Origin of the sequence: Nonomuraea roseola (assembly GCF_039535395.1) — a bacterium.
GTDB classification, from domain to species: domain Bacteria; phylum Actinomycetota; class Actinomycetes; order Streptosporangiales; family Streptosporangiaceae; genus Nonomuraea; species Nonomuraea roseola.
Window position 1 is genome coordinate 1 of record NZ_BAAAXC010000004.1, and the last position, 115,343, is coordinate 115,343.

At 71.2% G+C, this 115,343-nt stretch carries 83 protein-coding genes and 1 pseudogene (1 of these 84 running past the window's edge); 51 read left to right on the top strand and 33 right to left on the bottom strand.

Features of this window, described 5'->3' with window-relative positions; genetic code table 11:
* Positions 1–199: 199 nt before the first annotated feature.
* The 5 genes from nrdR (at position 200) to ABFX55_RS00885 (ending at position 6,788) form a co-directional block, all read left to right on the top strand.
* Positions 200–655, top strand: coding sequence for a transcriptional regulator NrdR (nrdR, locus tag ABFX55_RS00865; RefSeq protein ID WP_183647109.1), 456 nt, complete (start codon positions 200–202; stop codon positions 653–655).
* A complete protein-coding gene (locus tag ABFX55_RS00870; protein ID WP_346116633.1) occupies positions 652–3,459 on the top strand; it encodes a vitamin B12-dependent ribonucleotide reductase in 2,808 nt (935 codons plus the stop codon). Before nrdR ends, ABFX55_RS00870 begins: the two co-directional genes overlap by 4 nt.
* 309 nt (positions 3,460–3,768) lie before the next feature.
* Complete coding sequence (locus ABFX55_RS00875; protein ID WP_346116635.1) at positions 3,769–4,725, top strand: ABC transporter ATP-binding protein; 957 nt, start codon at positions 3,769–3,771, stop codon at positions 4,723–4,725.
* Entirely contained in the window at positions 4,722–5,570 is an 849-nt protein-coding gene (locus ABFX55_RS00880) for an ABC transporter permease (RefSeq protein WP_346116637.1), read from the top strand. The genes ABFX55_RS00875 and ABFX55_RS00880 overlap by 4 nt, the downstream gene beginning before the upstream one ends.
* 27 nt (positions 5,571–5,597) lie before the next feature.
* Entirely contained in the window at positions 5,598–6,788 is a 1,191-nt protein-coding gene (locus ABFX55_RS00885; protein ID WP_346116639.1) for a DUF418 domain-containing protein, read from the top strand.
* A gap of 368 nt (positions 6,789–7,156) precedes the next feature.
* Here the strand turns inward: ABFX55_RS00885 and ABFX55_RS00890 are convergent, their stop codons facing one another.
* Positions 7,157–7,603, bottom strand: coding sequence for a hypothetical protein (locus tag ABFX55_RS00890; protein ID WP_346116641.1), 447 nt, complete (start codon positions 7,601–7,603; stop codon positions 7,157–7,159).
* 106 nt (positions 7,604–7,709) lie between these two features.
* On the opposite strand from ABFX55_RS00890, the gene ABFX55_RS00895 reads away from it, so the two are divergent.
* Positions 7,710–8,918 (top strand): amidohydrolase, encoded by a 1,209-nt coding sequence (locus ABFX55_RS00895; RefSeq protein ID WP_346116643.1) that lies wholly within the window; start codon positions 7,710–7,712, stop codon positions 8,916–8,918.
* 58 nt (positions 8,919–8,976) lie between these two features.
* Here ABFX55_RS00895 and ABFX55_RS00900 read toward each other — a convergent pair whose 3' ends face one another.
* Positions 8,977–9,495: a winged helix-turn-helix transcriptional regulator gene (locus tag ABFX55_RS00900; protein WP_346116645.1), complete on the bottom strand. Its 519-nt coding sequence runs from the start codon at positions 9,493–9,495 to the stop codon at positions 8,977–8,979.
* Between the two features lie 44 nt (positions 9,496–9,539).
* Here ABFX55_RS00900 and ABFX55_RS00905 point away from each other — a divergent pair, with 44 nt between their 5' ends.
* Positions 9,540–10,889, top strand: a complete 1,350-nt coding sequence (locus ABFX55_RS00905; protein ID WP_346116646.1) for an MFS transporter — start codon at positions 9,540–9,542, stop codon at positions 10,887–10,889.
* On the opposite strand, the gene ABFX55_RS00910 is transcribed toward ABFX55_RS00905, so the two are convergent.
* Positions 10,797–11,501 carry a CGNR zinc finger domain-containing protein gene (locus ABFX55_RS00910; protein WP_346116648.1) on the bottom strand — a complete coding sequence of 235 codons (705 nt, stop codon included), beginning with the start codon at positions 11,499–11,501 and terminating at the stop codon, positions 10,797–10,799. The genes ABFX55_RS00905 and ABFX55_RS00910 overlap by 93 nt on opposite strands.
* Before the next feature lie 53 nt (positions 11,502–11,554).
* Between ABFX55_RS00910 and ABFX55_RS00915 the strand changes: the two genes are divergently transcribed.
* On the top strand, positions 11,555–12,406 hold the full coding sequence (locus ABFX55_RS00915; protein WP_346116650.1) for an alpha/beta fold hydrolase: 852 nt from the start codon (positions 11,555–11,557) through the stop codon (positions 12,404–12,406).
* A 67-nt stretch (positions 12,407–12,473) separates the two neighbouring features.
* Here ABFX55_RS00915 and ABFX55_RS00920 read toward each other — a convergent pair whose 3' ends face one another.
* Positions 12,474–13,562 carry a PrsW family intramembrane metalloprotease gene (locus ABFX55_RS00920; protein ID WP_346116652.1) on the bottom strand — a complete coding sequence of 363 codons (1,089 nt, stop codon included), beginning with the start codon at positions 13,560–13,562 and terminating at the stop codon, positions 12,474–12,476.
* A gap of 148 nt (positions 13,563–13,710) precedes the next feature.
* Here ABFX55_RS00920 and ABFX55_RS00925 point away from each other — a divergent pair, with 148 nt between their 5' ends.
* Together ABFX55_RS00925 and ABFX55_RS00930 are read left to right on the top strand one after the other, a co-directional pair.
* Positions 13,711–14,331 carry a TetR family transcriptional regulator gene (locus ABFX55_RS00925; protein ID WP_346116654.1) on the top strand — a complete coding sequence of 207 codons (621 nt, stop codon included), beginning with the start codon at positions 13,711–13,713 and terminating at the stop codon, positions 14,329–14,331.
* Positions 14,332–14,408: 77 nt separating this feature from the next.
* Positions 14,409–15,032 carry a pyridoxamine 5'-phosphate oxidase family protein gene (locus ABFX55_RS00930; protein ID WP_346116656.1) on the top strand — a complete coding sequence of 208 codons (624 nt, stop codon included), beginning with the start codon at positions 14,409–14,411 and terminating at the stop codon, positions 15,030–15,032.
* On the opposite strand, the gene ABFX55_RS00935 is transcribed toward ABFX55_RS00930, so the two are convergent.
* On the bottom strand, positions 15,029–15,196 hold the full coding sequence (locus ABFX55_RS00935) for a hypothetical protein (RefSeq protein ID WP_346116658.1): 168 nt from the start codon (positions 15,194–15,196) through the stop codon (positions 15,029–15,031). The two genes, ABFX55_RS00930 and ABFX55_RS00935, sit on opposite strands and share 4 nt — an antisense overlap.
* Before the next feature lie 315 nt (positions 15,197–15,511).
* Here ABFX55_RS00935 and ABFX55_RS00940 point away from each other — a divergent pair, with 315 nt between their 5' ends.
* The 3 genes from ABFX55_RS00940 to ABFX55_RS00950 all read left to right on the top strand — a co-directional run bounded on the left by ABFX55_RS00940 (position 15,512) and on the right by ABFX55_RS00950 (position 20,394).
* Entirely contained in the window at positions 15,512–16,234 is a 723-nt protein-coding gene (locus ABFX55_RS00940; protein WP_346116660.1) for an MFS transporter, read from the top strand.
* Between the two features lie 81 nt (positions 16,235–16,315).
* Complete coding sequence (locus tag ABFX55_RS00945) at positions 16,316–16,918, top strand: MFS transporter (RefSeq protein ID WP_346116662.1); 603 nt, start codon at positions 16,316–16,318, stop codon at positions 16,916–16,918.
* Between the two features lie 17 nt (positions 16,919–16,935).
* The gene (locus ABFX55_RS00950; RefSeq protein WP_346116664.1) at positions 16,936–20,394 is read left to right on the top strand and encodes a protein kinase domain-containing protein; all 3,459 of its coding nucleotides are present in this window, start codon (positions 16,936–16,938) and stop codon (positions 20,392–20,394) included.
* Here ABFX55_RS00950 and ABFX55_RS00955 read toward each other — a convergent pair.
* Positions 20,370–22,235, bottom strand: a complete 1,866-nt coding sequence (locus tag ABFX55_RS00955) for a beta-galactosidase (RefSeq protein WP_346116666.1) — start codon at positions 22,233–22,235, stop codon at positions 20,370–20,372. The two genes, ABFX55_RS00950 and ABFX55_RS00955, sit on opposite strands and share 25 nt — an antisense overlap.
* 86 nt (positions 22,236–22,321) lie before the next feature.
* Between ABFX55_RS00955 and ABFX55_RS00960 the strand changes: the two genes are divergently transcribed.
* The 5 genes from ABFX55_RS00960 to ABFX55_RS00980 are packed head-to-tail and all read left to right on the top strand — an operon-like array spanning position 22,322 to position 30,359.
* A complete protein-coding gene (locus tag ABFX55_RS00960; RefSeq protein ID WP_346116668.1) occupies positions 22,322–24,547 on the top strand; it encodes a TIM-barrel domain-containing protein in 2,226 nt (741 codons plus the stop codon).
* A gap of 2 nt (positions 24,548–24,549) precedes the next feature.
* A complete protein-coding gene (locus ABFX55_RS00965) occupies positions 24,550–25,836 on the top strand; it encodes an ABC transporter substrate-binding protein (RefSeq protein ID WP_346116670.1) in 1,287 nt (428 codons plus the stop codon).
* A complete protein-coding gene (locus ABFX55_RS00970; RefSeq protein ID WP_346116672.1) occupies positions 25,823–26,686 on the top strand; it encodes a carbohydrate ABC transporter permease in 864 nt (287 codons plus the stop codon). The genes ABFX55_RS00965 and ABFX55_RS00970 overlap by 14 nt, the downstream gene beginning before the upstream one ends.
* On the top strand, positions 26,683–27,495 hold the full coding sequence (locus ABFX55_RS00975; RefSeq protein ID WP_346116674.1) for a carbohydrate ABC transporter permease: 813 nt from the start codon (positions 26,683–26,685) through the stop codon (positions 27,493–27,495). The genes ABFX55_RS00970 and ABFX55_RS00975 overlap by 4 nt, the downstream gene beginning before the upstream one ends.
* Complete coding sequence (locus tag ABFX55_RS00980; RefSeq protein ID WP_346116676.1) at positions 27,492–30,359, top strand: glycoside hydrolase family 3 protein; 2,868 nt, start codon at positions 27,492–27,494, stop codon at positions 30,357–30,359. The genes ABFX55_RS00975 and ABFX55_RS00980 overlap by 4 nt, the downstream gene beginning before the upstream one ends.
* On the opposite strand, the gene ABFX55_RS00985 is transcribed toward ABFX55_RS00980, so the two are convergent.
* Positions 30,346–30,783, bottom strand: coding sequence for a hypothetical protein (locus tag ABFX55_RS00985; RefSeq protein WP_346116678.1), 438 nt, complete (start codon positions 30,781–30,783; stop codon positions 30,346–30,348). The two genes, ABFX55_RS00980 and ABFX55_RS00985, sit on opposite strands and share 14 nt — an antisense overlap.
* Before the next feature lie 38 nt (positions 30,784–30,821).
* Here ABFX55_RS00985 and ABFX55_RS00990 point away from each other — a divergent pair, with 38 nt between their 5' ends.
* From ABFX55_RS00990 to ABFX55_RS01010, 5 genes are all read left to right on the top strand, one after another.
* Positions 30,822–31,460 carry an MFS transporter gene (locus ABFX55_RS00990; RefSeq protein WP_346116680.1) on the top strand — a complete coding sequence of 213 codons (639 nt, stop codon included), beginning with the start codon at positions 30,822–30,824 and terminating at the stop codon, positions 31,458–31,460.
* Positions 31,461–31,498: 38 nt separating this feature from the next.
* Positions 31,499–32,251: an SDR family NAD(P)-dependent oxidoreductase gene (locus tag ABFX55_RS00995; protein ID WP_346116682.1), complete on the top strand. Its 753-nt coding sequence runs from the start codon at positions 31,499–31,501 to the stop codon at positions 32,249–32,251.
* Between the two features lie 98 nt (positions 32,252–32,349).
* Positions 32,350–32,601, top strand: coding sequence for a hypothetical protein (locus tag ABFX55_RS01000; RefSeq protein WP_183647041.1), 252 nt, complete (start codon positions 32,350–32,352; stop codon positions 32,599–32,601).
* Positions 32,602–32,700: 99 nt separating this feature from the next.
* The gene (sthA, locus tag ABFX55_RS01005) at positions 32,701–34,104 is read left to right on the top strand and encodes a Si-specific NAD(P)(+) transhydrogenase (RefSeq protein ID WP_346116684.1); all 1,404 of its coding nucleotides are present in this window, start codon (positions 32,701–32,703) and stop codon (positions 34,102–34,104) included.
* Between the two features lie 191 nt (positions 34,105–34,295).
* Entirely contained in the window at positions 34,296–34,676 is a 381-nt protein-coding gene (locus ABFX55_RS01010; protein WP_346116686.1) for a DnaJ family domain-containing protein, read from the top strand.
* Here ABFX55_RS01010 and ABFX55_RS01015 read toward each other — a convergent pair.
* The 3 genes from ABFX55_RS01015 to ABFX55_RS01025 are packed head-to-tail and all read right to left on the bottom strand — an operon-like array spanning position 34,666 to position 38,184.
* A complete protein-coding gene (locus tag ABFX55_RS01015) occupies positions 34,666–35,556 on the bottom strand; it encodes a carbohydrate ABC transporter permease (protein ID WP_346116688.1) in 891 nt (296 codons plus the stop codon). The genes ABFX55_RS01010 and ABFX55_RS01015 overlap by 11 nt on opposite strands.
* Positions 35,553–36,500, bottom strand: coding sequence for an ABC transporter permease (locus tag ABFX55_RS01020; RefSeq protein WP_346117008.1), 948 nt, complete (start codon positions 36,498–36,500; stop codon positions 35,553–35,555). The genes ABFX55_RS01015 and ABFX55_RS01020 overlap by 4 nt, the downstream gene beginning before the upstream one ends.
* A gap of 31 nt (positions 36,501–36,531) precedes the next feature.
* Complete coding sequence (locus tag ABFX55_RS01025; protein ID WP_346116690.1) at positions 36,532–38,184, bottom strand: extracellular solute-binding protein; 1,653 nt, start codon at positions 38,182–38,184, stop codon at positions 36,532–36,534.
* A gap of 156 nt (positions 38,185–38,340) precedes the next feature.
* Here ABFX55_RS01025 and ABFX55_RS01030 point away from each other — a divergent pair, with 156 nt between their 5' ends.
* The 3 genes from ABFX55_RS01030 to ABFX55_RS01040 all read left to right on the top strand — a co-directional run bounded on the left by ABFX55_RS01030 (position 38,341) and on the right by ABFX55_RS01040 (position 43,104).
* Positions 38,341–39,537: an ROK family protein gene (locus ABFX55_RS01030; protein WP_346116692.1), complete on the top strand. Its 1,197-nt coding sequence runs from the start codon at positions 38,341–38,343 to the stop codon at positions 39,535–39,537.
* Positions 39,538–39,600: 63 nt separating this feature from the next.
* Complete coding sequence (locus ABFX55_RS01035; RefSeq protein WP_346116694.1) at positions 39,601–41,349, top strand: ABC transporter ATP-binding protein; 1,749 nt, start codon at positions 39,601–39,603, stop codon at positions 41,347–41,349.
* A gap of 135 nt (positions 41,350–41,484) precedes the next feature.
* Entirely contained in the window at positions 41,485–43,104 is a 1,620-nt protein-coding gene (locus ABFX55_RS01040) for an ABC transporter ATP-binding protein (protein WP_346116696.1), read from the top strand.
* Here the strand turns inward: ABFX55_RS01040 and ABFX55_RS01045 are convergent, their stop codons facing one another.
* The 3 genes from ABFX55_RS01045 to ABFX55_RS01055 are packed head-to-tail and all read right to left on the bottom strand — an operon-like array spanning position 43,105 to position 59,442.
* Positions 43,105–43,332: an MbtH family protein gene (locus tag ABFX55_RS01045; RefSeq protein ID WP_346116698.1), complete on the bottom strand. Its 228-nt coding sequence runs from the start codon at positions 43,330–43,332 to the stop codon at positions 43,105–43,107.
* Positions 43,329–58,412, bottom strand: coding sequence for an amino acid adenylation domain-containing protein (locus tag ABFX55_RS01050; RefSeq protein ID WP_346116699.1), 15,084 nt, complete (start codon positions 58,410–58,412; stop codon positions 43,329–43,331). Before ABFX55_RS01050 ends, ABFX55_RS01045 begins: the two co-directional genes overlap by 4 nt.
* Positions 58,413–58,431: 19 nt before the next feature.
* Positions 58,432–59,442, bottom strand: a complete 1,011-nt coding sequence (locus ABFX55_RS01055) for an iron-siderophore ABC transporter substrate-binding protein (protein ID WP_346116701.1) — start codon at positions 59,440–59,442, stop codon at positions 58,432–58,434.
* Positions 59,443–59,542: 100 nt separating this feature from the next.
* On the opposite strand from ABFX55_RS01055, the gene ABFX55_RS01060 reads away from it, so the two are divergent.
* From ABFX55_RS01060 to ABFX55_RS01070, 3 genes are read left to right on the top strand one after another with little or no spacing between them, the layout of a single operon-like run.
* Positions 59,543–60,532, top strand: coding sequence for a FecCD family ABC transporter permease (locus ABFX55_RS01060; protein WP_346116703.1), 990 nt, complete (start codon positions 59,543–59,545; stop codon positions 60,530–60,532).
* A gap of 3 nt (positions 60,533–60,535) precedes the next feature.
* Positions 60,536–61,597, top strand: coding sequence for a FecCD family ABC transporter permease (locus ABFX55_RS01065; RefSeq protein ID WP_346116705.1), 1,062 nt, complete (start codon positions 60,536–60,538; stop codon positions 61,595–61,597).
* Between the two features lie 5 nt (positions 61,598–61,602).
* A complete protein-coding gene (locus ABFX55_RS01070; protein ID WP_346116707.1) occupies positions 61,603–62,436 on the top strand; it encodes an ABC transporter ATP-binding protein in 834 nt (277 codons plus the stop codon).
* On the opposite strand, the pseudogene ABFX55_RS01075 reads toward ABFX55_RS01070, so the two are convergent.
* Positions 62,402–63,662, bottom strand: a pseudogene (locus tag ABFX55_RS01075) (lysine N(6)-hydroxylase/L-ornithine N(5)-oxygenase family protein). The gene ABFX55_RS01070 and the pseudogene ABFX55_RS01075 sit on opposite strands and share 35 nt — an antisense overlap.
* Positions 63,663–63,743: 81 nt before the next feature.
* Here ABFX55_RS01075 and ABFX55_RS01080 point away from each other — a divergent pair.
* The 3 genes from ABFX55_RS01080 (at position 63,744) to ABFX55_RS01090 (ending at position 68,505) form a co-directional block, all read left to right on the top strand.
* The gene (locus ABFX55_RS01080; RefSeq protein WP_346116709.1) at positions 63,744–64,691 is read left to right on the top strand and encodes a methionyl-tRNA formyltransferase; all 948 of its coding nucleotides are present in this window, start codon (positions 63,744–63,746) and stop codon (positions 64,689–64,691) included.
* Between the two features lie 185 nt (positions 64,692–64,876).
* Positions 64,877–67,510 (top strand): glycoside hydrolase family 3 C-terminal domain-containing protein, encoded by a 2,634-nt coding sequence (locus ABFX55_RS01085; RefSeq protein WP_346116711.1) that lies wholly within the window; start codon positions 64,877–64,879, stop codon positions 67,508–67,510.
* Positions 67,507–68,505 carry a LacI family DNA-binding transcriptional regulator gene (locus tag ABFX55_RS01090; RefSeq protein ID WP_346116713.1) on the top strand — a complete coding sequence of 333 codons (999 nt, stop codon included), beginning with the start codon at positions 67,507–67,509 and terminating at the stop codon, positions 68,503–68,505. The genes ABFX55_RS01085 and ABFX55_RS01090 overlap by 4 nt, the downstream gene beginning before the upstream one ends.
* On the opposite strand, the gene ABFX55_RS01095 is transcribed toward ABFX55_RS01090, so the two are convergent.
* The gene (locus ABFX55_RS01095) at positions 68,502–69,143 is read right to left on the bottom strand and encodes an FMN-dependent NADH-azoreductase (protein ID WP_346116715.1); all 642 of its coding nucleotides are present in this window, start codon (positions 69,141–69,143) and stop codon (positions 68,502–68,504) included. The genes ABFX55_RS01090 and ABFX55_RS01095 overlap by 4 nt on opposite strands.
* Before the next feature lie 88 nt (positions 69,144–69,231).
* Here ABFX55_RS01095 and ABFX55_RS01100 point away from each other — a divergent pair, with 88 nt between their 5' ends.
* The gene (locus tag ABFX55_RS01100; RefSeq protein WP_346116717.1) at positions 69,232–69,732 is read left to right on the top strand and encodes a MarR family winged helix-turn-helix transcriptional regulator; all 501 of its coding nucleotides are present in this window, start codon (positions 69,232–69,234) and stop codon (positions 69,730–69,732) included.
* 50 nt (positions 69,733–69,782) lie between these two features.
* A complete protein-coding gene (locus ABFX55_RS01105) occupies positions 69,783–70,730 on the top strand; it encodes a DMT family transporter (protein WP_346116719.1) in 948 nt (315 codons plus the stop codon).
* A gap of 32 nt (positions 70,731–70,762) precedes the next feature.
* Here the strand turns inward: ABFX55_RS01105 and ABFX55_RS01110 are convergent, their stop codons facing one another.
* Positions 70,763–71,488: a DoxX family protein gene (locus ABFX55_RS01110; RefSeq protein WP_346116721.1), complete on the bottom strand. Its 726-nt coding sequence runs from the start codon at positions 71,486–71,488 to the stop codon at positions 70,763–70,765.
* 35 nt (positions 71,489–71,523) lie between these two features.
* On the bottom strand, positions 71,524–73,044 hold the full coding sequence (locus tag ABFX55_RS01115) for an MFS transporter (RefSeq protein ID WP_346116722.1): 1,521 nt from the start codon (positions 73,042–73,044) through the stop codon (positions 71,524–71,526).
* Positions 73,045–73,211: 167 nt separating this feature from the next.
* Between ABFX55_RS01115 and ABFX55_RS01120 the strand changes: the two genes are divergently transcribed.
* The 7 genes from ABFX55_RS01120 to ABFX55_RS01150 all read left to right on the top strand — a co-directional run bounded on the left by ABFX55_RS01120 (position 73,212) and on the right by ABFX55_RS01150 (position 84,379).
* Entirely contained in the window at positions 73,212–75,029 is a 1,818-nt protein-coding gene (locus ABFX55_RS01120; protein ID WP_379479146.1) for a hypothetical protein, read from the top strand.
* A gap of 87 nt (positions 75,030–75,116) precedes the next feature.
* On the top strand, positions 75,117–77,426 hold the full coding sequence (locus tag ABFX55_RS01125) for an AAA family ATPase (RefSeq protein WP_346116725.1): 2,310 nt from the start codon (positions 75,117–75,119) through the stop codon (positions 77,424–77,426).
* A gap of 88 nt (positions 77,427–77,514) precedes the next feature.
* A complete protein-coding gene (locus ABFX55_RS01130) occupies positions 77,515–78,498 on the top strand; it encodes an ABC transporter permease (RefSeq protein WP_346116727.1) in 984 nt (327 codons plus the stop codon).
* 3 nt (positions 78,499–78,501) lie between these two features.
* Complete coding sequence (locus ABFX55_RS01135) at positions 78,502–79,401, top strand: ABC transporter permease (RefSeq protein WP_346116728.1); 900 nt, start codon at positions 78,502–78,504, stop codon at positions 79,399–79,401.
* Positions 79,398–81,485 (top strand): dipeptide ABC transporter ATP-binding protein, encoded by a 2,088-nt coding sequence (locus ABFX55_RS01140; protein ID WP_346116730.1) that lies wholly within the window; start codon positions 79,398–79,400, stop codon positions 81,483–81,485. Before ABFX55_RS01135 ends, ABFX55_RS01140 begins: the two co-directional genes overlap by 4 nt.
* 14 nt (positions 81,486–81,499) lie before the next feature.
* Entirely contained in the window at positions 81,500–83,218 is a 1,719-nt protein-coding gene (locus ABFX55_RS01145; protein ID WP_346116732.1) for an ABC transporter family substrate-binding protein, read from the top strand.
* Between the two features lie 69 nt (positions 83,219–83,287).
* Positions 83,288–84,379: a winged helix DNA-binding domain-containing protein gene (locus ABFX55_RS01150; protein WP_346116733.1), complete on the top strand. Its 1,092-nt coding sequence runs from the start codon at positions 83,288–83,290 to the stop codon at positions 84,377–84,379.
* 32 nt (positions 84,380–84,411) lie between these two features.
* On the opposite strand, the gene ABFX55_RS01155 is transcribed toward ABFX55_RS01150, so the two are convergent.
* The 5 genes from ABFX55_RS01155 to ABFX55_RS01175 form a co-directional block, all read right to left on the bottom strand.
* Entirely contained in the window at positions 84,412–85,284 is an 873-nt protein-coding gene (locus tag ABFX55_RS01155; protein ID WP_346116735.1) for a 5-oxoprolinase subunit C family protein, read from the bottom strand.
* On the bottom strand, positions 85,281–85,901 hold the full coding sequence (locus tag ABFX55_RS01160) for a 5-oxoprolinase subunit B family protein (RefSeq protein ID WP_346116737.1): 621 nt from the start codon (positions 85,899–85,901) through the stop codon (positions 85,281–85,283). The genes ABFX55_RS01155 and ABFX55_RS01160 overlap by 4 nt, the downstream gene beginning before the upstream one ends.
* Positions 85,898–86,653 carry a LamB/YcsF family protein gene (locus ABFX55_RS01165; protein WP_346116739.1) on the bottom strand — a complete coding sequence of 252 codons (756 nt, stop codon included), beginning with the start codon at positions 86,651–86,653 and terminating at the stop codon, positions 85,898–85,900. The genes ABFX55_RS01160 and ABFX55_RS01165 overlap by 4 nt, the downstream gene beginning before the upstream one ends.
* Before the next feature lie 11 nt (positions 86,654–86,664).
* On the bottom strand, positions 86,665–88,158 hold the full coding sequence (locus ABFX55_RS01170; protein WP_183660072.1) for a hypothetical protein: 1,494 nt from the start codon (positions 88,156–88,158) through the stop codon (positions 86,665–86,667).
* Between the two features lie 150 nt (positions 88,159–88,308).
* Positions 88,309–88,497, bottom strand: coding sequence for a hypothetical protein (locus ABFX55_RS01175; RefSeq protein WP_376773144.1), 189 nt, complete (start codon positions 88,495–88,497; stop codon positions 88,309–88,311).
* Between the two features lie 189 nt (positions 88,498–88,686).
* On the opposite strand from ABFX55_RS01175, the gene ABFX55_RS01180 reads away from it, so the two are divergent.
* From ABFX55_RS01180 to ABFX55_RS01190, 3 genes are all read left to right on the top strand, one after another.
* Entirely contained in the window at positions 88,687–89,256 is a 570-nt protein-coding gene (locus ABFX55_RS01180; RefSeq protein ID WP_346116741.1) for an HhH-GPD-type base excision DNA repair protein, read from the top strand.
* A 194-nt stretch (positions 89,257–89,450) separates the two neighbouring features.
* Complete coding sequence (locus ABFX55_RS01185; RefSeq protein WP_346116742.1) at positions 89,451–91,541, top strand: SpoIIE family protein phosphatase; 2,091 nt, start codon at positions 89,451–89,453, stop codon at positions 91,539–91,541.
* 241 nt (positions 91,542–91,782) lie between these two features.
* Positions 91,783–93,417, top strand: a complete 1,635-nt coding sequence (locus ABFX55_RS01190; RefSeq protein WP_183646961.1) for an RNA polymerase sigma factor — start codon at positions 91,783–91,785, stop codon at positions 93,415–93,417.
* A 154-nt stretch (positions 93,418–93,571) separates the two neighbouring features.
* Here ABFX55_RS01190 and ABFX55_RS01195 read toward each other — a convergent pair whose 3' ends face one another.
* Positions 93,572–94,288, bottom strand: coding sequence for a YaaA family protein (locus tag ABFX55_RS01195; RefSeq protein ID WP_346116744.1), 717 nt, complete (start codon positions 94,286–94,288; stop codon positions 93,572–93,574).
* A gap of 84 nt (positions 94,289–94,372) precedes the next feature.
* On the opposite strand from ABFX55_RS01195, the gene ABFX55_RS01200 reads away from it, so the two are divergent.
* Positions 94,373–95,065: a GNAT family N-acetyltransferase gene (locus tag ABFX55_RS01200; protein ID WP_346116746.1), complete on the top strand. Its 693-nt coding sequence runs from the start codon at positions 94,373–94,375 to the stop codon at positions 95,063–95,065.
* A 213-nt stretch (positions 95,066–95,278) separates the two neighbouring features.
* Here the strand turns inward: ABFX55_RS01200 and ABFX55_RS01205 are convergent, their stop codons facing one another.
* Positions 95,279–95,509: a DUF7455 domain-containing protein gene (locus ABFX55_RS01205; RefSeq protein WP_312895525.1), complete on the bottom strand. Its 231-nt coding sequence runs from the start codon at positions 95,507–95,509 to the stop codon at positions 95,279–95,281.
* Between the two features lie 247 nt (positions 95,510–95,756).
* Between ABFX55_RS01205 and ABFX55_RS01210 the strand changes: the two genes are divergently transcribed.
* The gene (locus tag ABFX55_RS01210) at positions 95,757–97,811 is read left to right on the top strand and encodes a DNA gyrase/topoisomerase IV subunit B (protein ID WP_346116748.1); all 2,055 of its coding nucleotides are present in this window, start codon (positions 95,757–95,759) and stop codon (positions 97,809–97,811) included.
* A gap of 845 nt (positions 97,812–98,656) precedes the next feature.
* Here the strand turns inward: ABFX55_RS01210 and ABFX55_RS01215 are convergent.
* Positions 98,657–99,154: a hypothetical protein gene (locus ABFX55_RS01215; protein WP_346116750.1), complete on the bottom strand. Its 498-nt coding sequence runs from the start codon at positions 99,152–99,154 to the stop codon at positions 98,657–98,659.
* Between the two features lie 662 nt (positions 99,155–99,816).
* Between ABFX55_RS01215 and ABFX55_RS01220 the strand changes: the two genes are divergently transcribed.
* Both ABFX55_RS01220 and ABFX55_RS01225 read left to right on the top strand, forming a co-directional pair.
* Positions 99,817–100,890 carry a class I SAM-dependent methyltransferase gene (locus ABFX55_RS01220; protein WP_346116752.1) on the top strand — a complete coding sequence of 358 codons (1,074 nt, stop codon included), beginning with the start codon at positions 99,817–99,819 and terminating at the stop codon, positions 100,888–100,890.
* Positions 100,891–101,275: 385 nt separating this feature from the next.
* Complete coding sequence (locus tag ABFX55_RS01225; RefSeq protein WP_346116754.1) at positions 101,276–102,706, top strand: amino acid permease; 1,431 nt, start codon at positions 101,276–101,278, stop codon at positions 102,704–102,706.
* Here the strand turns inward: ABFX55_RS01225 and ABFX55_RS01230 are convergent.
* Complete coding sequence (locus ABFX55_RS01230; RefSeq protein WP_346116756.1) at positions 102,703–103,200, bottom strand: beta-class carbonic anhydrase; 498 nt, start codon at positions 103,198–103,200, stop codon at positions 102,703–102,705. The two genes, ABFX55_RS01225 and ABFX55_RS01230, sit on opposite strands and share 4 nt — an antisense overlap.
* 137 nt (positions 103,201–103,337) lie before the next feature.
* Here ABFX55_RS01230 and ABFX55_RS01235 point away from each other — a divergent pair, with 137 nt between their 5' ends.
* Together ABFX55_RS01235 and ABFX55_RS01240 are read left to right on the top strand one after the other, a co-directional pair.
* Positions 103,338–103,649, top strand: coding sequence for a hypothetical protein (locus tag ABFX55_RS01235; protein ID WP_183646932.1), 312 nt, complete (start codon positions 103,338–103,340; stop codon positions 103,647–103,649).
* Positions 103,650–103,883: 234 nt separating this feature from the next.
* Entirely contained in the window at positions 103,884–104,264 is a 381-nt protein-coding gene (locus tag ABFX55_RS01240; protein WP_346116758.1) for a VOC family protein, read from the top strand.
* Positions 104,265–104,466: 202 nt separating this feature from the next.
* Here ABFX55_RS01240 and ABFX55_RS01245 read toward each other — a convergent pair whose 3' ends face one another.
* The 6 genes from ABFX55_RS01245 to ABFX55_RS01270 all read right to left on the bottom strand — a co-directional run bounded on the left by ABFX55_RS01245 (position 104,467) and on the right by ABFX55_RS01270 (position 112,877).
* Positions 104,467–105,156: a helix-turn-helix domain-containing protein gene (locus ABFX55_RS01245; protein ID WP_346116759.1), complete on the bottom strand. Its 690-nt coding sequence runs from the start codon at positions 105,154–105,156 to the stop codon at positions 104,467–104,469.
* 70 nt (positions 105,157–105,226) lie between these two features.
* Positions 105,227–108,229: a glycoside hydrolase family 3 N-terminal domain-containing protein gene (locus ABFX55_RS01250; protein WP_346116761.1), complete on the bottom strand. Its 3,003-nt coding sequence runs from the start codon at positions 108,227–108,229 to the stop codon at positions 105,227–105,229.
* 211 nt (positions 108,230–108,440) lie between these two features.
* Positions 108,441–109,301, bottom strand: a complete 861-nt coding sequence (locus ABFX55_RS01255) for a carbohydrate ABC transporter permease (RefSeq protein ID WP_346116763.1) — start codon at positions 109,299–109,301, stop codon at positions 108,441–108,443.
* Positions 109,301–110,200: a carbohydrate ABC transporter permease gene (locus ABFX55_RS01260; protein WP_346116764.1), complete on the bottom strand. Its 900-nt coding sequence runs from the start codon at positions 110,198–110,200 to the stop codon at positions 109,301–109,303. Before ABFX55_RS01260 ends, ABFX55_RS01255 begins: the two co-directional genes overlap by 1 nt.
* 113 nt (positions 110,201–110,313) lie before the next feature.
* A complete protein-coding gene (locus tag ABFX55_RS01265) occupies positions 110,314–111,585 on the bottom strand; it encodes an ABC transporter substrate-binding protein (RefSeq protein WP_346116766.1) in 1,272 nt (423 codons plus the stop codon).
* A gap of 113 nt (positions 111,586–111,698) precedes the next feature.
* On the bottom strand, positions 111,699–112,877 hold the full coding sequence (locus ABFX55_RS01270) for an ROK family protein (protein WP_346116768.1): 1,179 nt from the start codon (positions 112,875–112,877) through the stop codon (positions 111,699–111,701).
* 103 nt (positions 112,878–112,980) lie between these two features.
* Here ABFX55_RS01270 and ABFX55_RS01275 point away from each other — a divergent pair, with 103 nt between their 5' ends.
* Positions 112,981–114,798 carry a beta-galactosidase gene (locus tag ABFX55_RS01275; protein WP_346116769.1) on the top strand — a complete coding sequence of 606 codons (1,818 nt, stop codon included), beginning with the start codon at positions 112,981–112,983 and terminating at the stop codon, positions 114,796–114,798.
* 40 nt (positions 114,799–114,838) lie between these two features.
* On the opposite strand, the gene ABFX55_RS01280 is transcribed toward ABFX55_RS01275, so the two are convergent.
* Positions 114,839–115,343, bottom strand: the 3' end of a protein-coding gene (locus tag ABFX55_RS01280) for a DNA gyrase/topoisomerase IV subunit A (RefSeq protein WP_379479147.1). It continues 2,027 nt past the right edge of the window; 505 of the gene's 2,532 nt are visible here — the last part of the coding sequence; its start codon lies off the right edge, out of view — the gene reads right to left on this strand; it ends in the stop codon at positions 114,839–114,841.

The window sequence follows — 115,343 nt, forward strand, 5'->3', positions numbered from 1 at the left end:
TTGGATGGGCCGGGCCAACTTGCGTTCATGGTCGCGCGCTTCTACGGTTGGACCACAACATCTAGTAGTTACACCGATGTAGTTCACCACAACTTGTGTTTCCGTGACCGCTCCATGGCACCCCGTGGCGCGGGCGCGAGCGTCTGCCGACGAGCATTTTACGAGTGGTGAGCCCATGTCGCGGCCGAGGAGGCGAAGGGTGCACTGTCCGTTCTGTCGTCACCCGGACACCAGGGTCATCGACAGCCGCTCCACGGACGACGGAGGCGCCATCAGGCGTCGCCGTACCTGCCCTGAATGCGGGCGCAGGTTCACCACGCAGGAGACGGTCCTGCTGATGGTGAGCAAGCGCAGCGGAGTGACCGAGCCGTTCTCGAGGGACAAGGTGGTCGCCGGCGTCCGCAGGGCGTGCCAGGGCAGGCCCGTCACCGAGGACTCGCTCGCGCAACTCGGGCAGCGCGTGGAAGAGGCCATCAGGGCCAGAGGAGCGGCCGAGATCCCCTCCAACGAGGTCGGTCTGGCGATCCTCGGGCCGCTGCGGGACCTGGACGAGGTGGCGTACCTGCGGTTCGCATCGGTATATCGCGGTTTCGAGAGCCTGGCGGACTTCGAAGCCGAGATCAAGCAACTGAAAGCCGAGAAGGGGGAGTCATGACGGAGACGGTCAGCGGTTCAGTGACGCGTGGGGGCAAGCGCAAGGGGTTGAAGATGAAGCGGATCTTCACCAAGCCCGGAGTGCATCCCTATGACGAGATCACGTGGGAGCGCCGTGACGTCGTCATGACCAACTGGCGGGACGGCTCGATCAACTTCGAGCAGCGTGGTGTGGAGTTCCCCGAGTTCTGGTCGGTCAACGCGGCCAACATCGTGACGACGAAGTACTTCCGTGGCGCCGTGGGCACGCCGCAGCGCGAGTGGAGCCTGAAGCAGCTGGTCGACCGCGTGGTCGGGATGTACACCAGGACCGCGGTGGAGAACGGCTACTTCGCCTCCGACGAGGACGTGGAGATCTTCGACCACGAGCTGAAGCACGCGCTGGTCCACCAGATCTTCGCGTTCAACTCGCCGGTGTGGTTCAACGTGGGCACGCAGAGCCCGCAGCAGGTCAGCGCCTGTTTCATCTTGGCCGTCGACGACACCATGGAGTCGATCCTCGACTGGTACAAGGAAGAGGGCGTGATCTTCAAGGGTGGTTCGGGCTCGGGGGTGAACCTCTCTCGCATCCGCTCCTCCAAGGAGCTCCTGTCCAGCGGCGGTACGGCCAGCGGCCCTGTCAGCTTCATGCGCGGCGCCGACGCCTCCGCGGGCACGATCAAGTCGGGCGGCGCGACCCGCAGGGCCGCCAAGATGGTCGTCCTCGACGTCGACCACCCCGACATCGAGGAGTTCATCGAGACGAAGGCTCGCGAGGAGGACAAGGTCCGCGCGCTGCGCGACGCCGGGTTCGACATGGACCTCGGCGGCAAGGACATCGTCAGCGTCCAGTACCAGAACGCCAACAACTCGGTGCGCGTCTCCGACGAGTTCATGCGCGCGGTGGACAAGGGCGAGCAGTTCGGCCTGCGCGCCCGCCTGACTGGTGAGGTCATCGAGCAGGTCGACGCCAAGGACCTCTTCCGCAAGATGGCCAAGGCCGCGTGGGAGTGCGCCGACCCCGGCGTGCAGTACGACGACACGATCAACGACTGGCACACCAGCCCGGAGACCGGCCGCATCACCGCGTCCAACCCGTGCTCGGAGTACCTGCACCTGGACAACTCCTCGTGCAACCTGGCCAGCATCAACCTGCTGAAGTTCCTGAGGGACGACAACAGCTTCGACGTGGCGAGCTTCGTCAAGCTCACCGAGCTGATCATCACGGCGATGGACGTGTCGATCACCTTCGCCGACTTCCCGACCGAGAAGATCGGCGAGACCACCCGCGCCTACCGTCAGCTGGGCATCGGCTACGCCAACCTGGGCGCGCTGCTCATGGCTACCGGCCACGCCTACGACTCCGACGGCGGTCGCGCGGTCGCGGGGGCGATCACCTCGCTGATGACGGGCGTGTCCTACCGGCGCAGCGCCGAGCTGGCCGCGGTCGTCGGGCCGTACGAGGGTTATGCCAGGAACGCCGACGCCCACAAGCGCGTCATGCGCAAGCACGCGGGCGCCAACGACGGCCTGCGCACCCTCGGCACGATGGACGGCAAGATCCACGCCGAGGCGTCCAAGCAGTGGTCGGAGTGCCTCAAGCTGGGCGAGAAGAACGGCTACCGCAATGCCCAGGCGTCGCTGCTCGCGCCGACCGGCACCATCGGCCTGATGATGGACTGCGACACCACGGGCATCGAGCCCGACCTGGCGCTGGTGAAGTTCAAGAAGCTCGTCGGCGGCGGCTCGATGCAGATCGTCAACCAGACGATCCCGAGGGCGCTCAAGCAGCTGGGCTACCAGCAGGAGTCGATCGAGGCCATCGTCGAGTACATCGGCGAGCACGGCCACGTCGTTGACGCCCCCGGCCTCAAGCGTGAGCACTACGAGGTCTTCGACTGCGCGATGGGCGAGCGGGCGATCGCGCCCATGGGCCACGTGCGCATGATGGCCGCCGCGCAGCCGTTCCTGTCCGGTGCGATCTCCAAGACCGTCAACCTGCCCGAGTCGGCGACGATCGAGGACATCGAGCAGGTCTACATGGAGGGCTGGCGTCTCGGCCTCAAGGCCCTGGCCGTCTACCGCGACAACTGCAAGGTCGGCCAGCCGCTGTCGGCGGGCAACGGCGCCAAGAAGGACGAGACCAAGGCCGCGGCCGAGCCCGAGGTCAAGGTCATCGAGGTCAACCGCCCGACCCGGCGCAGGATGCCGAACTCCAGGCCGAGCGTCACCACCCGCTTCACCGTGGGCGGCGCCAAGGGTTACATGACCGCTTCGTCCTACCCCGACGACGGGCTCGGCGAGGTCTTCCTCAAGATGTCCAAGCAGGGTTCGACGCTGGCGGGCGTCATGGACGCCTTCTCCGTGGCGATGTCCATAGGCCTGCAGTACGGCGTGCCGCTGGAGACCTACGTCAGCAAGTTCGTCAACATGCGCTTCGAGCCCGCCGGGATGACCGACGACCCGGACGTGCGGATGGCGACCTCGGTGATGGACTACATCTTCCGCCGCCTGGCGCTCGACCACCTGCCCTACGACGAGCGGGCCGCGCTCGGCATCTTCTCCGCCGCCGAGCGCACCGCGCAGCAGCGCGGCGAGGACCCCGCGGTCGACAAGGAGGCGCTGGCGCAGTCGGCTCCGATCGAGGCCAAGGCGGTGCAGCCGGCCGCTCCCGAGCCGGTGCGCGAGGTGAAGGAGCTGACGCTGGAGAGCCACCAGCGCTTCACCGCGGACGCTCCGCTGTGCATGACGTGCGGCACCAAGATGCGTCCGGCCGGCAGCTGCTACGTCTGCGAGGGCTGCGGCTCCACCAGCGGCTGCAGCTGAGGTCGCTGACAGGTAGATAGCAGGTCCGAAAGGGGAGCCGACCATGGGTCGGCTCCCCTTTCGGCGTCATCACCGCTGCTTCCGACAAGGGGGAGCCGGGCAGCTGCCCGGCTCCCCCTTCGTTTAAGCAACCTGTGTTGCTAAGGGAGAATTAGTCAACTAAGGTTGCTTGCATGGCCGCTGCCGGCGTCGACCCGGCCGGCCTGATGGTGCGCACCCTGCCGGGCCCTTTCGCGCGAGGACCGACGGCGAACAGAGGCGGCTGAAGCCGTCCCCCTTGTTCCAGACTCTCTGTCGAGACGAGGCACGATGAATAACCCTCTATCCAGACCGTTAATACCGACGACCGACACGGTCGTGCTCGACGTGGACGGCCTGCGCATGCGTTACGGCTCTACCGACGTCCTGCACGACGTGACCTTCCAGGCACGTCAGGGAGAGGTGCTGACCCTGCTCGGCCCGAACGGCGCGGGCAAGACCACCACGATCGAGATCATGGAAGGGTTCCGGATGCGATCGGCGGGACGCGTCCAGGTGCTCGGCACGGATCCCGCGCGCGGAGACGAGCAGTGGCGGGCCAGGCTGGGCGTCGTCCTGCAGTCGTGGCGCGACCACGGCAAATGGCGGATCGGCGAACTCCTCACGCATCTCGGCGCCTACTACGCCTGCTACTCCACCCCTCGCATCCGCAGGCCGTGGGACACCGACGAACTCATCCAGGCGGTCGGCCTGACCGCGCACGCCGACAAGAAGATCAGGATGCTGTCCGGCGGGCAGCGGCGCAGGCTCGACGTGGCGATCGGCATCGTCGGTCGTCCCGAACTGCTCTTCCTGGATGAGCCCACCGCAGGGCTCGACCCGCAGGCGCGCAGGGAGTTCCACGACCTCGTGCACCGCCTGGCCGGCGAGCAGCAGACCACGATCCTGCTCACCACCCATGATCTCGACGAGGCTGAGCAACTGGCCGACCGCATCGTCATCCTCTCCGGAGGGCGCATCATCGCCGACGGCTCGGCGGAGGAGCTGGCGCGGCAGATCGCGGGCCAGGACCAGGTGCGCTGGACCCTTGACGGGCAGCACAGGACGCACTCCACCACCGACTCGACCCGGTTCGTTCACGAGCTCTTCAAGCAGTACGGCGACGCCGTCGGCGAACTCGAAGTTCGCAGGGCATCGCTGGAGGAGACCTACCTGACCCTGGTCAGCCAGGCCGAATCCGGCCGTGGCGGAGCGGCGCCGCGCGCGTCGAAGGAGGCGGCACGATGAACCCGACCACCGCGGCGGTTCGGGCAGGCTGGGCCAGAGGGTTGATCGAACTACGGCAGTCTTTCACCAACGGACACGATCTGTTCAGCCACCTGTTCTGGCCCACGCTGATGCTGGTCGTCATGTACTTCATGCGGGACGTGACGCTCGGGCCCGGCGGGCTCGTGCTCGGGACCCTCCTGCTGCCGAGCGTCCTGGGGATGAACGCGGCGATGGGCATGGTGACCATGAGCCAGCTGCTCACCGCCGAACGCGAGGACGGAACACTCCTGCGCGCCAAGGCGACGCCGAACGGCATGCTGGGCTACCTCGTCGGCAAGGTCGTCACAGTCTCCGGCGGCCTGCTCGCCGACCTGACGATCCTGCTGGTTCCAGGGCTGATCATCATCGACGGCCTGGCCATCGGCAGCCCCGGTTCGTGGCTGACCCTGGCAGGGGTGCTCGTGCTGGGTATGGTGGCGACCCTGCCCATCGGCGCTGTCCTGGGCTCGGTGTTCACCAGCGCCCGCGGTCAGGGCCTGATCCAGCTCCCGATCCTGGGCCTGATCGCGATCTCCGGCATCTTCTACCCGATCACGGCGCTGCCCGAGTGGCTGCAGTGGATCGCCCAGGCGTTCCCGATCTACTGGCTCGGCCTGGGCATGCGTTCGGCCCTGCTGCCGGACGGCGCGGTCAGCGTCGAGATCGGCCAATCGTGGCGGCACGTGGAGACCGTCGGAGTGCTGGGCGCCTGGGCCGTGCTCGGCCTGGTCCTGGCGCCGATCGTGCTGCGCAGGATGGCGCGCAGGGAGTCGGGATCGAGCGTGGCCGAGCGCCGCGAGCAAGCCCTGCAGCGCGTCGGATAACCGCCGCAGCCCCCGGAAGGATTCACCATGCCCACCGCTCTCTCCGCTGCGGCGCCCACCAGCGTGAGCGCCCGGTCCCTGGCGCCGGACCTGGCTCGCGGCTTCATGCTGCTGGCCATCGCCCTGGCGCACGCGCCCGTGTTCGTCAGCGACCCCGCTCACGGGCCGGCCGCGCTCAACACGGCCGCGCAGTTCGTCAAATCCCTCTTCACCGACAACCAGGCGCGCGCCATGTTCGTGTTCCTGTTCGGCTACGGGCTCGGGCAGCTGGCCCAGCGTCAGCACGCCAGGGGCAGTGACTGGATCTCCCTGAGAAAGCTGCTGCGACGCAGGAGTCTCTGGCTGACCGTCATCGGCTTCGCGCACGCCGCGTTCATGCCGATGGACATCATCGGCGTCTACGGGCTGACGCTGCTCGCGCTCACCCCGCTCGTGCGAGCCAGGGACTCCACGCTGTGGTGGACGAGCGCGCTGACGCTCCTGCCCGCGACCCTCCTGATCTCCTGGCAGGGCATGGTGGCGCGGGAGGCCGCCGCCGCCGGCACGCCGTTCATGCTGGCCGACACCATGGCGGACACGTTCGGCGCGCACCTGGTCGCCGGCGTCGGCTCGTGGCCGATCGAGACGCCGATCGCCACCGTCGTCGTGGTGCCCGGCATGCTGCTGGGCATCTGGGCAGCCAGACGCCGGATCCTCGACGAGCCCGAGCGGCACCTGCCGTTGCTGCGCCGGGTCACCGTGATCTTCCTCGGAGTGTCCGTCCTCGGCCGGCTGCCCGCCGCCCTGCTGGCGACCGGCGCGTGGACGACCACCTCCCACCCCCTCGCCTGGACGGTCACCACCGCGCACACCCTCACCGGATACGCGGGCGGCATCGGCATGGCAGCCGCCGTCGGCCTGGTCGCGGCCAGGATCGGACGCGACCACGGACGGCTCACCGTCGCCCTCGTGGCGCTGGGACAGCGGTCGATGACCTTCTACCTGTTCCAGTCGGTGGTGTGGGTGGCGCTGTTCTACCCCTTCACCCTGGGGCTGAGCGACGACATGGGCTCCGCCGCCACGTTCGCCATCGCCGTCGGCGTCTGGATCGTCTCGATCCTGCTGGCCGAGTGGATGCGTCGCGCGGGCCACCGCGGCCCCGCCGAGGTGCTGCTACGCAGGCTGTCCTACCGCGAAGGCCGCTCGAACTCCAGGAACCGGGCGGGAGTGACGTCGTGAGAATGGACGATCACGTCGAACCACGCGGCGGGCGAGCCGTCCGACAGCCGGTGGTCGGCGTCGCTCTCGGCGGTGTACCCGGGGCCGACCACGCGTGGCGGACGGCGCGCCGAGCCAGGCCCTGACCGGTTCAGGGGCGTCGCTCCGCAGGTCGAGGAGGTGGGTCTGCGGCATGGCGGCGCTCAGGGCGGACTCGGCATAGTGGGCGGGAGGGAAGGGGACGGAGTCTCTGGCGGAGTACGTCCGCACCGGCAGGGGCGAGCCCCGGGCGTTGCTGGCCGACGCGCGCTCCGCGCCGTCTCATCGAGCCGTGATCCGCGCGCCCTGTCCATCCGGCACGCCGTCGGGCCGGGTGGACGAGGGTACGGTCAGCCGCAGTTGGCGAAGCCGCGGGGAGCGCTGCGCTCGAACCGCGCCTTGGTCGGGCGGTTGGCGATGGCGCCGGAGAACCGCACGCACATGCCCTTGCCCTGGAGCTTCACCGGGCCGGCGTAGAACTTGTAGCGGTCGGAGTCCTCAGCCTTCTCGGTGTACGGCGGGGTGTTGTTGGCGAAGGGGCGCGCCACCTCGAGCAGCACCGAGGTGCGGGTGCTGACGCCCGTGTACTTCGACTTGATGGTGACCGCGCAGTTGAGCCCGTTCTTGCGGTTGTACAGGAGGTAGACCGTGCCCCACGAGCCGACGGGCGCCCTGTTGACGACGGCGAAGCCGTTGCCGCAGATGCCCTCGGGGGTGTAGCCCGCGGCGTTCGCGGCCGCGGGGGCCACCAGGATGCCGCCGAGGGCCAGCGTCGCTGCCAGAACCGACTTGATCACGCTCAGCTTCCTTTCGTCAGATCAAAGGGATCATCATGCCGGACATCTCCTGACAGTGGGGGCGATACGCGGAAAAAGGGGTGGTCAATTCCGCTAGGTTTTCTCCATGAACATCGCGATTACCAGCGGATATGTCGTGCCGGTCGACGGCGATCCCATTGACGGCGGCACTGTGCTCATCCAGGACGGCAAGATCGTGGCCGTCGGGCGGGACGTCGAGATCCCCGACGGCGTCCAGGTCGTCGACGTGGAGGGCGGCTGGGTGCTGCCGGGCTTCGTCGAGGCCCACGGGCACCTGGGCGTCCACGAGGAGGCCGACGGCTGGGCCGGCCAGGACACCAACGAGATGACCGACCCCAACGGCGCCAGGCTGCGCGCCCTGGACGCGATCAACCCGGGCGACCTCGGCTTCGCCGACGCGCTGTCGGGCGGTGTCACGACGGCGGTCATCAAGCCTGGCTCGGGTAACCCGATCGGCGGCCAGACGGTGGCGGTGAAGTGCTGGGGCAGGACCGTCGAGGAGATGCTGGTCCGCGAGCCCGTCAGCGTGAAGAGCGCGCTGGGGGAGAACCCCAAGCGTGTGTACGGTGACCAGAAGAAGCTGCCGTCCACCAGGCAGGGTGTGGCCGCGGTGATCCGTGACGCCTTCCGCAAGGCCCAGGACTACCAGGCCAGGCGCGACCACGCCGCCGCCGAGGGCAAGCCGTTCGACCGTGACGGCACGCTGGAGGTCCTCGGCAAGGTCCTGGACGGCGAGCTGCCCTGGTGCCAGCACACGCACAGGGCCGACGACATCGTCACGGCGCTGCGCCTGGCCGACGAGTTCGGCTACCGGTTGATCATCAACCACGGCACCGAGGGGCATCTGATCGCCGACGTGCTGGCCGAGCGGCGGATCCCCGTGATCATCGGCCCGCTGTTCACCAGCAGGTCGAAGGTGGAGCTGCGCAACCGCTCGCTGCGCAATCCCGGCATCCTGGCCAGGGCGGGCGTGGAGCTGGCGATCACCACCGACCATCCCGTGGTGCCGATCCACTTCCTGGTGTACCAGGCGACGCTGGCGGTGAAGGAGGGGCTCGACCGCGACACCGCGCTGCGCTCGATCACCGTCAACCCCGCGAGGATCATGGGCCTGGACGACAGGGTCGGCTCACTCAGGCCCGGTCTGGACGGCGACGTCGTGATCTGGTCCGGTGACCCGCTGGACATCATGAGCAGGGCGCTGCGCGTGTTCGTCGACGGGCGCGAGGTCTACGTTTACTCCGACGAACGCGGCGAGGGCGTCGTCGCCGACCCGTACTACCGCGAGTCCTGACCCCACCTCCAGGCCGGAGGGCCCCCACCCCTCCGGCACCCCGGCCTCTCGCCGGAGGTCAGGGGAGGGGGGTGAGCATGCGGTGCGGCTCGCGCAGGGCCACGCTCACCGCGTCGTCCCTCGAGATCTCCAGCCCCGGGCCAGGCCGTACCTCGAGGTCCTCCAACGGAGGCCGCATCGCGCACGCCGGGCAGTGCGCCGTGGGGTCGAGCCTGGTCCCGCACGTCAGGTGGAAGAACAGCCGCCGCGGCCCCGTGCTGCTGAGATGGCGCTCACCCCAGTGGGCCAGCGCCTGCACCGGCGGCCACAGCTCCCTGCCCACCTCGGTCAGCACGTACTCCTCCCTGGGCGGATGGTCCTGATAACGCTGCTTGTCGAGGATGCCCGCCTCCACCAGCGCGCCCAGCCGCTGTGACAGCACCGCGCGCGGGATGTCCAGGTGCGCGAGGAAGTCGCCGTAGCGCCGCACGCCGTACATCGCGTCTCTGATCACCAGCAGGGTCCAGCGCTCCCCGATCAGTTCCAGGGCCTTGGCCAGCGAGCAGTCCTGCCCCTCGTAGTTCTTTCCCAGCGCCATGCCCCCACTTTAGTTCATTGATTGAACCGTGTTAGGTTCATTCAATGAACCAACTGAACGCGGTGCCCTTCCTCGTGCTCGCCACCTACACGCTGCCGATGGTCACGCTGGCCGACACCGCGCGCGACCTCGGCGCGGGGCCCACGGGCCCGGTGTGGATCCTGAGCTCGATCGCGCTCGGACTGTCGGCGTTGCTGCTGGTCGCGGGCGGGCTGGCCGACGACTACGGGCGCAAGAGGACGCTCGTCATCGGGACCTGCGTGCTCGCAGGGGCAGGCGTGGTGGCGGCGCTGGCGACCAGCGTGCCGGTGTTCGCAGGCGCGCGCCTGGTGCAGGGCGGGGCCGGCGCGGCGATGCTGGCCGCCAGCCTCGGCATCGTGGGCCACACCCACCCCGCGGGCAGGCCGCGCCTCAGGGCCACCGCCGCCTACGGCGCGATGATGGGCCTGGGCACCGCGGTAGGGCCGCTGCTGTCGGGGATGCTGGCGCTGGCATGGAGCTGGCGGACGGTCTACTGGCTGACAGCCGCGCTGGCACTGGTGCTGGCGATCGTTTCGGCCCTGACGCTGAAGGAATCGCGATCCGCCGAGCCGCGCAGGCTCGACCTGCCCGGCGTGGTCCTGCTGACCCTGGGCGTGGCGGCGCTGGTCACGGGCGTGACCGAGGGGCGTCAGGGCTGGACGCGTCCGGTCGTGGCCGTCGCCTTCGTCGCCGCCGCGCTGCTGCTGGTCGCCTTCACGGTGGCCGAACGCCGCCGCCGCGAGCCGCTGCTCGACCTGGACCTGTTCAGGCGCCCCCCGTTCCTGGTCTCCACGGGCGGCGCGATGATCGTCGGCGCGACCGTGGTCGGCGTGCTCGGCTTCCTGCCGAGCGTGCTGCAGTCGGCGCACGGCATGACCCCGATGGGCAGCGCCTTGCTGCTCGCGATCTGGTCCTGCATGTCGTTCCTGACCCCTCTGCTGGCAGGCAGGGTACGGCTCGGCGCAGGCTCGCGCCTCTCCCTCGGCCTGCTGCTGAGCGCCGCCGGATACGCGGGACTGCTCGGCGTGGCGGGCGATCTCTCGCTCCCGTTGACCGTCGCGGGCCTGCTCGTCAGCGGCGTGGGCAGCGGACTGATCAACTCCTCGCTGGCGCACCTCGCCATCGAGAGCGTGCCGCAGCATCGCGTCAGCATGGGGTCGGGCGCGAGCAACACCGCCCGCTACGTCGGCTCCTCCCTCGGCGCGGCGGCCATGGCCACCCTCGTCGGCACGCTGGGGCTGCAGACGGGCGTGCTCGTGACGCTGATCGCGTCCATCGTGCTAAAGCTCGCCGCGGCGGGCGCGGTGCAGGCGCACCTTCTCGCGGTTCCCGCACCGCTTCATCGAGCACCACTGCCTGGACCCCGCGTTTGACCGGTCGGCGAAGCGCAGCCCGCACGTGGGGGAGGCGCACACCCGCACCTGTCGCAGGTCAGGGCCGCCGATCAGCTCGATCGCGTCGCAGGCGATCTCGGCCAGGGCCGCGACGACAGGATCGCGCGGCGGGAGCCGTACGACCAAGAGGTCGGACGAGAGCCGCACCAGGGACGGCTGCCGCCGGGCGGCCCACCGGTTGATCGGCTCGGGGAAGCCGTGCTCGCCCGCCATCGCCGCGTCGAGACAGCGGCAGATGGCCTCCCGCAACTCCCTGGCCTCCACCAGCACCGCACCGGCGCTGCCTTCGCCCGCGCCGCCGGCTCTACCTGCGACGGAGTCATCCCGGCCGTCCCCGTGTGCCTCGCTCGTCCCCGTGGAGGGCTCGGTCGCGGCGGGTCCCTCCCCGCTGGATGAGGGCAAGGCGCTTTCCTGTGGGGTGGGGGCGGGCACGCCGGTGTCCAAGGGGAGGTCCTCGGGTAGGCCGAGCCAGGCCAGCAGATCTGCGGGTTCGCGCAGCAGCTCCCAGCCTTCGCCCTTGCGGTTTCGGTAGGTGTTGACGAAATCAAGCGAAGGTCGCCCGCCATCCCAGACCCAGTCTCGCGCTCGCATGCCCCTAACCCTATGATGAGGTTAACCATGTAACCATACGATGGAGTTACATCATGGCGGAATCAAGGATGGCCGACGTCGGCGGCCTGCGCATGCACTACCTGATCGAGGGCGAAGGACCGCTGGTGATGCTGGTGCACGGCTGGCCGCAGACCAGTCATTGCTGGAGGCACCTCATCGGCCCGCTCGCCGAGCACTTCACGGTGGTGGCGCCCGACCTCAGGGGCTACGGCCGCACCGACAAACCGCTCACCGGTTTCGACAAGCGCACCATGGCCTCCGACGTACGGGAACTGGCCAGGCAACTCGGCCACGAGCGCCTCACGCTGGTCGGCCACGACAGGGGAGCGCGCGTCGCCCACCGCTACGCCCTCGACCACCCTGACGAGGTCGAGCGGCTGGTCGTCATGGACATCATCCCCACCAGGGAGATGTGGCGCCGCTTCGACATGGACTCAGGCATCGCGCTCGGCACCTGGCACTGGACCTTCCACCTGCAGCCCGACCTGCCCGAACGGCTGGCGGGCGCGGACGTGCGCGGCTACCTCGGCTACTTCTTCGAGAAGTGGACCGTGCAGAGGGCCGCGCTCGACGCCGAGGAGTACTACCGCGCCTTCTCCCAGCCCGGCGCGCTGAGGGCGGGCTTCGACGACTACCGCGCGTCCTTCCCTGACGACGCGGCGCACGACGACGACGCCGACTACGACGCGGGCAGGCGACTGGAGATGCCGGTGCTCGCGCTGTGGGGCGAGGCGGGGCTTCCCGCGAGGGTAGGGGTGGAGGAGGTGTGGCGCGACTACGCCCATGACGTGCGGGGTGCGGAGATCCCCGACTGCGGCCACTTCCTGGCCGAGGAGCGCCCCGACCTCGTGCTCGATCACCTGCGCGACTTCTTCAAGCTCTAGCCGGGGCCGATCCGGCTGCACACGCGGTCGGTGCGGGGAGGCGCCGGAGGCCCGCTGACGAGCGCTGCTACCAGCGTCTGGAGGCGCCCATCACGTGGAGGAGCGCCTCCCTCTGCGCCGTGAACTCCTCGGCGGGCATGGTCTCCCGCTCCGCCCGCAGGTGCAGCATGGCCAGTTCGGTGGCCGCCTGCTGGTAGTCGGCCATCGGCTTCGCGAGCCCGTTCCCCTTCGCCCACCGGCGGGCGTGCCTCCGGGCCCCGAGCGAGCTGAGCATGCCGACATCCTGAGGAGAGAGCACCCCCGTGGGCAGGTACGCGGGCAGGATGCCGCCGATCTTGGCGAGCACCGCCTTGCGCTCCCGTACGGTCACCACGACCAGCGCGATGATCACGCACAGGTCGAGCAGGTAGACCACGCCCAGCGCGGGGAGCGAGCCCAGCGTCGCCGCGCCGTTCCACAGCCCGTGCAGCACCACCGCGCCCAGATAGCCGAGCGGGATGGCGAGGAACCTGACCGGGGTGCGGCGGGTGGCGGCGTAGGCCACGCCGATGCCGATCATCGAGGTGTAGACAGGGTGGCCGAGCGGGGCGATCAGGCCGCGGAAGACGAACAGCCCCACCGCGCCGTCGGTCCCGTTCTCGGCGTAGGCGCTGAGGTAGTAGCCGACGTTCTCCACGGCGGCGAAGCCCAGCCCCGCCATGGCGGCGTAGATGATGCCGTCGGTCAGCCCGTCGATCTCCCTGCGCCTGCGCAGGAGCAGCAGCAGGGCCGCGCCCTTCAGGCCCTCCTCGATCACCGGCGCGAGGATGACGGTGCCGAAGTCGTTGGCCACCGTCTCGCCGTACCCCGCGCTCAGGACCAGCGCCTCACCTGCCAGGCTGAGGGCGATGGCCACCACCACGGCCACGCCCGCGCCCCACGCGAAGGCGAACGACAGGTGGAGCCTGGGCTCGGGTTCCAGCCTGTCGAGCGCCAGCACCGCGGCCAGCAGCACAGGAAGCGGCGCCACGGCCATCACCGCCGACAGGCCGAAGCCCTTGGGGTCGCTGGAGACCAGCATGAGGGCCAGCATGAGCAGGGCGCAGGCGCTCGAGATCACCAGGCCGATGATGAGCGCCTTGCTCGGCCGTGGCGAGAGCACTGGGGGGCGGGTCACTGCAGTCACACTGCCACACTGCGCCCCCGCGATAGAAAGACGGTTGACAGCTGGTTGCCGCCCCGAGTCCGTGCTTGTATTGCCACCCAGCAAAAGCGCCACTTGGTGGCGTTAGCTGTCAAACGGCATTTGCGGATAGAGTGGGCCCATGGATCTGCGCGAACTGCCTCTCAGGGAGCGAAAGAAGGCCCGCACCAGGCAGGCTCTGACGGAGACGGCGTTGCGGCTGTTCACCGAGAAGGGGTTCGACCAGACCACACTCGACGAGCTCGTCGACGCGGTGGAGGTGTCCAAGCGCACCTTCTTCCGCAACTTCCCCTCCAAGGAGGACGTCGCGCTCGCCGCCGACACCGAGCTGTGGTCGACCTTCCTGTCCGAGGTCGACACGATGCAGGTGCGGGGCCTGGTGCTCGACGCCTTCCTGGCGGCGCTGCGGGCGAGCCTGGATCGGATGGACGACGGGTGGGACGCCCGTTTTCTCGCGACCAGGGCGCTGTGCGGGGTCACCCCCGCGGTGGAGGCGCACGGCCTGCGCTACTGCAATGTGACCACGCAGGCCGCCTTCGACAGGATGGGCGCCAGGCTCGGCCTCGACCCGGGCGACGTGCGGCTGAAGCTGGTCATCGAGGTCGCCGTGGCGGCCTGGCGGCACGCCGCCCTGAGCTGGGCGGCCGCGGGAGGACCGGAAGGGCGGGCAGGGCTGCGCAGGCGGCTCGACGAGGCCTTCGCCGCCGTCCCCGAGAGCATCGCCCTCACCGCGGGCGGCTGAGCGCGACCCCCGGTGCCGGTGACGATCGTCCGATGGTCAAAAATGGGCAAGGTCGGACGAACTGCAGAGGGGATCGCATGGACTGGGCGGAGATCAAGTCCGAGGAAGAGCTGCGCGAGCTGCTCGGCGAGGTGATGCCGCGCGCCGTCACGAAGGAGCGGGCGGTCCTGCACGAGCGCGACAGGGAATGGCTGGCCAACTCGCCGTTCTGTCTCATCGCCACCGCCGACGCGAGCGGCGCGTGCGACGTCTCTCCCAAGGGCGACCCCGCGGGCTTCACCCATGTCATCGACGACACCACGATCGCCATCCCCGACAGACCGGGTAACCGCAGGGCCGACGGCTTCCACAACATCCTGCAGAACCCGTACGTCGGCCTGCTCTACCTCGTCCCCGGCAGGGGTGAGACGCTGCGGATCAACGGCAGGGCCAGGCTGGTCAGGGAGGCACCGTTCTTCGACGAGCTGATCGTGAAGGGCAACCGCCCCAAGCTCGCGATCGTCGTGGAGATCGAGCAGATCTTCTTCCACTGCGCCAAGGCTTTCCTGCGCTCGAACCTCTGGAAGCCCGAGACCTGGAACCCCGACGCGCTGCCTTCGCACGCCGCCATCGTCAAGAGCGTGCAGAAGACGGAGGAGTCCCTCGAGGAGCTCGAGCGCTACTACGGGGACTCCTACGCCGACAAGCTCTACAAGGTCTAGGCGGCGGGGGTCGGGCCTGAAGGCAGGCGGATGACGTTCCGGCCGCTGTAGGCGACCAGGTCGACCACCTTCGGATCGGCCTTGCCGTTCTCGCGGCGGGCCGATCCGATGTCGCGCACCTTGTGCCGCGCCACATGCGGCGGCACCACCACCAGCCTCGTCATCAAAGCGCCCCCCAGCGTGATGTTTTCGTGACATCACATTACATATCGGGCACTCCGTAAAACCCTCGTAAAGTTCACATCAGTAGGGAAGTTGCCGCCCCGACGGGGACCGCAGGTCAAGGTCCGGTGTCTGTGTCAGCCGCCGTCTGGCCGCCGCCCTGGCTCTCCTGATGCGTCGCATGGTCTGCCCCCTTCCGCGTGCTCCCACTCTCTGCCCCGCCGCTTGACAGGAGCTTGGCGAATGGTTGCGAACCGCCATGCGCGCCAACCTACGGGGCCGCTCGCCCCCGTTCAATGCATTTTGACCGCTCAGCCATGCCCGGACGCAGGAGCCGAGTGGCCGATGTGATAGCAAAGGCGCATATGTCAGCGAGGTTGGCCGTCCTGCTGGCGGCCTGGTTCATGGCGCAGTTCGACTTCTTCGTCGTGAACGTCGCCGCCCCGGCCTTCGAGAGGGAGCTGCACGCCGACGCCGCCGCCCTCGAGCTCATCGTGGGCGGCTACGCCTTCGCCTACGCGGGCGGCATGATCACCGGCGGCCGGCTCGGCGACCAGTACGGTCACCGCAGGCTCTTCGTCGTCGGGGTGCTGGCCTTCACCGCTGCCTCCCTGCTGTGCGGGCTGGCCGCCACCCCGCTCCAGCTGATCGTCGCCCGCCTCCTGCAGGGCCTCGCGGGCGCCGTCATGGTGCCCCAGGTGCTGGCCGTCATCACCGCCACCTTCCCCGCCGGCGCCAGGGCCAGGGCGCTGGCCTGGTACGGCGCGGCAGGCGGCCTCGGCTCCCTCGCGGGACAGGTGCTCGGCGGCCTGCTCCTGCACGCCGACGTGCTCGGACTGGGCTGGCGGGTCATCTTCCTCGTCAACCTCCCCGTGGGCCTCGTCACCGCGCTGCTGGCCTGGCGGCTGCTGCCCGGGCACGAGTCGCGCGCCGCCGTCAGGCTCGACCCGCTCGGCGCGCTCGGCATCGCCTTCACGCTGGGGCTGGTCCTGGTGCCGCTGGCGCTGGGCCGTACCGAGGGGTGGCCGTTGTGGACCTGACTGTCCATCGCCGCCGCGGCGCCCGCGGGCGCGCTGACCCTGTGGTGGCAGCGCGCGCTGGCCGCGCGCGGCGGCCGTCCCGTGCTGGACCTCGGCCTGTTCACCGTGCGTTCGTTCGTGGCGGGCTCGGCCGCCGTCGCCGCGTTCACCGGCTACTTCGCCGGGTTCATGTTCACGCTGACGCTCCTGCTGCAGGGCGGGCGCGGCCTGAACGCCTTCGAGGCGGGCCTCGCCTTCGCGCCTCTGGGGGTCGCCTTCTCCACGACCGCGCTGCTCAGCTCCCGCCTGGTCAGGAGGTACGGCCTGCGCGTCCCCCTCGTCGGCGGCGCGGTGACGGCCACCGGCCTGCTGTTCCTGGCCCTCACCGCGGGGGAGAGCCTGCCGTGGATCGTCGCCGCGATCACCGTGGTGGGCCTCGGCAACGGGCTCACCCTGCCGCTGCTCGTCGGCGCGGCGCTGGTCGAGGTGGCTCCCTACCAGGCGGGCATCGGCTCGGCGATCACCACGACCACCCAGCAGTTCGCGGGCTCGGCGGGCGTGGCGGCCATCGGCTCGGTCTACTTCGCGATCGAGGCGGCGGCGGGGCCCGTCGCGGCGACGAGGTGGACGGCGCTCATCGACGTGGCGCTGATTCTCCTCGTGATCTGCCTCGTCGCCTTCATCAGGGCAACTTCACATCGGTGAGCGGCATCTAACCCCTCGTGGGGGATCCTGAGCGCATCGGTGACTACTGGCTGGCCGGACGACTGGGCGAGGGCGGCCAGGGGGTCGTCTACGAGGCCTACGACGGCGAGGGCCGCAGGGTCGCGGTGAAGGTGCTGCACGCCGCGGGGGCGGGACGGCTGGCCAAGGAGGCGAGCGCGGCCGAGCGGGTCGCCCCCTTCTGCACCGCCCGCGTCCTGCACGTCGAGACCGAGGGGCCGAGGCCGCACATCGTCTCCGAGTACGTGGAGGGCTCCAGCCTGCGCGCCGCGGGGCGCATCTTCTCGGGCGACGACCTGCACCGCCTGGCGACCGCCGTGGCCACCGCGCTGACCGCCATCCACGAGGCCGGGGTGATCCACCGCGACCTCAAGCCCGACAACGTGCTGCTAGGCCCCGACGGACCCAGGGTGATCGACTTCGGCATCGCCAGGACCACGGACATGTCGCTGACCAGGAGCGGCGAGGTCGCGGGCACGCCCAGCTACATGGCGCCAGAGATCCTCACGGGTGCGCGCGCCACTCCCGCGGTGGACGTGTTCGCCTGGGGCGCCGTCGTGCTCTTCGCCGCGACCGGCCGCGACCCCTTCCACGCCGACCACCTGGGCGGCGTCATGCACAGGGTGCTGTCGGCTCCTGCCGACCTGAGCCCGCTGCCTCCCGAGCTGCGCGCGCTGGTGGGCGCGGCCATGGACAAGGAGCCCGCCGCCAGGCCGACCGCGCGCGAGCTGCTGCTCGCCCTGGTCAGCGGCGGCGCCCGCGACACACCCGGCCTGCTGGCGGCAGGAAGCCGGACGGCCAGGGGCGTGCACGTCCACGACACGGACGATCCCTCGCTCGGCACCATCGCCGAGGACGCCTACTCGGGGCTCGGTCCGCGCGAGCGCGAGCTGGCCGCCGAGGTCTTCCTGCGCCTGGTCGCCGTCGGCGACGACGGGCAGGAGACCGGCAGGTGGGCGCCCAGGGCCGAGCTCGTGGACGGCAGGCCGCAGGAGGCGGTCGAGCACATCCTGCGCGCCTTCTCCTACGTCGTCACCGAGAGGGACGGCCTGGTCTCACTCTCCCGCCCGGCGCTGCTGCGCGCCTGGCCGAGGCTGCGCAGGTGGGTCGAGGCCGACCGAGAGGGCCTCGCCGTCCTCAACGGGCTCAGCGCCGCCGCCAGGCAGTGGGCCGAGCACGGGCGCCGCGACGGCGACCTGTTGCAGGGCAGCCGCCTGGAGAACGTGCTGAACTGGGCGGCCACCGGCCGCAAGCACGTCACCCTCACCCCCACCGAACGCGACTACCTGCGCGCGGGCACCGAGCTGACCAGGAGGCGGACCCGCCGCCGCAGGCTGACCACGCTCGCGCTCGCAGGGTCGCTGGCCGTGGCGCTGGTCGCGGGCGGCCTCGCGGTCTGGCAGGGCAGGAGGGCCGATGCCCAGCGCGACACGGCCACGGCCAGGAACGTCGCGCTGGAGACGGCCGCGCTGCGGGCGGGAGACCCTGTCAAGGCGATGCTGCTGGCCGTCGCGGCCTGGCGGATCTCGCCGGGCCCCGACACCCGCTCGGCGCTGATGTCGGCCTTCCAGCAGAGCGAGCGGGCGGTCTTCCGCGATCCGCCGGTCAACGGGGTGGCGCGGCGGGTGCTCAGCCACGACGGGCGCTCGCTGGTCAGCGTCAGCGAGAGCGGCGTGGCCGTCCACGACGTGCGGACCGGCGGGAGGACGGCCGGCTGGGCCGTACCCGGCCTGGAGAGTGAGCACCTGTCGGGCGTGTCGGTCAACGGCAGCGGACGCAGGGTCGCCGTGACGACCGACAAGTGGATCACCGTATGGGACGTCGCGACGGGCGGGCTCGTGGCGCGCAAGGCGATGCCCGAGGGCTCGGGCGGACGCGCGGCGGAGTACGGCGACAGCGAGTCCACGCTGGCGGTCAGCCTCACCGACGAGGTGATCCACCTGTGGGACCACGAAGCGGACCGCACGTTCGGCACGCTCCTCGACGAGGGGTACGTCGGGCGGCAGCACCCACTCGTCGACAGGACGGGACGGCTGCTCGTCGTGCCGGGCGATCCGCGCTTCTACGTGCGCCGCCTGCCCTCCTGGACCACCGACGACCGGCTGAGCGCCGCGTGCGAGGACCAGCCGTACGCGGCGGCCTTCAGCCCCGACGGCACGACCCTGGCCTGCGCGGGCAGGGAGATCAAGCTCGTCGACCCCGCGACGGGACGGCAGCGCCCGCTTCCCGGAGGCGAGCACGAGTACTGGCCGGCCGCGCCGTCGTGCGAGCTGTGCGGGGCGACGGCCAGGGGACTGCGCTTCAGCCCGGACGGCCGCCACCTGGCCGCCTTCGCCGACCGCTCCCTGCGCGTCTGGCAGGTCGCCGACCAGCGGGAGATCCTCGCCTACCGGGCGGAGGGGGAGGTGAGCGACGTCCGCTTCGACGGGCAGGACCTGCGCTACCTGCTCGACGACACGGTCGTCACCCTCGACCTGACCCCGCGCGTCACCGACTTCCGCCTGGACCGCGCGCCGTACGGCACCCGGCTCAGCCCCGACGGCCGGTGGGCGGTCACCATGCCGGACGACCACACCACGGTGCTGTGGGACGTGGCCCGCCGCCGGAAGGTCTGGATCTTCCCCGCCACCGGGCAGGCGACCTTCGCGCACTCGGGCGAGCGGCTGCTCACCGTCGCCGACGACGGACCGATGACGCTGTGGGACCTGAGCACCCGCCGGCGGCTCTGGACGGCGCCCCAGCCGTACGGCATGCCGCCGTCCGGGACGCAGTTCACCCGCGACGGCGGCACGCTCGTCGTCACCACCGCGCTCACGCAGGCGCCCGTCGACTTCAGGCTGACCAGGATCGACGCCAGGACAGGTCGCCGGCTGGCCACCCTCAGGACCCGCAGTCCCGGGGGCGTGCTGACGCCCGACGGCCGGCGCGAGGCCTCCTTCGACGGCCGCTTCTACGACATGGCCACCGGCAGGCCCCTCGGCGACGGGTTCGGCGAGGGTGTCCTGGCCATCAGCGGCAAGGGCGTCATGGCCGTCAGCGGCGACAGCATGGGCAGGATCGCGCTGCGCGCGATCGAAGGAGGCGGCAAGCCGTCGCCGCTGCTCAGAGGCGTGGCCGAACGGGTCGCGCACCTGGCCTTCTCGCCTGGAGGCGACCTGCTGGCCAGCGTGGGCGAGGACCCCGGCACCCTGCAGGTGTGGGACGTGGGGGCGCGCAGGCGGCTCGGCGGCGCGATGAGCGCCTACTTCGCGGGCGTGCCGGGCGGCGGCGGGGTGGCCTTCAGCCCCGACGGCGACCTGCTCTACGTCGCCGAGGACGACGGCCTGGTCCACGAGTTCGTGGTGGACCCCGGCAGGATGGCGCGGCTGGTCTGCGGGCGCGCGGGCAGGGAGCTCACCGGGGCCGAGTGGCGTGAGCACTTCGACGAGGTGCCCTACCGCGAGGTCTGCGCAGGATAGACGCGCACCTGTCCTGCCTCCAGGCGGAGCGGCCTTCCGCCAGGGCCCGCGACGGTGTGCGGCAGGTCCGTGTGGTTGATCGCGAACACGGTGTCGCCGCGCCTGACCAGCTCGACGGGCGAGTCCGGCATCGCCAGCCCCGCCTGCCGCAGCACCCAGGCGTATCCGGCGTCGTCGAGGCGGGTGGACAGGTAGAACGCGCCCTGCCTGCGGGTGATCGCGGGCGCCCCGTCGGGGTAGGCGGCCACGGCCGTCGCGCCCTCCAGGTGGACGACCTCGCTCCACAGCGTGCCGGTCAGGCCGTGCGTCAGCGGCACCGGCCCGTCGAGGGGGCGCAGCTCCTCCACCCTGACACCCAGCACGTCACGCAGCGCTCCGGGGTAGCCGCCCAGCCGTACCCTGGCGTGCTCGTCGGCCACGCCGCTGAAGAAGGAGACGACCAGGGTCCCGCCCGCCTCGACGTAGCGGGCCAGGTTGGCGGCGTCGGCGTCGGAGACCAGGTAGAGGCTGGGCACCAGGACCGCGCGGTAGCGCGACAGGTCGGCCGAGGGCGCGGCGAAGTCGGCGGTGTGCCCGTGGTGGTAGAGCACGCGGTGGGCCTGCCGCAGCGCGTCGAGGTAGTCGAGCTCGCGGGAGGGCAGGCCGGGCGAGCCCAGCGCCCACCACGCCTCCGCGTCCCAGAGCAGCGCGACCTCGGCGGCGACCTCGCCGTCGGCCTCGGCGTCCGAGAGCAGCGCGCCGAGCTCGCAGATCTCGCCGAACAGGCGGGAGGAGGGGCCCGCGTGCGGCACCATCCCCGCGTGCCACTGCTCGGCGCCGCCCCTCGAGGCGCGCCACTGGAAGAACAGCACGCCGTCCGCGCCTCTCGCCACGTGCTGCATGCTGTGCCTGATCGTCTCGCCCTCGCGCTTGGCCGCCATCCGGGCGCCGGTGTACACCACCCCCGCCGCCTGCTCCATCAGCATCCATGGCCGCCCTCCCGCCCACGAGCGCGCCAGGTCGGCGGCGAACGCGCCCTCCTCCACGGCCGTCGTGCCGGGTCCCGACGGGTAGTGGTCGATCGCGACCATGTCCACCTCCCTCGCCCACCTGTGGTGGTCCACCGGCACCCAGTCGCCGAAGACGAAGTTCGTGGTCACCGGCAGGTGGGGGGTGAAGGACTTCAGCAGGTCCCGCTGCGCGGTGAAGTGGCCGAGCAGCTCGTCGGACAGGAAGCGCCTGAAGTCGAGGGCCTGCGAGGGGTTGGGCAGGTACTGGGTGGCGCGCGGCGGCGTCACCTGCTCCCACGCCGAGTAGCCCTGGCTCCAGAACGCGGTGGTCCAGGCCTCGTTCAGCGCCTCCAGCGTGCCGTACCTGGCCTCCAGCCATTCCCTGAACGCGGCGGCCACGTGGTCGCAGTGGCACCACGTCCCGTACTCGTTGTGCACGTGCCACATCGCCAGCGCCGGATGCGCGTGGTACCGCTCGGCCAGCGCCCTCGCGATGGACATCGAGGCCTGCCTGTACGGCGGCGCGCTGACGCAGTAGGTGTCCCTGCTGCCGTGCGTCAGACGGGTCCCCTCCGCCGTGACCGGCAGCGCGTCCGGGTGCAGGAGCGAGAACCACGGAGGGGGAGAGGCGGTCGGCGTGGCCAGGTCCACCTGGACGCCGCCTTCGTGCAGCAGGTCCATGACGGTGTCGAGCCAGGTGAAGTCGTACACGCCCGGCGAGGGTTCGAGCTTGGCCCACGAGAAGACGCCCACGGTCACCAGGTTCACCCCGGCGCGCCGCATCAGCGCGACGTCCTCCTTCCAGACCTCCTCCGGCCACTGCTCCGGGTTGTAGTCGCCGCCGTAGAACATCGCGCTCCCTGGGGTTTCCGTTGACGTTTGTTGGTATAGCAAGCAAACTAATTAAAGCTCAACGCAGCCCCTCGAAGGAGTGCCCCATGCCGTACCGGCCCCCGCTGGTCCCCCACGAGTACTTCGTCGCCGACCCGCCCGAGTTGCCGGTCCGCGCGCGCGGCGAGGAGGGGCTGTCCGCGGTGACGCGCGCCGAGGTCGTCGCCGCCGACGGGGCGGGCGTCACGCTCAAGGCGTTCACCGGCGCGGAGGAGACGCTGGTGGTGCAGGTGGGAGCGGCGGGCGAGGGCGTGATCAGGGTGCGGCTCGCCCAGGACGCCGACGCCCGGACCCGCTCCTCCCGCGCCATCGCCCTGGTGAATCCCGGCGCCCACCCCGCCACACTGGAGGGGCTCGACGACGGCTCGGGCCGGCTGGTCGTGGACGCGGGAGCCGTCCGCGCCGAGATCACGCTGGCCCCCTTCCACCTGCGCTTCACCGACGCGGCCGGCGGGCTGCTGACCGAGCAGGACCCTGGCCACACCGACATCAGCGGCAGGCTCAGGACCCTGCCCTTCGGCCGCTCCCTGGCCACGGGCCCCGTCGCCTATCACGAGAGCCTGGTGGCGGCGCCCGACGAGGCGTTCGCGGGCTTCGGTGAGTCCTTCACCCCGCTGGACAAGCGTGGCCAGCGCCCCCTGATGTGGAACTTCGACGCCTTCGGCGCCGAGTCGCAGCGCGCCTACAAGAACGTGCCGTTCTACCTGTCGAGCAGGGGCTACGGACTGCTGGTCGACAGCGGGCTGCCGACGGAGTTCGACGTCTGCCAGTCCACGCACAGCACGGTCCAGATCATCGTCCCCGACGACCTCATCGACTACTACGTCATCGCGGGGCCCACCCCCTCGGAGGTGCTCGACCGGTTCGACCTGCTGACCTGCCGTCCGGCGCTGCCCCCGAAGTGGGCGTTCGGCACCTGGATCTCCTCGGGCTTCTTCGTCGACACCCAGGAACGCGTGCTGGACAGGGCGAAGAAGATCCGCGAGCGCGGCATCCCCTGCGACGTGCTCCACCTCGACACCTACTGGCAGACCGAGGGCCACTGGTCCGACCTGCGCTGGGACCCCGAGCGCTTCCCCGACCCCGACGCCATGCTGGCCGAACTGGACGGCATGGGCTTCAAGGTCTGCCTCTGGATGAACCCCTACGTCTCCCACCTCAGCCCGCTCTTCGCCGAGGCCACCGACTACTTCCTGAAGAACCAGGAAGGAGAGGTGTACGTCGCGGACTGCTGGCACGGCTCCTACCCCGCCTGCGCCTTCGTCGACCTCACCAACCCGGAGGCGGTCGCCTGGTTCCAGGGACTGCTCAGGCCGCTGCTCCAGCAGGGCGTGCAGGTCTTCAAGACCGACTTCGCCGAGGGCGTGCCGCACGACGCGCGGGCGCACAACGGCATGAGCGGCCTCGAACTGCACAACGTCTACTCGCTGCTGTTCAACGACGCCGTGGCGGAGGTCACGAGGGAGGTGCACGGCCACACCCTGGTCTGGGCCCGCTCCTCCTTCCTCGGCGGCCAGCGGCACAGCGCGCAGTGGAGCGGCGACATCGCCACCAGTTACGCCGCCATGGGCTCGACCATCCGCGGCGGCCTGTCGCACGGCCTGTCGGGCATCCCGTTCTGGAGCCACGACGCGGGAGGCTTCACCGGCACCCCCTCCGACGACCTCTACGTGCGCTGGGCGCAGTTCGGCGCGCTGTCGCCGCTGGTCCGCTTCCACGGCACGACCAGCCGCGAGCCGTGGGAGTTCCCCGCCGTCGAGGAGGAGGTCAGGGCGGCGATCAGGCTCAGGTACTCGCTGATGCCGTACCTCTACTCCGCGGCCGTGGAGTCGGCGCGCACCGGGGCGCCCATGATGCGCGCGCTGTGCGTCGACCATCCGGACGACCCCGTCGCCTGGCGCGCCGACCTGGAGTACCTGCTGGGCCGTGACCTGCTCGTGGCGCCCATGACCTCGCCCACCGGCGAGCGCCAGGTCTACCTGCCGCAGGGCGACTGGGTGGACTACTGGAGCGGCGAGACGCTGACCGGCGGGCGCTACGTGACCGTGGTCAAGCCGCTCGACCAGATCCCGCTGTTCGTCCGGCACGGCGCCCTGATCCCGACCACCGAGCCCGGCGACACCGTGGGCGACCACCCCGAGATCACCGTCGTCTCCTTCGGGGACGGCGACGGCCGTACCACCATCCACGACACCGACGGGGAGACCACGGTCACCCGCACCGGCGGTGTCCTGACGAGCACGGGGCCCAAGCGGGTCTCGTTCAGGAGATGACGATGCGCAGACTAGCGCTGGCCGTCGCGGCCGCCCTGGTGCTGACCGCCTGCGGCGCCACGGCCGAAGCCCCCTCACCGCAGGAGGCCAGGACCCTCACGTTGTGGCACTACGAGGGCCCCGACAGCGCCATGGCCAAGGCGTGGGCCGAGGCGATCAGGAAGTTCGAGGCCACGCACCCCGGCGTGAAGGTGAAGTTCGAGGAGAAGGGGTTCGAGGCGATGCAGAAGACCGCCTCGCAGGTGCTCAACTCCGACGCCGCCCCCGACCTGACCGAGTACAACAAGGGCAACGCCACGGCGGGCGCGCTGGCCAAGGCCGGACTGCTCACCGACCTCAGCGCCGAGGCGGCCGAGCGGGGCTGGGACAAGCTGCTGACCGGCAGCCTGCAGACCACCGCCAGGTACGACGAGCGCGGCATCATGGGGTCGGGCAACTGGTACGGCGTGCCCAACTACGGCGAGTTCGTCATGGTCTACTACAACAAGCAGCTCTTCGAGAAGGCCGGGCTCGAGGTGCCCACGACCTTCGAGGAGTTCACGAAGGCGATGGACGCCTTCGTCGCCAAGGATCAGACACCGCTGGCCATGGCCGGCGCCGAGTACCCCGCCCAGCAGGTCTTCTACCAGCTGGCGCTCAGCAAGGCGCAGCGCCCGTGGGTCAACGCCTACCAGCTCTACCAGGGCAGGACCGACTTCAAGGGCCCCGAGCTCACCTACGCCGCCCAGACCATGGCCGACTGGGTCAAGAAGGGCTACATCAGCAAGGACGCCGCCGGGCTCAAGGCCCAGGACATGGGTGACGCGTTCATGGCGGGAAAGTTCCCGATGATGGTGTCGGGCAGCTGGTGGTACGGCACCGTGCAGTCCACGGTGAAGGACTTCGAGTGGGGCACCTTCCTGTGGCCGGGCAGCCGCATGGCGCCCGGCTCCAGCGGCAACCTGTGGGTCGTGCCCGAGCGCGCGAAGAACAAGGAGCTCGCCTACGACTTCATCGACATCACGATGAGCAAGGAGATCCAGAACCTCCTCGGCAACTCGGGTGGCATCCCCGTGGCCGCCGACACCTCGGCCATCACCGACCCCAAGAGCAAGGAGCTGATCGAGAACTTCGGCAGGCTCGCGGGTCAGGACGGCCTCGCCTTCTACCCCGACTGGCCCGCCCCCGGCTACTACGACGTGCTCGTCGCGGGCGTGCAGGAGCTCATCAACGCCACCAAGACGCCCCAGCAGGTGCTCGACGAGCTGGCGGGGCCGTACAACGACAATCTCGCCGATGTCGGCGACTAGGGCGGGCAGGGGCTACTGGCTCTACCTGGCGCCCAGCGCGGTGCTGGTCCTCGCCGTCATCGTCGTGCCGTTCGGCATGAACGTGGCGGCGAGCTTCACCCGCTGGTCGGGGGTGGGGGCGCCGCGCTGGATCGGCCTGGACAACTACGCGCGGCTGCTGAGGGACGAGCGGTTCTGGCAGTCCTTCCAGCACAACGTGGCGCTGATCGTCGCCATGGCGGTCGTGCCGACGCTGCTCGGCCTGGTGCTGGCGGCCGCGCTGTTCACCCTGCGCGGCAGGCGCCTGCCCAGCGTGCTGCGCGCCGCCTACTACCTGCCCCAGGTGCTGCCGGTGGCGGTCGCGGGCGTGGTCTGGGGCTGGCTGCTCAACCCGTCGTACGGCGCGCTCAACGAGCTGCTCGGCCCTGTCGGCCTGGACCGCAACTGGCTCGGCGACCCCGGCTACGCCCTGCCCACCGTCATGGCCGTCATGGTGTGGTTCCAGCTCGGCTACCCCGTCGTGATCTTCATGGCCGGGCTCCAGCGCGTCGACCCCGCCCTCTACGAGGCCGCACAGCTCGACGGGGCCTCGTGGTGGCGCAGGTTCTGGCACGTCACGATCCCGCAGATCAGGCCAGAGATCTTCGTCGTGCTGCTGACCTGCACGATCGCCGCGCTGAAGGTCTTCGGCCCGATCTACGTGCTGACCAGGGGAGGGCCGGGCAACGCCACGATGGTGCCCTCCTACTTCTCCTATCTCAACTTCTTCGAGCGGCTCAACGTCGGCTACGGCTCGGCGATCGCCACCGTGCTCGCGCTGGTCATCCTGCTGGTGACCGTCGCCTTCCTACGCCTGCAGGAGCGCGAATGAGAAGGGGCGCCCTGACGGCCTCGCTCGCCGTGCTCGCGCTGGCCATGGTCGCGCCGTTCGTGATCGTCGCGCTGAACGCCGTCAAGTCCAAGCGCGACTACACCGCCAACGGCCCCTTCTCCCTGCCCGAGGGGCTCTCCCTCGAGGCGGTCGCCGACTTCTGGATCAGGGTCGACTTCGGGGAGAAGCTGTTCAACAGCGCGCTCATCAGCGGCAGCGTCGCCGTGCTCGCGGTGCTGCTGTCGGTGCTGAACGCCTACGCCATCGGCATCGGCAGGGTGCGCGGCAGGATGTGGGTGCTCGTGGTCTTCCTCGCGGCCAACACCCTGCCGCAGGAGGCGCTGGTCTACCCGCTCTACTACCTGGCCAAGGCGACGGGCCTCTACGACACCAGGCTGGCCGTGATCATCATCTTCACGGTGATCCAGTCGGCCTTCGGCACCTACCTGCTCAGCGCCGTCCTCGGCCAGTTCCCCAGGGAGATCCTCGACGCGGCCCACATCGACGGCGCGGGTCGTTTCAGGGCGCTGTGGTCGGTGGTGGTCCCGATCAGCCGCCCGACGCTGAGCGTCCTGATGATCTTCTTCTTCATCTGGACGTGGAACGAGTTCTTCCTGCCTTTGATCTTCCTGGTCTCCAACGACAACCAGACCGTGCCCGTCGTCCTCGGCCTGCTCCAGGGCGAGAAGATGATGGACGCCACGATGTCCAGCGCCGCCGCGCTGCTCGGGATCGTCCCCGCGGTCGCCTTCTTCCTCATCTTCCAGCGCACACTCACCCGCGGCGTCACCGTAGGAGCGATCAAGTGAAGCGAGCTCTCTTAGCCCTTGCCCTCGTCGTGTCGATATCGGCCTTCACGACCGACGCGCCCGTCTACCAGGATCCGTCCAGGCCGCTGGCCGAGCGGGTCGAGGACCTGCTCGGCAGGCTCACCCCCGACGAGAAGATCTCGCTGCTGCACCAGTCGCAGGAGGCGATACCGCGCCTCGGCCTGCCGTACCACAAGAACGGCACCGAGGCCCTGCACGGTGTGGGCTGGTCGAACGACCACGGCGACGGGTGGAAGCAGAAGTTCGCCAGCGGCACGATCTTCCCGCAGGCCGTGGGCCTGGCCTCCACCTGGAACCCCGAGCTGATCAAGCGGGTCGGCGCGGCCACCGGCGACGAGGTGCGCGGCTACGCGGCCGAGAATCCCGAGCTGTGGGGCACGCAGGTGTGGGCGCCGGTGGTCAACCTGCTGCGCGACCCGCGCTGGGGGCGCAACGAGGAGGGCTACTCCGAGGACCCGCTGCTGACCGGCGCCATCTCCACCGCCTACGGCAAGGGGCTGTCGGGCGACGACCCCGTGTACCTGAAGACGGCCCCCGTGCTGAAGCACTACCTGGCCAACAACAACGAGTACCAGCGCTCCCTGACCTCCTCCAACCTGCCGCCCAGGGTCAAGCACGAGTACGACGAGGCCGCCTTCAAGCCGGCGATCAGCGCGGACGCCGCCACGGGGGTGATGGGCTCCTACAACCTCGTCAACGGCCGCCCGAACACCGTCAACCCCGACCAGGACGAGGTCGTGCGCACCTGGACCGACAAGGTCCTCTACAACGTCAGCGACGCGTGGGCGCCCCAGGCCCTCTACCAGGTCGAGAACTACCACCCCGACGAGCCGACCTCCTACGCCGCCACGCTCAAGGCCGGCCAGGACAGCTTCACCGTCGACGGCATGGACACCGCCCCGATGACGGCCTCCGTCAAGGCGGCGCTGGAGCGCGGCCTGATCACGCAGGCCGACATCGACACCGCCGTACGGCACGTCCTGTCGATCAGGATCAGGCTCGGCCACGCCGACCCCGGTGGCGGCCCCTACGCGAAGATCACCAAAGAGGTCGTGGACTCGCCCGCGCACAGGGCGCTCAACAGGCGCACCGCCGCCGAGGCCATGGTGCTGCTGCGCAACGACGGCAGGCTGCCGCTCGACCAGAACAGGACCAGATCCGTGGCGGTCGTCGGACCGCTGCAGGACAAGCTCCACCGCGACTGGTACGGCGGCGCGCTGCCGTACCAGGTGACCCCGAAGCGGGCTCTGGCCGAGCGCGCGCAGGTGACGGGCCTCGACGCGCTCGACAGGGTCGCGCTCAGGCACACCGCCACGGGCAGGTACGTCACCGCCTCGGCCGACCTCACGCAGGCCGTCACGGTCGGGGCCGACAGGACGGCCGCCGCCCAGTGGGACCTCACCGACTGGACGGGCGGCGTCTCCACGCTGCGCAACGCCGCCAGCGGCAAGCTGCTGACCGGCAACTGGGGCACCTTCCTCGCCAACTCCGACGAGCCCGACGGCTGGTTCGTCCAGCAGCAGTTCCGCTTCGAGAAGCAGGGCGACGGCTCCTACCTGATCCAGTACGTCGGCTACGAGGTCAACGAGGGCTGGTGGTCGATTCCCGAGCACTACCTCACGGTCCGCGCGGACGGCACGCTGGCGATGGGGGCCAAGGCCGACGCCGCCCGCTTCGCCATGGAGGTCGTCTCCGACGGCGTGAAGCAGGCCGTCGAGGCGGCCAAGGGCGCGGACGCGGCGGTCGTGGTGGTGGGCAGCCACCCGTTCGTCGCGGGACGCGAGATCCACGACAGGGCCGACCTCACCCTCGGCGCCTCCCAGCTGCGCCTGATCGAGGCCGTGCAGCGGGCCAACCCGAACACGGTCGTGGTGCTGGAGACCGGCTACCCGGTGACGGTCACCGCCAAGGCGCTGCTGTGGACCACGCACGCCGGTCCTGAGACGGGGCACGCGGTGGCCGACGCGATCTTCGGCGAGGTCAACCCCGCAGGACGGCTCACGCAGACGTGGTACCCCTCCAGCGACCTGCCCGACATCCTCGACTACGACATCACCAAGACCGGGATGACCTACCTGTACCACCGGGGCGACCCCCTCTACGCCTTCGGCCACGGCCTGTCCTACACCACGTTCGGCTACCAGGGACTGAAGGTCACCAGGGACGGGCAGGTCAGCGTCAGGGTCACCAACACAGGGTCGAGGGCGGGCGACGAGGTCGTCCAGCTCTACACCCACCAGCAGCGCTCCCGCGTGGTCCAGCCGGTCAAGCAGCTGCGCGGCTTCCAGCGCCTCTCGCTGCGGCCCGGCGAGAGCCGCGAGGTGCGGTTCACGCTCAAGAAGGAGGACCTGGCGCTCTGGGACGTCACCAGGGGCAGATGGACGGTCGAGAGCGCCACCCACGACGTGCTGGTCGGCGGTTCGTCCTCGGCGATCAGGCAGCGCGCCACCCTCCAGGTCGCGGGGGAGCGGATCCCTCCGCGGGAGCTGTCGAAGCCGACCAGGGCCATCGACTTCGACGACTACAAGGGCGTGCGGCTGGTCGATCTCAGCAAGGAGCGCGGCGAGGCCGTGGGCGGCTCGGCGGGGGACTGGCTGGCCTTCAAGGACTCCAGGCTGGGCTCGGCCTTCACCGCGCAGCTCGCCTCCGTGACCGGCGGCTCCGTCGAGGTGCGGCTCGGCTCGCCGACGGGCAGGCTGCTCGGCACGCTCGAAGCGCCTGCGACGGGTGATGTCTACACATACGCTACGGCCATGACACCGATCACTCCGGTCCGTGGCGTCCACGACGTCTACCTCGTCTTCACCGGCGACGTCAGGGTCGGCACCTTCACGCTCGCATGACGCTGGCCAGGCTCGTCGCGGTCTGCGCGGTCTGGGGTGTCTTCTGGGGGTCGTGGTCGGCGCTGCTGCCCGCCGTGCAGACCCAGGTCGGCGCCACCAACGCCGACCTGGGTCTGGCGCTGGCCGGTGTGCCCGTGGGCGCCATCCCCGCGATGGCGCTCACCGGCCGGCTGGTCAGGGGCAGGGAGCGGATCGCGCTGGCCGTCAGCACCGCGCTGTTCGCGCTGGCGGCGGCGGGCATCGGGCTGGTCACGACCCCGCTGGCGCTGGGCCTGGCCCTGGTCGGGCTCGGCGCGGCCAGCGGCGCCCTCGACATCGCACTCAACACCGCCACGGGCAGGGCCGAGCGTGAGTCCGGCGGCAGGCTCTTCCAGACCGTGCACGCCGCCTTCCCCGTCGCCGTGATCGTGGCGGCGCCAGCCACGGGGCTGGCCCGCTCTCTCGGATACGGCCCCCGCGCAGGTGCTGGCCGTCATCGCCGTCCTGGTGCTGGCCTGCGCGGCGCTGGCGATGGGGCTGCCGCTCGGCAGGGGCGTGCAGCCGGTGGCCGACAGCAGACCGAAGGGGGCGTGGCGGCACGCCCTGCTGCTCGGTGTGCTCGCCGCGTTCGCGCTGATCATCGAGAACTCGGTCGAGCAGTGGTCGGTCCTGCTGCTGGAGGACTTCCGCTCGGCCTCCGCGCTGCTGGCCAGCGCGGCGCCCGCCGCCTACATGGGGGCGCTCACCGCGGGCCGCCTGACGGCGCAGGCCTTTCCCAGGCTCGGGCTGCGCCCCCTCTATGTGCTGGCGGGGCTCGGCGGCGGTGGCGGCATCGTCCTGGCGGGGCTGGCTCCCACGGCCTGGCTGTCGCTGGTCGGGTTCGCGATCACCGGGCTCGCGCTCGGGCCGCTGGTGCCCGCGATGCTCAGCAGGGCCGCGGTCGGCGACGAGGAAGGGACGCTGGTCTCGGCGGTCTCGACCATCTCCTACACCGGGTTCGTCGTCAGCCCGCTGCTGGTGGCGGGGTTGAGCGCGGCGTTCTCTCTGCCCGTGGCGCTGGCGCTGCTCGGGGCGCTCGGCGTGCCCCTGCTCCTCGGATATTTGACCGTTCGTTCTAGATAGGGCATATTCAAGACCACTCGTTCTCGATAGGAGTGGTCATGCGTTTCATCGGCAAGGTCGTACTCGTCACCGGCGGCGGATCGGGCATCGGGAGGGCCGCCGCCCAGGCGTTCGCGGCCGAGGGGGCCACGGTCGTGGTGGCAGGGCGCGGCGCCGAGCCGCTGACCGGGACGGTGAAGCTGATCGAGCACGCCGGCGGCTCGGCGAGCCACGTGATCGCCGACGTGAGCACCTCGGGCGGCGCCGCGGCGATGGTCGAGCAGACGGTCGCCAGGCACGGCCGCCTCGACATCGCCTTCAACAACGCGGGCGTCTTCGCCGGCGGGGCGGTCACCGACCTGGACGAGGCGACCTGGGCCCGCGTCATGGACGTGAACGTGACAGGCGTGTGGCTGTCGATGAAGCACGAGATCGAGCACATGCGCCGCTCCGGCGGCGGCGTCATCGTGAACACCGCCTCCAACCTGGGCGCGCACAAGCGCTACAGCGGCATGGCCGCCTACATCGCCTCCAAGGCCGCGGTGAGCGCACTGACCAAGGCCGCGGCGCTGGAGTACATCGCCGAGGGCGTGCGCATCAACGCCGTCAGCCCCGGTCCCGCGGCGACCGCGATGTCCATGCGCCCAGGTGAGAGCGTGGAGGAGCGCGACGAGCGGATGAGGTCGGCGGTGCCGGTGGGCAGGGTCGGCAGGCTGGAGGAGATCGCCGCGGCCGTGCTCTACCTGGCCTCCCCCGAGGCGGGCTTCACCGTCGGCACCGACCTGGTGGTGGACGGCGGCGCCACGCTCTAGCCCCGCCGGTAGATCATCGGCCAAGACTTCGCCGGAGGCCCGCATGCGCCGCGCCACCTGGGTATCTCCGCTGGAGGATCCCTGATCGGAGGAGCGACATGGCCGTCTGCGAAGTGTGTGGAAACGACTACGACATGAGTTTCGAGGTGCACGCCCAGGGCGCGGTGCACACCTTCGACTCCTTCCAGTGCGCCATCCAGGCGATGGCGCCCATCTGCGAGCACTGCGGCCAGAAGATCATCGGTCATGGCGTCGAGGCGAACAGGCGCTGGTTCTGCTGCGCCCACTGCGCCAGGCAGGAGGGGGCGACGGCGATCGTCGACAGGGTCATGGCGGGAACCTCGGCCTAGCCCGCCCGATCGGTGCCGTTCTCCCGGGCGTCCGCGCGTGTTGCAATGGAACTGCCGGCGGATCGCCGGGAGAGTCCATCGGCTGGGAGGCCTGCACCGATGTACGACTTCGATCTCCTTGTGCTCGGGTCGGGTCCCGGCGGGCAGAAGGCGGCCATCGCCGCCGCGAAGCTCGGCAGGCGCACCGCCGTCGTCGAGAAGACGCACATGCTGGGCGGGGTGTGCATCAACACCGGCACGATCCCGTCCAAGACGCTGCGCGAGGCCGTGCTCTACCTCACCGGCCTCAACCAGCGGGAGCTGTACGGCGCCAGCTACCGGGTGAAAGAGGAGATCACCGTCGCCGACCTCGGGATGCGCACCCAGCACGTCATGGGGCGCGAGATCCAGGTCATCCGCAGCCAGCTGGCCCGCAACCACGTCACCCTGCTACAGGGGACGGGCCGCTTCCTCGACGCGCACACCATCGGCGTCACGGGCGAGGAGGAGCGGAAGGTCACGGCCGAGAAGATCGTGATCGCCACCGGCACGTCGCCCGCCCGTCCCTCCACCGTGGAGTTCGACGACCGCACGGTCATCGACTCCGACGCGATCCTGCACCTCGACCGGGTCCCCGAGACGTTGGTCGTCGTCGGGGCGGGGGTCATCGGCATCGAGTACGCCTCGATGTTCGCCGCGCTCGGCACCAAGGTGACGGTGGTGGAGCGTCGCGAGCGGATGCTGGAATTCTGCGACCTGGAGATCGTCGAGGCGCTCAAGTACCACCTGAGGGACCTTGCCGTCACCTTCCGCTTCGGCGAGAGCGTCGCCGCCGTCGAGCGCAGGCCGCGCGGGGCGCTGACCCTCCTGGAGAGCGGCAAGAAGATCCCCGCCGACTGCGTCATGTACTCGGCGGGACGCCAGGGCAAGACGGCCGAGCTCTGCCTGGAGGCCGCGGGCCTGTCCGCCGACGATCGCGGCCGGATCAGGGTCGACGCCTACTACGCCACCCCCGTCCCGCACATCTACGCCGTCGGCGACGTGATCGGCTTTCCCGCGCTGGCGGCCACCTCGATGGAGCAGGGCAGGCTCGCCGCGCAGCACGCCTGCGGCGAGCCCGTCCCCGACATGAGCGAACTGCAGCCGATCGGGATCTACACCATCCCCGAGATCAGCTTCGTCGGGAAGTCGGAGGACGAGCTGACCCGCGAGAGGATCCCGTTCGAGGTGGGCATCTCCCGCTACAGGGAGCTGGCCAGGGGCCAGATCATCGGCGACTCGTACGGCATGCTCAAGCTGCTGGTCTCCTCCGAGGACAGGCGGCTGCTGGGGGTCCACGTGTTCGGCACGGGCGCCACCGAGCTCGTGCACATAGGGCAGACCGTGATGGGCTGCGGGGCGACGGTCGACTACCTGGTCAACGCGGTGTTCAACTACCCGACGCTGGCCGAGTCGTACAAGGTCGCCGCCCTCGACGCCATGAACAAGATGCGCGCCATCGCCAGGCTCACCGCGGAGATGTGAGCTCGGCGGGACGGCGCTCCCGCAGCTGGCGCCCGCTCACTGGTGGAGCAGGCCGGACCTCACGACGGCGACGAGGCTGTCGCCGTCCCTGCGAGAACGGGCAGGAGGGGCCTGTGCGGGCGACCGCCCGAGGGGGCGGGACCTGTGCGTGTCAGGATGGAGAGGTCCCTTGAGACGCGGGAGGAACGCCCATGACCGATCGCTTCGAGACGTTGATCGACAGGCAGATCCGCGAAGCGCAGGAGCGCGGCGAGTTCGACAACCTGCCGGGCGCGGGCAAACCGCTGCCCGACAGGAACGAGATCGCCGACGAGCTGTGGTGGGTCAAGAGGAAGCTGGCGGAGGAGAACCTGTCCATGCCGCTGCCGCCCACCCTGGCCCTGCGCAAGGAGGCCCACGCCGCCCTGGCGCAGGCGCGGGGGGCCACCACGGAGGCCGAGGTCAGACGTATTCTCGAAGAGATCAACAAGAAGATCGTCGAGGGCAACCGCAAGGCGATGTCGGGGCCGCCGCTCAACCTGATGCCCTACGACATCGAGGAGTTCCTGGACGAGTGGCGCCTCAGCCCTTGATCGCCCCGATGATCACTCCCTTGGTGAAGTGCTTCTGCACGAACGGGTAGACCACCAGCACCGGCAGCAGCGCCACCGCCACGATCGACATCTTGATGGCCAGGTCGGGCGGCAGCGCCCGGCCGGCGATCGTGGTGTCGCCGCCCTGGCCGACGAACATCGACTGACCCTGCAGCACGTACTGCCTGAGCACCATCTGCAGGGGCCACTTGGCGCTGTCGTTGAGGTAGAGGACGGCGTCGAAGAAGTTGTTCCAGTACCCCACGGCGTACAGCATCGCGATCACCGCCGTGACGCCCTTCGACATGGGCAGCACGATCCTGCGCAGGACGGTGAACTCGCTCGCCCCGTCGATGCGGGCGCTGTCCATGACCTCCTGCGGGATGCTCATGAAGAACGAGCGCATCACCACCAGGTTGAAGGCGGCCACCGCGCCGGGCAGGATCAGCGCCCAGTAGGAGTCGATCAGCCCGATCGAGCTGACCAGCAGGTACTTGGGGATGATGCCGGGGCTGAACAGGAAGGTCAGCAGCACCAGGAACAGCAGCGGCCTGTGCATCACCGAGCCGGGCCGCGACAGGCCGTAGGCGGCCAGCGCGGTGACGGTGACGCTGATCAGCGTGCCGACGACGGTGATCCCGACGCTGACCATCGCCGCCCTGCTGACCACGCCGCCGGAGAACAGCTCCTGGTAGGCGCCCAGGGACAGCTCGCCTGGCACGGTCACCAGGCCGCCGGCCCTGGCCACCGCGTCCTGGGTGGACAGGCTGGTCAGCACCACCATGTAGAGGGGGAACAGCACGCAGACCGCGATGGCGGTGAGGATCGCGCCCTTCGCCAGCCGTCCGAGCCTCGAGGGCTTCTCTTCCCAGACATTCATGATCGCTTGTAGATTCCCTGCTCGCCGAAGCGGTGGGCCAGCTTGTTGGCCACCAGGATGAGGATCAGGCCGACCAGCCCCTTGACCAGCCCGGCCGCCGCGCCGTAACTCCACTCGCCGGTCAGCATCGTGCGCCAGTAGACGAAGGTGTCGAGCACCTCGGCGGCGTCGCGGCCGACCGCGTCCCGCTGGAGGAAGAACTGCTCGAAGCCGACGTTCAGCGCGTCGCCCAGCCTGAGGATCAGCAGCAGGATGATCACCGGACGCAGCCCGGGCAGCGTGATGTGCCACAGGCGCCGCCAGCGGGAGGCGCCGTCCACGGCCGAGGCCTCGTAGAGGTTCTGGTCGATGGCGGCCAGGGCGGCCAGGAAGATGATCATCCCCCAGCCGGCGTCCTTCCACACCGTCTCGGCGGTCACCAGTATCAGGAAGGTGTCGGGGTTGGTCATGATGTCGACGCCCTGGTAGCCGTTGGCGCGCAGGGTCTGCGCCAGCAGCCCGGCCCCGCCGAACATCTGCTGGAACAGCGTGACGACCAGCACCCAGGAGAAGAAGTGCGGCAGGTAGACGATGTTCTGGATGAGCATCCGCAGCCGCCTGCTGACGACGCTGTCCAGCAGGATCGCCAGCGCGATCGGCACGGGGAAGTAGAAGACCAGCTGGAAGGCCGTGATGAGCAGGGTGTTGAGCGTCGCCTGCCAGAAGCTCTCGTCGATCAGCAGCCACTGGAAGTTGGCCAGGCCGACCCACGGGCTGTCGCCGATGCCCACGTAGGGCGAGTAGTCCTGGAAGGCGATCACGTTGCCGAGCAGCGGCACGTAGTGGAACAGCAGCAGCAGCCCGATGGCCGGGACCACCATCAGCAGCAGCTGCCAGTCGCGCCGCAGCCTGACCATCAGCGTCGGCGCCTTGCGGCGGTCGCCGGCGCCTGCGGGTGAGGTCAGGTCGCCCGCAGGCCCGGAGCGTTCGGCCTGCTCAAGCACGGCCGTTGTCCCGCAGGACCTTCATGTAGAACTCGCGCGCCTCGTCGCCGCCGTCGCGCTTCCACTCGGTCACGATCTGCTTGACGTCGCTGACGGGACGGCGCCCGCGCATGATGTCGGTGAACTTGTCCTCGGTCGGCACCTGCAGACCCGAGTACTTGGAGGGGCGCTGCACCCTGATCCCGTCGAAGGGGGTCTTCTCGATGTACTGGAAGGTGGCGTTCTGCCACTCGATGTTGGCCTTGGCCGCCTCGGGGAAGGGCCAGTCGACGTACAGCGGGCGGCCGCCGAGGAAGCCGTAGGTGTAGGCGACCTCCTTGGTGCCGAGGTCGGTGAGCTTGGGGACGCCGGACGAGTCGAGGTCGAAGTGCTTGCCCTTGACGCCGAAGTACGACAGCTCGTACTCCTTGGTCCCGTACGGCGCCGCGCACCAGTTCAGGATCGACAGCAGCTCCTCGACCTGCGCCTTGGGCAGCCCCTTCCGGATGAAGGTGAAGATCCCCGCGGCGTTGTTGTGGTACATGATCGGCGTTCCGCCGTCGTGCGCGAACACGGGGAAGGGGTTCAGCGCGAACGACGGGTTCTTGGGCGTGTGCTGTTGCAGCAGCTCCTTCCAGGCGCCGAGGCCGTCGCGGTAGATCAGGATCTTGCCCGCGCCGATGAGCTCCTTCTCGTTGGCGCTCTTGCTGCCTGCCACGTCGGGGTGGACGAGCTCCTCGGTGTAGAGCTTGCGCATCCACGCCAGCATGAGCTCGAACTCAGGCGTCTCGTACTTGTGCACGAGCTTGCCGCCCTCGAGGCGCCACTCCTGCGGCACCTTGAAGATCGGCCAGGCCATCTCGTGGATGGCGCCGAAGGCCCACCGGTTGGCCTTGGGGTCGGTGATCTCCTTGCCGAGCTGGTAGAGCTCCTCGGCGTTCTTCGGATTCTGGTTCCAGCCGTTCTTGTCGAACAGGTCCTTGCGGAAGAGCAGCGCGTAGGGGTACGGCTCGGTGGGGAAGGGGACGGCCATGAGCTTGCCGTTCCACACCGACCACTGCCAGGCGGCCGTGGGCAGGTTGGCCAGCAGCGCGTACGGCTTGGCCTTGTCGCCCTGCAAGTAAGGGGTGAGGTCCTCGAAGGCCTTGTCGACGGCGGTGTTGAAGTCCGCCATCTTGTCGATCTCCCAGCTCGGGATGACCATGAGCTCGGGCAGGTCGCCCGAGGCCAGGCGGGCGATGGCCTTGTCGGCGTAGGTCATGCCGTCGGCGATCTGGAACTCCACCGTCGCGCCGATGTCGGTGTTGACGGCCTGGAAGTAGGAGTTGTCGTCCAGCCCGGGCGGTGGCGGGCCCCACAGCGGGGTCATCGCCTTGTAGGAGCCGCCCTTGCCCGCCTTCTGGGTGAGGGCCGCCGCGGGGTTGGCGGGGTAGCTCGTAAAGCCGCCGCTGATGTCGGGCACGCCCGGCAGCGTGGAGACGGTGCCCGGAATGTCAGGCTTGACTCCCGCGAAAGGGACGTAGGTCGGGGTCAGCGTCTTGAGCTTGTCCGCCGCCGCCGCGGTCGCACCTCCCGTGCCGGGCCTGGGGGTGCTCGGGGTCGCGCAGCCGGCCAGGGCCAGGGCGCTCATGCCCACCAGCCCGAGGAATCCGCGGCGAGTGGTCACGGCGTGCTCCCTCCATGTAAGGTTAGTTCGTCTGTTAGCCAAACAAATTAGACCAGTGGCACCGCTCCCACAAGGGAAAGGGGTCACGGATTGGTGAACGGGCGCGCTGTTGCGGCATGATGGGGCCTGCCAGGCCGATCGGGAACGGGGCTGATCTTGATCACTTCCTCAACAGGCCCTCGGCCTGCGGACTTCGGTGACGTCCGGGCGACCAATCTGGCCGTCGTGCTGAGGTTCGTGCGGGACAACGCGCCGTGCTCCAGGGCGGACATCGCCGCCTCGACCGGGCTCAACAAGGCGACGGTCTCCAGCCTGGTGGCCGACCTCATCGACCGCAGGCTCGTGCGCGAGATCGGCCTGACGGAGAACCGCGTCGGACGGCCCGCCACCATGCTGGTCCTCGACGGTTCGCCGTACGCGTCGATCGGTCTCGAGGTCAACGTCGACTACCTCACCGCGGTCGCCGTCGATCTGTCGGGAGAGCGGCTGCTGTCGTGGCGGCGCGCCTTCCCCGGCGCCACCGCCACGCCCGCCCAGGCGGTCGCCGCGGTCGCCGCCCTCACCAGGCGCGTGGTCAACCGCATGACCAAGGACCAGCGGCAGGTGCTCGGGGTGGCGGTCGCCGTACCCGGGCTGATCGGCACCGACGGCACGGTCAGGGTGGCGCCCAACCTCGGCTGGCACGAGGTCGACCTCGCCGGTGACCTGGCCAAGGCGCTGCGCGATCCCGGCTTCCCCATCCAGGTCGAGAACGACGCCAATCTGGCGGTCCTGGCCGAGCACCGCTTCGGGCCGCTCGGCGGCACGCCCAACCTGGTCTACCTGACCGGGGAGGTGGGCGTCGGCGCGGGCGTCATCCTCGACGGACGGCTGCGCCGCGGCGGCCAGGGCTTCAGCGGCGAGATCGGGCACATCCAGATCGACCCGCAGGGGCCGCGGTGCCGCTGCGGCCGTACGGGCTGCCTGGAGGCGGTGGCAGGCATCGGCGTGCTCGTCTCGACCACCGACCCCGCCGAGGTGGAGTCGGAGATCGACGAGGTCGTCCGCAGGGCGAAGGCGGGCGACGCGGCGACCCTCGACCAGCTCGCGACGGTGGGTCGAGACCTCGGCAGGGGCATCGCGATCGCGGCCAACCTGCTCGACCCCGACGCGGTGATCCTCGGCGGCTACTACGTGCCGCTCGCCCCCTGGCTGCTGCCCGCGGCGGCCGGTCAGGCGCGGGCGCTGAGCATCGCGGCCGGCTTCGGCGGCTGCGAGATCGTCGCCTCCACCCTCGGGTACGGCGCCGCCGCCCTGGGCGGGGCGGCGCGCGTGCTCGACTCCGTCGACTCGGGCCGCCTGCCCTCCCCGTGACCCGGTCATTAGGTTAGGCTTACCTTATGTTTGCCTGATCTTCGCGACCGGAGGGACGAGGAAGTGCCCATCAACGGCCGTGACGTGCTGCGGCGCGCCGTCACCGGACAGTGGAAGCAGTCCGCGGCGGGCGCCCTGCTCGCCGCCGGCCATCAGACAGGTGAAGCCCTCGTCCCCGTCATGGTGGGCGTGGTCATCGACGAGGCCATCTCGCCGGGCGACGGCGGCGCGCTCCTCCTCTGGATCGCCGCGCTCGCCGTCGTCTTCGCAGGTCTGTCCTCCAGCTACCGCTTCAGTTTCCGCGCCGCCGAACGGGCCTCCGAGCAGGCCGCGCACCGGCTGCGGATCGAGCTGACCGAGCGCGTCCTCGAGCCCAGGGGCGGAGCCGAGACCGGGCGGCTGCCAGGCGAGCTGGTCGCCGTCGCCACCTCCGACGCCAAACGGGTCGGCGCCGTCAACGTCGCCATGGCCGCGGCCGTCGCGGCGCTGGCCGGCCTGCTGGCGGGCGGGATCGCGCTGCTGCGGGTCTCGCTCCCGCTGGGGCTGCTCGTCCTGCTGGGCATCCCGCCGCTGCTGATGCTCGCGCACCTGCTGGGCAAGCCGCTCGAACGGCGCAGCGGGGCCGAGCAGGAGCGCGCGGCCCGCGCCTCGGGCGTCGCGGCCGACCTGATCGCGGGGCTGCGGGTGCTCAAGGGCATCGGCGCGGAGAACGCCGCCGTCGCCAGGTACCGCCGCACCAGCAGGGACGCCCTGGCCGCCACTCTGCGGGCGGCCCGCGCCCAGGCCTGGCACGACGGCGGCATGCTCGTGCTGACCGGCCTGTTCATCGCCGTCGTCGCGCTGGTCGGAGGACGACTGGCCGCACAGGGCGACATCACCGTCGGCCAGCTGGTGGCCGCGGTCGGCCTCGCGCAGTTCCTGCTCAGCCCCCTGTCGATCCTGGCGTGGGCCAACGGCGAGTTCGCGCAGGGAAGGGCGTCGGCCGCGCGGATCGCCTCCGTGCTGTCCTCGCCGCCCGCCGTGACGGGCGGCGAGGCCGCACCCGCGCGCCCGGTCAGGGGCGCGATCGCGCTGCGCGAGGTCTCGTACGGCGCGCTGCGGGCGGTCAGCTTCGAGGCGGCTCCTGGTGAGCTGCTGGGCGTCGTGACGAGGGACGCGGCGGTGGCGCACGCGCTGCTGCGGGTGCTCGGCAGGACGGCCGATCCGGACGCGGGCGTGGTGGAGCTGGACGGCACGCCGCTGACCGGCCTCGACCCCGCCGAACTGCGCCGCGCGATCGTGGTCGCCGAGCACGACGCCGACCTGTTCGAGGGCACCCTCCTCGACAACATCACCGCCGCCACCCCTGAGCCCGCCACCCCTGCAACCGGCACCCCTGGGCCCGGCACCCCCTCGACCTCCGCGCCGCCTGAGACGCCGGTTCCCGAGACGGCGATGGTGGCCGCGGGGGCCGATGAGGTGGCCGGCGCGTTGCCGTACGGCCTGTCGACCCCGCTGACCGAGCGGGGCCTGTCGCTGTCGGGTGGCCAGCGCCAGCGGGTGGCCCTGGCCCGGGCCCTGGCCGCCGACCCGCCCGTGCTGGTCCTGCACGACCCCACCACCGCCGTCGACGCCGCCACCGAGGCCAGGATCGCCGACGGCGTCAGGGCCGCCCGCCAGGGCCGGACGACGATCATGGTCGTCACCAGTCCCGCGCTGCTGGCCGCCGCCGACCGCGTGGTGTTCGTGGACGGCGGCGGCCCGCCCGCCTGCGGAACCCACGCCGAGCTCGTCGAAGGACACGAGACCTACAGGGCCACGGTCCTGACGTGAGTGCCACGAGGAGAGGACCCATGGCGACGTCCGAGGAGCGCGAACTGCTGCCCACCGCGAACGCGGCGCAGACCTGGGCGGCGGTGCGCGAGCTGGCCCGCCCCCCACCGGCTGACGGCGCTCGGCGGCTTCGCCGTGCTGGTCGCGGCGACGGCGATCGGCCTGCTCACCGCCCCCGTGCTGGGCCACATCATCGACCTGGTCAGCCGGTCGAGCCCGGCGGCCGCGATCACCGAGCCCGTCACCTGGCTGGCGGCCATCGCGGTAGGGCACGGCGTGGCCACCGCGATCGGCGTCTCGCTGATCGCCAAGCTCGGCGAGGGCATGCTGTCCACGCTGCGCGAACGCTTCGTGGACAGGGCCCTGCGCCTGCCGCTCGACCAGCTGGAGCGGGCCGGCTCCGGTGACCTGACCTCCCGCGTCACCGGCGACGTCTCGGTGATCACCAACGCGGTGCGCGACGCCCTCCCCGCCCTCGCCCGCTCGGTGCTGACGATCGGGCTCACGCTGGTGGGCCTGGCCGTCCTCGACTGGAGGTTCCTGCTGGTCGCGCTGCTGGCCGCGCCGATCCAGATCCACACGCTGCGCTGGTACGCCGGGCGCGCCGTCCCGCTGTACGCCGCGCAGCGCGTGGCCGTCGGCGCCCAGCAGCAGCAACTGCTCGGCACGGTCGGCGGGGCCTCGACCGTGCGGGCGTTCGGGCTCGGGGACGAGCACGTGGGCCTGGTCGCGACCAGGTCGTCGGCGGCGGTGGACCTCGTGCTGCGCGGCGCCAGGCTGGTGACCAGGTTCTACGCCAGGCTCAACCTCGCCGAGTTCGTCGGCCTGTCGGCGGTGCTGGTGACCGGGTTCCTGCTGGTGCGGGGCGGCGGCGTGAGCATCGGCACGGCAGGCGCCGCCGCCCTCTACTTCCACAGCCTGTTCACCCCGATCAACATCGCGCTCGGGCTGGTCGACGACGCCCAGGCCGCGGGCGCGGGCCTGGCGAGGCTGGTCGGCGTGGTCGGCGCCGCAGCCGAGCCCGCTCGCGCGCTGGCCTCGGGGGCGGCGGCCGAGGTCGGCGTCCGGGGCGTCGGCTACTCCTACAGGAGCGGCCATCCCGTGCTGCGCGAGGTGGACCTCGACCTCGCGGCGAAGGAGCGGGTCGCGCTGGTCGGCGCGAGCGGCGCGGGCAAGACCACGCTGGCCAAGCTCATCGCGGGCATCCACCCGCCGGACAGCGGCTCGATCACCGTGGACGGCCCTGCCCGCTCGGTCGCCCTGGTCACGCAGGAGGTGCACGTGTTCGCCGGCCCGCTGGCCGAGGACCTCAGGCTGGCCAGGCCGGAGGCGAGCGACGGCGAACTGGCCGAGGCGCTCGACCGGGTGGGGGCGCTGGGCTGGGCGCGGGCGCTGCCCGACGGCCTCGCCACCGTCGTGGGGGACAGCGGGCACCGGCTGACGGCCGCGCAGGCCCAGCAACTCGCGCTGGCCAGGCTCGTGCTGGCCGATCCTCCCGTCGTCGTGCTCGACGAGGCCACGGCGGAGGCGGGCAGCGCGGGGGCGAGGGCCCTGGAGGCGTCGGCGGCCGCCGCGATCGAGGGCAGGACCGCTCTCGTCGTCGCGCACCGGCTCACCCAGGCCGCCTCCGCCGACCGCGTCGTGCTGCTCGACCAGGGGCGGGTCGCCGAGACCGGCACGCACGACGAGCTCGTGCGCGCCGGAGGGCGCTACGCGGCGCTGTGGGCGGCCTGGTCGGGCCACCGCGCGCCCTAGTCAGCCCGCGGCCCCGCCCGCGCCCATGGCCTCCACCAGGCTGCGGGGCCGCAGGTCGGTCCAGTTCCGCTCCACGTACTCCAGGCAGGCGTCGCGGGCCTCCTCGCCGAACACGGCCTGCCACCCCGCGGGCACCTCGGCGAAGGACGGCCAGAGCGAGTGCTGGCCCTCGTCGTTGACCAGCACCAGGAAGCGGCCCTCGGGGTCGTCGAACGGGTTGGTGCTCATGCGTCTCTCCTTGTCTCGGTCGTCAGGATGCGGACCAGGTCGTCCGCGAGGGACTGGATCGTGGACCTGTCGAACAGGCGGGTCGCGTACTCCAGCAGGCACACCACGGGGGCGTGGCCGCGCGGCTCGAAATAGCTGAGCGTCAGGTCGGCGAGCAGCGCCCCCGTCGGGATCTGCTCGAAGACCAGCCCGCCGAGATCGGCCTGCTCGTGGTGGACCAGCATCACCTGCGGGGCGGACAGGCCGAGGGCCTTCGCCACCCTGTCGAAGGCGACGTCCTGCCGGTCGAGCGCGGCCAGGTCGGTCTCGCGCACCCGGGCGAGCAGCTCGCGGAAGCCCGGCTCGCCGGAGGTGTCGGTACGCAGGACGACGGTGTTGAAGAAGCACCCCACCAGGTCGGAGAGGTCCTCCTCCGTGCGCCCCGCGACCAGGGAGGCGATCGGGAGATCGGTCCCCGCGCCCCTGGCGGTCAGCAGCGCGGCCAGCGCCGCGTGCAGCACCATGAACCTGCTCACGCCGGTCTCGGCGGCCAGCCTGTCGACGCCCGCCTGCAGCTCCTCGTCGAAGGCGACCCGCAGGAAGTCACCCCGCCGAGGCGCGCCGTCCGTGCGCGCGGCGCCGTTCGAGCCCGCCCTGTCGTACGGCAGCGCCAGTTCGCGCGGCAGGCCGCTCAGCGCTCGCCGCCAGTAGGCCAGCTGTCCGCCGTCGTCCGTCTCGTGCGCCCATCGCGTGTAGTCGGCGTAGCCGACGGGCAGCGGCTCCCAGGCGGGGGCGAGTCCCTCCGTCCTGGCCTGGTAGGCGGTGGCGAAGTCGCGCAGCAGCGGCACCACGGACCACTCGTCCACGCCGAGGTAGTGCATCGTCAGCAGCAGCGCGCTGCCGCCCGAGGGGTCGGTGAGCAGCCTGGCACGCAGCGGTGGGCGGCCCTCCAGGTCGGCGGGCTCGGCCGCCAGCGTGTGGAGCGCCTCGTCGAGGTCGTCCACCCCGACGAGCTCCAGCCACTGGGCGGCGGGCTCCTGCACGAGCCGTCCGTCTCTCATCGCCAGGGCCGTACGAAGGGGCTCGTGGCGGGCGGCGACGTCGGCCAGCGCCGCCGAGGCCGCACCTTGGACGGGGGAGCGGAGCGCGAAGGCCATGTCGTAGGGGCGGCCCTCGCCATGCCTGGTCCACTGCCACTCCTGGGCGGGCGCGGCGGGCAGCGCTCGCCGCCGCAACACCCGCCGCCCGCCGACGCTCCCCGCGCCCTCGCCCGCCTCTTCCCCGGTGCGAACGCCTTCGTCCAGGCTCTCGCGGGCGTCCGCCGCGAGCCTGTCCGCCAGCGCGGCGACGGTCGGGGCGTCGAAGACGGCCCTGAGCGCGAGGTGGGTGTCGAACCGGGTCCGGATCCTGCCGATCAGCCGCATCGCGGACATGGAGTGGCCGCCGAGCTCGAAGAAGTTGTCATGGACGCCCACCTCGGGCAGGCCGAGCACCTCCGCGAACAGCTCCGCCAGCACCCGCTGCCCGCCGGTGCTCGGACGGGAACTGCCTGCGAGCGCCGACCAGTCGGGCGAGGGCAGCGCCGCGCGGTCCAGCTTGCCGTTGGGCGTGAGCGGCAGCGGCCCTTCGAGCACCACCACGACGGACGGGACCATCGCGGCAGGCAGCAGCCTCGCCACGTGCGCGCGCACCTGCGAGGGATCGAGCGCGCCCCGCGCCTGCGAGGAGCCCGCCGGTACGGCGTAGCCGACCAGCCGGGGCTCGGGGGCGCCGGTGTCGACGACGACGGCCGCATGGGCGACCGAGGGGTGCCTGGTCATGGCCGCCGCGACCTCCCCTGGCTCGATCCTGAAGCCGCGGATCTTCACCTGGTCGTCGGCCCTGCCGAGGAAGTCGAGCGAGCCGTCGGCCCTCCACCTGGCCCTGTCGCCGGTGCGGTACATCCTGCTGCCGGGCGGGCCGAACGGGCAGGCCACGAAGCGCTCGGCGGTCAGCGCCGCACGCCCGAGGTAGCCGCGCGCCAGGCCGTCCCCCGCGATGTACAGCTCGCCCCCCACGCCTGGCGGCACGGGACGCAGGCGATCGTCGAGCACGTAGGCGCGCGTGTTGGGATCGGGCACCCCGATCGGCACCGCGCCCGTCCAGCCGGGACGGGCCTCCCAGAGCGTCGAGTTCACCGTCGCCTCGGTCAGCCCGTAGGCCGCCATGAGGCGCAGCCTTCCGGCCCACCGCTCGATCACGCCCGGCGGCACGGTCTCGGTGCCGACCAGCACCGTGCAGCCCTCGGGGAGCGAGCAGCCCTCGGGCAGCGCAGCCACCAGCGAGGGCGGCAGGATGGCGTGGGTGATCCGCTGCCGGGTCATGAAGTCGGTCAGCTCCCTGCCGGGCACCCTCGCCTCGTCAGGGACGAGCACCAGCGTGCCGCCGTGGCACAGCGCCATGCACAGCTCGAAGACGGTCACGTCGAACCCGATCGAGGCGAAATGCAGCACCCTGCTGTCAGGGGTGAGCCCCATCCTGTCGACGGCGGTGGCGAGCAGGCTGGCGAGCCCTTGGTGCGGAACGACCACCCCCTTGGGCCGTCCCGTCGAGCCCGAGGTGTAGATGACGTACGCGGCCTGGTCCCGCGCCACGGCCGGACGGACAGGGGCGGGTCCGCCGGGAAGGCGGCCGGGGTCGAGCAGCAGCACGTCGAGCCCGTCGATCGGGGCGGCGGCGACCACCACCCGCGCGCCCGAGTCGGCGACCATGTAGGCCAGCCGGTCGGCGGGGTGGGCCAGGTCGAGCGGGAGGAAGGCGGCGCCCAGCTTGGTCGCGGCGATCATCGTCGCGACGCTCTCCACCGAGCGCGGCAGCGCCACCCCGACCACGCTCTCGGCGCGCACACCGTGCTCGGCGAGCAACAAGGACACCCGGTCCGACAGCGCGTCCAGCTCCGCGTAGGTGAGCGACCGCACGGCGTCAGCCGCCGCCTGGCCGCCCCCGGTGACCGCAGGGGAGTGGTCCACGATCGCGACGGCGTCGGGGCGCTCGGCGACCATCCGCCCGAACAGCGCGGGAAGGCTCTCCTCGGTCACCGGGCGGTCGGTCCCGTTGAAACCGGTGAGGACGCGCTCGCGCTCTCCCTCGACGAGCACCTCGACCGAGCCGACGGGGCGTGAGGGATCGGCGGCGACCTCGGCGACCAGCGCCGCCAGCCGCTCGCCCAGCGACGCGATGGTGGAGCGGTCGAACAGCTCGGTGCGGTACTCGATCACGCAGGTGAGGCCCTCGCCCTCCACGAAGGAGAACACGAGGTCGAACTTGGCGGTCGTCACCTCGAAGGGGTGCGGGAGCACCTCGAGGCCCTCCAGCCCGAAGTCGTCGCCCGCCCTGTTGCGGTAGCCGACCATGACCTGGAACAGCGGGTTGCGGTCGAGGGAGCGCACCGGGTTGAGCTCCTCGACGACCGCCTCGAACGGCACGTCCTGGTGGGAGTAGGCGGCCAGGTCCAGCTCCCTGACCTGGTCGAGGAGCTCGGCGAAGCTCGGCTCGCCCGACAGGTCGGCGCGCAGCACGAGCGTGTTGACGAAGAAGCCCACCAGGTCGTCCATGGCCTCGTCGGTCCTGCCCGAGATCGGCGCGCCGAGCGGGAGGTCGTCGCCCGCGCCCATGCGGTGCAGCAGCGCCGCGACGGCCGCGTGGCACACCATGAACATGCTCGCCCCCGCCCGCTGCGCCAGCGCCCTCAGCCGCCCGCAGGCCTCGGGGTCGAGCTCGACCGCCAGCTGTGCGCCCGCCGGGCTCGGCCTGGCCTGATGGGGACGGTCGACGGGCAGGTCGAGCCGTTCGGGCGCGCCGCGCAGCGTCTGCCCCCAGTAGGCGAGCTGTCGCGCGGCCAGGCTCTCAGGGTCGGTCCTGTCGCCGAGCGACTCCCGCTGCCAGAGCGTGTAGTCGACGTACTGCACGGGCAGCGGCTCCCACGAAGGAGCCCGCCCCTCACGGCGGGCGGCGTAGGCGGTGGACAGGTCGCGGAGGAACGGGCCGTCCGACCACTCGTCCGTGGTGATGTGGTGCAGCAGCAGCGCCACCACGTGCTCGTGAGGCCCGAGCCTGACGACGCCCGCCCGCAACGGCGGCTCGGCGGCCAGGTCGAAGGGGCGCTCGAGGAAGCTCTCCAGCGGGCCTTCGACCAGCTCCAGCGCGGGACGCGCCCGCTCGGCGGGCAGCACGCGCTGGAAGGGACGGCCCTCCCGCTCGACGACGAGGGTGCGCAGCGCCTCGTGGCGGGCCGACAGGTCGGCCAGCGCCGCGCCGAGCGCCTCCAGGTCGAGCTCTCCGCGCAGCCGCATCACCAGCGGGAAGTTGTAGAGCGCGGAGGCGCCCTCCAGCTGCTCGATCAGCCAGAGCCGCTGCTGGGCGAACGACAGCGGAGGCTCGTCGGGGCGCGTCGAGGCGGGTGTCAGCGCCGGCCGCCGCCGCGCGACCGTGACCCTTGCCGCCAGCTCGGCGACGGTGGGCGCCTCGAACAGGTCGCGGATCGCCAGCTCGGTGCCGAGCGCGGCGCGAGCCCTGCTGACCAGGCGGGTGGCCAGCAGGGAGTGGCCGCCCAGATCGAAGAAGTCGTCGTCGACGCCGACGTGCTCCACGCCGAGCAGGTCGGCGAACAGCTCGCACAGGACGCGCTCGCGCGCCGAGCCCGGCGGTCGGGCCGCGCCGCCGCCGGTGACGGCGGGCCTGGGCAGCGCCCGCACGTCCAGCTTCCCGTTGACCGTGAGGGGGAGCCTGCCGACCGCGACGAGCGCGGCGGGCACCATGTAACCGGGCAGCCTGGCCTTCAGCGAGAGCCGCAGCGCCGCGAGGTCGGCCGCCTCCTCGTGGAGCACGACGTAGCCGAGCAGCCGGTGGCCGCCGTCGGCGACGACCGCCGCGTGGGAGACCTCGGGGTGCTCCTCCAGCGCCGCCGCGACCTCGCCCGGCTCGACCCGGTGTCCGCGGATCTTCACCTGGTCGTCGGTGCGGCCGAGGAAGTCGAGGTTGCCGTCGGGGCGCAGCCGTACGAGGTCGCCTGTGCGGTACATCAGGGAGCCCGGCCGCGTGCCGTACGGGTCGGCGACGAAGCTCGCGGCCGTCAGGCCGGGACGGCGGTGGTAGCCGCGCGCCAGCCCCGCCCCGCTGATGTACAGCTCGCCAGGGGTGCCAGGCGGCACCTGGCGCAGCGCGCGGTCCAGGACGTACACGCGGGTGTTCCAGATCGGCCGCCCGACGGTGGGCGTCGGGCTGTCGTGCGTGGAGGCGCCCAACGTGTTGATCGTGTACTCGGTCGGCCCGTAGAGGTTGTAGCCGAAGGTGCCCTGCGTGTCGCGCAGGGCCGTCCAGACGGTCTCGGCGACCGCCTCGCCGCCGAGCAGCACCAGCGCGGGCCTGTGCCCCTCGAGCAGGCCCTCCTCGATGAGGTGGTGGGCGTAGGTGGGCGTCACGTTGACGACGTCGACGCGCTCCCTGTCGCAGTAGGCGACCAGGGCCTCGGCGTCGCGGCGCAGGTTCTCGTCACAGATGTGCACCTCGTGCCCCTCGACCAGCCACAGCAGCTCCTCCCACGACATGTCGAAGGCGAAGGAGACCGTGTGCGCCACCCGCAGCCGCCTGCCGCCCGCGGCCGCGATCGTCGGCTCGAAGATGGCCTCGCGATGGTTGAACTGCATGTTCGTCAGCCCGCGGTACGGCGTGACCACCCCCTTGGGCCGCCCTGTCGATCCCGAGGTGTAGATCACGTACGCCGGATGGTCGAGCCGGTGCGGCAGGCCGCGCGCGAAGCGGGGCCGCTCGTCGTCGGCAGGCTCGCAGGAGGGCAGGGCCGCGAGCCTGCGCGCGGTCGCCTGATCGTCGAGCACCACCCGCGGCACCCCCGTCTCCGGCAGCGCGACGGCGCTCGTGGTCACCACGCACACGGGCGAGGTGTCGCCGATCATGAACTCCAGCCGCTCTGCCGGGTACTCCAGGTCCAGCGGCAGGTAGGCGGCGCCCGTCTGGAGCACCGCGAACAGCGCGACGACCATGTCGGCCGAGCGCGGCAGCGCCAGGGCGACCACCTGCTCCGGCGCGGCGCCGTGCTCCAGCAGCAGCCTGGCCAGCCGGTTGATCCTGGCGCCGAGCTCGGCGTAGGTCAGGCTGCCCTCGCGCGAGACCAGCGCCACCTCGCCGGGCGTGCGCGCCGCCTGCTCGGCGAGCAGTTCGGCCACGGTCGCGGGAGGCAGCGGCCGGGACGAGTCCGCTCGCGAGCGTTCACCGTCCAGGAGCAGGTCGAGCCCGCCGACCCGGTCGTGCGGGCTCGCGATCAGGCGCTCCAGCACGGTCGTGAAGCGCTCCAGCGTTCTGTGGGCCTCGTCCCTGCCGATCACGTCGGGCCGGTACGACAGCGTCACCCGCAGCCTGGCGCCCTGGGTCACCACGAGGGTGAGCGGGTAGTGGGTGGCGTCCACCCCCGACACGCCCACGATGCCGTTGCGGTCGGTGAACGCGGCCATCCGCTCCTCACCGCCCGCGTCGCGCAGGACGAAGAGGGTGTCGAAGAGCCTGCGGTGACCGCTGTGCCGCTGCAGCTCACCCAGGCCCAGATGCTCGTACGGCATCAGCGCCACCCGCTCGTCCTGCACCCGCCGCAGCAGGCCGAGCACCGGCTCCCGGGGGTCGAAGGCGACACGCACCGGGACGGTGTTGAGGAACACCCCGATGATGTCCTCCACGCCGGGCACCTCGGCCGGACGGCCCGCCACGGCCGCGCCGAAGACGACGTCGTCCCTGCCCACCGCGGCGGACAGCACCAGGGCCCACGCGGTGTTGAGCAGCGTGTTGAGGGTCAGTCCGCGTTCGCGGGCGGTGGCGCGCAGCAGGTCGCACAGCTCTGCGGGCAGCACGACGTCGAGGTTCACCGCGATCGCCGGGCTCAGGCCGTCGTCGGCCGGCCGTACCAGGGTCGGTTCGGCCAGGCCCGACAGCGCCTCGCCCCACGCCGCCAGCGCCGCCTGGGGCGGCTGGTCGGCCAGCCACGCGAGATAGTCGAGGTAGGAGCCCGAGGCCACGGCACCCGCTGTGCCGGGCAGGCCGCTCCGTTCGTCCGGGCTCGCCTGGCCGGCGAGGCGACTCGGCCGGTCGGGGCTCGCGGTGTCGGCGAGGCCGTCGAACAGCTGCTCCAGCACCAGCCAGGCCGACCAGCCGTCCCACAGGATCAGGTGGTGGGTGAGCACCACGCGGTCACGGCCGCCCAGACGGATCAGCAGCAGCCGCATCAGTGGCGCCTCGGTGAGGTCGAAGCGGCGCGTCCTGTCCTCGGCCAGCAGCGCGGCCACCGCCTCCTCCTGCTCGGCGGGCGGCAGCCCCGACAGATCGGCCTCGCGCAGCGGCGGCTCCACCTCCGCGCGGATGACCTGCACCGGACGCGACAACCCCTCCGCGGTGAAGGCGGCGCGCAGGCTCGCGTGGCGGGCCAGCAGCGCCGCGCACGACGCGCGCAGCCTGCCGGCGTCGAGCGGCCTGTCGAAGTCGAAGACGTCCTGCGAGGTGTAGACGTCGACCGCGCCCGCGTCGTAGCTGGAGTGGAAGAAGATCCCCTCCTGGAGCGGCGAGAGCGGCCAGACGTCCTCGACGGCGACGTCGCCGGCCGCGCGCACCAGCTCCATCTCCTCCTCGCCCATGCCCAGCAGGTCAGGCCGGGCCCGCTCCTCTCCCACCTCGCGCGCGCCCTCCGCCAGCGCCGACGGTGTACTGCGGGCGAAGACGTCGCGCGGGCTGACCGCGAGCCCCGCAGCGCGGGCGCGGCCCGAGACGGCGATCGCGGCGATGCTGTCGCCGCCGAGGGTGAAGAAGTCGTCGTCCGCCCCCGCCTCGACGCCGAGGACCTCGGTGAAGATCTCGCAGAACAGCCGCTCACGCGCGGTGCCAGGTGCGCGCACCTGACGGGGGAGCGCGTCGGGGACGGGCAGCGCCGCGCGGTCGACCTTGCCGTTGGGCGTCAGCGGCAGCCGCTCCAGCACGACGACCGCGCTCGGCACCATCGGCGCCGGCAGCACCGCGGCCAGCGCGGCTCGCAGCTCGCCGCCGTCGGCTGCCGTCCCTGCCTCCGGCACGGCGTAGCCCACCAGCCTGGTGGCGCCGCCGTGCTCGCGGGCCACGACCACGGCCTCGGCGACGCCCCGCAGCTGCGCGAGCCTGGCCTCGACCTCGCCGAGCTCGACGCGGTTGCCGTGGATCTTCACCTGGTGGTCGGTCCTGCCGACGAAGTCGAGCGCCCCGTCCGCGCGCCGCCTCACGAGGTCGCCTGTGCGGTACATGCGCGTGCCCGGCGGGCCGTACGGGTCGGCGACGAACCTCTCGCCCGTCAGCGCGGCTCGCCCGTGATAGCCGAGGGCGAGCTGGTCTCCCGCGATGTAGAGCTCGCCCTGGTGCGCGGGGCGCAGGCAGACGTCGAGGACGTACAGCCTGGTGTTCCACACGGGGCCGCCGATCGGCACGGTCGCACCAGCGACCCGGGCGGCGTCGAGAGTCAGGGAGGTGGGCTGCGCGGAGCCGTCCTGCCAGGTGACCTGGACGGTGGCCTCCGTCGGTCCGTAGCAGTTGTCCACGGGCACGCCGGTCAGCTCACGCCAGCGGCGGGCGAGGTCGGCGTCCAGCGCCTCGGCCCCGCCGAAGACCCTGCGCAGGCTCGCGGCCCACGTGGGGTCGGCGGTGACCTCCTCCGTGCCGAGGAACGCCCTCACCATCGAGGGGACGATGTCGAGCACGCTGACCCGCTGCTCCCTGATGAGGGTCGCCAGGTAGGCGGGGTCGAGGTGCCCGCCCGGCTCGGCGAGCACCACGGCCGCGCCCGAGCACAGCGGCCAGAAGATCTGCCAGACCGAGGCGTCGAAGCCGGCCGAGGCCTGCTGGAGCATGCGGTCGGAGGCGTCCATGGCGAACTCGCCCTGCGCCCACGCCAGGTGGCTCACGATCGCCCGATGCGTGACGGCCACGCCCTTGGGCCTGCCGGTCGAGCCCGAGGTGTAGATGAGGTAGGCGGGGTCGTCTGGCGAAGCGGCCGGCAGAGCGCCGCCGCCCGCCCCGCCGGAGGCCACCTCCTCCACGGGGACGCTCTCCTCCACGGTGATGCGGGTCACGCCGTCCGGCGGGGTGAGGTCCCGGCCGCCGACGACGAGGCGGGCGCCGCTGTCGGCGAGCATGAAGGCCAGGCGCTCGGCCGGGTGGCCGGGGTCGAGAGGGACGTAGGCCGCGCCCGCCTTGAGCACGCCCAGCAGCGCGACGACCAGCTCGGCCGAGCGGGGCAGCGCCACCGCGACGAACGAGCCGGAACCCGCGCCGCGGGCGGCCAGCCGCCGGGCCAGCCTCTCGGCCCTGCGATCCAGCTCAGCGTAGGAGAGCTCGGCGTAGGACAGCTCTGTGTAGGAGAGCTCGGCGTTCGCGAGCTCAGAGCGTGAGCGCTCGGCGTCCGAGAGCTCGGCGGAGGAGATCAGAGCCGTCGCCCCGGGGGTGCGGGCGGCCTGGGCGGCGAAGGCGCCGGCCAGCGTCGCCGGTGGAACCTCCCGGACCGCGCCCACGAGCGGCGCGCCCTCCGGGTCCGCCAGATCGATCCGCCCGACAGGAAGCCCGGGGTCGGCGACCATCGCCTCCAGCAGGCGTCGCAGCCCCTCGGCGACCCTGAGCGCGGCCTCCGCTCCGATGGTGTGGTCGAGCCTGAACTCCACCCGCTCTCCCGGCACGACCGTGAGCGAGAGCGGGTAGTGCGAGCCGTCCCGCACCTCGACGCCCGCGATGCCCTGGATATCCCCCTCGACGGGGTAGTTCTCCACCGCCACCAGGGTGTCGAACAGGCCGGTGAACCCGGCCAGCCGCTGGATCTCGGCCAGTCCGAGGTGCTGGTGGTCGAACAGGTCGGCCTGCTCGTCCTGGAGCCGTGCCAGCAGCTCGGCCGGACGGTCGCCCGGACGCCACGCCAGCCGTACGGGAACGGTGTTGACCAGCAGGCCGACCATCGACTCGACGCCCTCCACGTCGGCCTGCCTGCCCGAGACCGTGGAGCCGAAGACCACGTCATGGCTGCCGGTGAGGCGGCCGAGCAGCAGCCCCCACGCGCCCTGCGCGACCGTGCCGAGCGTCAGCCCCCGCGACCGCGCCCACGGGAGCAGGCCGCCGACCTCGAAGCGCACCTGCCCTCCAGGCCCCTCCGGCAGGGCCGGCCGCGTCGGCCCTTCGAGCCTGTACAGCGCTCGCCGCCAGGCCTCGCACGCCGCCTCCCTGTCGCGTCCGAGCAGCCAGGTGAAGTAGTCGCGGTACGGCGTGACGCGAGCCCGGTGATCGCCCAGCAGCTCCCGCAGCATGATCGGCACCGACCAGCCGTCCGCGACCAGGTGATGCAGCGTCAGGACGAGCGTCGAGCCGCCGACCAGCGCCGCCCTGAGCAGCGGCGGCTCGGCCGGGTCGAACGGCCGCGCCAGCTCCTGCGCGGCGACGCTCTCCACGTCCTGGTCGTGGACCTCCCGCCAGGGGACGGGCGCGTCGCGCACGACGAACTGCGTGACCCTGCCGTCGTCGCGGCGCAGGAACCCGGCGCGCAGCGGCGCGTGCCGTTCCACCAGGCGGCGCAGCGCGGCGCGCAGAGCGCCCGCGTCGGCGGGGCCCGCCAGCTCGATGACCTGCTGGACGGTGTAGACGCCGGGGTCGGACAGCGAGTGGAAGTACAGCCCCTGCTGCAGGGGCGTGGCGGGCAGGACGTCCTCGAGCTCGGGGCCGAGCGCGTCGATCTCCTCCTGGGACAGCGCGACCATGGGGAAGTCGGAGGGCGTGTGCCCCCCGGCGCCTGGCTCGCCCGCGTGGACGGCGAGCGCGCCCAGCGCCTCCAGCCAGCCCTGGGCCAGGTCGGCGACGTCGGCGTCGGCGAGCACCCCGCCGGGCCACGACCATGTGGCGCTCAGCTCGGGCCCCTCCGCGCCGTCGCGGACGAGGGCGTTGATCTCCAGCTGGTGGGAGAGCGGCATGCCGGGGTCCCTCCCTGCGGTCAGCGGCTCGGCGTCGTCGGCGGGCGCCCAGTCCGCGCCTTCGCCGGACCTGAAGCGGCCCAGGTAGTTGAACAGGATCGAGCCGGCGGGCAGGCCGGGGGCGGGTACGGCCCGCAGGCGCTCCTTGACCCGCTTGATCGCGCCGCCCGTCGCGGAAGCGTCGCCCAGCTCGAGAGGGTCGAGCACGACGGGGGAGATCGTGGTGAACCAGCCGATCGTGCGGGTGAGGTCGCCGTCGCCGTCGCGGCCGTGGCCTTCGAGGTCGACCTGGACGGGGTCGCGCCGTCCGCGCGAGAGGGCGTGGGCGAGCGCGGTGAGCAGCACGTCGTCGACGGTGCCGTGGTAGCGGGCGGGCAGCTCGGCCAGCAGCGGCGCGGTCCGCGCGACGGGCAGGCAGACCGTCAGCGAGCGCTCGCTCGCCGCGGTGTCGATCGAGGCGTCCAACGCCCGCAGCCCGAACGGCTCCCACCCTGAACCGGCGCCCGGATCCCCCGCGGCGGTGGGCCCCACCGCGTCGCCGGAGGCAGGATCACTCTCCCTCAGACGGGACCAGCGGGTGAACGAGGTGGCGACAGGGGGGAGCTCGACGCGGGCGCCGTCCGACAGCGCGCGGGCCGCCTGGGCGAGGTCGTCCAGCAGGATGCGCCATGAGACGCCGTCCACGACCAGGTGGTGGACCACCAGGACGAGCCGCCGCTCCGCCTCCAGCCACGCCGCCCTCAGCATCACCCCCGCGCGGGGATCCAGCTGCGCCACCGCCCGCGTCCGATGCGCGGCGACCGTCCCCGATCCCGCGCGGGAGAGCACGTCGCCCGCGCGCACCGAACCGGGCGGAGGCACCTCCAGCTCCCAGCCTTCGTCGCTTCCCAGCAGCCGCGCGCGGAGCATCCCGTGATGGTCGAGGACGGCCTGCAGCGCCCCCACGAGCACCTCGGGGTCCAGCTCGCCCGGCAGGCGCACCACCACCGACTGGTGGAAGCCGTCGATCGGCCCGCCCCGCCGCCTCAGCGCGGCGACGATCGGGGTCTCCGCCGCGAGGCCGACCCCGGGGTCGTGGGCGGGCGCGGCGGACGTCTCCGTCCTGCCCCTGGCCAGCGCCGCGACCGTCCTGTGCAGGAAGACCTCGCGAGGGGTGACGGCCAGGCCCTCCCTCCTGGCCCTGTTCACCAGCTGGATCGCGACGATGCTGTCGCCGCCGAGCTCGAAGAAGCTGTCGTGGACGCCCACCGACTCCAGGCCGAGCACCTCGGCGAAGACCCGGGCGAGCGTGCGCTCGGCGGGGGTGGAGGGGGCGGCGCCGCCCACCGGCGCGGTCCAGGAGGGATCGGGCAGCGCGCGCCTGTCGAGCTTGCCGTTCGGGGTGAGCGGCAGCGGGCCGTCCATCACCACGATCGCGCTCGGCACCATGTGCTCGGGCAGCGCGCTCGCCGCGCGCCCGCGCAGCCGTCCCGCGTCGAGGTCGCCCGAGCCTGTCACGTAGCCGACCAGCCGCTTGGCGCCGCGGTGGTCCTCGAGGGCGACGACCGCGGCCTGGGCGACGGAGGGGTCGGCCATCAGGACGCTCTCGACCTCGCCCGGCTCGATCCGGTGACCGCGGATCTTGAGCTGGCCGTCCTCACGGCCGAGGAAGTCGATGTTCCCGTCGGGGCGCAGGCGCGCCCTGTCCCCGGTGCGGTACATGCGCTCGCCCGGCGCGCCGAAAGGGTCGGGGACGAACCGCTCGGCGGTCAGCCCTGGCCTGCCGAGGTAGCCCCTGGCCAGCCCGCGGCCCCCCACGTACAGCTCGCCCGTGACGCCCGGCGCCACGGGGCGCAGCGCGGAGTCGAGGATGTGACAGCGGGTGCCCGGGTCGGGCAGGCCGATCGGCACCGGGCCCCGCCAGCCCTTCTCCGCCTGCCAGAGCGTGGAGTTGACGCTCGCCTCCGTCAGGCCGTAGGCGACCACGACGCGAAGCCGCTCCGCCCACCTGGCCACCAGCTCGGACGGCACGGTCTCGGTGCCCACGACGAGCACCGCCCCCTCGGGCAGCTCGCACTCGGCGGGCAGCGCGGCCACCAGCGAGGGCGGCAGGATCATGTGGGTGACGCGGTGCTCGGCGAGGTAGCCGGTCAGCTCCACCCCCGCCACCCGCCTTTCGGCGGGCACCACGACGAGCGTGCCGCCGACGCACAGCGACATGATGAGGTCCCAGACGGCGACGTCGAAGCCCGCGGAGGCGAACTGCGCGACCCTGCTGGTGTCGTCGACGCCCAGGCGTCCGGTGGCGGTGGCGATGAGCGCGCCGACGCCGTCGTGGGTGACCACCACACCCTTCGGACGGCCGGTCGAGCCGGAGGTGTAGATCACGTACGCGGCACGGTCCCCGCCCGCGTCGGGCAGGTCCGGCGCGGGTTCGGGGCCGAGCTCGTCCATCAGGAGGCGGGGCAGCGGCAGCTCCTCGGCGTGGCCGGCCACGGAGACCACCAGGCGCGCCCGCGCGTCCCGCACCATGAAGGTCAGCCGGTCGGCCGGATGGTCGGGGTCGAGAGGCAGGTAGGCGGCGCCCGCCTTCATGACGCCGAGCAGCGCCACGACCAGGTCGGCCGAGCGCGGCACGGCCACCGCGACGACGTCCTCGACGCCGATCCCCCTGGCTCGCAGCAGGTGCGCGAGCGCGTTGGCCCTGCCGTTCAGCTCGGCGTAGGTGAGCCGCTCGCTCTCGCACACGACCGCGACCTTGCCGGGGGTGCGCTCCGCCTGCCGTTCGAAGGCGGAGGTCCACGAGAGCTCGGGCAGGTCGGGCAGCGGGGCGAGCGGCGGGGCGGTGGACAGCTCGATGCGGCCGAGCGGCAGGTCGGGCCGCTCGGCCATCGCCTCCAGCACGAGCAGCAGGCGCCGTTCGTGCTCGGCGAGCTCCTCCTGGCCGCAGACCGACGCGTCCGCGTCGAGGTCGATGCGCAACCCGTGTCCTGCGGGCCTGTCGTAGACCGCCACCGACAGGTCGCTGACAGGTCCGAGCGACAGGTAGTGGATGGCGGCGGCGCTCTCGCCGAATCTGATGCCCTCGTGGAAGGGCATGACGTTCACCGTGGGCCCGATGAGCGAGCGCAGCCCCTCGGGGTGGCCGAGCTCCCTCGCCAGGTCCTCGCCCCGGTAGCGGGCGTGCGCGGCCAGCCGTCCTACCTCGTCAGCCACCGCCGCGACCAACTCGGCCGCGGTGGTGGCCTGGCGCACGGCCAGCCGTAGCGGCAGGACGTTGGACATCAGCGCGGGGGAGTCCTCGCCCCTTCGCCTGGCCGTCACGGGGAGCCCGAGCACGATGTCGCGCTCGCCGCTCGACCGGTGCAGGTAGGCGCCGACGGCGGCGACGGCCAGGCGCGACAGGCGGGTGCCCATGGCGGCGGCGGCCTCGCGCAGCAGGTCGGAACGCTCCACCGAGAGCTCGACGGTCCTGCGCACGACGTCGCGCGCGGGGACGGGCGGGCACTCGACCAGCCTGGCGGGTTCGTCGGGCATGCCCTTGAGCCGGCCGTGCCAGAAGTCGCGGTCGGCCGCGTGCTCGGCGGAGGCGCGGTACGCGGTGTCCGCCGCGACGAGCCCCTCCAGCGACCAGTCGCCTGCCGATTCCTTCGCCCCGCCGTACAGCTCGGCGGCGCGCTGGATGATCCGCAGGATGCCGAAGCCGTCGGTGACCAGGTGGTGGTAGCGCTGGTACCACCACAGCCTGCCGTCGTCGAGTTGTAGCAGCGCGTGCCCGTACAGCGGGCCTGTGGCGAGGTCGGCGACGGTCGCCATGTCGGCTGCCATCCACGCGCGGGCCCGCGCCTCGGTCAGCTCGAGCACAGGAGGCGACCAGCCGGCGGGCGGGGGCGCGGGCATCTGGGCGGGGCCGCCCCCGCGCTCGGCGACGACCACGTGCAGGCTCTCGGCCTCCTCGACGGCCCGCCGCACCGCCGCCGCCAGGACGGAGGCGTCGGCGGGCGGTTCGGCGGGCAGTTCGACGTAGCAGCCGATGGTGTAGGCCGGGCTGTCCGGCTCGAACTGCTGGGCCAGCCAGATGCCCGTCTGGGCCCCGGTCAGCGGAAGGACGGACATCTGGCAGCCTTTCGGTGGGTCACTTCTTGAGCAGCGGGACGACCTGGTCGATGGCGTACGGGATGCTGAGCACGGTGTTGAAGGACAGCGCCGCGCCGATGGGCGGGTCCTGGTAGGTCAGGAAGAGGTCGCGGCTCTCCTTGGCGACCTTCAGCTGCTTGTAGACGCTGTCGTTCTTGATCCGCTCCCACGGCTGCTTGCCGGTGGTGAGCCAGACGAGGCGGTCCACCTCGAGCAGGTCCATGCGCTCGGAGCCGAATTCGACGCCGTTGAGCTTGCCGGCCTCCTTGGTGATGCCGTCGGGGACGGTGAAGCCCAGCTCGGCCAGGAACGCCGACTTGGGGTCGCCCTTCTGGAAGGCGAAGTACTGGCCTGCCTTGAAGCTGTCGGCGGCGACCGCGGTCAGCCCCTTCCACTGCGGGTTGGCGGCGCGGGCCTGGGCGAACCTGTCCTTGATGCCGGTGATGAGCTGCTCGGCCCTCGGCTCCTCGCCCAGCGCGCGCCCCGCCAGCAGCGTCATCTCCTGCCACGGAGCGGCGTAGGGGTCGTAGCCCTTCGGCTGCGCGACCACGGGAGCGATCTTCGACAGCTGGTCGTACTGCTCCTTCTGGATGCCCGAGTACATCGCGAAGATCAGGTCGGGCTTGAGCGCGAGGAGCTTCTCCATCTTGACGCCGTCCTCGCGCAGTCCGAGCACGGTCGGCTCGGCGCCGCCCCACACGCCCGTGGTCCATGGCCAGTCGGTGAACGGGGTGCGCTGGAACCAGTCGACCACGCCGATAGGCTTGAACCCGAGCGCCAGGACGGGTTCGTGGTCGCTGAGGCCGATGGTGACGATGCGCTCGGGTCGCTTGGCGATCTCGGTCGTGCCGTGCAGATGCTCGACCTTCACAGGGAAGGCCGCGGCCGGGGCCGAGCCCGAGGCGGCGGGGGCGGGCGTCGCGGCCGTACCGGCGGGGGTCTGGCCGCCGCAGGCCGTGACGACGGCGAGCGCCAGGACGGCGAGCACCATCGACAATCGTGTGGACATGGTTCCCTCTTCTTGATCTGAGTACTAAGGTAAGCCTTACCTATCTTGACCCCCGTGAAAAGCCTTGTATGTCAGGCTTAAGTGAGGTATGCCTAACCTAATGAAGAGGCTGATCGTGGGCAGCGCCGCCGTCCTGGCCGTGCTCTGCCTGCTGTCGCTGGCGATCGGCAGCCGGGCGATCCCGCTCGACCAGGTCGCGCGCGCTCTCGTGGATCCGGCGAGCGTGGATCCCGAGGTGGCCGCCATCGTCGGCGGCACACGGCTGTTCCGCACGCTGGTCGCCGTGCTGGCGGGGGCGGCGCTCGGCCTGGCGGGCGCGGTCATGCAGGGCCTGACCCGCAACCCGCTGGCCGATCCCGGGCTGCTGGGCGTCAGCGCGGGCGCCGCGTTCGGCATCGTCCTCGCCGCGGGAGCGCTGGGCGTGAGCGGGCTGCTGCCGTCGATCTGGTTCGCCTTCGCCGGGGCCGCCGCCGCCGCCGTGGCGGTCTACCTGCTGGGCAGCAGGGGCAGGGGCGGCGCCTCCCCTGTCAAGCTGGCGCTGGCCGGCATCGCGGTCACCTACCTGCTCGACTCGCTCACCGGCGGCATCGCGCTGACCGACCCCGAAGCGCTCGACCGCTACAGGTACTGGTCGTCGGGCTCCCTCACCGGCCACGACGGCGGCACGCTCCTGGCCGTCGCGCCGTTCCTGGCCGCCGGCGCCCTCCTCGCGCTGAGCACCGCGCCCGCGCTCAACAGCCTCTCGCTCGGCGAAGACGTCGCCGCCGCGCTCGGCCGCAGGCTCGCCCTGGTACGGCTGGGCGGCGCTCTGGCGGTCACCCTGCTCACCGGCGCGGCCGTGGCGGTCACCGGCCCTATCGTCTTCGTCGGCCTGGTCGTGCCGCACCTGGTCAGGGCCGTCACAGGGCCCGACCACCGCTGGCTGCTGCCGTCCTCGATGCTGGTGGCCCCCTGCCTGTTGCTGGCGGCCGACATCCTCGGCAGGGTCGTCGTGCGCCCGAGCGAGCTGGACGTGAGCCTGGTCGCCGCCTTCCTCGGAGCGCCCTTCTTCATCGCGCTCGTGCGCCGTCGCAGGCTCGCGGAGCTGTGACCCGTGCTCGAACTCTCCCGAGGGCGCCTGCACTTCCGGCTGACCAGGCCGCCCGTCTCCGGCATCCTGCGCCTGCGCCTGGCGGTGGTCTGGCTGGGCGCGGGCCTGGCCGCCCTGTTCGCCCTCTGCCTGACCGTCGCCTTGGGCTCGGGCGACTACGCCCTCTCTCCCCACAGCCTGCTGAACGCGCTGCTGGGCGCGGGTGAGCGCGCCGACCTGTTCGTGGTCTGGGAGCTGCGCCTTCCCAGGGCGACGGTCGCCCTGCTGGCGGGCGCGGCCTTCGGCCTGTCGGGGGCGATCTTCCAGTCCGTCACCCGCAACCCGCTGGCCAGCCCCGACATGCTCGGCATCACCCAGGGAGCCGGCGCCGCCGTGGCCGCGGGCGTGGTGCTCGGCACAGGAGCGGGACTGGCCCCGCAGACCCTGGGCCTGGCGGGCGCGCTGGCGTCCGGGCTGGCGATCTACCTGCTGGCCTGGAAACGCGGCACCACGGGCTACCGGATCGTGCTCGTGGGCATCGGGGTCAGCTGGATGTGCGTCAGCCTCACCTCCTACCTGCTGAGCAGGGCCGAGCTGTACCAGGCGCAGAAGGTGCTCGGCTGGCTGGTGGGCAACCTCAACGACAGGGGATGGCAGCACGCGGGGCCGCTGGCGCTCGCGCTCGCGGTGCTGCTTCCCTCGGTGCTGCTGCTCGGGCGGTTGCAGCGGACGCTGCGTCTCGGCGACGAGGTCGCGGGAGGGCTCGGCACACCCGTGCAGCGCGTCCGCCTCGCGCTGCTGCTGTGCGGGGCGGCGCTGGCCGCCTTCGCCACCGCCGCCGCAGGGCCCGTGCTCTTCGTCGCGCTGGCCGCGCCGCAGATCGCGCAGCGCTCCGCCCGCGCGGGCAGCCCGCCGCTCACCGCCTCCGCTCTCACCGGCTCGACGATCGTGCTGGTGGGCGATCTGATCAGTCAGCGCCTGCTGGCCGACTCCGTCCTGCCCGTCGGGGTGGTGACGGGCGTCCTCGGGGCGCCGTTCCTGCTGTGGCAACTGGCCCGCGCCAACAGGACGGGCACGGGAGGGTGAAAGACGTGACCAATCCGTCGCTGACGGCCACGGGGCTGCGGCTGGCCTACGACGACAGGCTCGTCGTCGACGGGCTCGACCTGGCCGTGCCGCCGGGCAGGATCAGCGTCATCATCGGCGCGAACGCCTGCGGCAAGTCGACCCTGCTGCGAGCGCTGGCCAGGCTGCTGTCCCCGCGCGGCGGCGCGGTCCACCTCGACGGCCGCTCCATCCACGCGATGCCGACCCGCCAGGTCGCCCAGCGGCTCGGCATCCTGCCCCAGTCGCCCGTCGCGCCGGAGGGGCTGACGGTCGGCGACCTGGTCGGGCAGGGCAGGTCGCCGCACCAGACGTGGTGGCGGCAGTGGTCGGAGGCCGACCAGGACGCGGTCACGGCGGCGCTGGTGGCCACCGGGATGCTCGAACACGCGGGCAGGCCGCTCGACCAGCTGTCGGGAGGGCAGCGTCAGCGGGCGTGGATCGCCATGGCGGTCGCCCAGAACACCCCCGTGCTCCTGCTGGACGAGCCGACCACCTTCCTCGACCTCGCCCACCAGATCGACGTCCTGGACCTCGTCGTCGATCTCAACAGACGGCAGGACCGCACGGTCGTCATGGTCCTGCACGACCTCAACCAGGCCTGCCGCTACGCCGACCACGTGATCGTGATGAAGGAGGGCCGCGTCGTCGCCGAGGGCCCGCCCCTCGAGGTGGTCGACGCGGCGCTGGTCGAGGAGGTCTTCGGCCTGCGCTGCGTGGTGACGGCCGACCCGGTCAGCGCGACCCCGCTGGTCATCCCGATCGGCCGCCACCACGTCGGGCCCGTCAGCGGGGGAGCGCGTACGACCGGTTCATGCTGACCGAGGCGGCGATCTCGCCCGCCCTGAGCGCGGTGTTCGACAGCAGCGTGGAGGTGAGGCCGTGGGTGTGCTCGGTGGCGCCCTGCACGTAGACGCCGCAGCGCATCTCCTCCTTGGTGGCCACGCGGTAGTCGCGCCCGATCCGCAGGCCGCCGTCCGGCAGGAGCTCGCACAGCTCGCCCGCCTCGCCCAGCAGGGTGAGCGGGTCGCCCGAGCGGTAGCCGGTGGCGTAGACGACGGCGTCGGCGTCCAGGACGGTGCGCTCTCCCGTGGGCAGGAACTCCACGGTGACCCTGGGGCCGCGCGCCACCTCCACCACGCGGGAGGCGTTGAAGATGCGCAGCCGCTCGGTCCCCCCGCACCTTCTCCTGGTAGTGGCGCCGGTAGAGCGCGTCGATGAGCTCGAGGTCCACCACCGAGTAGTTGGTCGAGGCGTGGTAGGCCAGCAGCATCCTCTTCACCTCCTCGGACGCGCCGTAGAAGTGGTCGACGGCCTCGGGGTCGAAGATGCGGTTGGCGAAGGAGCTGTCGTCGGCGGGGGTGTAGCCGTACTTGGAGAAGACGGCGCACACCTCGGCGTCGGGGAAGGCGCCGTGCAGGTGGTCGGTGACCTCGGCGGCGCTCTGTCCCGCCCCCACCACGACCACGCGCCGGGGGTCGCGCAGCGAGGGAAGGCGGTCGAGCAGTTCCTCGCTGTGCCAGACGCGTTCGCCGCTTACGACCCCCGGCGGGAGCACGGGCTCCAGACCGGCGGCGATGACCACGTTCCTGGTGCGCCTGGTCGTCAGCTCGTCGGCGCAGCCGCCCTGCCGTACGACCACGTCGAGGTGGTCCACCACGCCGTCGATGCTCACGGGCGTGACCCCGACCACCTCGGACCTGTACTCCACCTGGTCGGCGAAGGGCGCCGCCGCCCACTCGAGGTAGTCGTGGAACTCCAGGCGCGAGGGGAACATCGTCTTGTGGTTGATGAAGTCGGCCAGGCGCCCCCTGTCGCGCAGATAGCTCAGGAAGCCGAACTCGCTGGCCGGGTTGCGCATCGTGACCAGGTCCTTCAGGAAGGAGACCTGCATCGTCGTGCCGTCGAGCAGCATGCCGCGGTGCCAGCCGAAGGTCGCCTGCTTCTCGAAGAAGACCGCGTCAACCGGTCCGTTCTCCTTTAACGCGATCGCCAGCGCGAGGTTGGAAGGGCCGAATCCGATGCCGATCAGGTCGTGAACCCGCATTGAGCGCCTTTCGAGGTTAGGTTAGCCTCTCCTAATTAAGGGGAGCCTAACCCGTTCCGATCCCCCCTACAAGGAGACGCCATGCGGATCGTGATGTTCGGCTACCAGACCTGGGGCCACCGCACACTGAGGGCGCTGCTCGACTCCGGCCACGAGGTCGTCCTCGTCGTGACGCACCCCAGGAGCGAGCACGCCTACGAGCGGATCTGGAGCGACTCCGTGGCCGACCTGGCCGAGGAGCACGGCGTGCCCGTGCTCCTGCGCAACCGCCCCGACGACCAGGAGCTCATGGCCAGGCTCAAGGAGGCCGATCCCGACCTCATCGTCGCCAACAACTGGCGCACCTGGATCCCGCCGGAGATCTTCACCCTGCCCCGCCACGGCACGCTCAACGTGCACGACTCGCTGCTGCCCGCCTACGCGGGCTTCTCCCCTCTCATCTGGGCGCTGATCAACGGAGAGAAGGAGGTGGGCGTCACCGCGCACATGATGGACGAGGACCTCGACGCGGGGGACATCGTGCTGCAGCGCGCGGTGCCCGTGGGTCCCGACGACACCGCCACCGACCTGTTCCATCGCACCGTCGACCTGATCGCCCCCATCGTCACCGAGTCGCTCGCCCTCATCGCCTCGGGACGCACCGACTGGACGCCCCAGGACAGGTCCATGGCCAGCTTCTTCCACAAGCGCTCGATCGAGGACAGCGAGATCGACTGGAACTGGCCGGCCGAGGACATCGCCAGGCTCGTGCGGGCGCAGTCCGACCCGTACCCCAACGCCTTCACCCACTACAACGGCGCCCGCGTGCGCGTGCTGAAGGCGTCGGTCTCCACCGGCAGGTACGGCGGCACGCCCGGCCGCGTCTTCATCCGCGAGGGAGACGGCGTCGTCATCGTCGCCGGCGCGCAGGCGCGCAAGGGCCGCAGCCACGGCCTGGTGATCGAACGCGTCCGCACCGATGACGGCACGGACCTGCCCGCCACCGAGCTCTTCCGCACGATGGGCGGCTACCTCACGCGCCGTCCCTGACCTCCGGCCTGTCGCCGGTCCGCCCCGATGATCGGTGGCGGGCCGGCGAGAGATTGTCGAAGCGCTTCGCCAAGAGGTCTTGACCCGGGGACGCCCCAGCGGGCACGCTCAGAGCACCCATCCCGGTAACACCCCCGAAATATCCGGATCGGTTATCGAAGCGCTTCGACAGGCGGACCCCCCACATGAACGAACCCTTCCGAGACCCGGCGCACCCCACCGCGCACCGCGTGGCAGACCTGCTCGACAGGCTCACGCTCGAGGAGAAGCTGTCGCTGCTCCACCAGCACCAGCCCGCCATCCCCAGGCTCGGCGTCAAGGCGTTCAGGACGGGGACCGAGGCCCTGCACGGGCTGGCCTGGCTCGGTCCCGCCACCGTCTTCCCCCAAGCCGTCGGCCTCGCCTCCACCTGGGACCCCGAGCTGGTCGAGAGGGTGGGCGCCGCGACCGCCGACGAGGTGCTCGCCTCCCATCGCAAGGACCCCGCGGGAGCCGGCCGCAACGTCTGGGCCCCCGTCGTCAACCCGCTGCGCGACCCGCGATGGGGCCGCAACGAGGAGGGCTACTCCGAGGACCCGTGGCTGACAGGGTTGCTGGCCACCGCCTACGCCACGGGCCTGCGCGGCAGGGGCCCCGTTCTCAGGACCGCCCCCACGCTCAAGCACTTCCTCGGCTACAACAACGAGACCGACCGCTGCGTCACCTCCAGCAACCTGCCGCCGAGAGTGCTGCACGAGTACGAGCTGCCCGCCTTCCTGGCGCCGCTCCAGGCCGCCGTCGCCGTCATGCCCTCCTACAACCTGGTCAACGGGCGGCCCGCCCACCTCAGCCCGTTGATCAACGACGTGCTGCGCGCCGCCGCGCCCGACGAGCTGCTGGTCGTCAGCGACGCCTACGCCCCGGGCAACCTGTACGGCCTGCAGGCCTACCACCCCGACGCGCCCACCGCCTACGCCGCGGCCGTCAAGGCGGGCCTCGACAGCTTCACCCAGGACGACGACCGCCCCGCCGACACCCTCGCCCACCTCAGGACCGCCCTCGAGCGGGGCCTGCTCGACGAGCAGGACATCGACAGGGCCGCGGGCCACGTGCTGTCGATCCGCGTGCGCCTCGGCGAGTTCGACGACGAGGAGTCCGCGGAGCCGGGGGAGAGCGCGCCGTACACCCCCGGGCAGCATCAGGACCTCGCCCGCGAGGCGGCGGCCCGATCGATCGTGCTGCTCAAGAACGAGGGCCTGCTCCCGCTGCGCGCCCCTCTCAAGGTCGCCGTCATCGGCCAGCTCGCCGACACCCTGATGGAGGACTGGTACAGCGGCACCCTGCCCTACGCGGTCACCGCCCTGCAGGGCATGGCCGAGCGGTGCGAGACCGTCTTCTGCGAGGGCGTGGACAGGGTGGCCTTCGGAAGGCACGAGTTCGACGTCTTCGACTGGGGCGGGGGAGCACTGGCCCTGCGCTCGCCGCTCAACGGCCAGTTCCTCTCGGCCGACGAGGAGGGGCGCCTTTCCTGCGACCAGCCGGGCCCCAACGGGTGGGAGGTGCGCCAGACCTTCCGCAGGGCCGACGGCGCCCTGCGCCACCTGCACTCGGGGCGCTACGTCGCCGAGGAGGACGGACGCCTCGTGCTCGCCGACGAGCCGGCCGCCCTGTCGTGGGAGCTGCTGTCGAGCGGCGCGAGGCAGGCGGCCGAGCTGGCGGCCACCGCCGACGTCGCGGTCGTCGTGGCGGGCGACCATCCCCTGGTCAACGGGCGCGAGACCGAGGACCGCACCGACCTGGACCTGCCCGCCGCGCAGGAGGCCGTGCTGCGCGCCGTCCACGCCGCCAACCCCGCCACCGTCCTGGTGCTCAGCAGCGGCTACCCGTTCGGCGTCACCTGGGCCGATAAGCACGTGCCCGCCGTCCTGTGGTCGTCGCACGGGGGCCAGGAGTACGGCCACGCCCTGGCCGAGGTGCTGTTCGGCGACCGCGACCCGGAGGGCCGCCTCACCCAGACCTGGTACAGGGACGCCTGCGAGCTTCCCGACCTGCTCGACTACGACATCATCGCCTCGGACGCCACCTACCTCTACTACCGGGGCGCCCCGCTCTACCCCTTCGGCCACGGCCTCAGCTACACCGGCTTCGCCTACACCGACCTGACGATGGACGGAGCGAGAGCCGAGGTGACCGTCACCAACACCGGTGAGCGCGAGGGCGTCGAGGTCGTGCAGTTCTACACCCACCAGCGCCGCTCCCGCGTCAAGCAGCCGCTGCGCCGCCTGCGCGGCTTCGAGCGCGTACGGCTGGCCCCTGGCCAGAGCGCCCGCGTCAGCTTCGAGCCCGACCGGCGCGACCTCGCCTTCTGGGACGTCACGAGGGGCCGCCTGGTCGTGGAGGAGGCCACCCACCTGCTGATGGTCGGCCGCTCGGCCCGCGACCTGCGCCTGTGCGCGGCCTTCGACGTCGAGGGCGAGCGCATCCCGCCCCGCGACCCCGGCGAGCTGAGAGCCGTGGACCACGACGAGTACGACGCGATCACCTTCACCGACCGCGACACCGTCCGAGGGGAGGAGCCGGGCGCGTGGATCCTCTACCGGCAGGTCGCCTTCGCCGCGCACGACTCCTGCGTGATCACCGCGGCCAGCGCGGGTGGCGCGATGCTGACCCTGCGCCTCGGCGACCCGCTCTCCGGCCAGGTGCTGGCCACCGTCCCCGTGCCGGGACCCGGCGAGCTCGCCGAGACCCGCTGCGACCTTGCGAGCGCGGCAGGCGTGCACGATCTTTATGTCGTGTTCGAGAATGAAGGGGTCACTCTGAGCGGAATGCGGTTCGCATGACCAACCGAGCAGTCACCATCGCCGAGGTCGCCAGGCACGCGGGCGTCGCGGTGAGCACCGTCTCCTACGTGCTCAGCGGCAAGCGCGCCATCTCCGAGACGACCAGGGCGCGGGTGCTGCGCAGCATCGGCGAGCTCGGCTACCACCCCAACGCGGGAGCCAGGGCCCTGGCCAGCAGGCGCTCCAACGTCATCGCGCTCGTGCTGCCCCTTCGCGCGGGCATGCACCTGCCGGTGCTGATGCAGTTCGCCAGCTCGGTTGTGGCCATGGCCCGCAGGCACGACCACGACGTGCTGCTCATGACCGCCGACGAGGGCCCCGACGGTCTGCGCAGGGTCGCCGCCAGCTCGATGGTCGACGGCATGGTGCTCATGGACGTCGAGCTCGACGACCCTCGCGTGCCGCTGCTGCGCGGGCTGGACGAGCCCAGCGTGCTGATCGGCTTCCCCGCCGACCCCTCCGGTCTGACCTGCGTCGACCTTGACTTCGCCAGGGCGGGCGCGCTGTGCGTGGAGCACCTGACCTCGCTGGGGCATCGCAGGCTCGCCCTGCTCGGCGCTCCTTCGGTGGTCTACGAACGGGGCACGGGGTATGCCCGCCGTACCAGGGAGGGGTTCGTCGAGGCCGCCGGCGAGGCGGGCGTGGCGCTACCATGCGAGGAGACCTTCGACGAGGTGGCCGCGACCGTCAAGGACCTGTTCGCCCAGCATCCTGACCTCACGGGGCTGGTGGTGCACAACGAGGCGGCGGTCGGTCACGTGCTCGGCGCCCTGCGACTGCTCGGCAGGCGGGTGCCCGACGAGGTGTCCGTGGTCGCCATCTGCCCCGACGACGTCGCCGAGCGCGCCAGCCCGCCGCTCACCTCGGTGCTGATCCCCGCGGAGGACGTCGGCAACCGGGCGGTCGAGCTGCTCATGGCCAAGCTCGAAGGCCGCCCGGTGCCCGACGCCACACTTCTCGAACCGCGGCTGGCCATCAGGGCGAGCACGCGTTAGACGAGCGACCTCGCGCTGATCCGACGCGCGTGCTCGCGGGCGGCGACGTGCGCGGCGGCCTGCGAGGCGGCGGCCGCCTCGCGCAGCCCTGCCATGGCGGGCGTCGTGTCCGCCAGCGTCAGCTCGGCGGTGACCACGCGCAGCTCCAGGCCGAACACCTCGGTGAGGATCTTGCGCAGGTACGGGTCGGCGAAGTCCCAGCCCTCCCTGGGCGTGCCAGGGCCGTACGCGCCGCCGCGCACGCTGATGAGCGTCGCGGGCCTGCCGGCGATCGGGCTGTCGTCGGGGCTCATGCCCAGGGTCCGCCCCGGGATCAGGACCTGGTCGAGCCACGCCTTGAACGTCGAGGGCGCGCCGAAGTTGTACATCGGCACGGCGAACAGGTACGCCTCCGCCTCGAGCAGCTCCTCCACCAGCGCCTCCTGCAGGAAGGCCGCGGTCGCCTGCTCCGCGTCGTGCTCCTGGGCGGGAGCGTGCCTCGCGACGATCCCGGCCTCGGTGAGGTGCGGTACCGGGCGCGCCCCCAGGTCGCGGTAGACGACCTGGCCGTCCCACGCGTCCCTGAACGACCTGGCCACCTGCCTGGAGACCGATCCTTCGTGGACGGCCGAGGCGTCGATGTGCAGCAGCTGGGGCATGGTGATCCTTTCATCGGTCAGCGAGATAATCTGTTTCACAGATTGTCTGTTGAGCAGCTTATCTGTCAAGCGGAGTAGACTGGACCCCATGAAGACTGAGCACGAGCTCCCGGCCGGGCTCGACGAAACCCTCGGCTGGCTGCTCGCCCAGGTCTTTCAGAGCCACCTGTCCGCCTCGCAGCGGGCGCTCGAAGGCTTCCCCGGCTCGCAGCGCGGTTACATGGTCGTCAACGCGGCGGCGCACGGCTGCGCCCGCAACCAGATCGACATGGCCAACCAGCTGCGGCTCGACCGCACGGTGATGGTCTACCTGGTCGACCAGCTGGTCGAGGCCGGCCTGGTCGAGCGGGTGCCCGACCCCGCCGACAGGCGCAGCAAGATGATCGTCGCCACCGACAAGGGCAGGATGAGGCTCGAGGAGGCCACGGCCGTCCTCCGCTTCGTCGACGACCACGTGCTGGCCCCGCTGGAGCCGGGCGAGCGTGCCCATCTGCGCGAGATGCTCCAGCGCCTGACCGCGCACTACCTGGCCACGGGCGGCGACTACAACGAGGCGTGCGCGACCGCGGCCGCCGCTACGGACAAATAGGGAGATTTCCCTACGACTCGCCTCGGGTTCACGACTACGCTCCTGTCCTCGTGAAGAGCACCCCCGTGGGCCGCTGGCTGCCCGCCTTCCTGCTGCTGGCCCTCATCTGGGGCAACAGCTTCTTTTTCATCAAGGTCGCCGTCGGCGCGCTGCACCCCCTCCAGGTCTCCTTCGGCCGCATGGCGATCGGCGCGGCGACCCTGCTGGTCGCCCTGGCGCTCAGCCGCAGGGCGCTGCCGCGCGACCCGCGACTGTGGGCCCACTTCCAGGTCGCCTCGGTGGTGCTGACGACCCTGCCCTTCACCCTCTTCGCCTACGGCGAGCAGTACGTCTCCTCCGTCGTGGCGGCCATCTGGAACGCCACCACCCCGCTGTGCACCCTCGCCTTCACGCTGCTGCTGCGCGCGGAGAAGCCGAGCGCGAGCAGGATGGCGGGGCTCGGGCTCGGGTTCGCGGGCGTGATGGTGGTCCTCGGCGTCTGGCAGCCGCTGAGCGGCGGTGAGCTCGGCGGCAGCCTGGCCTGCTTCGGGGCGGCGCTCTGCTACGGCGTGGGTGGCTCCTACATGGGCCGCTTCATCACCGGGCGCCGCTCGGAGGCGCCCGTGGTGCTCGCGGCGGGCCAGTTGCTGAGCGGCACCCTGCAACTGGCGGTGATCACCCCGCTGGCGGGGGTGGCCCTGGTCGACCTGTCGGCGCCGCCCGCCGTGTGGTGGAGCATGCTGGCACTGGGCGGGCTCGGCACCGGCATCGCCTACCTCCTGCTGTACTGGGTCCAGGTGCGGGCGGGGGTGACGACGACCTCGACGGTGACCTACCTCCTGCCCGTCTTCGCCGTGGTGTCCGGCGTGGTGGTGCTGGGGGAGAGCCTGGCCTGGAACCAGCCCGCAGGGGCGGTGGTGATCCTCGTCGCGATCGCGATGACCCAGGGGCTCCTGCGCCCCGTCCGCCGGCGCGTCCCCGAAGCTGCGCCACCCGCCTCGAGCCGCGTGGAGACCTGAGGCGTCTCCGGGCGCGTCCTGAGGAGGTGGAGTCACTCGGCGGGGTCGGCAGGCTTCCTCGCCGTACGGCCGCGCCCGCTCCGCGCGGCGCTCGCCGTCTTCTTGCCCGCCACCAGAGTGTCGCCGGGCAACTCGTCGGCCACCGTGCGCGGGAGGTGGTGCGGCGCGGTGTCCTCGCCGGGCCCCGCCTCCGTCTCGCCCGCTCCACGGGAGTCCGGTACCGGGGGACCCGTTTCGGGCGCGCCCGAACCCCGCACGTCGTCGCCGCGCAGGGGGCCGGGCTCGTGCGGGGCGTCGGGGTCGCGCAGCGAGGCGATGACGTCGTCGGCCTCGTGGTCGGCGGCGAACTCGTCGGCCGCCTCGGCCTCCCTGCGCCTGATCACCACCATGTGGTCGACCGAGACGCGCCCCGCGCCCGTCACCGCCAGCAGCACGGCGGCCGCGCCCAGCACCACGATGAGGTTGGTGTCGATCGGGTTCAGCGGCCTGGCCACGAAGAAGACGGCCAGTGTCTCGGCGAAGAGCACCAGCCCCAGGGGCGCGGTGAACAGCCCGGCGACTAGTAACGCCCCGCCGATCAGCTCGGTGAGCATGGTGACCGCCGCCCACGCGCCGGGAGCGGGGGCGCCCTGCGTGGCGAACTGGGTGCCGGTGGCGGTGAGCCCCACCTCGAGCTTGTGCCAGCCGTTCGCGAAGAAGATCCCGCCGACCCCGATCCTGGCGGCGAGCGTGGCGAGATCGTGGAGGGTCCGTCTCACGGTATTCCTGTGACCTGATCGGGTCATTTGAAACCTCAGTCGCGTCGGATGAGCAGGGCCACCGCGGCCGCGGTGAGGGCGAGAAGCACGACGCTGACGACGATCGTCGTGTGGAGCGCGTGGACGAAAGCCCACCTCGCGGCGTCGAGCAGCGCCGTGCCCGGGCCGCCGCCCACCTCGTGCGCGACGTGCGCCGCACCCGCCAGCGACTGCCTGGCCTGCTCCATCGCGGGAGCGGGCACCCCCTGCACCATGGGCACGCCAGGCGCGTAGACCACCGCGGTGATCGTGCCGAGCACCGCGACGCCGAGCCCCGCGCCGAGCTCGTAGGCGGTCTCCTCGATGGCCGCCGCGCCACCGGCCCTGGCCTCGGGCGCGGCCGACATGATGGTGTCGGAGGCGGCCAGCAGGGCGACCTGCAGCCCGAACCCGATGCCGACGAAGCAGATCGCGAGCATGATCGGATGGGCCTCGACGCCCCATGACAGGGTCGGCGTGAGCGAGACGGCCACCAGCGCGAGCCCGCCGCTCATGGTGGCCCGCATGCCGATCCTGCGCAGCACGCTCGCCGCCGCGAGACCGCCGGCGATGGCCGACAGCACCAGCGGCAGCATCCTGAGCGCCGCGCGCAGCGGGCTGTCGCCGAGGACGAGCTGGAGGTACTGGGCGAGCATGAGCTGCAGCCCGACGAGGGAGAAGACGCCGAACAGCACGCCCGCCACGCCGGTGGCGAACGCCCTGTCCTTGAACAGGCCGACGTCGAGCAGGGGATGGGGTAGGCGGCGCTGCCGCCGTACGAACCAGACGAGCAGACCGGCGCCGGTGAGGAGCACCGCGAGGCCGGCGGCGTGCCCCGCGCCCGCCTCCTTCAGGCCGAAGGCCAGGGCCAGGATGCCGAACACCGACAGCGCCGCGCTGGTGGCGTCCCATGGCCGGCCGGTGAGCCTGCGCGACTCGGGCAGCAGGCGGGAGGCCGCTGGCAGCAGCGCGAGCAGGATGGGGACGTTGATCAGGAAGACCGCGCCCCACCAGAAGTGCTGGACGAGCAGGCCGCCGATGAGCGGGCCGACGGCGGCGCCCGCCGCCGCGACCGCGCTCCACACGCCCAGCGCGAGCGCGCGCTCGCGGCGGTCGGTGAAGACCTGGCGGATGATGGAGAGCGTGGCCGGCATGATCATCGCGCCGCCCACGCCGAGCAGCCCCCTGGCCAGGATCAGCGTCAGCGGCGTCGGCGCGAAGGCGGCGGCCGCCGAGGCGAGGCCGAAGAGCACGTAGCCCCACAGCACCAGGCGTTTTCGCCCGTATCGGTCACCCAGCGTGCCGAACATGATCAGCAGTGGCGCCACGATCAGCGAGTAGGCGTCGATGATCCACAGCAGCTCGACCGAGGACGGCTCCAGCGCCGCCGTCAACGCGGGGACGGCGATGTGCAGGACGGTGGCGTCGACGGTGATGAGCAGCAGGCTCAGGCACAGCAGAACCAGGACCGACCACCGGTTGGCCTGCCGCTGCCCCGTGACCCGCGACGACCTCGGTGCGCTCTGCAGGATCGTCATGCGGTGTCCATGACGGGTCTGGCTCGGTCATGGAACATGCGTGGCAGCTTAGGCGATGTCCGGCACGTCGCACACCTGGATCGACTGATCACATTCCGTGCTGGTACCTCTCTAGAGAGATACAGCCATATGTCCGGATCTTTCGTATGGGGTGCCGCGAACGGATCATGGCGGGTGTGGGGAGCGACGGCGAGGGTTCGGATTCCGCTGCCGAATGGTGCGCCGTCGCTCTCGACCACCTCGTGGCCGACCGCCCCGAGGCCGCGCTGACCGCCGCCCGGCGCGCGATCACCCTCGACCACGCGGGCGAGTGGGGACACCGCCTGGCCAGCCTCGCCCTCGAACGGCTCGGCAGCGACCCCGAGGCCGTGCTCGAGGCGGAGCAGGCCGCGCGCCTGGCGCCCGGGTCGTGGCAGTCGAGACTGCGGCTCGGCGCCGCGCTGCGCCGCGTCCCCGGACGTTTCAGGGAGGCGGCCACCCACATCGCCGCCGCGAGAAGGTTCGCCCCCGAGGAGGCGGGGCCGCACGCGCTGACCGGCGACCTGGCGCTCCTGCGGGGCGAGCACCGCCGCGCCGCGGCCGCCTACCTGTCCGCGCTGCACAGGGACGGCGCGCACGCAGGCGCCCGCGTCAACTACGGACTCACCCTGCTGCGATGGGACCCTCCGCGCGCCCACCACGACCCCGCGTGGACGATCGACCCGCGCGAGACGGGCAGGGCCAGGCGCGCGCTGGAGGTCTGGTCGCGGCAGACCAGGCTGCTGCCCGCCGTCGCCGTCGCCGTCTCAGGCGCGCTGGTCGTCACGGGCCCCGTCCCCGACGTGCCGCTCGGCCTGTCAGGGCTGATCGTGATCGTCCTGCTGGGCTCGCTCACCTTCAGGCAGGCGCGCAGGGTGCGGATCTGGTCCGTCGTCCCCGTGATGCTCGGCCGCGACCGCTGGCTCGGGCTGTCGGTGGCGACGGCGGCCATCGCCTTCGCCGCCTACGCCGCCTCCCTGTTCGTGCCCGTGGCCGACCCGCTGTGGGCGGGGCTGGCCGGGATCGTGCTGCTCAACGCGCCCGCGCTGGTCGCGCTGCGGGTGCTGTCCGAGGCCTGGCGCGGCCATCCGGTGCGCGCGCTCGCTCAGCTGTCGATGGCGTACGGCGAGCGCACCGCCCGCCGCGATCTGGGTGTCACGCTGTGGGTCGTGCTGGCCAGGGCCTGGTCGGTGCTGGTGGTGCTGGAGCTCGCCGCCCTGGTGACGCACCCGGTGAGCGGGCTGGCCGCGCTCGCGGTGCCGTACCTGCTGGTCAGGGTCCGCGACAGGGGAGGGCTCGCCGGCCTCGGCGCGCTGCGCGCGGACAGGTGGCTGGCCGCGGCCGTGGCGCTGACCTTCACGGCCGCGCTCGCCTGCGCCGCCGCCGCGACGGCGAGCCTGGTCGTCGCGCTCGCGCCTGGAGGGGCCCTGCCGGGCGCGGTGGCGCCGGACGGGATGGGCTCAGGCGGGGAGCAGGCGGCGGCGTGGGGCTGGCGGGTGGCGCTGAGCGCGAGCGCGGGGGTGGTCGTCCTCTTCGTGCTGCGCGCCGTCAGAGCCTGGTGGCGCGGCGCGCCAGGCCCATGGCGCGCCTCCCTGATCATGGCCGAGCCCGCCATGGAGGGGGCGGGCCCGCCGGTGACCCTCACCGCCGAGGTGCGGCAGGCTCTCACCTTCTCCAGGGGCGTCGTCCTGGCCTACGCCGACTCCCTCGGCCCCAGAGCGCTCGCCGTCGGCGCGGTCACCTCGATCAGCGCCTCGGGCGAGCTGCGCCTGATCGCGGGAGAGGAGGCGTGGGAGGCGGCCGAGCGCGACCCCCGCGTCGCCGTGTTCGCCACCGACCAGCCGCATCCCAGGTTCTGGATCGAGGTGCGCGGAGTCGCGCTGCCCGACCCAGGCTCCGACGTCCTGCGCGTGACGCCCAAGCAGGTCGTCGTCGGGGAGTACCCGGGACGGCACCAGCGCCGCTGAGCCCTGTCCGATCGAGGTTTCGCGCGCGCCGCATAGCGCGCGGCCCACGCCCGTACGGTATAACCGGGGTCGAACCGGGGAGGCGTGATGCGGGACGCGGCGCGGGAGCAGTTCGAGAAGGTGCGGCATCGCTATTTCCGCCTTCCCCCCGCCGTCCGCAGGGTGCTGTTCGCCTGCGTCCTGATCGGCTCGGTGGGTGTGGGCGCGGCCATGGGCTGGGACCTGCTGCAGACCTTCTTCGTCACGCTGATCCTTCTCGGCTTCGTCGCACTGGCCCTGCGCTTCCCCCGCGCCGCCGCCACCGCCGTGGTGCTGGCCGGGTGGGCCGTGGCGGTCTCGCTGATCGACCAGCTGTTCCCTCCGGGCTCGATGGTGCCCACGCTGCTGCTCGTGCTGGCCGTCCCCGTGGCCGCCGCCGCGCACCTCATCCGCTGGGTGCCGCCGTGGATCACCGTGCTGATGGCCCTGGTCCCCGCGGGCGCGCTGGCCGCGGCCCTGGCTCCCGTCTCCGACGGCATCGCGATGTGGGCCGCCTACGGCGCCGCCGCGGCCGTCCTGCTCTACCGGTTCGTCCAGGCCCGCAGGGCCCGCGCGCACCTGGTGGCCGAGGAGCCCGTCAGGGTGCGCGTCCGCGAGACCCAGCAGGGCAGGCCCCAGCAGGCCGACAGGAACGCCCCGCCGCCGCCCATCTCGGTGGAGGAGGCCCTCGCCGAGCTCGAGAACATGATCGGCCTGCTGCCCGTCAAGGAGCAGGTGCGCTCGATCGCCGCCTCCATCGAGGCCTCCAGGCTGCGCGCCGAGGCGGGCTACCCCGCCGACAGGCCGACCAGGCACTTCGTCTTCGTCGGACCGCCCGGCACGGGCAAGACGAGCGTGGCCCGCTCGGTCGCGAAGATCTTCTACGCGTTCGGGCTGCTGGAGACCCCCTACGTCGTCGAGGCGCAGCGGGCCGACCTGGTCGGCGAGTTCCTCGGCGCGACCGCGATCAAGACCAACGAGCTGGTCGACAGGGCGCTCGGCGGGGTGCTGTTCATCGACGAGGCATACAGCCTGGTCAACTCCTCAGAGGGCCAGCCCGACAGGTTCGGCGCCGAGGCCGTGCAGACGCTGCTCAAGCGGGCCGAGGACGACCGCGAGCACCTCATCATCATCCTGGCGGGCTACGAGCAGGAGATGACCTCCTTCCTGGCCTCCAACCCGGGGCTGTCGAGCAGGTTCGCCACCAGGGTGCGCTTTCCCAGCTACTCGCCCGCCGAGCTGCTGGAGATCACCGACCTGCTGCAGAGACGGCGCGGCGACAGCCTGGCCCCCGAGGCGAGGCCCGCGCTGCTCGGCCTGTTCGAGGACGTCCAGCGGCGCGGCCTGGTCGACGAGCTCGGCAACGCGCGCTTCGTGCGCAGCCTGGTCGAGGCCGCGGCGCAGGCCCGCGACGTGCGGGTGGTCGGCGCGGGCGGCACCCCCTCGACCGCGGACCTCACCACCACGACCGTCGCCGACGTCACCAAGGCCTTCAACGAGCTCACCGCGCGCTTCCGCGGCTACCAGGCCACCCCCACGCTGGAGGAGGCGCTGGCCGACCTCGACCGCATGGCGGGGCTCGAACCCGTCAAGCGGCAGGTCCACGCCATCGCCGCCCAGCTCCAGGTGGCCCGCATGCGCCAGGAACGCGGCCTGCCCACCCCTCCGCAGATGCGCCACTTCGTCTTCGCGGGGCCGCCGGGCACGGGCAAGACCACCGTGGCCCGCATCCTCGGCCGCATCTTCGCCGCGCTCGGCCTGCTGGCCAGGCCCGACGTGGTCGAGGCGCAACGCGCCGACCTGGTCGGCCAGCACCTCGGCGCGACCGCGATCAAGACCAACGAGCTGGTCGACAGGGCGCTCGGCGGGGTGCTGTTCATCGACGAGGCCTACAGCCTGGTCAATCCCGGCTACTCCGGCGGCGACGCCTTCGGCGCCGAGGCCGTGCAGACGCTGCTCAAGCGGGCCGAGGACGACCGCGACAGGCTCGTCGTCGTGCTGGCCGGATACGAGCGGGAGATGGACCGCTTCCTGTCCACCAACCCGGGGCTGTCCAGCCGCTTCAACCAGCGGGTCGCCTTCCCCAGCTACGCGCCGCAGGAGCTCGCCGAGATCGCGATCCTGCTGGCCGAGCGGTCGGGCGACCATTTCGACGAGGCCGCCAAGGCCGACCTGGATGAGGTCTTCACCTGGGTCTGCCAGGAGCGGCTGATCGACGGGCTCGGCAACGGCCGCTTCGCCCGCTCGCTGTTCGAGCGGGCGGCCATGCGCAGGGACGTCCGCCTCGCCGCCCTGGGCAACGCGGCCAGCGAGTCGGAGCTGACCACCATCACCAGCGACGACGTGCGCGCCGCCGTCGACGAGCTGTCGGGAAGGTAGGCAGGCCTCTCTTCGGCGCTTCGCCACACCCCGGGGATCGCATGGTGTAGCAATATGACTACACCTGGTGAGGGGCGAAGGGGGGGCGATGGCGGGGTTCCTGGTCCGCAGGCTGCTCAACTACGTGGTGCTCGTCGTCGTCGCCACCAGTCTGGCCTACATGCTGGCGGCCAGCGCGCTCGACCCGCGAGCCAACTACGAGGGACGCAACCCGCCGCTGCCTCCCGCGGTGATCGACGCCAGGCTCGACGAGCTCAACCTCAACAACCGCACCCCGCTGCTCGCGCGCTACGTCACCTGGGCGGGAGGGGTCGTCTCAGGCGACTTCGGGCTGACGGTCGGCGGCGACTCGGTCAACGACGACCTCAGGCGGCGGGCGGGGGTCACCTTCCGCCTCATCATCCTCGGGGTGTTCTTCGGCGGCTTCCTCGGCGTCGCCGTGGGCGCCTACGCCGCGGTCAGGCAGTACGGCTGGTTCGACAGGCTGACCACCATCGGCTCCTTCGTCGTGCTGGCCGTTCCCGTGGTGGTCATCGCCAACGTGCTGATCCTGGCGGGGGTGTGGTTCAACGGCCTGGTCGGAGAGAGGATCGTCTACGTCAGCGGCGAGTACACGCCCGGCCTCGACGCCGGACTGCCTGGGCAGGCGCTCGACCGCGTCCAGCACCTGATCCTGCCGACGATCTCGCTGTCGATCGGCCTGGTCGCGATCTTCAGCCGCTACCAGCGCAACATGATGCTCGACGTGCTGGGCGCCGACTTCGTCCGCACCGCGATGGCCAAGGGCCTGTCCAGGCGGGCCGCGCTCACCAGGCACGCGCTGAGGACCGCGCTCATCCCCGCCGTCACCTACTTCGCCTTCACCTTCGGCTCGCTGCTGGTCGGCGCCACCATCACCGAGAAGATCTTCGGCTGGCACGGGCTGGGCGAGCAGCTGATCAACTCCATCAACACCAACGACGTCAACACGGTCGCCGCCATCGCGTTCCTGACCGCGCTGTCGGTCCTGGTGGCCTCCCTGCTGTCCGACGTGCTGACCGCGGCGCTCGACCCGCGGGTGAGGGTGGGCTGAGGCGTGAGCATCGCCGACGAGGAGCTGGCCGAGCAGGTCGTCAAGATCAAGGCGCCGTCCAGGGGCAGGGTGGTGGCCAGGCGCTTCTTCACGATGCGCCAGGGACAGCTCGGCTTCGCCCTGCTCGCGCTGATGTTCCTGCTGGCCTTCGCCGGCCCGCACTTCACCCACTGGACCTACACCGACAAGGACTTCGCGGCCTTCCTGCGGCCGCCGTCGGGCGAGCACTACTGGGGCACGCTGCAGACCGGCGCCGACGTCTTCGCCGTCACCCTGCGCGGCATGCAGAAGTCGCTCATCGTCGGCCTGCTCGTGGCGGTCGTGGCCACCACGCTCGCGGCGGTGGTCGGCGCCTTCGCCGGCTACTTCCTCGGCTGGACCGACAGGGTCCTGATGTGGGTGGTCGACCTGCTGCTCGTGCTGCCCAGCTTCCTGATCCTGGCCATCATGTCGCCGCTGTTCGCGGGCGGCGCGTGGGTGCTGTTCGTGATCATGCTGGCGCTGTTCCTCTGGATGATCACCTCCAAGGTCGTGCGCGGGATGACGGTCTCGCTCAAGGAGCGCGAGTTCATCAGCGCCGCCCGCTACATGGGCGTGCCCGCCCCCACGATCATCTTCAGGCACGTCATCCCGAACATGTCGTCCCTGCTGGTCGTCGACGCCACGCTGAACGTCAGCTCGGCGATCCTCACCGAGACCACGCTGTCCTACTTCGGCTTCGGCATCCAGCCGCCCGACGTCTCGCTGGGCAGCCTGATCGCCGACGGCTCCAAGACCGCGGTCTTCGCGCCGTGGACGTTCTGGTTCGCCGCGGGCCTGCTCATCCTCACCGTGCTGTCGGTCAACCTCATCGGCGACTCACTGCGCGACGCCTTCGACCCCACCTCGAGGAGGGGCTCATGACCGATCCCGTTCTCCAGGTCGCCGATCTCGACGTCCGCTTCGGGGACGTGCGCGCGGTGCGCGGCGTCAGTTACGAGGTGCGCGCGGGCGAGGTGCTCGGCATCGTGGGCGAGTCGGGCTCGGGCAAGTCGGTGACCGCCCTGGCGGTCATGGGTCTGCTGCCCCCGCACGCCCGAGTGACGGGGTCGGTACGGCTGCGCGGCACCGAGATCCTCGGCGCGAAGGAGAAGACGCTCACCGCCTTCCGCGGCAGCACGATCTCCATGGTCTTCCAGGACCCGCTCTCGGCGCTCACGCCCGTCTACAGGGTGGGCGACCAGATCGCCGAGGCGGTGCGCGTCCACCAGAAGGTGACGGCCGAGCAGGCCATGGTCAGGGCCGTGGAGCTGCTCGACCTGGTCGGCATCCCCAACCCGGGACAGCGGGCCAGGGCCTTCCCTCACGAGTTCTCCGGCGGCATGCGCCAGCGCGCGGTGATCGCCATGGCCATCGCCAACGACCCCGACGTCATCATCTGCGACGAGCCGACCACCGCGCTCGACGTCACCATCCAGGCGCAGGTCCTCGACGTGCTGAAGAAGGCGCAGAAGGAGACGGGCGCGGCGATCGTGATGATCACCCACGATCTCGGGGTGGTGGCGGGCTTCGCCGACAGGGTCCTGGTCATGTACGCGGGCCGGGCCGTCGAGGTGGGGCAGGTCGACGACATCTACTACCGGCCGCGCATGCCGTACACGATGGGCCTGCTTGGCTCCATTCCCCGCCTCGACGCCGGAGGGCGCCGGCCGCTGGTGCCGATCGAGGGCAACCCGCCCTCACCCGCCGAGCTGCCGCCAGGCTGCCCGTTCACGCCGCGCTGCCCGATGGCGATCGAGGCGTGCGCCGAGGCCGAGCCGCCCCTCGAGCCGGTGAACGGCGCGGGGCATCTGGCGGCGTGCATCCGGGCGGAGGAGATCGCCAGGGAGAACCTGTCGCCCGCCGAGGTCTACGACGTGGCGGGGGAGGTCAGGGGCAGGCACGCCGCGACGCCCGAGCCCGCCGCCGAGCCCGCCGCCGAGCCCGCGCCCGCGCCCCGCGAGGGCCGCGAGGTCGTGCTGTCGGTGGCCGACCTGGTCAAGCACTACCCGCTGACGAAAGGCGCGGTGTTCAGGCGCAGGGTCGGCACCGTCCACGCGGTCGACGGCATCACCTTCGACATCCGCAGGGGCGAGACGCTCGGGCTGGTCGGTGAGTCGGGCTGCGGCAAGACCACGACGCTCATGGAGATCCTCGAGCTGACGGAGCCGCAGCGCGGCACGATCGCCGTGCTCGGTCGCGACGTGGCCGCCCTCGGCGCCCGCGACAGGAGCGCGCTGCGGCGCGACATGCAGGTCGTCTTCCAGGACCCGCTGGCCTCGCTCGACCCGAGGATGACCGTCTACGACATCCTCGCCGAGCCGCTGCGCACCCAGGGGCGGCGCGACGCAGGCACGCGCGTGCGCGAGCTGCTCGACCTGGTCGGCCTCGATCCCGGCCACGCCGCCCGCTATCCGCAGGACTTCTCAGGCGGGCAGCGCCAGCGCATCGGCATCGCCAGGGCGCTGGCCCTCGAACCCAAGCTGGTCCTGTTGGACGAGCCCGTCTCCGCCCTCGACGTCTCGATCCAGGCGGGCGTGGTCAACCTGCTGGAGGACCTCAAGGGCCGCCTCGGCCTGTCCTACCTGTTCGTGGCGCACGACCTGGCCGTCGTCAGGCACCTGGCCGATCGCGTGGCGGTGATGTACCTCGGCAGGATCGCCGAGATCGGCGACGTCGAGCGGGTCTACGGGGCGCCGATGCATCCGTACACGCAGGCCCTGCTGTCGGCGATCCCGCTGCCCGACCCCGTGAAGGAACGTTCCAGGCGGCGCATCCTGCTCGAGGGAGACCTGCCGAGCCCCGCCCACCCGCCGTCGGGCTGCAGGTTCCGCACGCGGTGCCCGAAGTTCAAGGCCCTCACCGACGGCGAACGCGTCAGGTGTGTGGAGGTCGAGCCGGAGGTCAGGCCGCTCGACGTCGATCAAGGCGTGGCATGTCACTACGCCGAGAAGCTCGAAGTCGTCTAGCGCAGGAGGAGCAAGTGAGCAGATCCCGGCTCGCCGTGGCCCTGGCCATGGCAGGTTCGCTGGCCCTGGCGGGCTGTGGAGGCGGTGGCGGAGAGGGAGGCACGGCAGGCCCGGCGGGAGAGCCCTCGGCGGGGGCCCCTGCCGCGCTGAAGGCCTTCGACGTCAACGTGGTGCCCCGCGACCGGGTCAAGGACGGCGGCACGCTGCGCTGGGGCATCAACGAGTATCCGACCCAGTGGAACATCAACCACGTCGACGGCAACCTGGCCAACGTGCGGAGCGTGGTCGCGGGGATGCTCCCCTCGCCGTTCGTCTCCGACGAGAAGGGCGTCATCAGCGGCAACGCCGACTACCTCACCGACGGCAGAGTGACGGCCACCGACCCCAAGCAGGTGGTGACCCTGACCCTCAACCCCAAGGGCAGGTGGTCCAACGGCGAGGCGATCACCTGGCAGGACTACGCGGCCCAGTGGAAGGCGCTGAACGGCACCAACCCCGACTTCCGCGTCGCCTCCACCACCGGGTACCAGGACATCGAGAGCGTCGCCAAGGGCAAGGACGACTACGAGGTCGTCATCACCTTCAAGAACGACTTCGGCGACTGGCAGTCGCTGTTCGCCCCGCTCTACCCCAAGGCCACCAACACCTCGCCCGAGACCTTCAACAACTCCTGGATGAACAAGATCCCCGTCACGGCGGGCCCGTTCAAGTTCCAGGGCTTCGACCAGACGGCCAAGACGATCACTATCGTCCGCGACGACGCCTGGTGGGGCGAGAAGGCCAAGCTCGACCAGGTCATCTACCGCTCCATGGAGAGCGACTCGCTGGTCGGCGCCTTCACCAACGGCGAGATCGACGTCTTCGACATCGGCCCCTCCGCTCCCGACTACGCCAGGGCCAAGTCCACCCAGGGCTCGCTCGTACGGCAGGCGGCAGGCCCCGACTTCAGGCACATCACGATGAACGGCGAGAGCGCCGTGCTGTCGGACGTCAACGTGCGCAGGGCGATCACCATGGCGATCAACAGGCAGGCCATCGCCCAGTCCGACCTGCAGGGCCTCGACTGGCCCATCACGCTGCTGAACAACCACTTCTTCATGAACACCCAGGAGGGCTACCAGGACAACGCGGGGGCGCTCGGGGCCTACGACCCGGAGAAGGCCAAGGCCGCGCTCGACGCGGCGGGCTGGAAGCTCAGCGGGCAGACCAGGATGAAGGACGGCAAGCCGCTGAACCTGAAGTTCGTCATGCCGTCGGGCCTCCAGCTGACCAAGTCGGAGGGCGAGCTGATCCAGAACATGCTCGCCCAGATCGGGGTCCAGGTGACGCTGCAGGCGGTGCCCAGCGACGACTACTTCACCAAATACATCATCCCCGGCAACTACGACATGACGGCGTTCTCCTACATCGGCACGCCATTTCCGGTCTCGAGTGGTTACGGGATCTTCGCCAACGCCTCGACGGACTCCAAGGGCGAGCGGAACTGGAACGCCAACCTCGGACGCATCGGCTCGCCCGAGATCGACGCCGCGATGCAGAAGGCGACGGCCGAGCTCGACCTCGCCCAGGCCCGCGCGGCGACCAACGCGGCCGACAAGCTCATCTGGGAGGCGGTGAACGTCGTCCCGCTCTACCAGCGGCCGCAGAACGTGGCGGTGCGGCAGAGCCTGGCCAACCTCGGGGCCCGAGGCTTCTACGACCTGAAGTACCAGGACATCGGCTTCACCGGCTGACCCGCCTCCCGGCGTCCCCGGCCCTACGGGGGCGCCGTTCTGTCGGCGCCGGGGTGTAGAAGTAGTCCTGTGAATCTGACCTGGCCCCAAGTGCTCGCCTGGCGACTGTCCCGGCAGTTCGTGTCCGCCGCCGACGGCCCCTCGGCCGTGGAGATCGCGCGCAGGCTCTGCGGCGTCCAGGCCCAGGTCGCCTCCTCGGCCAGGCACGCCGTCGCCGTCCGCGGCGCCGCCCCCGACCCGGATGAGATCGAGCGCGCGCTCTGGCAGGAGCGCACGCTCGCCAAGACCTGGGTCATGCGCGGCACCCTCCACCTGGTCCCCGCCGACGAGCTGGCCGACCACTGCGCGGCGCTCAGCACCCTGCGCTCGTGGGAGAAGGGCGCCTGGCAGCGCGGCCACGGCGTCACCGCCGCCGAGATCGAGGCGATCATCGACGCCGTTCCCAAGGCGCTCGAAGGCGCGAGCCTGACCCGTGAGGAGCTGGTCGAGGCCGTCGTCGACCTCACCGGCGACGCCCACCTCAGGCAGGCGCTCACCTCCGGCTGGGGCGCGCTGCTCAAGCCGCTGGCCCGCCTGGGCGAGCTCTGCTACGCCCCGCCCCGCGACGGCAAGGTCGCCTTCACCTCCCCGCGCGCGTGGCTGCCGTCCTGGCCCGCCGCCCTGCCGCCGCAGGAGGAGGCGGGGGTACGCGTGGCCCGCTCCTTCCTGGCGGCCCACGGCCCCGCCTCGCCCGAGATGCTCGACACCTGGCTGTTCGGCGGCGTGGCGAAGAAGGCCGTGCTCAGAGCATGGTTCCGCGACCTGGCGCCCGAGCTCACCGAAATTGACGTCGAGGGCGCGAAGCTGCTCGCGCTGACCGAGCACGTCGACGCGCTGGCCGCGACGCCGCCCTCGCGGGAGGTGCACCTGCTGCCCGGCTTCGACCAGTACATCCTCGGCGCCCCCCGCACCCTCGAGGCCCTCATCCCCGCCCCGGTCAAGGCCAAGGTGAGCAGGGCGGCCGGATGGATCTCGCCCGTGGTGATCCACGAGGGCAGGGTGGCGGGCGTCTGGGAGGGCAAGGACGGCCAGATCGCGCTGGAGCTGTTCGAGCAGCTCCCCGAGAAGCCGCTGCAGCGCGCCGTCGAGAGGATGCGGCGGGTGCTGACCGGCGAAGGCTGACCGTCGCCAGGAGGCCCGCCCAGGGCCTGCCTTCAGCGCCCCGCGAGCCTGAACCTGATCCGGTCGCCCGGCCTGGCCTGCGCGGCCACGGCCAGGTCGGCGGCGAGCACCACGCCGATCACCGGGTAGCCGCCCGTCGGCGGATGGTCGCTGAGGAACACGATCGGCTGACCGCTCGGCGGCACCTGCACCGCCCCCGTGACCATCCCCTCGCTGGGCAGCTCGCCCTCCCTGGCGCGCCTCAGCGCGGGGCCGCGCAGCCGTACCCCGACCCGGTTGCTGTCCTGGCTGACCTCGTACGGCTGCGCGCACAGCTCGGCCATCGCGTCAGGGGAGAACCAGTCGTCACGAGGGCCGGCCAGCACGCGCAGCACCGGCGGCGGGGGAGCGGCGGGAGGAGCCAGGTCGACCGAGATCGAGGCGAGCGACCGCACCTCGCCCACGGGCAGCCGCGTGCCCGCCCGAAGCGGCGCAGGACCGAGACCCGACAGGGAGTCGGTCGACCTGCTGCCGAGCACCGGCTCCACGTCGATCCCCCCGCGCACGGCCAGGTAGGTGCGCAGTCCCCGCTCGGGAGGGCCGATCCTGAGCTCGTCGCCAGGGGCCATCCAGAACGGCGCCCCCATCCCCTGCGCGGAGGAGATCACACCGCGCTCGTTCCAGATCTCCATCGGGCAGGGGGCTCCCGCCGCGGCCAGCCACGCCCCCGACCTGAAGCCGAAGCGGGCCATGCCGAACGTCAGCTCCAGCCCCGCGTGGCCCTCGGGGTTGCCGACCAGCCGGTTGGCCAGGCGCAGCCCGGCGGCGTCGGCCGCGCCCGAGCGGGGCACGCCCAGATGCGCGTAGCCGGGCCGCCCGAGGTCCTGAACGGTGGCGTAGGGGCCTGGCGCGAGCACGTCGATCATGCGGCCTCGAAGCGCACGCGGGTGCCCGGCGGCAGCAGCGAGGGCGGCTGGGCCTGGACGTCCCACACCCGCAGCGACGTGCGCCCGAGCAGCCGCCATCCGCCGGGCGAGGCCGTGGGGTAGATCGCCGCGTAGGGGCCCGCGATGGCCACCGAGCCCGCGGGCACCGAGGTGCGCGGGGTGGCGAGGCGGGGCACGCGAAGCGCCGGATCCAGCCCCGTGAGGTAGGCGAACCCCGGAGCGAACCCCAGCCAGCCGACCACCAGCTCCCTGCCGGTGTGCCTGCCGACCACCTCCTCGACCGGCATGCCCGTCTCCTCGGCGACGGAGGCGAGGTCCTCCCCGTCGTAGACGACGGGAACGGTCACGACCTCCTCCGACAGCGAGGCGGCTCCTGAGGAGGACAGCGCCAGGTCGCGCAGGCCTGCCAGGCCGGAGCGCAGCCTCGACAGGTCGGCGCCCTGCGCCACGACCAGCACCGTCTCAGGCCCCGGCACGATCTCCACGACCCCTTCGGGCCTCGAGGCCCTGAGCAGCGCGTCGAGCCGGTGGGAGGCGGCCAGCGAGCCGGTCTCCACCAGCAGTCCGTGCTCTCCCGCCCGCCTGATCACGCTCATGCGAAGGACTGGATGGCCACCCCGGCCTCCAGGAGCCCGTCCCGCACGGCCCGCGCCAGCCGTACCGCGCCGGGGGTGTCGCCGTGCACGCACATCGAGCGCGCGTCCACCCGCACCTGCGAGCCGTCGACGGCGGTGACCACGCCCTCCACGACCATGCGCACCGCGCGCTCGGCGACCAGCGCGGGGTCGTCGATCACGGCGCCTGGCTCGCGCCGCGAGACCAGCGTGCCCGACGGCGTGTACGCCCGGTCGGCGAACGCCTCGGTGACCGTGGGCACCTCCGCCTCGGCCGCCACCGCGTGGACCGCCGAGCCAGGCAGCGTCAGGATCGGCAGCGTGGCGTCGTAGTCGAGCACCGCGTCGACCACCGCCGCCGCCTGCACCGGATCACGGACCACCCTGTTGTAGAGGGCGCCGTGCGGCTTGAGATAGGAGACCCGCCCTCCCATCGCCCTGGCGATGCCGTCGACGGCGGCCAGCTGGTAGAGCACCTCCGCGCACAGCTCCTCAGGATCGACGTCCATCTCCCTGCGGCCGAAGCCGGCCAGGTCGCGATAGGACACCTGCGCCCCGATCGCCACCCCCCTGTCGACGGCCGCGGCGCACGTGCGCCTGATCGTCACAGGATCACCCGCGTGGAAACCGCACGCCACGTTGGCGGAGGAGACGATGTCGAGCAGGGCGAGGTCGTCGCCGAGCCGCCAGATGCCGAACCCCTCCCCGAGGTCGGCGTTGAGGTCGATCACCATAAGTCATGACGCTACAGCTCGTCGGGGATGTCCGCGATGTCATCCAGCGCCGCGGCGAGTTCGTCGGGGTCGGCCCCTATGCGCTCGACGATCTCGATCAGCACGTGGAGGACTTCGTGCCGGTCGTGGCCCAGGTCGAGCAGCCGCTGCGCGGCCTCCCACAGCTGAGGGGGATCGCCCTCCCACAGCCTGGTGGCGATCTCCTCGTGCCAGGCCAGGTGCTGCTCGTCGATCTCGCCCACGTGGTCGAGCTCCAGCAGGATGCGCCGGTCGGCCTCGTCCGCGGGGTTGAGCGTGTCGAGGTCGACGTCGCCGTGGGTGCCCTGCAGGATCGGGAAGGCGAAGACCCGCCTGGCCAGCGCCGACAGGTCGCCGTCCGGCAGCAGCCTGGACAGCAGCGCCATGTCCAGGCCGTAGGAGGCCGGGTCGCGGTAGGCCTCGGGGAAGCGCGCCGTGGCCTCCCACACCGCGTCGAGCGTCGCGGTGACGCCCTGGTCGGGCAGGCCCGTACGGCGGGCGGCGAAGCGCACCCACGCCGCCAGCGCGTGCGGCATCGCCTCCTGCTCGGCGGCGCTCAGCATCACCTTGCGGGGCAGCCAGTCGAGCAGGAACGTCTCGCACTTGGTGGGGCTGACCCGCAGCGGCCTGTCGAAGTCCTGCTCGCAGCCGTAGTCGATGATGTGGTCGGCGCAGCGCGAGGCCGCCGAGGGGTCCGACAGGTGCTCGGCCGCGTCGGAGGACAGGAACTCCGCCGCCAGCATCGCCCTGCGCTCCCTGCTGTAGGGCGCCTCGCTGTGCCGTGGAGCGGGCCGCTTGCGGCCCGGCGGCAGCGCCTTCAGCCTCGATCTGGCGAAGGCGTGGTAGGCGCTGTAGCTGTCGCTGACGGGCGGAGGGCTCTTGGGCTCGCGGGTGGCCCGCATCGCCGACTCCAGCAGCGCTCTGGCCTGCTGGGGCTCGATCTCCTCGAACAGCAGCATCGGGTTGGCCTCGGCCTCGGCGCGCGCCTGCTCGATCAGCTTGTCGACCTGGGAGGAGACCCACGCGTCGCGGGCCATGCCCGACATGTTGTAGTCGACGACCATGACGAGGGCGTGCCGGTCCTGGGCGTTGTCCGCCGCGCCGTTCCAGCGGTAGGCGAAGGTGCAGATCACGGTGTCCTGGTCGCCGTAGGCGTCGCGGGAGACGTAGCACCCCGTCGGCTTGACCGCGCCGACCCTGTCGGCCCAGCCGGGCCTGGCCACGCCGGACTCCATCATCGCCAGCGCCGCGCCCTCGGCCTTGGCGCCCTGTCTGGCGGTGCCGAGATAGGCGAGGCAGATCAGCAGGGTCAGGGAGGCGGGAGTGCCGGCCTTGGCCGCGTAGTCGACCAGGCCCTCGCCCAGCACCTGCTCGACGTCGCCGCCGCGCACTCGGCGGCCCCACCAGGCGCCGACCATGTCGGAGACCATCAGCTCCGCGTCGAGGGGACTGCGTACGGCCAGCAGCTCGCGGGCGGCCTGCACCATCTCAGCGAACACGTCGTCCGGCGGAGTGCTCTCCCGTGGGTCTCGTCGGTGTCGGCGCACGCCTCCACTCTCTCGCATTCCAGGCGCAAACGGTGCGTTTACGAAAGAGATCGTGCCTCGGTCCAGCGGGTCGGGTCGATGGTGTCGATGTTATCGGGGTGTCCGCGGGGGCGGCGCGGAGTTCACGAGTGCGAGCAGATGCTCGCGGGCGATGCGTTCGACGATGTCGGGCGTCGCCTCGATGCCGAGGTGCTCGGCGCAGGCGAGCGCGTCGGCCACACAGCGGTCGACAGTCTCGATGGGCACGGTGAGGAAGTCGGAGGCCAGGCGTAGGCTCACCGGTTCCCGAATGAGGCGAGTGGCCAGTGCGAGCATAGGAGTGAGATTCCTCTAGAGCCGCAGGGCAAAACCCTAGGAACGGTCAAGCTGGGTTGTGCGTTCTCATTTCATCGGTTCTCGGGCGGCTGTCAACCCTCTCTGCGGCCTGTGTTCGCTTCTCGCAAGGGCCTTTCGTGCGAAGCTGGTTCCATGCGCATCCAGCTCGCCCAGCGGACGGAGGCCGACGAGCTGCTCGGCCGCAGCCCGCTCGCCCTGCTCATCGGCATGCTGCTCGACCAGCAGATCCCGATGGAGTGGGCCTTCGCTGGCCCCTACACGATCTCCGAGAGATTGGGCCATGACCTGACGGCCGGGGAGATAGCGGCCTATGATCCGGAGGCGTTCGCGGCGTTGCTCGCCGAGAAGCCCGCCGTCCACCGCTACCCCAAGTCCATGGCCGAGCGGGTGCAACGGCTGGCCGCCTATCTCGTCGAGCACTACGACGGCAGGCCCGAGCAGGTCTGGGCCGGCGTCACCGACGGCAAGGAGCTGGCCAGGCGGCTGCAGGACCTTCCGGGGTACGGCAAGCAGAAGGCGCAGATCTTCCTCGCCCTGCTGGGCAAGCAGCTCGGCGTCATGCCCGAGGGCTGGCGCGAGGCGGCGGGTCCCTATGGTGAGGAGGGGTCCTTCCGCTCCGTGGCCGACGTCGTCGACGCCGAGAGCCTGGAGAAGGTGCGAGCCACCAAGCAGGAGGCCAAGAAGGCGGCCAAGGCCAAGTAGCCTGATCTTGCTGCGCACAGTGGAGCGATTTTGACAGGATGCGTTGACCGTATGGCGGCCGGGGCTTCCGTCCGCACATGCCCATCGCCGATGATGTACAGCAGAATCCGGTCGCCCGGAGCTGCGCTACGCCGATACACAGTTATGGAGATGTGCCGCGTGGGAGACCCTGGCACGCGACGGAGGTGCCGACCATGAGCGCCGAGACCTCCGTGCCCCGTCCCCGGGAGTCGGGTGTGGACATCTCAGACTCCGGCCTGTTCAAGGGCCTGATGTCGGAGGCGGAGTTCGCCTTCGCCTTCTTCGACCCCGAGGGTCGCTTCGTGCGGGCCAATGAGGTGTTCAGCGATGTTGTCGGCGTGCCCGAGGAGCGGCTGCTGGGCCGCACGCCTGCCGAGACGCTCACCGCCGACCTCAGCCAGCTGGTCACGCACGCCGTCCAGGATGTGACGGAGAGCGACTGCCCGGTGACCGAGCGCGCCAGGGTGCGCTCGGCCGAGGGCGACACCAGGCACTGGGCGCTGTCGTTCTCGCCCGTCCACGACGAGCAGGGTCAGCTGCAGGCCGTCGCGCTGGTCGGCGCCGACATGACCGAGAGCCGCCAGACCGAGGAGGACCTGCGCCGCAGCGAGGAGCGCTACCGCTCGCTGGTCGAGGCGCAGTCCCAGCTGGTCTGGATCACCTCGCCCACCGGCGCGGTCGTCGAGGACGCCCCGCAGTGGCGCGCCATCACCGGCCAGGGCCTCGAGGAGTACCTCGTGCACGGCTGGCTCGAGGCCGTGCACCCCGACGAGCGCCGCCACACCGAGGAGGTGTGGAAGGAGGCGCTGCGCGGTCGCACCATGTTCGAGTGGAACTACCGCGTCCGCACCAGGGCCAGCGGCTTCCGCCACTTCGAGGTGCGGGCCGTGCCGATCATCAGGCACGGGCGCGTGGTCGAGTGGGTCGGCGCCAACACCGACGTCACCCCTCAGCGCGAGGCCGAGGAGATGCGCGGCAGGCTGACCGACCAGCTCGGTGCCGCCGCCCTGCGCACCGCCCGGCTGCAGGGCGCCACCGCCATGCTGGCCGAGGCGCTCACGGTCGAGCAGGTGGTGCAGGTCATCATCGACGTCGGGCGCACCGCGCTGGCCGCCGACCGCTCGGCCGTCGCCCTGCTCGACCTCGACAGGGCGGTGCTGAAGCTGGTCAACGGCGGCGGCGTGCCCGAGGTGCCTGGGGCGACGGGCGAGGAGGTCCCGCTGTCGCACTCCAGCGTCCTCACCATGGCCGTCAACAGCCGCAGGCCCGTCTTCGCCGAGTCGCCCGAGAGTCTCAAGGCGCAGCTGCTCGACGCCGGAGGCGACGAGGAGGTCCTGAACGGCTTCCTGGCCACCAGCGACGAGCGGGCGTGGGTGGGGCTGCCCCTGCTGGCCGCAGGGCGGGCTCTGGGCGCGCTGCGCTTCTCCTTCACCAGGCCGCAGAAGATCTCCCAGGAGGACGGCGTCTTCCTGGAGGCGCTGGCGGGCCAGTGCGCGCTGGCCGTCGAGCGGGCCACGCTCTTCGAGCGCGAGCACAAGACCGCCGAGACCCTGCAGCGCAGCCTGCTTCCCGACAGGCTGCCCGTGGTCAAGGGGCTCGAGCTGGCCCAGCGCTTCCGCTCGGGCAGCCGCCACGTGCAGGTCGGCGGCGACTGGTACGACGCGTTCGTGCTGCAGGACGGCAGGGTCGCGGCGGTCGTGGGCGACGTCATGGGCAAGGGCGTCAAGGCCGCGGCCGGCATGGGCCGCATCCGCAACGCCATGCGCGCCCTGGCGCTGACCAACCCGCCGCCCGCCGCGGTTCTGGGCGGGCTCGACAGGGTCTTCGACGCGACCGAGGAGGAGGAGCAGGTCACCACGCTGGCCTACATGGTCGTGGAGCCCGGCACGGGCGAGGGCACGCTCGCGCTCGCGGGCCACCCGCCACCCGTGCTGGTCTCGCCGCAGGGCACGGCGGTGCTCTGCGACGCCGAGCCCGGCACGCCGCTGGGCTGGCCCACCACGCGCAAGCAATTCAGGTTCGTGGTGCCTCCAGGACACACCGCCGTGCTCTACTCCGACGGTCTGGTCGAGAACCGCAAGCGCGGTCTCGACGCGGGGCTATCGGAAATTTGCTCGGTTGTGACCGAAGCGCCGCCTGAGGTCGTGACGAGTCCGCACATGCTGCTTGATTTCCTAGTCGACCGCATGTTGGCCGGATATGAGCAGGATGACGACGTTACGGCGCTGGCGATTCACGTTCCCGCAGCCACGAAGAGTGACTGAATGAAACAGTCATAAGGGTTGCTTTCGGGTATCAGTGCACCGCTTCCGTACGCACTACTGTTCCGGTCGGCCTAGGGTGGAGGTCAACCGCCGGGAGGTGGCCGTATGGAGTGCCGGGTCGTGCCAGAATGCTGGATGGTCCGTTTGCGCTCCGCACGGCCGCTTAGATCTCCGAGAGAGGCATAGCCCCCCAGCGGGCATCTGGGTCCATTGTCGCCACGCGTTCGTTCGAGAGGTGTTCGTGTCGCCTGCAAGTTCGACTCGCTCGAAGCCATCAGAGCTGAACGAGCCCGTCATTCAGCGACTGCTCGAGCGTGGGCGCTCGCAGGGGTTCCTCGAGTCCGAGGATGTCCGTCAGGCCTTTGAGGAGGCGGACATCCCCATGTCGCAAGCCGCGGGGGTCCTGCGGACGCTCAGCAAAGAGGGCGTCGTCGTCCGGCTGACCGCCGCTGACTCGGCGGCTCCGAAGAAGTCTCGTGGTCCAGCAAAGCGCCGCACTGCTGCCCCCGTCAAGACGAGAACCGCAGCGGCTGCCAAGGAGCAGCAGCCCGACACCGTGACCGCGGTCGTCGCCGCTGAGGCAGCCCCCGCCGAGGGGCCCGCCGCGAAGAAGGCCGAGCCCGCCAGGAAGGCCGCTCCCGCGGCCAAGAAGGCGGCAGCGCCTGCCAAGAAGGTCGCCAAGCCCGAGGTCTCGGGAGCAGGTCCCGCCGAGACCAAGCCGAAGTCCCCGGAGGGTGTCGACGAAGACGACATCGATCTCGAGGCAGATGTCGAGCTCGAAGACCTCGACGACCTGGAGGTCGACGTGGTCGAAGAGGTCGAGGTCGAAGTCGAGGTCGAACCCGAGGCGGAGACCGAGGAGGAGCCCAAGGCCGAGGTCGTCGTCACCAGCGACGACGAGGTCCTGATCCTCTCCGACGACGACGATGACGCCCCCGTGGCGCAGGTCGCCGCCGCAGGCGCCACCGCCGACCCGGTCAAGGACTACCTCAAGCAGATCGGCAAGGTCCCCCTGCTCAACGCCGAGCAGGAGGTCGAGCTGGCCAAGCGCATCGAGGCGGGCCTGTTCGCCGAGGAGCAGCTCGGCGGCGGCGAGGTCGACAAGCTGCCCGTCGACGTCAGGGCCGAGCTCGAGTGGATCGCCGAAGACGGCCGCAGGGCCAAGAACCACCTGCTGGAGGCCAACCTCCGGCTGGTCGTCTCGCTGGCCAAGCGCTACACCGGTCGCGGCATGCTGTTCCTGGACCTGATCCAGGAGGGCAACCTCGGCCTGATCCGCGCGGTCGAGAAGTTCGACTACACCAAGGGTTACAAGTTCTCCACCTACGCCACGTGGTGGATCCGCCAGGCGATCACCCGCGCCATGGCCGACCAGGCGCGGACCATCCGCATCCCGGTCCACATGGTCGAAGTGATCAACAAGCTGGCCAGGGTCCAGCGGCAGATGCTGCAGGACCTCGGCCGCGAGCCCACGCCCGAGGAGCTGGCCCGCGAGCTGGACATGACCCCCGAGAAGGTGGTCGAGGTCCAGAAGTACGGCCGCGAGCCCATCTCGCTGCACACCCCCCTCGGTGAGGAGGGCGACAGCGAGTTCGGCGACCTCATCGAGGACTCCGAGGCCATCGTTCCGGCCGACGCCGTCAGCTTCACGCTGCTGCAGGAGCAGCTGCACTCCGTTCTCGACACCTTGTCGGAGCGCGAGGCGGGCGTCGTGTCGATGCGGTTCGGCCTCACCGACGGGCAGCCGAAGACACTCGACGAGATCGGCAAGGTCTACGGGGTGACGCGCGAGCGCATCAGGCAGATCGAGTCGAAGACGATGTCCAAGCTGCGTCACCCGTCTCGCTCCCAGGTGTTGCGCGACTACCTCGACTAGGTGTCGTGACGGACGGGGGTGTCGCTCTTCGGAGCGGCACCCCCGTTCTCGTTCACGAGAGGCCGTGACCCGGGCGTCCAGGGTGGTGAGGCAGGTCGCTCGCTGCGCGTGGAGGCCGTGGCAGGGGCGGCACTCGGCCTCGTGCGACCGGCGCTCAGGTGACGTTCACGTCGATCCTGCCGGGGGCCTGCCGTACGGCGTAGCCCAGGTCGTCGAGCACCTTGGCCAGCTCGTCGGGGGTGGCCGGGTCGGCGCCGCTGAGCAGCAGGCTCCTGGCGATCTCGCCGCGGGTGGCCTTGGCCATGTGGCTGACGACCTTGCCGTCTCTCAGCACGCGCACCGCCACCCCGCGCGCGCCCGCCTTCCACGCGCCCGCGTAGGTGGCCGAGCGCATGTCCACGGCCAGCCCAGGCAGCCGGTCGAGCTCCTTGGTCACCAGCGGCCGCCAGAAGGCCGCCAGAGCGCCCATCGGCGGCAGGCTCACCGCCATGGACAGGCGGTACGGAGGGACCCTGTCGCCGACCCTCAGGACGCCCCACAGGCCTGAGAAGATCACCAGCGACGCCTCCGCCCTCGCCCTGGCCTCGCCGTCCAGCGTGGCCAGGCCCAGGTTGTCGTACAGGACGCCGGTGTAGAGCTCGCCCGCGGGCAGCGTCGCCGCCGTCTTGAGCGCCAGGTTCCTGTCGAGCTCGGCGGCCTGGCCCTTGCTCAGGCCGAGCACGTCGAGCGCGTCGCGGCGCCTGGAGGCCTTGATGAGGGCGTTCACCACGCGGGCGCGTGGCCTGGCGAGGGAGGGGAAGGACAGGTCGGCGAGGGCGGGACCGTCGCCCTCCGCGGCCTTGCCCTCCGAGGGCGGGAGCAGAATCAACACGGGTACGGGTTTACCACCTGGGCGGCTGACGTGCGACGTTGGCCTCGCGACTGCCGCCAGGAAGGCGCCCACTACGATGCCGTGATGGATTTCGACCGCTTGGTTGACGAGGCGTGGCCTGCCCTCGAGCGCGTGCCGCTGGAGCCGTGGACGCTGCGCCACTCCCTCGGCGTGACCAAGCGGGCCAACTCCGTGCTGGTCTCGGGGCTGCCCGCCGATCTCGCCGAGGCGGTGGGCGAGGCGGAGAAGTTCTACGCCGAGCGCGGCGGTTCCACCGTCTTCTCGCTCGGGACGAGCGCGCCCGCCGAGGTCGACTCCCTGCTGGAGGCCAGGGGCTACCGCCTGGCCGACCCGACGCTCGTCATGGTGGCCTCGCCGGCGCCAGGCGGTCACCCCGCGCACGAGGTCAGGATCGAGGACCACCCGTGGCCCGCATGGCTCGACACCTGGGCCGCGGTGGAGGGACGTGACCCCGAGGTGGGCGGGCGGATCTGCGCGGGAGTGCCGGCGTGGTACGCCGCGGTGGAGGAGGACGGCGCGCCGGTGGCCGTGGGCAGGGGCGTCCCCCAGGGCGACACGCTCGGGATCTACTGCATGGCGACGCGTCCAGGGGCGCGCCGCAGGGGCCTGGCCCGCAGCGTCCTGCGCGCTCTGGTACGGCACGCGGGGCTCGCGTCGGCGTACCTGGTGGTGACGGAGGGCAACGTGGGTGCGCGGAGTCTGTATCGCGACGAGGGCTTCGAACCGCGCGGCGCCTACCACTACCGCGTGTCCTGAGACCGCCCCGCCCAGGAACCCGGCGGGTTCCTCTCCTGGCGGCGTTCACGATTCGTTGCCGTTGGCGGGTCTTTCGCATGAGCCACGCCCTGGCGCCCCTCATGCGGCTTTCGCGGGCCGTTCGAACGCACGCAGGCGGTGACCCGGGTTGCCGGATCACCGCCTGAGCGTCATGCCATATGGGGTTATGTCATCGCGTCGAACGCTGAGAGATCAGCGATCGTCGCTGGGTGCGGTTACCTTGGGTTCGCTGAGCCGAGCCGACTCGTCCAGGATTTCGGCGCCCTTCTCACGCAACACGGCTACGTGCTGACGCCCATGGTGGGCGCAGAACAGCAGCTCCCCGCCCACTGGCAGGGTCGCGCGAATGTAGGCCTGGGCGCCGCAACGGTCGCAACGGTCGAGGGCCGTCAGCGGCTTAACGGGGGCGAGAGCTCCAGTCACGTATCGCCTTTCGGGTCACCCCCGCCGAAGCGAGGATCTGGCGTCAGTCACTTGAGACAACATCTAACCGGACCTGGACGTTCCCAATCACGGCCTCTCTACGCCCAGAGCAGAATGTGGCGGAAGGTAACGTCCAAGGCCCCGTTGGTAACGGCAAACGTGACCCGATGGCAAGCTTGTACGCGCGCAGGCGGGAAGAACGGTAGGCTACGCACACGTGTTCGATGGCTAGACCAGAGGAGCTGGAGTGACGGTAGTGGAGGCGGGTTACACAGCTCGTCACCTGTCGGTGCTTGAGGGCCTCGAGGCGGTCCGCAAGCGTCCAGGCATGTACATCGGGTCCACCGACAGCCGCGGGCTGATGCACTGCCTCTGGGAGATCGTGGACAACGGCGTCGACGAGGCGCTCGCGGGCCACTGCACCCGCATCGAGGTCGAGCTCTACGCCGACGGCTCGATCGAGGTCCGCGACGACGGCAGGGGCATCCCCGTCGACCTCGAGCCCAAGTCCGGTCTGCCGGGTGTCGAGCTCGTCTACACCAAGCTCCACGCGGGAGGAAAGTTCGGCGGCGGCTCCTACGCGGCCTCCGGCGGCCTGCACGGCGTCGGCGCCTCGGTGGTCAACGCGCTGTCGTCCCGCCTCGACGTCGAGGTCGACCGCGACGGCCAGGTCCACCTCATCAGCTTCAGGCGCGGCGTGCCCGGCGTCTTCGACGGCGACGGCCCCGCGGCCAAGTTCAAGAAGAAGTCCGGCCTGCGCGACGGCGGCAAGCTGCGCAAGCGCGTCACGGGCACCCGCGTCCGCTTCTGGGCCGACAAGCAGATCTTCCTGCCCGACGCCGAGGTCTCCATCGACGAGATCCACGTACGGCTGCGCCAGACCGCCTTCCTCGTCCCCGGCCTCACGCTCGCCCTCATCCACGAGGGCAAGACCGAGGAGTTCCGCTTCGACGGCGGCATCTCCGAGTTCACCGAGTTCCTCGCCCGCGACGAGGCGGTCTGCGAGGTGCTGCGCCTGCAGGGCGTCGGGCACTTCCACGAGACCGTGCCCGTCCTCGACGACCAGGGCCACATGACGCCGACCGAGGTGCAGCGCGAGCTCACCGTCGACGTGGCCATCCGCTGGGGCAAGGGCTACGACAGCACCATCCGCTCGTTCGTCAACGTGATCGCCACCCCCAAGGGCGGCACCCACATCACGGGCTTCGAGCGCGGCCTCGTCCGCACGATCAACGAGGTCCTGCGCGAGACCAGGCTGCTGAAGAACGGCGACGACCCTGTCACCAAGGAGGACATCCTCGAGGGCCTGACGGGCGTGGTGACCGTCCGGGTGCCCGAGCCGCAGTTCGAGGGCCAGACCAAGGAGGTCCTCGGCACCTCGGCGGCCACGCGCATCGTCTCGCACGTGGTCTCCCGCGAGCTCAAAGAGGTGTTCGCCAACCCGTCGCGCGGGCTCAAGCAGCAGCTGCGCGCCGCGCTCGAGAAGATCGTCGCCGCCGCCAAGGCGCGCATCGCCGCCCGCGAGCACCGCGACAACCAGCGGCGCAAGAGCGCGCTGGAGAACTCCGCGCTGCCCGCCAAGCTGGTCGACTGCCGCAGCGACGACGTCGACCGCAGCGAGCTGTTCATCGTGGAGGGAGACTCCGCGCTGGGCACCGCCAAGCTGGCCCGCGACTCGGAGTTCCAGGCGCTGCTGCCGATCCGCGGCAAGATCCTCAACGTGCAGAAGGCCTCCGTGGCCGACATGCTCAAGAACGCCGAGTGCGCCGCGATCATCCAGGTGGTCGGCGCCGGCTCGGGCCGCAGCTTCGACATCGACGCCGCCCGCTACGGCAAGATCATCCTGATGGCCGACGCCGACGTCGACGGCGCGCACATCCGCTGCCTGCTGCTGACGCTCTTCCACCGCTACATGCGGCCCATGGTCGAGGCCGGCCGCGTCTTCGCCGCCGTGCCGCCGCTGCACCGCATCGAGCTGACCAACCCGGGGCGGGGCAAGGACAAGTACATCTACTGCTACTCCGACGCCGAGCTCCACAAGGTGCTGCGCGATCTCGAGCGGCGCGGCAAGCGCTGGAAGGACCCCGTACAGCGTTACAAGGGTCTGGGCGAGATGGACGCCGACCAGCTGGCCGAGACCACGATGGACCCGCGCCACCGCATCCTGCGCCGGGTTCGCATCGAGGACGCCGAGGCGGGGGAGCGTATCTTCGCCCTCCTGATGGGCAGCGACGTGGCCCCGCGCAGGGAGTTCATCGTGAACAGCGCCGCCGAAGTGGACCGCGACCACATCGACGCGTAGGCCCCCGCACCTCGCCACCGTCGGCTACGTCTGGCATTACGGTCCTCGAACTCCACGGGCTGGGAAACGGGCCTCGCCACAGGCGGCTCGGCTGGTCGCGCAGGGGGAGCCCACCTCCCCCTGCGCCCTTATGGCGGCGCCTCTGTGACGGCGCCTCTGTGACGGCGCCTCTGTGACGGCGCTCCTGGAGTGGTGTCCCTGGATGCTGCTGGGGCGGTGTGCCTGGGGGTGGTGCCGCTGGGGCGATGCGCTGCGGCGGTGCCGCTGGGGTGGTGCCCTGGCGGTCGCGGTCCCCTCTGTCGCGTTGGTGCCGGGGCAGGCGGGGGCGCCTTGGTGGGCCCGTCGGGGAGCAACCGCGCCCCGGGCTGCTACGGGGACACCTGCCGTGAAGTGGCCCGCGACCCAGGCTGTGATGAGGATCGGGCGCTGTCGTCGGGCCGCTGCGCCGCGGCGGCCAGACGATGACCACCGCCAGGAGCGGGATGGCGTACGCCACGCGGTCGATCATCACGTCAGGGCCGCGCTTGCGGGTACCTGCCGGCACGCTCCCGGCAAGCCGGCCTCACCGCGACGGCCGCGTACGTCGACCGAGCGGCCATCCTGCCTGTCGTCGCGGAGACCCACCCGCCAAAGGAGATCGTCGCGGAGACCCACCCGCCAAAGGAGATCGGACAGGCTCACGAGCCGGCCGCGACCGCGCGGCGAACGAGTGATCACCGTGCTGATGGCCCTTGGCCGGCATGGGGTAGGCGAGGGGTGAGCGGGCGATCCGCCTCGATCGCCATGAAGGTGTCGCACCCGATGCCGTTGATCCGAACGTTGCCCAGGCCCAGATCGCGCTCCCTTCAGGCGACGTGCTGGACCTGTGGGAGCAGCGCGGTCAGTGTGGTCAGCGCCTCGCGCACCTCGTCGCAGCGGTCGGCGGGGATGATCACGCGGACGCCGGTGTACACCCGATCCTGGTACAGCCGGAGTTCGACCCAGCCGAGCCCGACCTCGACGCTCAGGAAGTCCGGGTTGGCGGGGTCGCAGTCGATGGACACCACGAACTGGTGCGGGGCGTCGTCAGAGAGGCCCAGCAGGTAGGTGAGCCGGGTGGCGTTCTCACGATCGAGCGGGAACGCCTTCTCGTTCATCCCGACCGCGACCACGTCCACACCGTTCACGACCATCGGCCAGAAGGCCAACGTGTCAGTGTCGCGCAGCTGCGGGCGGATCCGCTCGTACGACGAGTCTGGGGTGCCCGCCAGGGCGAGCAGGTGAAGCGACGGGACCGTGTCCGTGTGGTCGCCTGGAAAGGTGAAGCTGAGGGGTCCTTCGTCCGTCGGGGGGAAGTCGCTCATGGGGGACGACTCGCTCTCTGGATCGGTGATCTTCGGTTTCGGGTGGACGGTTCGGCCGTTGCGTGCACGCCCATAATGCCGTTCTGGGGCTCATGACGCGCTTCTTGCGGTACCCCTTTCAGGGCGTGTCGATCTTTGATGGCGGTCAGACGTAGACCGGTTCGGTGGATGACGAGCTCCTGAATCGTCATGAATTGCAAATCCACGGGACACGTCATGACGTCCATGCGTGTAACCGGCCTCCGCGGAGCCTGAACGCATGACCTGGTGGTAGAGATGATCACTGAATCCTGAAAGATCGGGGACCGTCGCGGTCAGGCGATCACCAGATGGGGCTCGAGCGCCCCAGAGACATTGGTCAGATCGTCGCGCATGGCGACACTTCGATCTCTTCGGTGAACCGACGCCGGTCGATCACGTGGCCGGCTTCAAGCGTGATGCGCGTCCCTTCGTCTCCCTGGACGTAGGTGACCTGGCCGTCCGCCGGCCTCCCGCCCCGGTCATCCCCGCCCTCGCGGCAGCGCCTACGCGGCTGACCTGGCGATGCCCGCGGATGGCTGCCTCCCGTACGCGAGAGACATGCCAAGGCCATGACCTGGGGAGGTACGGAGGGTCCCGCAGGCGGATGCCGGGTGGGTCGCTCACGATCGGGGGAGAGCGAGATGACAAGCCAGACGGACGGCACGGCGCCGGCTGAGGAGTTCATGGACAAGGTGTTCGGCGACTACGTCGGCGCGAACGCCATCTTCATGGCCGCCATCGGCGATCGGCTGGGCCTGTTCAAGGACCTCGCCGCCGCGGGACCGGCCACCAGCGTGGAGCTGGCCGAACGCACCCGGCTGGCGGAGCGCTACCTGCGCGAGTGGCTGGACGGCATGGCCGCCGCCGGGTACCTGACCTTCGACGCGAACGGCGGCAGGTACGCCATGCCCGCTGATCACGTGCCCGTGCTCGCGGAGGAGTCGGGGACCATGTTCATGGGCGCCGCCTTCTTCGACTACTCCACCAAGTTCGGCGAGAGCTTCCACGCGCTCCTGGAGGCGTTCCGCTCGGGAGAGGGCGTCCGGCAGGAGCTGTACGGCCAGGAGGCGGCCGAGGCGATCGAGCGCTTCACCGCGCCCTGGTTCGAGCACCAACTCGTCCCGGTCTGGCTGCCGCTCATGCCCGAGGTGCGCACCACGCTGGAGGTGGGAGCGAGGGTCTGTGACGTCGGCTGCGGGCAGGGACGTGCGCTGATCAAGCTCGCGCAGGCGTTCCCTCACTGTGAGCTGGTGGGCCTCGACCGCTACGAGCCCGCGATCCAGGCCGCGACCGAGAACGCCCGCCAGGCAGGGGTGGGCGACAGGGTGCGGTTCGAGATGCACGACGGCGCAGCAGGGCTGCCCGGCCCGTTCGACGTGATCACCACGTTCGACGTGCTGCACGACTCGGCGGATCCGGCAGGGCTGCTGAGGGCCATCCACGACGGGCTCAAGCCGAGCGGTCGCTACGTGTGCGTCGACATCAACTGCGCCGACCGCAGCCAGGACAACGTCGGCCCCATGGGCACGGTGCTCTACGGACTGAGTCTGGCCTACTGCCTGCCCGTCTCGCTGGCTCGCGGCGGCGCGGGGCTCGGCACCTGCGGGCTGCCGGAGGGCCGGTTGCGGGCGATGGCGCTCGAGGCGGGTTTCGCCGAGGTCAGACGGCTGCCGGTGGACGACCCGTTCAACAACGTCTACGAACTCAGCCTCTGACACGGACACGCCAACCCCGCACCGACGGCAGCATCATCGGAGCCGGGAGCCGGGAGCCGGGAGCCGGGAGCCGGGAGCCGGGAGCCGGGAGCCGGGAGCCGGGAGCCGGGAGCCGGGAGCCGGGAGCCGGGAGCCGGGAGCCGGGAGGTGGGGCCGCGTGGGCGGGTAGGGCGGGGGCCACCGGACGGCTAAGCCTTCGTAATGTCCCAGATCCCGTACCCAGGGTGGCGGACCGAGGCGCGGGCCCGGTGCCGCCCGTGTCGCCGGGACTTCACACGATCCTTGAGACGCCATCCAAGCCGGTTTCGCGCCGATCGCCCCGTTGACCTGCCCCTTCTCCTCGTGCCATGCCTGTGGCTACCGTGAAAGGGGGGAGGCGGTCGCCATGATGTCAACGCAGGACTCATTTGGCGGTGGATCGGGGATTCTTCGCCGCAAACCGGTCAGCCAGATCGCCACGGAACACGAGGGTGAGCTCTCTCGTACGCTGGGCCTCTGGCAGCTCACCGCCATCGGCATCGGCGGCATCATCGGAGCCGGGATCTTCGCGCTGGCCGGAGCGGTCGCCAACCAGACGGCCGGGCCCGCGGTCCTCATCTCCTTTCTGATCGCCGGCATCGCCAGCGCCGCGGCGGCCTTCTCGTACGCCGAGTTCGCGGGCATGATCCCGAAGGCGGGGTCGGCCTACACCTACAGCTACGCCGTACTCGGGGAGATCGTCGGCTGGTTCATCGGCTGGGACCTGCTGCTGGAGTACACCGCCATCGTCGCGGTCGTCGCGATCGGCATCTCGGGCTACTTCGGCTTCCTGGTCGGTCAGCTCGGCATCGATCTGCCCGCCTGGATGCTCGGCGCGCCGGGCACCGGTGAGGGGCGCGTCGTCGACCTGTTCGCGGTGGTGCTGTGCCTGCTGATCGCGTTCCTGCTCACGCTCGGCATCAAGACGGCGGCCAGGTTCGAGACGATCGTGGTCATCATCAAGGTGGCCGTGGTGCTGCTCGTGATCGTGGTCGGCTACTTCCACATCAACACCGCCAACTACACGCCGTTCTTCCCCTTCGGGGTCGCGGGGGCGATCACCGGCGCGGCCACCGTGTTCTTCGCCGTCTTCGGCTACGACGCGATGAGCACGGCGGCGGAGGAGTCGAGGGACGCCCAGAAGCACATGCCCAGAGCGATCATCTACTCGCTGGTCATCTCCATGGTGCTGTACGTGCTGGCCTGCCTGGTGCTCACCGGCATGCAGAAATACACGGAGATCGACCCCGAGAGCGGCTTCTCCACGGCGTTCGCCTCGGTGGGCCTGTCAGGGCTGGCGGGGATCATCGCGGTCGGCGCCATCATCGGCATTCTGACCGTCATGTTCACCTTCATGCTCGGCGTCACCCGGGTGTGGTTCTCCATGAGCAGGGACGGCCTGCTGCCGCAATGGTTCGCCAAGCTGGATCCCGTACGCAGGGTGCCGACCAGGGTGACCTGGATCGTCGGCGTCGCCTCCGCGGTCATCGCGGGCTTCCTCCCGATCAGGGAGGCCGCGGAGCTGACCAACATCGGGATCCTGCTGGCGTTCGTGGTGGTGTGTGTCGCGGTGATCGTCCTGCGCTACCGGCAGCCGGACCTGCCCCGCACCTTCCGCGTGCCCGGCATGCCGGTCGTGCCGGCCATCGGTGTGATCTTCTCGATCTGGCTGATCACGTTCCTGGCGCCCTCGACGTGGCTGCGGTTCGCCGTCTGGTTCCTGATCGGCCTGATCATCTACTTCCTCTACAGTCGCCGTCACTCCGCGCTCAACACCGAGCGCGGCGAAAGGCGCTAGGGCATTTCGACCGGCATCAGCTTGCCCGTGTGGACGTCGTAGATCGCCCCCGCCAGTGGCAGTTCGGCGGGAAGGAAGGGGCTGGTCCTGATGCGGGTCAGGTCGTGGCGGAGGGCGGCGTCCTGATCGGGCACGGTGTGGAACTCCAGGCTGCGGGTGTCCACACCGTTCTTCTGGGTGAGGGCGTGCACGTCGGCGTCGGAGACCTTCGCCATCCCGCAGTCGGTGTGCGGCATCACCAGCACCCGCTGGACTCCGAGCAGGTACACCGCCAGGACGAGGGTACGCAGGACGTCGTCGGTGACCCTGGCTCCCGCGTTGCGCAGGATCTTGGCGTCACCGGCCCGCAGGCCCAGCAGGCCGAGGGGGTCGATGCGGGAGTCCATGCAGGTCACGACGGCAAGGCCGCGCGCTGCTCTACCCGTGAGGCCCGAGTAGGCGAACGTCCGGGCATACGTCTCGTTGGCGGCGAGGAGGTCGTCGAACGCAGTCATGCCTTGATGATTCCGCATGCCCGTTTCGTAATGGTTTCCGGGGGCTGATTGGCGGCAAGTTGTGGAAGAAGCCACGATCACTGCTCACCTTGCGTGATGATGACGTTGCCCAACGTGTGTGACCTCAGAGGATGAACGTGAGTAGGACCGAATCGCTCGCCGCGTACCTGCGCGCGCAGGGGCGTCGCCGCCTGGACCGGGTCGAGGCGGCCGACGACGGGCACAACGCCCGCTGCGCCCTGGCGCTGCTCGACGCGGCCGCCTACGCCGAGAGCCTCCCCGAGGACGACCCGCTCATCGAGATGCTGGAGAAGGCCGGGTGTTTCGGGCCTCTCGGGTTCGACGAGTTCGCTCCTGGTGAGGAGGGGGCTCGCTTCATCCGCGACTGGTCGGGCAGTGAGCCGCATGAGCTCCTGCTCGCTCTCCCCGCCGTCACCGCGTCCGCCTGACACCGGAGCTGGGGGTTCTGGCCGCCGCCGCGTGAGACGGCGTGGTAACCCCTCCTGTACGCCCACGCCGTCTCATCTCGTCGTGCCGTGCCCCCAGCTCCGGGCTTCACCATGGGTGTCCTCCGCGATCGCGATCACCGCAGGACGCCGCGCGGTCCTGGGATAGGGCCGCCCTTCCTGGGAATGTCGGTAGGCCCGTGTATCAACAGCGAGCACGGAGGAGAGGAGAGCTCGATGTCGGGAATCGCGCGGATGCGCTCGACCGTCCTTGACTGCGCCGACCCACAGCGGTTGGGCCGCTTCTACGCCGAACTGGTCGGCTGGGAGGTCACGGGAGACGAGGACGACTGGGTGGTGGTCAGCGACGGCGGCCGTTTCCCCCGCCTGGCCTTCCAGAAGGTCGACGACTACCGCCCGCCGGCCTGGCCCGGCGCCGAGATGCCGCAGCAGTTCCACCTCGACGTCACCGTCGACGATCTCGAGAAGGCGGAGGCGCAGGTGCTGGCCATCGGCGCCACCAAGCACGAGTTCCAGCCGAGCGAGGAGGGCGATTTCCGCGTCTTCCTCGATCCTGAGGGGCACCCGTTCTGCCTGTGCCTCGCCGACGACGGCTGACCGCCCCCTGCCGCCCGCGACCTCCGACCGGGCCGCGGGACCGCGACCCGGCCAGGGCGAGGCCGTCACGGTGGTCAGGGTCGCGAGGTCGCGACGGTGGTCAGGTCGCGAGGTCGCGACGGTGGTCAGGTCGCGAGGTCGCGACGGTGGTCAGGTCGCGAGGTCGCGACGGTGGTTAGGCCGTGTTCGACGGGGTTCCCCTTCACGACGAGAAGGGATGGCCGTCGAGGTGGGTGAGGCCGGGCGGGACGTCAGGAAGGGGCAGCCCTCGTAGCCTGATGCTCTCGCGCAGGTGGCCGATCTTGTCGGCGGCGTGGCCCGCCTGCTCGGCCTGCGCCCGTGCCGCCTCGGCCCACGCGGCCCTGTGCGGATCCTTCTCGTCCTCGGCGCGGGCACGGGCCGCCCTGGCCGCGCGGGTGTGAGCCGACCACTCGTCCACGAGCCGCTGGTGGTCGCGCAGCGACTGGAGCTCGGCGCGAGCGTCGGCGCCCTCGTCGTCGCCGTGGACGAGGGGCGCGGTGCCGTCCAGCCAGAAGACCGCCTCCTGCGGCGCGGCCTCGACTCCGGGCAGGATCTCCACGCTGTCGGCGCGGCCCAGTGGCGCGAGCAGCAGCAGCGGCGGCGTGTTGAGCGCGTGGGCGAGCACGAGCAGTTCGGGGACGGTGACCGACGCTCGGTGGCCGCTCTCCAGCTTGGCCAGGTTCGAGCGCTCCATGGGCAGGCCCATGGCCGTGCAGCGGTCGGCGAGTTTCTGCACGCTGAGGCCCTGACGGGTTCGGTGATGCCGGACGTTGTCGGCCACCAGGAGGGTGTAGGCGGCCGTCCAGGGTGTGGCGCTCGAGCCTGGCACGGAGGTCCTCTCCGCTCGGGGGGTGCGGACGGAAAGATCCACGCTAGACGATCTTCGGCACCGTAGCCAAACGGGGCGGGCGCGCAGCGCGCGGCCCGCCCCTTCTGGCCGGTCAGCGGGTCGCCTGGGTCAGGAGGTCCACGGCCTTCCTGAGGTTTCCTGCCGCCAGCTCGTGATCCGCCGCCGCCTGCAGGTCGGCCCTGCGCCCGGCCGCCTGCGCGACGTCCCTCGCCACCGACACCACCGCGTCGTCCTGCGCGAACGTGTCGCTACGCGAGCGCTCCAGCAGCGCAGCCGCCACGCCCAGCGAGGTCAGCACCACTCTGGCGTCCCGCACCGACCCGTCCGCCGTCCAGTTGCGCGAGGCCAGAGCGACGCTCAACGCCGCCGCGGCCGCCCTGGACGTCCCGTCGCCCTTGGCCAGCTGGTCGCGCACCGCCTTGAGGCGCGGCTTCGCAAGGTCGGTGCGCAGGCCCCAGCCGTAGGGGAAGAGCGGGTCGTAGGCGGCGTCGCCCACGTTGAGCGGCAGCTGCCCGGCCGTACGGAACCAGGAGAAGGGCAGCCTGCCGGTGTACGGCACGGCCCCGAACAGCGGGTCGCTCACGCCCGCGCCCTCGGTGCCCGGCAGCCATGACGCGACCACCGCCTCGACGCCCGAGAGGTCACCCAGCGAGAGCGGCCGTCCCGACACGACGAGGACGACGCACCTGAGCGCCCCGCACACCTTGTCCACGGCCGCGCGGTCGGCGGCCGACAGGTCGAGCGTGCGACCCTGGCGGCCGACGTCGCCGAAGCCCTCGGCGTACGGCGTCTCGCCCACGACCACCACGCCGACGTCATGACCGGCCGGCGGGGCCGACGCGTCGGCCGAGTGGGTGACGGAGGCGGCGCGCCCCCTGATGCCCTGCAGGATGGTCGTGCCCTCGGTGATCGGTCCCGAGGAGCCCTGCCAGCTGATCGTCCAGCCGCCGGCCTGGTTGCCGAGGTCGTCGGCGTTGGAGCCGGCGACGTACACCTTGGCGGAGGAGGGCAGCGGCAGCAGCCCGCCGTCGTTCTTCAGCAGCACCTGCGACTTGGCGGCCGCCGCGCGGGCCACCTGCCGGTGCTCGGCCGAGCCGACGTCGGGCAGGCCCGACCGGTCGGCGTAGGGGTGCTCGAAGAGGCCGAGCTCGAACTTCTGGGTGAGGATGCGCGAGACCGCGTCGTCGATCCTGGACTGCGCGACCCGCCCGGCGGCGACCTCTGCGGTCAGGGTGTCGACGAAGCTCACGTAGGCGTACGGGACCATGATCATGTCGAGTCCCGCGTTGATCGACGTGCGGACGTCGCTCGGGTAGTCGCCGGGGATCTGGTCGATGGCCTGCCAGTCGCTGATCACGAAGCCCTTGAAGCCGAGTCTGCCCTTGAGGACGTCGGTGATCAGCTCCTTGTGGGCGTGCATCTTGGTGTCGCCGACGCTGGAGAAGGACGGCATGACGGTGCCGACGCCGCGCCTGACCGCCTCGACGAACGGCGCGAGGTGGATGGCCTCCAGTTCGGCCCTGCTGCCGGTGAAGACGCCCTGGTCGATGGTGTAGTCACCGGTGGTCGAGGAGCCGAAGGCGGTGCCGCCGTCGGCCACGTAGTGCTTGGCCGTGGCCAGCACGCCGTTCTTCTGCAGCCCGTCCACGATCGAGGCCATCCGCGAGACGAGTGCGGGGTCCTCGCTGAAGGACTCGTAGGCCCTGCCCCAGCGGTCGTCGCGCGACACGCACAGGCACGGCGCGAAGTTCCACGGGATGCCGGTGGCCTTGACCTCCCTGGCGGTGATCTTGCCGGTCCGCTCCACGAGCGCGGGGTCGCGGGTGGCGCCCAGGCCGACGTTGTGCGGGAAGATCGTCGCGCCGATCACGTTGTTGTGGCCGTGGACGGCGTCGACGCCGTAGATCAGCGGGATCTGCAGCCTGGTCTGCTGGGCGCGCAGCTGGTAGCCGTCGACCATGTCCGCCCAGCCCTTGGGCGTGTTGGTGGCCGGCGCCGAGCCCCCGCCCGACAGCAGGGAGCCGAGCAGGTAGGTCGCGATGTCGTCCTGCTTGGCCAGCGCGCCCCGCTCGGCCTGCGTCATCTGGCCGATCTTCTCCGCCGGGGTCATGCGCGCCATCAGGTCGGCCACCCGCTGCTTCACCGGTTTGCGGGCGTCGAGGTACGGCAGCCCGTGCGCGTCGATCACCACGACGGCGTCGTCGGCGGGCGGCGTGACGCCCTCACCCGACAGCACGATCGGGATGGTCTCGGCGACCTCGGCGTCGGAGTCGCCCTTGGTGGTGACCGTGAACGTCTTCACCGTTCCCGCCGGCGTGCCCGCGGGGAAGGTCAGCGTGCCCTCGGCGGGGGTGTAGTCCGAGCCTGCGGTCGCCGTACCGGAACCGGTCTTGTAGTGGACGGTCAGGTCGGCGGGCGGGACGGCGGAGACGGCCACGCCGACCTGCGCCGAGCCCTTCTCCTTGACCGGGTAGACGGGCGCGGTGGTGGTCAGGCGCACGGGGCGGGGCGGCGCGGTGCCGTACACCTGGACGTCGTCCCACAGCAGCGTGCCCGAGGAGGCGGACGGCAGGCGCATCGAGTAGCCCCACATCGTCTCCAGGTCGAGCTGCCCGTCGGTGGGCGCGCCACCGGGCTGGTAGTCGCCGCGCCTGACGAAGTCGGCGAACTTCACCTCGACGCGGCGCCAGCCCGCCTCGGTGTCGGTGAACGACGACTCGAACAGCTCCGAGCTGCCCGGCCCGCCGCCGCCGTCCTTGATCTCAAAGAAGATCTTCTGGCCCGAGCCCGTGCCCTTCACGGAGAAGGCGAAGCCCTCGTACGGTGTCCAGTCCTGGCCGGCGGGCAGGTCGTGCGACCAGCCGCCCCACTGGCTGACGTTGTAGACGGTCTTGAGCACGCGGCTGGTGTCGGTCTCGATGCTGAGCGTGGGGGTGGAAGCGCCGTCGTTGCCCCAGGCCACGACGCCGGGCGGCAGCGTGTCGCTCTCGAAGTCGGTGACGGTCAGCGGGGCGGCCGCCTGCGCGGCGGTGGCCAGGCAGGCCGATAAGAGCAGGGTGATCGCGCTGAGGGCGCCGATGCGTCGGGGGGTCACTGCGCCTCCTGGATAAAGAGAGCGCTCTCTTGAGCGCACCATCCCGCATTCAAGGCGTGCGGTGCATTCACGTCAAGGCGTTCTTTCTGATCGCGTCGCGCAGCCAGAGCGCGCTCTCCTTGGGGTACGGCGCTTGTGGACGCGCCCTCGATCTGGTAGGCCGCCGTGGCGCTGCCCCACCTGAAGCCGTCGGGAAAGCTCGGGTCAGTGGTCATCCCTTGAGGGCTCCCTGCATGATTCCTTGGATGATCTGCTTGCCGAACAGCATCGCCACGACGAGCAGCGGGATCGTGGCGACGGTCGTGGCCGCCAGCGTGAAGGAGTAGTCGACGGAGTAGCCGCTGGAGATGGCCGAAAGGCCCACCTGGACCGTGGGGTTCTCCGGGGTCAGGACGACCAGCGGCCAGAAGAAGTCGTTCCAGGCGTTCATGAAGGTCAGCATGCCGAGCACGGCGGCGGCCGGCCTGGCCAGCGGCAGCACGACCCGCCAGAACAGGCCGAACGTCGTGCACCCGTCCACCCTGCCGGCCTCGAGCAGCTCCGTCGGGAGGGCGGCCGACAGATACTGCGTCATGAAGAACACGCCGAACGCGCTGACCAGGTTCGGCGCGATGACCGCGTACAGGGTGTCGATCCAGCCGATGTCGGCCATGAGCATGTACAGCGGGATGATGCCCAGCTGCGTGGGCACCATCATGGTCGCCACGACTGCCAGGTAGAGGCCGTTCCTGCCGCGGAAGCGCAGCTTGGCGAAGGCGAACCCGGCCAGCGTCGACAGCAGCATGACGCTCACGGTGATCGAGGTGGCCACGATCGCCGAGTTGATCAGCGCGGTGGCGAACGGGACGGTGGTGAACACCCGCTGGATGTTGCCGATCAGGTTGCCACCGGGCAGGAAGGGCGGCGGCACCTGGCCGAGCGCCGAGTTGTCCAGCGAGCCGACGACGGCGCTGTAGTAGAGGGGGAAGGCGGAGAAGAAGGCGATGGCGGTCAGGGTGAGGTAGGTCAGGCGGCCGGGCCTCGGCAGCCCCTTGCGCCTGACCTGGACGAGGGTCTGGGTGAGGGTCGCCATCAACTGCTCCGGATTCTGCGGACGAACAGGTAGTTGATCCCGGCCGCTATGACGATCACGACGAACATCAGCCACGCGGTCGCGGAGGCGTAACCGAAGTCGAACCTGCCGAACCCGGCCTCGAACAGGTAGAGGGTCAGCGTCTGGAACTGGTGGTCGTTGCCGCCCGTCGGCTGGCCGCCGCCGAACAGCAGGGGCTCGGCCAGCATCTGCATGCCGCCGATGGTCGAGACGATGACGGTGAAGATGATCGTCGGCCTGATCGCCGGGATGGTGATCTTCCTGAGGCGCTGCAGCGAGGTGGCCCCGTCGATGATCGCCGCCTCGTGCAGCGACTGCGGCACGGCCTGCATCGCGGCCAGGTAGATCAGCGCGTTGTAGCCCGTCCACCTCCAGATGACCATGGTCGAGATCGCGATGTGCGAGGTCGCGGTGCCCGCGGCCCAGTCGATCTGGCCCACGCCGAACAGGCCGAGGAGCCAGTTGACGACGCCGTAGTCGCGGCCGAAGAGCTGGCCGAAGATGATCGCGACGGCCACGACGCTGGTGATGTTGGGCAGCAGCATGCTCACCCGCCAGAACGTCTGGCCGCGCAGCCTGCCGTTCAGCACGTGGGCGAGCAGGAGGGCCAGCAGCAGCTGGGGGACGGTGGACAGGATCAGGATGGAGACGGTGTTGAACAGGGCGTTCCAGAAGTAGGAGTCGCCGAGGAGCTCGGCGTAGTTGCCGAGGCCGAGGAAGGTGTGCTGGTCCTCCAGCAGGCTCCAGTCGTGCAGCGACACCCAGCCGGTGTAGAGGATGGGGAAGGCGCCGAGCGCGGCGAAGAGCAGGAAGAAGGGCAGGACGTAGGCATAGGGCGACGCCTTCACGTCCGCGCGGTACAACCACGAACGGATCACGAGATCTCCTCTCGGAACGCGACGTCCCTCCGAGGGACGTGCTCCGGTCGAGCGGCCATGGACCCGTCGGCCGCGTGTCTCGACGGGTCCTGGTCCCGGCGGGGTCGGGCGCGCTAAAGGATCTTCTTGATCTCGACCAGCGCCTGGTTCCAGGCGTCGGTGGGCGACTGCTTGCCCTGCTCCACCCGCCCCAGCGCGTTGTTGATCGCCGTGTTGATGTCGCCTGCCTTGGGCCCCAGGTACTGCGCCTTCATCGTCGCCACCGACTCGGAGAAGATCTTGCCGACGGGGGCGTCGTTGAAGAACGGGTTCTTGAACTCCGTGATCACCGGGTCGGTGTAGAGCTTGGTGGTGGAGGGGAAGTTGCCCTTGGACCTGAAGACCTTGGCCTGCTGCTCGGGCGCGGTCAGCCAGCTCGCCAGCTCGAAGGCCTTCTGCTGGTTCTTGCCCTGCTTGGGCACGGTCAGGAATGAGCCGCCCCAGTTGCCGGTGCCGCCGGGGATCTTGGCGATGTCCCACTTGCCCGCGGCGTTTTTGGCCTGCTCCTGGATGTAGGCCATCATCCACGACGGGCAGGCGATGGTGGCGAACGACCCGCGCTGGAAGCCGGCGTTCCAGTCGGCGGACCAGGCGGTGATCTTGGCGGACAGCCCGGCGTCGATGGCCTGGATGGTCTTGTCGAAGGCGGCGCGCACGGCCGGGTTGGTCTCCACGACCACGGTGTCGTCGGTGTTGTAGAGCCCGACGTCGGCCTGTCCGAGCACGGCGCGGTACATCACGACGGGGCCGTCGAAGAAGGCCGTCTTCGGCAGCTTGGCCGCGGCGAACTTCTTGCCGGTCTCGATGTAGCCGTCCCAGGTGGACCAGAGCGCCGAGACCTCCTCGCGGTCGGTGGGCAGGCCGGCCTTCTCGAACAGGTCGGTGCGGTAGCACATGGCCAGGCCGCCGACGTCGGTGCCGAGCCCGAGCTGCTTGCCGTCCTTGGAGATCGAGGTCTGCCACTTCCAGGCGGGCCACCGGTCCTTGATCTGGCCGGCGCCGAGGTCGAGCAGGTTGGCGAACTTGTCGGGCTGGGCCTTGAACTGGCCGATCCAGCCCTCCTCGATCGCCTCGATGTCGGCGGCGCCCTTGCCGGTGGCCAGGCTGGTGGCGATCCTGCGGTGGTGCTCCTCGGCCGCGGCCACGCGTTCCACCACGTCGATGTCGGGGTGCAGACGCTCGTACTCCTGGTAGAGGCTCTGGTAGCCGAAGTCGTTGAACGTCGCGATCACGATCTTGGTCTTCTCGGCGGGGCCCTTGCTCGCCGTCGGTCCGCTCTGTCCGCCACAGGCGGCCAGGCTGGTGAGAAGTAAGGCGGTGACGGCTGGAGCGATCAGTCCGCGCATCGCGCAGCACCTCCGAAGTCGGGGCGAAAGTTGCCCAGACCATACGGCGGCTTAGATTTCACATCAATATAAGGCGTAAAAAAAGTGGTAACGCTGCTGTAACAGTGGTGTGATCACTGCAGGAAGCTCTCGATCACCAGCGTGGCCGCGCCGAGCGCCACCGCGTCGGGCCCCAGCTCGCCGAGCTCGATCGTCGTCTGCCGGTACGGCTGGGCCAGCGCGTGCCGTCCGGCCGCCTCGCGCAGCGCCGGCAGGTGCCTGCGCCCCAGCAGCAGCCCCGCCCAGCCGCCGACCACGATGCGCTCGGGGTTGAACAGGTTGACCAGGTTGCCCAGCCCCGCGCCCAGGTAGGCGACGGTCTCCTCGACCACCTGGCGGGCCGCGGCCGAGCCGTCCTCGAGCAGCGCGGCAAGCGCCACCTGCTCGTCGTCGGTGGTGATCACCCCGCCCGCCTCCGCGTAGCGGCCGAGGACGCCCTCGGCGCCGACGTAGGCCTCCAGGCAGCCGAGCGCCCCGCACCTGCACCTGCGCCCGTTCACCACGACAGTGGTGTGGCCCCATTCGCCGGCGCTTCCCGTGACGCCCCTGTAGGTGACGCCGTCGGTGACGATGTTGGCGCCGACGCCCGAGCCGACCAGGGCCACGATCGCGTGCCTGGCCCCCCTGCCCGCGCCGAACCACAGCTCGGCCTGGCCCATGGTCTTCGCCCCGTTGTCGACGAACAGCGGAAGCGAGGTGCCGGCGCGCAGGAGCGTTCCCAGCGGGACCGACTCCCAGCCGAAGGTCTGGGCGTGGATGACGGCGGCGGGGCCGTGCTCGACGATGCCGGGCACGCCGATGCCGACGCCGAGCATCCGCTCGCGGCCGACCCCCGCCTCCGCCAGCACGACGTCGATGCCGGCGAGGATGTGCCTGGCCACGAGCCCGGCCTCGTGCCTGGCGGGTCGCAGCGCGTAGTCGGCCTTGGCCCGCTCGGTCATCGCCAGGTCGAACAGCTCCACGCGCACGTGGGTCTCGCCGACGTCCACACCGATCGCGTGACCGTGCTCGGGGTTGACGCGCAGCAGCACCCTTGGCCTGCCGCCGTCGGACTCGACCAGGCCGGCCTCGACGATCGCGCCCTCGGCCAGCAGGCCGGCCGTCACGTTGCTGACGGTGGCCGCGCTCAGGCCGGTCGCGCCCGTGAGCTCCTGCCGGGAGGCGGGCCCGCCGAAGTAGAGCGCGCGCAGCAAGATCGCGCGGTTGCCGCGCCTCAGGTCTCTGACGGTCCTGCGCTCTGGTCCCGACATCATGGCCGTCATCCTTCCCGATCACTGCGGTCATCTTAGATCACGTCACGAATTAAGTCAGCGGAGGGTGTGGTCAGTATTTACGAGATGTGAAATAAGTAGCGGCATGACGATTGAGGTTCGAGACGGCGTCACCGCCGTCGACGGCGTGCCCCGAGTGCTCGTCACCGCTGACTATCCCTACTACCGCGACCGGCCGGAGGTCTGGGCCGACCGCCTTCGCGCTCTCCGCGACCACCTGGGCATCGAGGTGATCACCAGCTATCTTCCCTGGCGGCACCACCAGCCTGACCCCGACGTGCCGCCCGACTTCACCGACGTGATCCGCTTTCTCGCCCTGTGCCATGAGCTGGGGCTCAAGGTGATCGCCAAGCCTGGACCCTTCATCCACGCCGAGACCAACTACGGCGGGCTGCCCGACTGGGTCTCCTCCTTCGAGCCCGTCCTCGACTCGGCGGGCGAGCCGTTGTGCTGGGGAGGGCGGCCGCTGCCCGCGCCGCTGGGAGCCGCCTTCTCCGACCGGGCCGCGCAGTGGCTGGGCGCGGTCGGCAAGGAGGTGCTCGACGCCGCCACCCACCCCGACGGCCCGGTGATCATGATGCAGATCGCCAACGAGGGTCTGTACACCAACGGCGCGCTGCCCCTGACCTCCTACGACTACAGCCCCTCGGGCCTGGCCTTCTTCAGAGCCAGACTGCGCGAGTGGTACGGCACGCCCGAGACCTACAACCGCTCGCACGGCACCGCGTTCACCACCCTGGACGAGGTAGCGCCCGAAGGCGCCGACTGGGGACGCTTCCACGCGGAGTACCTGGCCGAGGTGTACCGGCGCTGGAGCGAGGCGGTCGGCTGCCGGGTGCCCGTGATCGTCAACCTCAACCCGCCGACCGTCGCCCACCTGGACGACTGGCTGGCCAGGGTGCGCCCCGCCACCTGGGACGGCATCCACTACGGGTTCACCAACTGGATGGGCGTCGTCTCCGCCGACCCCGACGCGCACGCCCGCTACGTGATCGCCGCCAAACTCGCGCCCGGCCCGAACCTGGAGGAGAACTGGGGCTTCTCCGAGCTCTACGACCGCGCCTACGCCGACGCCACGACCAGCTTCCACCAGACGCTGCTCGCGATGGCCGCGGGAGCCACCGGGTTCAACGTCTACACAGGGGTCTCGACCTCGTCGTGGTCCGACGCGCTCGACGCCGCGCACGCTCCGCCGTACCCGGACTGCGCGCCCATCGCCGCCGACGGGACGGCCACGGAGAAGGCGCCGGTGGTGAAGGCGCTGTCCGCCTTCTTCGCCAGGCACGGGGCGGAGTTCCTGGAGTGCGCGCCTGTGACGGGCGGCGCCTTCGGACTGTACCCGCCGTACGCGGGGACCGGCGCGTGCGGTGCCGCGCTGCGCTCCTACCACGACAGGATGCGCGCGGCCGGCCTGGACTACGCGCTGCTCGACCTGCAGCAGGTCACGGCCGAGCGGCTGGCCGCGCACGCGACGCTCACCGTGCCCGCGGGCCCCGCCATGGAGGAGCGGGTCCAGGAGTTGCTGTCGGGATACGTCGCGGGCGGCGGCAGGCTGGTCGTCGAGGGCCGCGCGCAGGAGCCGCTCCCCGAGCCCTCGGTCAGGGTGGCGCGCGGGAGAGCCGACGCCTACCTGCGGGTCCACCCGTCGAAGGAGGTCGGCTACGTGACGGTCCTGGCCCACAGCGACAACGACGAGCCGATCGAGGTGGAGCTCGGAGGCGCGACGCTCGAGGTGGTCACCTGCAGGGGCGGCGCCGCCCTGATCAGGCTGGTCGAAGGGAACCTGGACGGCCACCTGGTCAAGGGCCGCAACGCCTTCCTGGGCTCGGCCGTCCGAGCCGCCGTCAGCCTCGGCGGCAGACGCAGCGAAACGGGCGAGCCTACGGACCTGTTCCGGGTGTGAGCCCCCGCAGGGCCCCGCGAGCACGCGGGGCCCCGGCGCGTCAGGAGGGCTGGGGCGCCTCAGCGGCGGGTGACCCCTCGGCGGGCGATCCCTCGGCGGGCGCCTCCTCGGAGCCGGCCCGCAGCGACCCGCCCACCGCGGCGATCGTGTGCGTCAGACGCAGCCCCGACCCGTCACGCCTGCTGACCTCGTCGGGCAGCGGCACCGGCTTGCCGACCGCGGAGACCGCCTTGGCAGGCCCTGGCCCCGCCCACGCCAGCAGCAGCACGTCCTCGCCCTTGAGGAAGCGCTGCGCGCGCACCCCGCCGGTGGCCCTGCCCTTGGGGGGGAACTCGGCGTAGTCGGAGACCTTGCCGCCGCCCACCTGGGTGCCCGGCAGCGCGGTGGACGAGCCGGCGATGGTCACGACCTGCGAGGGACGCGAGGGGTCCACCGCGCCGAACCAGATGACACGCCCGCCGTCGTCGAGCCTGATGCCCGCCATGCCGCCGGCGGGCCGTCCCTGCGGGCGTACCGCGGAGGCGGGGAAGCGCAGCAACTGCGCG

Excerpts from the sequence above, each read along its gene's own strand:
- ABFX55_RS00870 (WP_346116633.1), top strand. The coding sequence starts at position 652 with ATGACGGAGACGGTCAGCGGTTCAGTGACGCGTGGGGGCAAGCGCAAG.
- ABFX55_RS00875 (WP_346116635.1), top strand. The coding sequence starts at position 3,769 with ATGAATAACCCTCTATCCAGACCGTTAATACCGACGACCGACACGGTC.
- ABFX55_RS00880 (WP_346116637.1), top strand. The coding sequence starts at position 4,722 with ATGAACCCGACCACCGCGGCGGTTCGGGCAGGCTGGGCCAGAGGGTTG.
- ABFX55_RS00885 (WP_346116639.1), top strand. The coding sequence starts at position 5,598 with ATGCCCACCGCTCTCTCCGCTGCGGCGCCCACCAGCGTGAGCGCCCGG.
- ABFX55_RS00895 (WP_346116643.1), top strand. The coding sequence starts at position 7,710 with ATGAACATCGCGATTACCAGCGGATATGTCGTGCCGGTCGACGGCGAT.
- ABFX55_RS00900 (WP_346116645.1), bottom strand. The coding sequence starts at position 9,495 with ATGGCGCTGGGAAAGAACTACGAGGGGCAGGACTGCTCGCTGGCCAAG.
- ABFX55_RS00905 (WP_346116646.1), top strand. The coding sequence starts at position 9,540 with ATGAACCAACTGAACGCGGTGCCCTTCCTCGTGCTCGCCACCTACACG.
- ABFX55_RS00910 (WP_346116648.1), bottom strand. The coding sequence starts at position 11,501 with ATGCGAGCGCGAGACTGGGTCTGGGATGGCGGGCGACCTTCGCTTGAT.
- ABFX55_RS00915 (WP_346116650.1), top strand. The coding sequence starts at position 11,555 with ATGGCGGAATCAAGGATGGCCGACGTCGGCGGCCTGCGCATGCACTAC.
- ABFX55_RS00925 (WP_346116654.1), top strand. The coding sequence starts at position 13,711 with ATGGATCTGCGCGAACTGCCTCTCAGGGAGCGAAAGAAGGCCCGCACC.
- ABFX55_RS00930 (WP_346116656.1), top strand. The coding sequence starts at position 14,409 with ATGGACTGGGCGGAGATCAAGTCCGAGGAAGAGCTGCGCGAGCTGCTC.
- ABFX55_RS00935 (WP_346116658.1), bottom strand. The coding sequence starts at position 15,196 with ATGACGAGGCTGGTGGTGGTGCCGCCGCATGTGGCGCGGCACAAGGTG.
- ABFX55_RS00940 (WP_346116660.1), top strand. The coding sequence starts at position 15,512 with ATGCCCGGACGCAGGAGCCGAGTGGCCGATGTGATAGCAAAGGCGCAT.
- ABFX55_RS00955 (WP_346116666.1), bottom strand. The coding sequence starts at position 22,235 with ATGTTCTACGGCGGCGACTACAACCCGGAGCAGTGGCCGGAGGAGGTC.
- ABFX55_RS00960 (WP_346116668.1), top strand. The coding sequence starts at position 22,322 with ATGCCGTACCGGCCCCCGCTGGTCCCCCACGAGTACTTCGTCGCCGAC.
- ABFX55_RS00965 (WP_346116670.1), top strand. The coding sequence starts at position 24,550 with ATGCGCAGACTAGCGCTGGCCGTCGCGGCCGCCCTGGTGCTGACCGCC.
- ABFX55_RS00970 (WP_346116672.1), top strand. The coding sequence starts at position 25,823 with ATGTCGGCGACTAGGGCGGGCAGGGGCTACTGGCTCTACCTGGCGCCC.
- ABFX55_RS00975 (WP_346116674.1), top strand. The coding sequence starts at position 26,683 with ATGAGAAGGGGCGCCCTGACGGCCTCGCTCGCCGTGCTCGCGCTGGCC.
- ABFX55_RS00995 (WP_346116682.1), top strand. The coding sequence starts at position 31,499 with ATGCGTTTCATCGGCAAGGTCGTACTCGTCACCGGCGGCGGATCGGGC.
- ABFX55_RS01000 (WP_183647041.1), top strand. The coding sequence starts at position 32,350 with ATGGCCGTCTGCGAAGTGTGTGGAAACGACTACGACATGAGTTTCGAG.
- sthA (WP_346116684.1), top strand. The coding sequence starts at position 32,701 with ATGTACGACTTCGATCTCCTTGTGCTCGGGTCGGGTCCCGGCGGGCAG.
- ABFX55_RS01010 (WP_346116686.1), top strand. The coding sequence starts at position 34,296 with ATGACCGATCGCTTCGAGACGTTGATCGACAGGCAGATCCGCGAAGCG.
- ABFX55_RS01015 (WP_346116688.1), bottom strand. The coding sequence starts at position 35,556 with ATGAATGTCTGGGAAGAGAAGCCCTCGAGGCTCGGACGGCTGGCGAAG.
- ABFX55_RS01045 (WP_346116698.1), bottom strand. The coding sequence starts at position 43,332 with ATGAGCACCAACCCGTTCGACGACCCCGAGGGCCGCTTCCTGGTGCTG.
- ABFX55_RS01050 (WP_346116699.1), bottom strand. The coding sequence starts at position 58,412 with ATGTCCGTCCTTCCGCTGACCGGGGCCCAGACGGGCATCTGGCTGGCC.
- ABFX55_RS01055 (WP_346116701.1), bottom strand. The coding sequence starts at position 59,442 with ATGTCCACACGATTGTCGATGGTGCTCGCCGTCCTGGCGCTCGCCGTC.
- ABFX55_RS01060 (WP_346116703.1), top strand. The coding sequence starts at position 59,543 with ATGAAGAGGCTGATCGTGGGCAGCGCCGCCGTCCTGGCCGTGCTCTGC.
- ABFX55_RS01080 (WP_346116709.1), top strand. The coding sequence starts at position 63,744 with ATGCGGATCGTGATGTTCGGCTACCAGACCTGGGGCCACCGCACACTG.
- ABFX55_RS01085 (WP_346116711.1), top strand. The coding sequence starts at position 64,877 with ATGAACGAACCCTTCCGAGACCCGGCGCACCCCACCGCGCACCGCGTG.
- ABFX55_RS01090 (WP_346116713.1), top strand. The coding sequence starts at position 67,507 with ATGACCAACCGAGCAGTCACCATCGCCGAGGTCGCCAGGCACGCGGGC.
- ABFX55_RS01095 (WP_346116715.1), bottom strand. The coding sequence starts at position 69,143 with ATGCCCCAGCTGCTGCACATCGACGCCTCGGCCGTCCACGAAGGATCG.
- ABFX55_RS01100 (WP_346116717.1), top strand. The coding sequence starts at position 69,232 with ATGAAGACTGAGCACGAGCTCCCGGCCGGGCTCGACGAAACCCTCGGC.
- ABFX55_RS01115 (WP_346116722.1), bottom strand. The coding sequence starts at position 73,044 with ATGACGATCCTGCAGAGCGCACCGAGGTCGTCGCGGGTCACGGGGCAG.
- ABFX55_RS01120 (WP_379479146.1), top strand. The coding sequence starts at position 73,212 with ATGGCGGGTGTGGGGAGCGACGGCGAGGGTTCGGATTCCGCTGCCGAA.
- ABFX55_RS01125 (WP_346116725.1), top strand. The coding sequence starts at position 75,117 with ATGCGGGACGCGGCGCGGGAGCAGTTCGAGAAGGTGCGGCATCGCTAT.
- ABFX55_RS01130 (WP_346116727.1), top strand. The coding sequence starts at position 77,515 with ATGGCGGGGTTCCTGGTCCGCAGGCTGCTCAACTACGTGGTGCTCGTC.
- ABFX55_RS01140 (WP_346116730.1), top strand. The coding sequence starts at position 79,398 with ATGACCGATCCCGTTCTCCAGGTCGCCGATCTCGACGTCCGCTTCGGG.
- ABFX55_RS01155 (WP_346116735.1), bottom strand. The coding sequence starts at position 85,284 with ATGATCGACGTGCTCGCGCCAGGCCCCTACGCCACCGTTCAGGACCTC.
- ABFX55_RS01160 (WP_346116737.1), bottom strand. The coding sequence starts at position 85,901 with ATGAGCGTGATCAGGCGGGCGGGAGAGCACGGACTGCTGGTGGAGACC.
- ABFX55_RS01165 (WP_346116739.1), bottom strand. The coding sequence starts at position 86,653 with ATGGTGATCGACCTCAACGCCGACCTCGGGGAGGGGTTCGGCATCTGG.
- ABFX55_RS01170 (WP_183660072.1), bottom strand. The coding sequence starts at position 88,158 with ATGGTGCAGGCCGCCCGCGAGCTGCTGGCCGTACGCAGTCCCCTCGAC.
- ABFX55_RS01180 (WP_346116741.1), top strand. The coding sequence starts at position 88,687 with ATGCGCATCCAGCTCGCCCAGCGGACGGAGGCCGACGAGCTGCTCGGC.
- ABFX55_RS01185 (WP_346116742.1), top strand. The coding sequence starts at position 89,451 with ATGAGCGCCGAGACCTCCGTGCCCCGTCCCCGGGAGTCGGGTGTGGAC.
- ABFX55_RS01200 (WP_346116746.1), top strand. The coding sequence starts at position 94,373 with ATGGATTTCGACCGCTTGGTTGACGAGGCGTGGCCTGCCCTCGAGCGC.
- ABFX55_RS01215 (WP_346116750.1), bottom strand. The coding sequence starts at position 99,154 with ATGAGCGACTTCCCCCCGACGGACGAAGGACCCCTCAGCTTCACCTTT.
- ABFX55_RS01220 (WP_346116752.1), top strand. The coding sequence starts at position 99,817 with ATGACAAGCCAGACGGACGGCACGGCGCCGGCTGAGGAGTTCATGGAC.
- ABFX55_RS01225 (WP_346116754.1), top strand. The coding sequence starts at position 101,276 with ATGATGTCAACGCAGGACTCATTTGGCGGTGGATCGGGGATTCTTCGC.
- ABFX55_RS01230 (WP_346116756.1), bottom strand. The coding sequence starts at position 103,200 with ATGACTGCGTTCGACGACCTCCTCGCCGCCAACGAGACGTATGCCCGG.
- ABFX55_RS01240 (WP_346116758.1), top strand. The coding sequence starts at position 103,884 with ATGTCGGGAATCGCGCGGATGCGCTCGACCGTCCTTGACTGCGCCGAC.
- ABFX55_RS01255 (WP_346116763.1), bottom strand. The coding sequence starts at position 109,301 with ATGGCGACCCTCACCCAGACCCTCGTCCAGGTCAGGCGCAAGGGGCTG.
- ABFX55_RS01265 (WP_346116766.1), bottom strand. The coding sequence starts at position 111,585 with ATGCGCGGACTGATCGCTCCAGCCGTCACCGCCTTACTTCTCACCAGC.
- ABFX55_RS01270 (WP_346116768.1), bottom strand. The coding sequence starts at position 112,877 with ATGATGTCGGGACCAGAGCGCAGGACCGTCAGAGACCTGAGGCGCGGC.
- ABFX55_RS01275 (WP_346116769.1), top strand. The coding sequence starts at position 112,981 with ATGACGATTGAGGTTCGAGACGGCGTCACCGCCGTCGACGGCGTGCCC.